Here is a 115343-nt window from a genome sequence, read left to right as displayed (position 1 = left end):
CATTATTTCTTTTAATTTGGTTTTCACGCGATTCATCTTTACCCGAGCATTAACTTCTGTAATACCCAAAGTCTCGGAAATTTCTCTATAAGATAAATCTTCTAAATATAGCAACACTAAAGCTCGTTCTATTTCAGAAAGTTTTTTAATAGCCTCATAAAGCCTGTTGATTTGTTCTTGCTTTTCACTAAAATCATCATTTTCAGATATTTTATATAAAGTGTTATCTATTTCTTGGGTATTGATGGTTTTAGTTGATTTTCTAAAAAGAGTGATAGCCGTGTTTAGTGCAACTCTGTACATCCAAGTAGTGAATTTAGAATTTCCTTGGAAACTTTTATAGGATTTCCAAAGTTGTAATAGAATTTCTTGAAATAAATCTTGAGAATCTTCTTCATTGTTTGTATAAATTCGGCAAACTTTATGAATGATTCCCTGATTTTTTTCAATTAATTTCGAAAATTCTAATTCGATTTTTTTCACAGGTTTAGTTATTAAATTATAAGTAATTACATTAAAAATTTTGTTACATAAATAGAATTTGGATTATTTTAATCGGGGATTAATTTTCCAGGATTCATAATATTTTTAGGGTCAAGGGCTTTTTTTATGTTTTTTTGGATTTGCAAATTAGTCTTTGAAAAAACTATAGGCAAGAATGTTTTTTGAAGCAATCCAATGCCATGTTCTCCTGAAATTGTTCCACCAAGGGAATGAATATACTCAAATAATTCAAAAAGCATAGCGTGGATAACCGGATTATTATACGAATTTTTATATTTCGGATGATTGAATCGAATGTGTAGATTTCCATCTCCTGCGTGACCGTAACAAACTACTTTACATTCATTTTTTTCAGCTAATTGATGAGCAAATTTTATCAAATTAGGTAATTCAGCTCTTGGTACAACCGTATCTTCTTCAATAGTATACCCGTTTGATTTTACAATTTCAGCAACTTTTCTTCTTAATTCCCATAAACGGTTTTTATCTGTTTCATTGTCAGCAAAGTAAATTTCTTCTGTCGGAAACGATTCAACAACCGATATGGTTTGTTCAAGTAATGGTAATAGCTCTTCTTGAGAATTTCCGTCAAAATTTATTAATAGATGAGCTTGTACATTTTCCTGTAAAATAATAGAGTTTTCATCTAAATGCAATAAGGTTTGTTCCAAAGCATTTCTTTCCATAAGTTCAAGTGAACAGGGTAGTAAACCGCTTTTAAAAATTTCCGTTACAGCCTTTGCCGAATCCTCTAAATTGTGGAAAGGAATAAGCAAAGTTATATCAGTTTTTGGTTTTGTAAGAACTTTTAAAACGGCTTTGGTAACTATACCTAATGTACCTTCACTACCAATAAACAATTGGGTTAAATTATACCCTGTTGAATTTTTAAGCGTATTAGCACCTGTCCATATAATTTCTCCATTGGGGAGAACTACTTCTAAATTCAATACGGAAGCAGAAGTGACTCCGTATTTCACCGCTCGTAATCCTCCTGCATTGGTAGCAATATTTCCTCCTATATAGGAACTGCCCCAACTCGAAGGATCGGGACCATAAAATAAACCGTGCGGTTCTAAGGCTTGTTGAAGTTGATAATTGATAACTCCTGCTTCAACAACAGCCTGATAGTTCTGAATATCAATTTTAATAATTTTATTAAGTCTTTCCATGGATAAAACAATTCCTCCATGTATAGGTAAAGCTCCTCCCATTAGTCCGGTACCCCCGGATCTAGTTGTAATAGGTATCGTCTTTTCATTGCAGAATTTAACTATTTGAGAAATTTCTTCCGAATTTTCAGGTTTAACAACCAACAAAGGTTTAAAACTTAAATTTTCGGTATGATCATAAGAATAAAATTCAAGACTTTGTTCATCGTAGAAACAATGTTCAGGTCCTAATAATTCAACAAAAAAATCAATATATTCAGGCATAAAGTTAAAATTCAATGCAAAAATACTAATTTGATAACAGAATTTACCAGATTATTCACTACAAATGGTCGAGTAGTTTTTATATTTGTATTTATGTTTTCAAAAAGATTTATACTTCTTATAGTTTTACTTTTTTTAAGTTGTATATTCTTATTTCTTATTAATTTATTGACCGGATTTGAAAATATTTCTTTATACGATCTTTTTTTTACTCAAGAAGAAACTAAAAAGTTAATTATATCGTATCGATTTTACAGGACGGTAGCTGTAGTATTAGCAGGGATATCATTACCCGTTAGTGGATTTTTACTTCAAGAACTTTTTAAAAATCCTTTAGCAGAACCTTCTGTCTTAGGAATTACATCTGCTTCAGCTTTAGCCGTAGCATTGCTTATTTTTTTAGGTGGAGGACTTTTCTTTCTTCAATATCAATGGCTAGAAGGTTGGTTACTTATCATAAGTGCTTTTACAGGTGCCTTGCTTACTTCACTCCTGTTATTGTTTATATCTAAAGAAATTAAGAATATTTCCACATTTATTATTATTGGTTTCCTTTTATCCTCTTTTTGTGGTTCATTAATTAGTACTTTACAATTTTATTCACAATCTGAAACTCTGAAACAATACGTATATTGGTCTTTTGGTTCATTTGAAGGATTATCCGGAAATCAAATTTCAGTTTATACAATTTGCACGATCCTGGGACTACTTCCGGCTTTTATGTCAGTAAAAAAATTAATAGGTTATCTCATGGGAGAAGAGTATGCAAAGGTTTTAGGAGTGAATATGGCGAAGCTTAAAATTAATATTCTGATAGCCGTCTGCTTACTCACGGGAAGTACAACCGCTATGCTTGGGCCGATTGTATTTGTAGGTATTATTATTCCGCATTTTTGCAGACAAATTTGGAATCCTTCCGCACTTTGGGCTCAAATTAACTTAAATATTTTAATAGGCAGCGGATTTATGTTATTGGTAAGCCTTATTATGAGCTATACGCAATTACCTGTAAATATACTTTCCTCTTTAATTGGTGTACCAACAATATTATTTATAATTTTAAAAGACAGATTTAAAAATTAATCCTTTGGAAACAAACAGTAATTCTATACTTGAATTTCATAATCTATCCATAGGTTATCAATCGCCAGTTCTCTCGGGGATAAATGCTACCATGAAAAAAGGAGAAATTATACTTTTGACTGGAAAAAACGGAAGTGGAAAGACAACATTATTAAAATCCATTTATGGTGAACTTCCTCTGCTTGAGGGCTCAATAAAAATTGAGGGTAAAAATATTTCTGAAATCTCACTCCTAGAAACAGGAAAATATCTTGCGGTAGTTCTTTCTAAAATCGCTGTCAGCCCCTCTCTACGGGTTTTTGATTTAGTGGCTTTAGGTAGATATCCTTATAAAAAATGGTATCAAAGTCTTACAAAAAAAGAAATTGAAGCGATTGACGATATACTGCACCTGTTGAATCTTAGCCGATATAGAGAATATAATATAACTAAACTTTCGGATGGTAATCTTCAAAAGGTAATGATTGCCAGAGCTTTAGTTCAAAATTGTCCAATATTAATTTTAGATGAACCTACCTCACATTTAGATATAGCTAATAAATTAGAAATCATGAAAATAATTAAAATGTACGCCCACGATCAGGGTAAATCTATTTTATTTACTTCTCATGATTTATCCTTAGGCCTTGCTGTAGCAGACCGATTATGGTTTATAAAAGATGATTTGTTACATACAGGTTTTACAGAAGATATTGCTAACAGATATAACTTATATGATTATTTTGTAAACGATACGATACGTTTTGATTATCAAGCCAATGAATATAATTTTTTCAAATCTGATACTTCTAAAACGGTACGAGTAGATTCCAATTCACAATCTGCATACTGGTTAAAAAAAGCTTTGGTAAAAAATAATTTTGTTATTTCTGAGCAAGCATCCATCCAGATTTTAGAAAAAGATTCCGTATTTTATCTTCTTGATAAGAATCAAAATGAATATAGTTTTACATCCATAGAAAATCTTATCAATTTCCTGAAATTAAAAAAAAGTTAAGCAATTAATTTAATTAACCACATAATAGGATAAAAATAAAGCAATAGCTGTAGCTGAAATTACACCGATTAAACCCGGTATCATAAAACTATGGTTAAGAATATATTTTCCGATATGGGTTGTTCCTGTTCTATCAAAATTTATGGTCGCTAAATCTGATGGATAAAAAGCAAAAAAGAAGTAAGCATAAGATGCAGGAATACATCCGATTAAAATAGATACAGGTATATGTAGCATAAATCCAATGGGCATCATAACTAATATTGTGGCTGCTTGACTTTTTAAAAACATAGACACACAGAACATGGCTATGGCAAATGTCCAGGGACGTTCTTTCACCATATCACTTATTAAAGATAATAAATAAGATTCATTATTTTTTATTACGGTTTCACTCATCCAAGCTATACCAAAAATCATAATTACAGCAATCATTCCCGCATTAAAAACCTTAGTATCCGATATAGATTTAGCTTTAACTCCGGTTATTAAGACTATAATAGCACCAACTCCTAACATGATAAATTGCAATACGCTGGTCATTGGAATAGTTTTACCGTTATTTTTTGGTAAAATTGAATCCGGGAATAAAGCAATTAAGATGATAAATAGGATACCAATAAAGAATAAGCTTAATGATATTTTAGCATCTTTTGAAGGTTTAGTACTTTCAGATCTTTCTAAATCACCTACTATATAAGCTTTCATATCAGGATCTTCCATTTTCTTTAAAAATGCAGGATCTTTATCGAGATCTTTTCCTCTATTTAAACTCCAAGTTGCAGCTAACATCACACCTAAAAAACAAGAAGGAGCGGTAACTAATAAAATGTCAATTAAGTTTATGGTAACTCCGGCTTTATAGGCTACACCGATCATAGCTGCTGTTGCTGCTGCTATAGGACTGGCTGTAATTCCCATTTGACTGGCTATGGAAGCTACCGCCATAGGTCGTTCGGGTCTAATTTTTTGTTTAAAAGATACATCGTAAATAACCGGTAATAATGGATATACAGCATGACCGGTTCCTACAAGCATGGTTAAAAAGAAAGTGGATAATGGAGCTAAATAGACAATATATTTTGGATTTTTACGTAAAATTCTTTCCGCAAAACTCACCAACATACCGAGTGCACCGGTGGCCTCTAAGGTTGAAGAAGCAGTAACTACGGCAAGTATTATAAGCATTACATCAATGGGAGGTAATCCGGGAGAATCCCTGAATAATAAAACTAATATGGCCACTCCAAATCCCCCTAATAAACCTAAGGAAACTCCTCCTTTTTTTATACCAAAATAAATAACGATTAATAATAACCCTAATTGTGTAATAAATTTTAAAGGGGCGTTATTTTGATTCGTTGCATTCGAATTAGAAATGGTTTCTTTTTTAGTTTCCTCTGATTTTATTTCATTAGAATTTGCAGAGACTTTTTGATATACCTGAATTGTTGAGGCAGTTGCAAGTAAACTTACATTCTGAGATTTAATAAATATTGGCGTGAATAAGATGAAAGTTAACAATATAATATAAATGTTTTTCATATAACTCCTTTTTCAAGGATAAAACTAGATAATTTATCATTTTTTATTTATATGATTTTTGACATGTATATGTATAATAGGATCTAACATGCTGATAATGTGATCGAAAAGTAAAAAGTTAACTACTAATTTATTTTAATTATAAATAAGTTAATGTTTAGTTAAAATAATAAACCTAATTATAATTGACTTACAGCATCCGATAATTGTTTTAAAGCAACTTCAAGTACAGATCGAGAACATCCGACGTTCATCCTCATAAATCCAATACCTTCCTTACCAAACATGGCCCCATCATTTAATGCTAAACGAGCTTTGTCTATAAAAAACGAATTCAATTCTTTTTGAGATAATTTTAATTCTCTGCAATCCAGCCATATCAAAAAAGATGCTTCCGGTATGATTACTTTGATTTTTGAACAGTTTGATTTTAGGAATTGGTCAACATATTTAGTATTTTCTTCGATATACTTTTTTAATTGATTCATCCATTCTTCCCCTTTTTCATACGCAATTTGTATGGCCAGATAGGCAAATATACTTCCTTGATTCAATTCATTGCTAACCAAATATTTATGATAGCGCTCTCTTAAATTTTTGTTTTTAATAATGGAATAGGAGGTAACCAAACCGGCTATATTGAACGTTTTAGAAGGGGCACTAAGGGTAATACTGTTTAGTTCTGCTTCTTCTGAAACTGTTGCAAAAGGAACATGCTTATTTCCAAATAGAACCAAGTCAGAGTGTATTTCATCCGAGATAACCAAAACCTTATTTTTATAGCAAATTTCAGCAAGTTTTTTCAACTCATCTCGATTCCAAACTCTGCCTCCGGGATTGTGGGGATTTGAGAGTAATAAAATTTTACATTTGGTATTCATTAATTTTTCCAAACCCTCAAAATCCATTCTGTATTGATCTCCTTCTAAAAGTAAGGGGTTGGTAACCACTTCTCTGTCATGTAATTGGGTTATAATGCGAAAAGGATGATAAACGGGCGGTTGAATTATAATTTGGTCTCCTTTTTCTGAAAAGACATCTATAGCAAAAGCAATTCCTTTGACTACTCCGGGTAAATAACTAATCTCTTCTTTGTTTACTTTCCATTGATGTTGTTTCCATTGCCAATTACAGATTGATTGATAGTATTCATTGGAAACATAAGGATATCCAAAAATTCCGTTTTTTGACCTTTCAACCATAGCATCAACAAGTTCCTTTGGAGATTGAAAATCCATATCTGCAACCCAAAGAGGGATAAGATCATCTCTTCCAAATCTTTCTTTAAGTACTCCAAATTTAAGTGAATCTGTATTTTTTCTATCTATGATTTGATCAAAATTATAATTGCCCATTTCCGAATAATATTTACACAAAAATATGAGTTTTATTTAAATGAAGAAGTTGATTTTTTGTATAAAATTTTATATTACTTATTTGTTATTCAGAACAATAAAATAGTTTTATATAATTTTTAGCTTACCTTTACAATTGCTAATTTGAAGAATTATGAAATTAAGGTATTTATTTATTTTTGTTATTATACTACTGAATGGTAGTCTTTTTATTACTAATCCGGACAAAGAAATGCACCAAGCATTTATAAAAGATAAATTAACGTCCATTATGGATCAGAAAATGGAGGATGAACTAAATGAAAACAAAGATCCTCATCTTAAATTTTTAGCTGAATTTAGTAAGAATATTATTCCCGTCATCAGTGATAAGATCGTTACTTACATGATGGATACTCATATACGAAGAGAAAATTATTATCTGTTTTCTACCATTCAAATCTTATATCATGATCAATGGAAAACTATCGGATTAGGTATATTCGATAAAATATTCTTATTTCCTAAAGTAGAGGAAGAAATTCAAAAAGTTGATTTTAAGAAAGAATTTAATAAACTATTGCAAAATAATCCTTAATATCAATATGATTTTAAATTGTTTTGAAGAGAAAAGCTTAAATATTGAATTTATTTTTTATTATTCAATATAGCAAAAAGAATTATCCCCAAAATTGCAAAAATACATATACCAATAACAACCAACATTTGAAATATTTCTTATTTAAAGTTTATTTAAAATTATATTATTTTATTTCAAAATTCCATTGTTTAATTTTTTCCATAAAATGATAAGCAGTTAAATCAAATTGAACGGGAACTATACTTATAAAATTATTCTCTAACGCCCATTCGTCCGTGTCATCTCCCTTATCTGAGTTACACCAGTTACCCGTCATCCAATAATAAGTTTTGCCTTTAGGATCAATTCGACGGTCAAACTCTTCATCCCAATGAGCATTTGCCTGTCTGCAAATTTTAATTCCTTGAATATCTTTTTCTTCGGCTTTAGGAATATTTACGTTGAGAACAACCCCTTCCGGTAATCCATACTTTAAAATATTTTCACATATAGATTTTATATGTTTTCTGGCTGCTTTGAAATTTGCAGTATACGAAAAATCGCAAAGAGAAAAACCAACGGAAGGAATTCCTTCAATACCTCCTTCAATGGCAGCAGACATCGTTCCGGAATAAATTACATTAATTGAGGAATTGGAACCGTGATTAATTCCTGAGACACAAATATCCGGTTTTCGGGGTAATAATTGATCAATGGCTAATTTCACACAATCCACAGGAGTACCGCTACAAGCCCATTCTCTGCGGGTATCATTTTCAATATACATTTTTTCTGCACGAATAGTGGAATGAATGGTTACTGCATGTCCCATTCCACTTTGAGGCTTATCCGGAGCAACAACATATACTTCACCGATTTCATTCATAATATCAATCAACTCACGTATTCCCGGAGCATTGATTCCGTCGTCATTGGTAACTAATATTAAAGGCTTTTCCATAGGATTTCAATGAAATTTAAAATTTATAACAAAACTAAGATTTTTCCTTGTAAAAATATAGTATCTTTGAATTTATTTTTTAAAATTACAAATAATATACGTAAACCAATGCTTAATTTAAAAAAGACCTGGATATTTTTATCGCTATGTTCCATGAGCCTGTTAGTGTTTTGTTTTAATGCTTCTTCTCATGCCGACAATGAAAGAGAGATAATTAAAAGAGTTAGAGAAACACTACTTTTTACAAGCTATGCGCCTAAAAATTTAGATGTGTCTTATTCAAGGGATGTTTTTAAAAAATATATGGAAGACTTAGATCCGTTTAAAAGATATTTCCTGGATTCCGATATGGATGAGTTTTCTGAATACAGAGATAAAATGAGTGATATGTTTATTAATAATGATGTTTCATTTTATCATTTAACTATCGATAGGTTGTATAAAAGAATTGATGAAACGGAACAATATGTTAATGATATTTTCAGTCAGCCGATTACCTTCTCTAATGATGATTATTTTTATTCTGATGATAAAAAAAGAAAATTCCCAAAAAATAAAGATCAGGCAAAACAGTATTGGAAATCTTACATTAAATATAGAATACTACAGGAAATATTTAATACTCAAAACGTAAAAGATAGCATAAATACTAGTGATTCCATAAAAACGGATTCGATCAGTAAAAAAGTTACTAAAAAAATTGAAAAGCCTAAAACAAAAGAAGAAATAGAAGCAGATGCCGTAAAAAAAGTTAAAGAAAACTTGTCAGAATACTTTAGACAAATAAAATTAAGAAAAAAATCTGATCTATTTTCCATATTTGTCAATGCATATACGGAAGTTTTTGACATTCACACTACCTACTTTTCACCTAAAGATAAAGAAAATTTTAACAGCTCTATAAGTGGTAAAATTATAGGAATTGGTGCAACATTACAAGATGTTAAAGGGTATCCTACGATCAGGGAACTAGTAATTGGTGGTCCGGCTTGGAAATCTAAAGAAATTGAGGCAGGAGATAAAATAATTAAAGTACAACAAGGTAAAAATGGTAATCCGGTAAGTGTAGTAGGAATGTTATTAGATGATGCCATCCGATTAATAAGAGGTGAAGAAAAAACTACGGTAGTATTAACTTTAGAGAAAAAGGACGGAAGTACTAAAACGGTAACTTTGGTAAGAGAAGAAATTGAAATTCAGGAAACCTTTGTTAGAAGTGCGATTATAACGGATGAAAAAGGTAATAAATTCGGTATATTGTATTTGCCAGAATTTTATGTGAATCTAGAGAGTAACAGTAAAGGCAGAGATTGTTCCGATGATATCAAAAGAGAAATTAATGAATTAAAAAAGCAAGGAATTACCGGTTTGATTATGGACGTAAGAAACAACGGGGGAGGATCATTGTCTGAAGTGGTTGATATAACCGGATTATTTGTAGGAAAGGGACCCGTAGTTCAAGTGAAAGATTCCAGCGGAAAAATAAAAGTATTAGACAGCAAAGAAAAAGATATTGTTTGGGATGGGCCTTTAATTCTTATGACCAATGAACTTTCAGCGTCTGCGTCAGAAATACTGGCCGGAGCTATGCAAGATTATCATAGGGCTGTGGTTGTCGGACCTTCTCAAACATATGGTAAAGGAACGGTACAAACCATCTTTCCTTTGGATCGATTTGGTATGAAAGACGATAAGTTCGGGGCCTTAAAGGTAACTATTCAAAAATTTTATAGGATAAACGGAAGTTCAACTCAGTTGAAAGGGGTAAATTCCGATATAGTTATTCCCGGTATTTTTTCCTATTCTGATATCTTTGAAAAGTCTCAAGAATATGCTTTACCGTGGGATCAGATATATCCAACAAATTATTCTACCTGGAATGGTACTCCTAAAATAGATTATGAATATCTTAAAGCAAGAAGTGCAGAAAGATTAAAAGGAAGTACCTATGTTTCGTCAATTGAGAAAGCAGGTAAATGGACACAAGAATTGGAAAAGATTACTAAAATTCCGCTAAAGTATGATAAGTTCATGCAGGAAATGAATAAAAGAAGGGATCAAAGTAAAGTATATGAAAAGGAAACTAATTTTGATGCAAAAATAAAAGTAGAGGCTCCGGCTTACGAGTTAGTCAAGTTTAAAGAAGATACTGTTCTTAAAGCAAAACGTGAAGATTGGTACAAAGGAATGAAAAAAGATTTTAACCTTAGAGAATCTGTCAATGTTTTAAATGATATTATTAATAAAAAATAATTGAACAATAGTAAAAACAATCCATAAATTTTATGGATTGTTTTTTTTTAACCCATTTGAAAATAGAATAAATTTTTTTAGATTTAATTATAATAAATTTTAGTCATGGATAGATCTAATTTTCGATATATCAATAGGGAAATAAGTTGGCTTAAATTCAACTCTCGAGTACTTCAAGAGGCAATGGATAAAAAAAATCCTTTATTGGAAAGACTTCGTTTTTTAGGAATATATTCTAACAATTTAGATGAATTTTATAAAGTAAGGTATGCTTATATAGCTCGAATGGTTCAATTCAACAGAAAATATAATAATATTGTTGAGAGTCAAGAAGATGTAAATTTATTGGAAGAGATTAATATGACGGTTGCTCATCAGCAAGAAAAATATGATAAATTGTATGAACAAATTATTAAGGAGCTGGCTAAAGAAAAAACCTTATTAGTTGATGATAAGACCTTACCCGAGAGCTTGAAACCTTTCGTTCAAGATTTTTTTGAAAATAAATTAAGTCATAATTTAACTATATTATATTGGAAAGAGGGAGATAAAACAATCAACCTTAGAGATAATGTTTTTTATTTAATAGTAACCATGACTAAAAAAAATGGAAATCAACAATATGCACTTATTGAAGTTCCTTCGGACAGATTTTCGCGTTTTTTAGTCTTACCTGATATTAATGATAAACATTATGTAATATTTCTTGAAGATATTATTAGATATCATTTAAAAGATATCTTTCAATTTTTTAAATTCGAGACCATCGAGGGTAAATCCATAAAATTAACGAAAGATGCGGATCTGTCCATTGATAACGATGTGCAAGTCAGTTATGTAGATAGCATAGCCGTTGCCTTAAAAGAAAGATTAAAAGGATTACCGGTCCGCTTAGTATACGATAAAACTATTGATCCTAAAACGCTCAGGTTCTTAAAGAAAATGTTTGATCTTGATGAATACGATAGTTTAGCGCCCGGAGGAAAATATCATAATAAAAAAGATTTTATGAAATTTCCTACCTTAGGACGGCAAGATCTGGAATATAAAAAAATAGAACCGGTTATTCCTAAAATTTTAAAAGGAGAAAAAAACTATTTTAAGGCTTTTGCCAAAGAAGACACTTTACTTTATGCCCCGTATTATGATTATTCTGTTTTTTTGAAATTTTTAAGAGGAGCGGCCATCGATCCAAAAGTAAAAAAAATAAAAATAACCATATACAGGGTTGCCAGTGACTCCCAAGTTCTAAGTGCCATACTCAATGCTGCAAGGAATGGAAAAGAAGTAACGGCAGTTTTAGAATTAAGGGCAAGATTTGATGAAGCTCATAATATTAAATGGTCTAAACAATTACAAGATGAAGGAGTCAAGGTAATTTTTGGAGTTCCCGGATTAAAAGTCCATTCAAAAATTGGTATTGTCGAAAGAGAACCACAACGAGGTGCAGCTACTAAATATGCATTTATTTCAACAGGAAATTTTCATGAAGGTACCGCACGATTGTACACGGATTTTACTCTTTTTACAGCTAATGAAGCTATAGTAAAACAAGTGGACCAAGTTTTTGATTTTTTTAATGCCAATTATTTAGTTAAACATTATAAAGATATAGCAGTAAGCCCTTGGGGAATACGTCGAAAAATTATACAAGGTATTGAACGGGAAATAAACAATAAAAAAAACGGATTACCCGCGCAAATTAATATTAAAGTTAATAGTATATGTGATAAAGAAATCATTGATTATTTATATGAAGCCAGTAAAATTGGAGTGGAAGTTCGAATGGTCGTACGGGGCATTTGTTCTATAATCCCTCAAGTTCCCGGTTTAAGTGATCATATTAAAATAATTAGTGTTGTAGATAAATTTTTAGAGCATCCGCGAGTGTATTGGTTTAAAAATGGAGGTGATGACCTCATTTATATTTCATCGGCGGATATTATGGCAAGAAATCTTGATCATAGAGTAGAAGTAGCATGTCCTATTATCAGCGCAAAAAATAAACAGGAGATTATGAAAATTTTCGAACTAGGTTTTAACGATAATGTCAAAGGACGTTTGATACAAGAAGGATTTGAGGAACCCTACCAGAAAAACAGAAAAAAGAAAAACCGTTCTCAAGAAACTATATACCAATATATTAAAGAGTTAAATAAATGATGAATATATTAACCTATGCTGCTATAGATATTGGTTCTAATGCAGTACGACTACTAATAAATACCATTTATGAAACTAAAGAAACTGTAACATTTAATAAGACCAGCTTAGTTCGTGTACCTATAAGATTGGGACAAGATGTTTTTACAGATAAGAAAATATCTAAAAAAACTATGGTGCGGTTAAATGATGCAATGACAGCTTATAGCTTATTGATGAAAGTTTATAATGTGGATGAGTATAGAGCATTTGCAACCTCTGCTATGCGAGAAGCTTCAAATTCCAAAGATGTTATCAATTATATAAAAGACAAAAGCGGAATTAAAATAGATATTATCTCCGGAGAAGAAGAAGCAAAGATCATTTTTAGTTCAGAACTTAAAAATTTTTTGTATTCCGATAATTATTATTTATTCGTAGATGTTGGAGGGGGCAGTACGGAAATATCCCTTTTAAATAAAGGTAAAGTTCATCATAGTCAATCTTTTCCTATAGGAACCGTTAGATTATTAGATAAAAAGGTAGATGAAAATTATCTAACAAATGTCATTAAACCCTGGGTGACTAAAATAACAAAAGGTAAATCCGTGGATTTAATAGGATCAGGAGGAAATATAAATTTTGTATTTAAAAATTCAGGAAAAAAAGAAGGTAAATTTCTTTCGGCTTCTTATATACATCATCAGTACGAACTATATAAAGGCATTTCTTATGAGGAAAGAATTGAAAAATTTAATATGAAACCGGATAGGGCAGATGTAATTGTTCCGGCATTATTAATATATAATTCGGTCATGAAATTTGCACATTCCACACGAATTCATGTTCCAAAAATTGGTGCTGCTGATGGCATGATTAATTTAATGTATAAGAAAATAAATAATAAATTAAGGTAGATTAATAGTTGTTCTTATTTTTATTGATATAAATTATTTATTAATTATATTTATAATTATAAATTTTACCATTAAAAAGTATATAATTTTTGGATAATTTATTATATAAACATTTTACAATCTGTTTTTTTGTTAATTAATGATAAAATTTAGCTCTTAAATATTAACAATTCCTCAAAGTTATTTATTGATTAATTATATAGTTTTTAGCTAATTTAAAGATAAAAGTAAACCTAAATTTTAAATTAAATTTATATTTTGAAATTAAAAATAAAATAGTTTATTTTTGTGAATTAAAATAAAAATTAAGAGAAAAATTTTATACAACCTAAAAGACGATCTTTTTATATTTCTAAATTAGGATTTATTATTAATATATAAAGGTTGTTTTTAGTTAAATTATAAGATTATATAGTATAGTATTATTATAATTTAAAAGATTTTAAATAAATTTTTAAGTATAAAACTAATGAATAAACTAATGAAAAAAACTAGTTCTTATATTGTTTCAATAATAGTAGTATTATTCCTTATTTGCCTTTCATCTTGCGCTTCAAAAAAAAAACTATATTATTTTCAAGGTAATGAAACTATATTAAAAGAAGTGTATAAATATGTGCCAACACTAAAACCGGATGATTTATTAATTATAACTATTTCTGCTTTAGATTTGGAATCAACACTTCCATTTAATCAACAGAGTCCTTATAATGCTAATGCAGCAGGCTCTGAAAGCATCACGTCTACCAACCCAAGATTGAAAACCTATTTGATAGATGAAAATGGAGAAATAGATTTTCCTGTTTTAGGGAAATTAAAATTAGGTGGATTAACTCGATCTCAGGCGATGGATTTTATGAGAGAAAAACTTAGAGTTTATATCAAAGACCCTTCTGTCAATATTCATATATCTAATTTTAGAATTACAGTATTAGGAGAAGTATCTAAACCGGGAACTTATACACTATCCAATGAAAAAATTACGATTTTAGAAGCCTTAGGTTTAGCAGGTGATTTAACAATTTATGGAAAAAGGAAAGATATAATAGTGATTCGTGATAAGGATGGAAATAAAACTTTTACACATGTTGATTTAACATCAAATGAAATTTTTAGATCACCGGTATATTATTTATCTCAAAATGATGTGATTTATGTTCATCCGAATGGAGCAAAAACCAACTCATCGGCCTATAGTGCTACAAATTCTGTCTTTATATCTTTGGCAGGTATTATATTATCTGTGATTTCAATTATTACCCGTTAAATAATTATATATAATGAAAAATTATAATAAAAATTTTTATTCCAAAGAAGAAGATGATCTAGATATAAAAGATTTGGCTTATCGTTATTTATTATATTGGAAATGGATTATCTTTTCTATAATAATCACAATTTCTTTAGGGTTTTTATATTTGTATGTTACTCCTAAAAAATATTTATCAGAATCAAAAATTCTTATCAATACGGGTAATCATGATAATTTGGCTTTATCCGGAATGATGGAAATAACTGAATTTACGGATTTAACTAGGAATAATATAGATGATTGGATAGAAATGTTAAAATCACGTCGATTATTATCTAAAGTAATTGATAAATTAGATTTAAACGTTCAATATAGTGAGAAAAACGGGTTTATAACCAAACAAATTTATAAAAAAGATGCCGGTGTTTCGATAAAATTTATTGATGAAAAATCTAAATATTTAATTGATAAACCCATTAATTTAGAAGTCATTATTGATGATAATGAAAAATTTACATGTAAAGATTTAAAAAAAGACAGTGTATTTAATGGGAAATTTAATGAACCAGTGAAATTTCCTTTTGGAGATATACTTTTCGTTCGTAATCCAAAATCAGAATCTGGAGATCAATTATTTATATCCCTTAATCCCATAATCGATGTAACATTAGAATATATTAATTCTCTTGAAATTGAAAATGTTTCTAAAAATGGAAATATTATTAACTTAGGTTTACAAAGCATTTTACCAGAAAATGCAAATAAAGTTATAGATCTTTTAGTTTTACAACTTCAAGAGGATATTATTGATGATAAATACAAAATAGGCCAAAATACAATATCATTTATAAATGATAGATTATCATTGATATCTAAAGATTTAAGCAATGCAGATGATCATATGGAGAAGTTTAAATCGAGTAAAAAAATCATTGATGTTGAAACGGAAGGAAGAAAGCAAGTACAAGAATCTTCAAGAATAGAAGAACAGCTTAAACAATATTCTATACAGTTGAGCTTAATCGATTATATGGAAAACTTTATTGGTTCTAATAATAATTCTTTATTACCTTCAAATATTGGACTTAATGATGCGTCTATAGTATCTACTACACAAGAATTTAATAAATTAATACTTGAAAGAGATAATTTACTAAAAAGTTCAACCCCGGAAAATCCTATTGTTAAAAATTTAGATATTCAAATTCGTGATTATAATAATAATTTAAGAAAAAGTTTAAAAAATTATAAAAATTCAACTAGCATTGCTATTGGTAATTTGCAAAAGCAAATGGGGCAAGTTTCAAATAAAATATCAGATCTTCCGGCAAAAGAAAGAGGATTTAAAGATATTTTTAGAAAACAGCAGACTATAGAATCTTTATTTTTATTATTACTTCAAAAAAGAGAAGAAACAGAAATTGCTACCTCTTCAACCCCTAACGTAGTTAAAGTGGTGGATACAGCATATTATTCCAATCAACCGGTTTATCCTAAGCCCTATATTATTTTATTTATATCAGCCATAATGGGATTAATAATTCCAATGGGGATTTTATATGTAAATTTCTTTTTTGATGATAAAGTAAAATCTAAAAAAGAGATAGAAAATGTTATATCAAATTTTCCATTTTTAGGTTACATTCCAAAAGCAGAAAATGATATGGTTGATATCCAAAGTGCTAATTCCTCTTCAGCTGAGGCATTTAGAATTTTACGAACCAATGTAAATTTTTTATTGTCTGAATCGGTATATAAAAATAAATGTATTTATGTTACCTCAACAATAAGTGGAGAAGGAAAAACTTATACATCCCTAAATTTAGCTTATACTTTAGCATTGGCTAATAAAAGAGTATTGTTGGTTGAGGCAGATATTCGCAAACCTAAAGTTAGAGAAAATTTAGGTATAAATAATAATTTAGAGGGTATTACAGAATATTTATCCGGGAATGTTTCAGATTTATCTAAAATAATATTTTCAAATTCTTATTCTAATAATAAAAAATCCGAACATTCTTTAAATATAGATATACTTCCTTCGGGTAGAATAGCTCCCAATCCTTCAGAATTATTAATGAATGGAAAATTTAAGGAAATAATTAAATATGGTAAGGATTTTTATGATTATGTTATCATAGATACAGCTCCAGTAGGCGTAGTTACAGATACACTTTTGATAAATGAGTATGCTGATTTGGTTATATATCTAATAAGAGTCAACTATTTACAGAAGAATATGTTAGATATTTTGGTTCAGTTGCAAGAAGAAGGAAAATTTGATAAACATAAAACAGCCATATTGATTAACAATGTGGATTTAAAAGGTGGTTACGGATATGAACGTTATAATCCATATGGATATAATCAAGAAAAAAAAGCATGGTATAAATATTTCACAATAAATCGAAGTAAAATTTTTCACCGTTGAAAATAAAATACTAATTAAAGGTAACTAACTACAAATTGAAAATTTATTGCTAATCATGGAAGAAAAAAAACGCTTATTGGTAAATTTAGCAGCACAATTAAGTTCATTTATAGTTGGTTTTGTAATTAGTTTTTTTTTAACACCTTTTGTAATTAAAAAATTGGGTGCAGATGTATACGGTTATATAGGATTAGCAAATAATTTTGTATCGTATACATCGCTAATTTCGGTAGCTTTAAATTCAATGGCAACTCGTTTTATTACCGTAAGTTATCATAAAGGAAATTTAATTTTAGCAAAAAAATATTATTCTTCAGTTTATTATTCAAATATTTTTTTAGCTATAATAATACTATGTGTAGCGTTTTTAGTTGTTTTTTACTTAGATAACTTAATTAAAATAGATATACAGCAGCAATGGGAAGTGAAATTATTATTTGGACTTACCTTTTTAAATTCTGCCATTTCATTAATGTTTAATATTTATTTTGTTCCTCTTTTTATAAAAAATAGAACAGATATATCATCTGTACTTAATATTATTTCAAATATATTAAGGATTATATTTGTAGTAGTTCCTTTTTCATTATTTAAGCCACATTTATGGTATTATTCAATATCTGCCTTAATTAGTACTTTATTTATAGGTTTGTGTAATAAAAAAATAGCTGTAAAAATATTTCCGGATTTTAAAAATAACAAAAATTTATATGAATTTAAGTTAGTAAAAAAGATACTATTATCCGGTTGGTGGAATTTATTGAATAAATTGAGTGATATACTTTCAACAGGAATGGATTTATTATTAGCCAATGTTTTTATTAGCACTTTAGCTATGGGAACATTATCTATAAGTAAAACTATTCCTACAATTATTTTATCATTGTGTGCTTCAGTAGCTATTATTTTTGCTCCAAAATTAACCGAATATTATGCTAAAGATAAAATTCTTGATTTACAAAACGAGATTCACAAAAATATTAGAATAATGGGTATTATTTCAATTTTACCTATATTAGTATTTATTATTCTTGGTGAAGATTTTTTTCAATTATGGTTACCCAATCAAGATCATCAAAAATTATATCAGCTTTCTTGTATTTCCCTTTTTTCATTAATGATTGCAATGCCACAAGAAAGCCTTTGGAATATATTTACTATAACGGATAAGATAAAAATTTCATCTTTAAGTCTTTTGTTTTTTAGTATTCTCATTTTTATTACAATTTTTATAAGTGTTAATTTTTTAAAAGATGATTATGATAAACTATTAGCAATTGTAATTTCAAGACTGGTATGGGGAGGTCTACGTTCATTGACTTTTTTACCAATTTATGGAGCAAAATGTTTAAAATTAAAATGGAATACATTTTATCCGATAATATGTAAAAATTTAGCAATTTCTCTATGCTTATTAATACTATTTTTAATCATTAAATATTATTTTATTAAGATTGATGGATGGGGTACTTTAACTTTTTATTCAATCATTATATCCATTATAGTTTTATTAATTATGAGTTTAGTTATGTTAACTAATAATCAAAAAAAGCAATTTAAAAGTATTATAAGGAATTTGATCATTAAATTTAAATAAAATTATTAATTTTTTAATTTTCAAGTATTAAAAGGCGGTATCAGGATTTTAATAAAATAAAATATAAATAATATAAAACATTTAAATATAAAATAAATTAATTTATAAGATTTAAAATGAATATAATTATTAATGAATTAATGGTAAAATATTATAATTTATATATTTTAAATATATTTAAATTTATATCATTATGATAATTTAATTAGTTGTTTATAATTATTTTGATTTTAATAATAGCTTTATAATTAAAATTAAATAATAATTTGAAATAACTTTAGTTAAATATAGTAATTAAAATTATTTCTACTATGATACCAAAAATTATACATTACTGTTGGTTAGGTAAAAAACCATTGCCGGAGAATTTAGAAATATATATTAATTCCTGGAAAAAATATTTGCCGGAATATGAAATTATCTTATGGGATTTAGAAAAATTTGATATTGAAAAATCATTATGGGTAAAACAAGCATGTGATTCAAAAATGTATGCTTTTGCGACAGATTACATGCGATTATATGCATTATATAATTATGGAGGAATATATCTAGATACAGATGTTGAGGTTTTAAAAACATTTAATGATTTACTTCATTTGCCTTATTTTATTGGAAAAGAAAACACAAAATATGGAATTGAATCAGCAATATTAGGTGTAGAAAAAGGATGTGTGTGGATAAAAAAATGTTTGGATTATTATGATCATAGAAATTTTATTAAAGAGTCAGGAGTTTATGATATTGAACCATTACCTTCCATAATGAATAAGGTAATACGAGCTAATTTTAATTTAATTTCAATTCCAAGTATTGACAAAATAGATAATAATCAGGAAAACGTTTATATTTTACCGTTAGAATATTTTAGTCCCAAGAAATGGGATGATCCATCTGTTTTGAATTTAACGTGTAATACTTATACAATTCATCATTTTTACGGATCTTGGAAAAAAGATAAATCTAAACTTAACATTTCAAATAAAAATTTATTACGGAACAAGATAAAAAAGTTAATCAAAAAAATTTTTTATGTCAAGAATTAATCAGAATCTTATATCTGTAATAATTCCTGTTTATAATGTTGAGAATTATCTTGATAGGTGTATTACCAGTGTGATAAATCAAACATATAAAAATTTAGAAATACTATTGGTAAATGATGGATCAACAGATGCGAGTGGTGAAATCTGTGATAATTATGCTCAGCAGGATGAAAGAATCAAAGTAATTCATAAAAAAAATGGTGGGTTATCCAGCGCAAGAAATGCAGGTTTAGATATTTCGAAAGGTGATTTTATAGGTTTTTTGGATAGTGATGATTTTATAGCATTAGAATATTATGAAATATTGTTCAAAATATTAGCAGAATCAAATAGTGATTTATCATTTTGTAGCTTTCAACGCTTTTATAATTATGATGAATTAAAAAAAATTGATTTAAATAATTATACTATAGATATTTTTTTAAATACTAAAATTTTTGATGATTTTTATAATAAATCAAATTTCGTTGAAAATGTAATAGTATGGAATAAACTTTACAAAAAAGAAATATGGAATTCTTTAAGATTTCCGATAGGAAAATTTCATGAAGATGAATTTATATGTCATGAAATATTTTTTTTATCACAAAAAATAGCTAAAGTTGATTTAAAAATGTACTATTACCTTCAAAGGGAAGGGAGTATAATGAGCAATAATAATTATTTAGAAAAATTTATTGATATTCTAGACTCAAATAATTTAAGATTACAATTTAGCAAAAAAAATAATCTGCAAAAGCTATATAATGATACGTTAAAACTTCGATATAGAAGATTAAACAATATTTATCAACTAATACCCTATGAAAAACTTACTCCATCCATACAATCGGAGATAAAAAAATCATGGATTCATTTTAGTTTAAAAGATAAATTAAAGGTTGCTATTTTCTACTGTACTAATTTATTAAAATTAAAAAAATGAATTCATTAGTATCAATAATTATTCCGGTTTATAATGTAGAAGAGTATTTGGATGAATGTTTGAATTCAGTAATTAAACAAACGTATTCTAACGTTGAAATTATAATTATTAATGATGGATCTACCGATCGCAGTGTAGACGTAATAGACAAATATAAAAAGAAAGATAATAGGATAAAGGTTTTTTCAATTAGTAACAGTGGACAAGGTAAAGCAAGAAATATCGGTATCAATAATTCTTTAGGAGAATATATCTATTTTTTAGATTCAGATGACTTTATTGAAGCTCAAACTATAGAAATTTTAGTAAATTCAATTTCAAAGAATCACATTTGTATATTTAATGCTGTTTCTTTTATACACGAATCAGGTAAAATTGTATCCTCTAAATATTTCGAAATAAATGAAGAAGATCTAAAGAAGGAAATAAAGATAGGGAATCAAATTAAATATTTAGCTCCTTGGATTTCTCCCTGGTCAAAATTATATTCTAAAAAATTTATTCAAAACAATAATATTTATTTTCCTGAAGGTATCTATGGTGAGGATGTTGAATTCTGGTTAAGATGTATCATATCTACTAACAAAATAACTTATGTAGACTACTATGGATATCACAGAAGATATAGAAGTAATTCAACTATGACCGGAGGCAGCATCAAAAATTTAAAAGATAGAATATATTCAATGGATCGATTGATAAATTTAGATCCTTTCTCAAAACAGCTTAGGTTATTTGTTTTACAATATCTATTAGATATTTGGCGTCAATCATACCAAAAGAATGATCAAGAATTAATTGAATATGCTAAGTTGAAATTTTCGGAATATAATGCCAAAAGCTTATGTGAAAATGTAAATATTTTATATAAGGTAAGATATATTTTATTTTATAAACCAATAGTAAATAATCGTATGTTACTGGTAAACATAGATAAATTGTTATTTAAATTAATAAAATTCTGCAACTTATTTAGTTTTAACGATAAATGATTAACTATACTATAATAATTCCACATAAAAACTCCATTAAATATCTACAAAGATGTTTAGATTCTATTCCGGATAAAAATGATATACAAATTATTATTGTTGACGATAATAGCGATGCTGTTGAAATAAGTAATTTTCCGGGATTAAATAAAAAAAATACAGAAGTATATTTTACTAAAGAAGGAAAAGGAGCCGGATATGCAAGAAATATCGGATTATCTCATGCAAAAGGTAAATGGCTGTTATTTGCTGATGCAGATGATTATTTTAATGATGGATTTTACGATGTCATTGAAAAATATGTAAACTCAGATTACGAAATAATTTACTTTTCAGCAACAAGTATAGATAATAATTCAGGTGCAAAGGCAAATAGAAACAAAAACATAGTTAAAGTAATAAATAATTTTAATAAAGAAAAGTATAAAACTTTTGAAGATTTAATTTTTAAGAATTGGACACCTTGGAGTAAGATGTTTAAACATAAATATATAAAACAAAAGAATTTATTATTTGAAGAAGTAAAAGTCGGTAATGATGCTTTATTTGTTTTAGAATCGGGAATAAATGCCAAAAAAATTGCTGTAGATAAATATCCTATTTATTGTGTTACCTATAGCCCAAATAGTCTGACCTATACAATTACCAGTGAAACAAGATTTGATGAAAGATTCAATGCAAAAATTAGAATTAATAATTATTTACATAATATACAACAAAACAAATATAAAATACCATTAGGAGAAGACATAGTTATTTCAATGAATTACGGATTTAATAAATTTTTCAATGCAATAACTCAAGCAAAAAAAAATAATAATAAAATTATTTTTAGTATTGGCAAATCATTATTAAAAAGATTTTTAAAAAAATTTAATTTTAAAAACTAACTATGAAACAAGCAATATTAATATTAGGTTATCAAGATATTAATAATATAATTAGAATAATACATTATTTTGATGATTGCTTTGAATTTTATATACATATAGATAAAAAAAGTAAAGCCGATTTATCACGACTTTATACCATCAAAAATAAATCAATAAATATTTACAGAAAATATGTAGTGAATTGGGGAGGAATTTTCTTTATGAAAGTTGCCTTATTTTTAGTTAAAAAAGCATTAGAGAATGATAGTAATAAATATTTTCATTTGATCAGTGAACAAGATTTTCCAATTAAACCATTGCATTATTTTTATGATTTAGCTAAAGAAAATAAAAACTATTTAGTGTTCGAAAAATTGCCTAAAAAAGTTTGGGATGGAAATGGGGGACTTGATCGTATACATTATTATCATTTTAATGATTTCTTCAATGCACGGAAATTTGGACACGGAAAAATATTAAACCTATTAGTTCGTCTTCAAAAAAAATTGAAAATAAAGAGATCTTATGAAGAACACTTACCTCAATTATATGGAGGTAGTATGTGGTGGAGTTTAACGAGAGAAGTTTTACAATATGTTATTAAAGAGAGTGAAAATAATTCTTTTCTAAAAAATAGATTAAACTATACCCTTCTTCCGGATGAAATATATTTTCAAACAATTTTAGTCAATTCACCCTATTTAAAAAATATTATTAATGATAATTTAAGATATATAGATTGGACCTATAGGGGAGGTAGCAGACCTGCTTTTTTAGATATGAGCGATTATAATAATTTGATTACTTCGAATAAAATATTTGCTAGAAAGTTTAATGAGAATTCGCAAGTTTTAATTGATAAACTAAATGAAATAATAAAATATGAAAAAAATTTTATTAATTAATACTTTATATTACCCATATATTGGTGGTGGTGCAGAAATAATTTTTCAACAACAGGTTGAAGGTTTAAAAAAAAGAGGATATAATGTAGCTGTATTGACAACCGGAAAAAATGAAAATTTAATTAAAGAATATATAAATGGAATTAAAATATATAGAGCCGGTATAAAAAATTTTTATTGGCATTATGGAAAAAACAAATCCAATAATAAATTGATTAAACTTCTTTGGCATTTGAGAGATTCGTATAATATAGAAATGAAAAAATATATTAATGTCATTATAGATATGGAAAATCCGGATCTTATTATATGCCATAATCTAGCCGGGTTTTCAATATCGATTTGGGACGAAATAAAAAAAAGAAATGTAAAAGTAATTCAAGTATTACATGATTTGTATTTATTATGTGCAAATAGTACTATGTTTAGAAAAGAGCATACTTGTAAAAAGCAATGCACTATTTGTAGGACATTAAGAAGAATTCATAAGTATAAATCAGAAAAGGTTGATGTTTTAGTTGGGGTTAGTAAATTCGTAATACAAAAAATGTCTAATTATAATTATTTTACTACGGTTAGAAAACACATAATTTATAATGCCCAAAATATTAACTATGTAGATAAAGTAAAAATATGGGAGGGAAAGGATATTTTTAAAATAGGATATATAGGATCTTTAACTCAATCAAAAGGTATAGAATGGTTAATTACTCAATTTAACAAATTAAATATTAATGCAAAATTATTAATTGCAGGAAAAGGAGAATTGAATTACGAAAAATATCTTAAGCAACTTTCCAATGATAAAATTGAATTCTTAGGATATACTGACTCATCGGAATTTTACAAAAATGTACATATAATTTGTCTACCTTCAATATGTGAAGACAACCTACCGGGAGTAGCTTATGAAGCCTCTGCAAATAACATACCCGTAATAGCTTCATTGCGTGGAGGTATACCGGAAATAATAATAGATATGGTAAATGGTTTATTAATAGATCCAGAACAGGAAGACTCTTTGGGGAAAGCAATTTTAAAATTATATAATGATAAAAAATTATTTAAAAAATTATCACAACAAGGTAGAAATAGTGTTGAAACTTTTTTAAATGTAGATAAAATGTTAGATAAATATGAATCTATTATTGAAAATTTATGAAGTTGTATAAATATATAGTATCGATACTTATAGTTGCAGCAATGCAATTAACAGATTATAAAATTTTAGATATAAAATTTGGTGATGTATTGTCTTTATATTGTGTTTTTGTGTTTATTATTTTAATTACCCACACTAAATTACCAAAATTTTATTTTCAATTAATATTAGTTTTTTTTCTTTTATTTCTTTTTTCTTTAATATCTGCGTTATACATTAAATTTTATTTGCCTCCAAATATAAATTTTTTAAAAAAGCCGGTAATTTTGAGTATATCCAGATATCTGCAATATACGGGTTGTGTATGCTTTTCATTTTATGTTTTTAAATTTTTTAGTTCGAGCATAAAAAATTCAGATATAAAAATATTTACATATATTGATAAATTAATGATAGTAATATCATTCTTTTTTGCATTAATATTTTTATTAAGTTGGGTAGGAATAGAATCACCATTTATATATTCCGGACATAGATTGAGAGGAGGTTATGTTGAAGGGGGGCCTTTTGGATTATTTATTGGTTATTATCTAATTTTACGATACTTAGTTTTTGAAAAGTTCGATAGATATACAATTTTATTTCTTATTTTAATTATTTTCTCAGAGTCAAAAGCTGCCATAATATTTATGTTATTTTTTTATGTTATTTATTTACTAATTGAAGGTAAATTAAAAATATATAACATATTTATTTTATTAATGATGGGAAGCCTATTTTACTTATTTATAAACTATTATTATAATTTTAATCAAAGAATTTTATCATATTGGACAGAATACAATAATATAAAATATTATATTTCTTTACGTGGAGATGATGATCCCTCGTTAGTAATGGGAAGGATTGCAGCTATGCACATTGCACCCAATATTATTAAAGATAATCCAATATTAGGAGTAGGTATGGGAAATTATTCTTTAGTAAGAAATAATCTTGACTATTTACAAGGCCTGCCGCGGGTTGTAGGATGGGATTTATCGGGGCTTGGTGGGGTCTTTAATACGGTTATTGAGTCTGGTTTTGTAGGATTATTAATTTTATTAATACCCTTTTTCTATTTATGGAGGAAATACAATAGTAAAATTATTAAACACGGGATTGTACTTTTTTTTCTTGCTCAAATTTTTGGAGTTCAGTTGTACTTTCAATATATATGGTTTGGTTTAGGTTTGTGTTTTTATTTAGGTATTAAAAATCAATCAGAATTAAAGAATGAAAAAAATAGTCATTGATTGCAGAATGATTTCAATGTCAGGAATAGGTAGATATATTTCTACGTTAATACCCTATATAATTGATGAACTAAGAGATAATGTTGTGCTATTAGGTAGAAAAAAAGAGCTTAAACAATATGATGCTGAAATCATCCCATTTGATGCTCCAATTTATTCCATACAAGAACAATTGAGTTATAGAAGAATTATTCCTCGATCAAAGATATTTTGGTCTCCACATTTTAATATCCCCATATTGCCCATAAATTCCGAAAAAAGAATTACAACCGTTCATGATGCCTATCATTTAGCTTATTATGATAAGCTGACACTAGTACAAAAAATATATGCTAAAGTAGTAATTAATAAAGCATTAAAAATATCAGATAAAATTATCACAGTATCTAATTTTTCTAAGAAAGAGCTCTTACAGTATACTCATTCAATATATAAAGATAAAATTGAAGTAATATATAATGGTATTTCAGATAAGAAATCAGATGAATATAATAATGTGAGTATAAATCCTATTCCTTATATTTTATATGTAGGAAATATAAAACCTCATAAAAATTTGGAAAATGCTCTTGAGGCATATGCTCTTTTTTTAAAAAAACATTCTGAAATTACGAATAAGCCATTATTTAAAATAGTCGGAAAACGAGACGGATTTATAAACGGAAGTCAAGATCGATTAAAAAAAATACTAGATAATAATCCTGTTTTAAATAAATTTGTTGTTTTTACAGGCTTTGTTTCGGATATAGAATTAAATAAATTATATTCTGAAGCTTTAGCTTTCATTTTTCCATCTAAATATGAAGGATTTGGTTTACCTCTCTTAGAAGCAATGAGAGCGAATTGTCCGGTGTTAGCATCCAATATTCCACCTGTCAAAGAAATTTGCGGAGATAGTGTTTTATATTTTGATCCGGAATCTATAAACGATATTTCAGAAAAAATCAGTTTAATATATTCTTCTAAAGATTTAAGAAAAGAACTTATTACCAAAGGAAATCAAAGAGTTAAAAATTATTCATGGGAAATATCGGCTAAAAAACATTTAAATATTTTTATGCAATTATTATAATTTTTTTATAAATTGCGAACACTAACAACTAGATACTCATTGTTTTTATATGAACAAAGCATTGATCCACGATTGGTATTGTACTATAGGTGGAGGCGAAATAGTAGTAAAGGCTCTCAATGAAATATGGAGCGATTTTGATCTTTTTTCTTTAATAGATACTTTCGATGAAACCAAAAGGAAAGAAATATTAAATGGCAAAAAGGTTACCACTAGTTTTATACAAAAGTTACCTACAGCCAAAAGAAATCATAGAAAATTCTTGCAACTTTATCCAAAAGCCATTGAACAGCTAGATGTAAGTAAATATGATCTGATTATTAGTTCTTCATCTTCCTCAGCAAAAGGTGTGCTTACATCCAGCAACCAATTGCATATATGTTATTGCCATTCGCCGGCAAGATATGCTTGGGATTTATATCAACAATATTTATTTGAATCAGGACTTGCTCATGGTTTGAAAGGATTATATGCAAAATATATACTACATAAATTCAGAATATGGGATGTAATTTCATCAAACAGAGTAGACCATTTTATAGCCAATTCAAATTATATAGCGAAAAGGATTAAAAAAATCTATAACAGAGATTCTGAGGTTATCTATCCGCCAATTGATACGGAATACTTTAGCTATTACGATAAAAAAGAAGATTTTTATTTAGCTGCTTCAAGAATGGTTCCTTACAAAAAGATGGATTTAATTGTGGAAACATTCAACAATATGCCGGATAAAAAATTAGTTGTTATAGGAGACGGTCCGGATTTTAAGAAAATAGAAAAACTTGCTAAATCTAATATTGAACTAAAAGGATTTGTTTCGAACGAAAAATTAAGATTTTATCTACAAAGAGCTAAAGGATTTGTATTTGCGGCCGATGAAGACTTTGGTATGCTGCCTGTTGAGGCACAATCGTGTGGAACTCCTGTCATAGCCCTGGCAAGAGGTGGAACGCTTGAAACAGTCATACCCGGAGTAACGGGAGTATTTTTTAATAATCATAGTACAGAAAGTTTAAAGGCTGCTTTAGATAAATTTTCTACAATAGAATTTAATTATAAAATTATAAGAGATCATTCATTAAATTTTTCAAAAGAGAAATTTAAAAATAAAATAAAAGAATTTGTATTAGAAAAATATAAAGAATTTCAAAATTCTTAATTATCTGAATTTAATATTAATAGGATAACAACAAAAAAAATCTTAAAATGAATCCCTATAAATCATTTATACCAGTGATTCAATTTCTAATTGATATTCTAATAATTATTTTTTTGTTCTTTCGTTTTCTAATAATACAATATGAAACACTAGGCGATAAATGGGATATTGTATTATTATTTGAAAACCATTATAAAGCCTTGTTGCTATTTATTATAAGTTGGTATTTTATTTCAGAAAAAACCGGATTATATAAATTAAAAAAGAGCAATTTTTTAGAATCAATAAGAAAAGTCTTAATACAAGCAATTATATTTACACTTATAGTATTTACAGTCTCAGAATTAAAAAGTAAATATTTATTTAATAACGATATATCATTACTGTATAACATTTCAATATTTATATGCATAGCCATACATCATATAATCGCAGATCAATTTCAAAATAAGAAATTTTCAAGAGTTGTATTTATAGATTCTAATAATAATACAAACAATGTTATAAAGCAATTCTTCCATGGTGAAAAGATGTATAATTATGGAAAATTTGTTAAAGTTCCCCAAGAAAAAAATCAATATAAATACGATTTCGATAAATTGGAGACATTTATAAGAGATCATAACATACACATTTTATTTTTTTCATTGAATGGAGAATTAAGTAAAGAAGTTGAGGATGCCATTATTAAATTTTCAGAAAGTAAATATTTAATTTATATTATTCCGGATATATCCTATGAGTTCTATAATAATTCAATCATAAGCTATTACGGAACTTTTCCTATATATATTTATAGAAGAAAATCAAATATATTTAATAAAATTTTTAAAAGATTATTTGACGTAGCGTTTTCACTATTTTTTATCACATTTGTATTAAGTTGGTTATTGCCCATATTAGCCTTAATTATTAAATTTACATCTAAAGGGCCCATTATTTACAAACAAGAAAGAATAGGATTAAATGGTAGACCATTTAAAATAATGAAGTTTAGATCAATGTATGTTGATGCGGAGTATAGTGGACCAAAATTGGCTACAGATTCAGACCCGAGAATAACATCTGTTGGTAAAATCATGAGAAAATACCGCATTGATGAATTCCCGCAATTTATTAATGTATTAAAGGGAGAAATGTCCATAGTAGGTCCTCGTCCGGAAAGAAAATTTTTTATAGATAAAATTATAAAATTAAATCCCAATTATAAAAAATTACATAAAGTAAAGCCCGGTATAACGTCCATAGGGCAAGTATATTTCGGCTATGCCGAAACAGTTGAAGAAATGTCACAACGTTTAAAATATGATTTATTGTACCTACAAAATGAAAATTTCTTTTTTGATTTAAAAATCATATATTTAACTATAGTTGTTATGATTCAAGGTAAAGGCAAATAATTGATAGAAATAAGAAAAGCTAATCATTAATTACTAATGATTAGCTAAAATAAATTAAAATTAAAATCTAATTAGAATCAACTAGCGTTATTATAACTACACGGTTCCATTGATTTTTAGGATATGGTTGAACGGTATCACCTTTGCCTAAAGTAATGATGCGATTAGGTGATATACCATAATCTTTAATCAGCTTATTTTCAACCGCTTTTGCTCTCTTAATAGATAAAATTTCATTGAATTTAGGTGAACCGGTATTTTTGTCGGCTAATCCCACAATTTCAACTTTTAAGTCTTTATTCTTTTTTAATAAATCAGCGATATCATATATAACAGCTTCTTGTCTAGATTTTATTAAACTACTATTAATATCGAAAGGTATTGAATAAGGATTGTTTTTAATTATAAATTCTTTAGAATAAATAGTATCAGGTTTCTTATTTCTGGCAATTTCCAATTCTTTAATCAAATTTTTATTCTCCTTGGCTAATGAATCTATTTGTTTAGATAACTTGCTTAATAATATTTCATCAATATTGTTTTCAGGTTTATTAATAATTACTGTATCGCAATTTATTTTATCAAATTTTTGTTTACGACTTAAACCTATGATTAATCCGACATTTATTGAACCAATACAATCCCAGTCCTGTTTTTTATATGATTTTACCCATTTTCTTTGATATTGAGCATCATTAAATTTTGATTGGACCACTTGACCGGATATGTCGAAACTTATAGCTAATTTTTCATTAATCTTAAAAGTATTAAGCAAACCAAGAACAATGACCGGTGAATTATTGTCTATGGCGTTTCTATCCGTACCAATACCTGCTCCGGCATACGTAATTAAATTATATAATCTATCGTATTTATACCCGTAAAATAAATTTGAAAAATTAAACAAAGCATCAGCATGTACAGTGATATAGTATCCGCGTGTCATGTGATGAAATTTACCGGGCTCAAGAGTATTTAAATCAATAGGTTCACCGTTAATATCGAACACGGGTTTACCATTAACATTAAAAGTATGTTTTTTCCCTCCCTGAAATGTCAATCTTGCTCCTATTACAGGTGAAAACCATTTTCCGGTATTTAATGTAGCTGCCCAGTTAAGCCTATCAATAAAGTTAGCTTCTTTATGTTGTTTACCTCCAAAATATACACCAGTTCCGCCACCAAAATTTAAAAACCAGTTATCCCAAAAATCGTTAAAAACAATTTTTTGATTAGTCAGAGATTCCTGTGATAATAAATAAACTGAATGTAAAGATAAAAAAAGAATTAAAAATATCTTTTTCATGTAAAAAAACATAAATATTTTGTAAATATAATATTAAAGTATTTTTATAAGACGAATTAATAAAAAAATAAATTAATTTCATAATAAAGATTAATAAAAAATAAAATTTTTTATTTTTTAAATTAATAGGTATAAAATAAAATTTTTGTTTGATTTATATGATATCTTTGTTTTTTTTAATTACTTACTTGGATTTATAAGCTACGATTTAATAAATAGAAATATGAGTAAAAAAAAATCGAAATATAATTTTATCCATTTTTATGGTATCATATAATGTCCAACAAATAAAATCGAATTAAAAATATTTATTGAGCATAAATTTTTATAATTCTTAATTGAATTGAGAAGATAAGATTAATTTTTAATTAAAGTAGGATATTCACAACTATAGAGTATGACTAAATATAAATAATTCTGAAAATTATTAATAAAAAAAGGTTGCATTGAAAAGTATGCAACCTTTATATAAGTAAAGTTTAATTAAATTTATTTTACGAATTGGATTTGTTTTAATAATGAGAACATGAAATATTATTCTTGGCAGTAAATTAAAACAATTATTTGTTTATAACACTTTGTATAATATTCCATATATCGTTTCCAAATACCAAAATCATTAATCCAAGAAGGATAAATATACCCACCATCTGAACCTTTTCCATTGTCTTATCACTTAATTTACGACCGGTAATCATTTCAGCAATGGTAAATAAAGCATGACCTCCGTCTAAACCTGGAATCGGTAATAGATTTAAAAACGCAAGCCATATAGAAAACATAGCGGTAAAACTCCAAAATTGTCCCCAATCCCATTCAGGCGAAAATGCTTTATATAATCGTAAAGGACCGCTTACTTGTTTATAAGCTTCTGTTTTTGGATTAATAATAAGTTTAAATTGTTTTATTTGAACCAATAACATTTCCCAAGACAATACCGGCGCCCTTTTAAAGGCATCTATAAAATTATATTTTTTATATGCAGTTGCATTTTTTAAATTCGAAGCACTAGGAACAAAACCTAAAATGGCGCTATCAGGAACAAAAAGTTTTTCATTTATATTTTGTCCGTTTCGATATATACCTAAAGTTACACTGTCATTTTTATGTTTAGAAAGTTCTAATCTAAATTCATCAATATATTTAATAGGTTGCTTGTTGAAACTAGTTATAACATCCCCTTTTTTAAGATATTTTGAAGCAAGTGAATTAGGTAAAATCGAATCAACATCGGCAATTATTCTCGGAGAAATAAAGCCTCTGCCTTCCTGTTTTAAAACATCCCTTTTTTCTTCAGGGAGAAGGTTAAATTTAATAATTTTTCCATCGCGCTTAACCGTTACATGATCACCGAATAAAAGAGAAACAGGTAAATAATTAAAAGTTGGAATCTCTTTATTATCAACTTCTAATATAATATCACCATCTTTAAATCCCAATTTTTTTCCTACATCAGAAAATGCATATCCGTCTTTTAATTGATCCGTATTAATAGTTTGTTCACCCGTAGTCATTAAAATTCCGGCATATATAATGATAGCCAATAGGATATTCACAAAAATTCCGGCAAGCATAATAATTAAACGTTGCCAAGCCGGTTTAGAACGAAATTCCCAAGGCTGAGGTGGACTTTTCATTTGCTCAGTATCCATGCTTTCATCAATCATGCCTGCTATTTTAACATATCCCCCTAACGGCAACCAACCAATACCATATTCAGTATCACCTATTTTCTTTTTGAATAAAGAAAACCATGGATCAAAGAATAAATAAAATTTTTCAACCTTTGTCTTAAAATATTTTGCCGCTAAAAAGTGTCCTGCTTCATGAAAGACAACTAAAATAGATAAACACAATAATAACTGGGCAATTTGGATAAATATATGCATATTCAAAATAAAACTTAGTTTGCAAAAGTAAGAAAATTTATTCTATTGAAATTTTATGATAAAAATAAAAATATTCATTAACTTTAAGCTGTATAATAAAATATTAGGTTATGAAAACAATGATAGTCCCTGTAGATTTTTCAGCAACTACAAAATATATTTTGAAAGAAGCTGTGATCTATGCCAAAGCTACCGGAAGTAAAATGTGCCTTTTACATGTTGCCAGTTTAGATTTAGGTTTTATTATAGGGGATATCGGTTTTCAATATCTTCCGGAATTGGAAGAAGCAGGTATGAAGGAAGAAACCAGACAATTGGTAGAATATGAAAAATCAATTAAAGAACAAGGCGTTGAAGTTGAAATTGTTATAAAACAAGGAACACCGGCAGATATTATATTGAAAGAAGCAGAATCCAGAAAAGCTAATCTCATCATCATGGGTTCTCATGGAAGAGGTTTACTTATGGAAGCAATTCTCGGCAGTGTTTCAAAAAACGTAATTAATAAATCTAAAGTACCCATTCTTATAGTTCCTCCCAATCAACATCAACATCATCATGAAAAATAATCTTTTATGATGGTTCATTTATCTAACATTAAAAATTATATACTTCAAACTTTGATATTTAGTCAATATCATTATATTTGCGGCATAGTAAAGATAGTTATATATGGAAGAAATTAAGATTCTGGATAAAACTTTTACCCCTTTTATATCTTCGGAAGAAATAGACCATTCCATACAAAGGATGACCAATACTTTGTATGAAGAGTACAAAGACACCGTCCCCGTTTTTATAGGGGTACTCAACGGAGTTATTATGTTTTTCAGTGATTTTTTAAAAAATTATAAAGGCAACTGTGAAATAGGTTTCCTTCAGTTGTCTTCATACAAAAGTGGAATGCAAAGTTCAGGAACCGTTGATTTAATTACAGATATGACTGTAGACATCACAAACCGAGATATAGTAATACTTGAAGATATTATTGATACCGGTAACACCTTGGAATACCTTTATAAATTACTTGAAGTAAAACCGGTGAGAAGCATTAAAATTGCAACTTTGTTTTTTAAACCGGATGTTTATAAAAAGGATCTAAATATAGATTTAATAGGAATGAATATACCTAATAAATTTGTTATAGGGTATGGGTTGGATTATAATGGTTTAGGAAGGAATTTTAAAGACTTATACCAATTAAAAGGAGAATAAACAGAATTTCAAATATGAATATAATTGTTTTATTTGGCCCTCCCGGGAGTGGAAAAGGGACTCAAGCAAAAATTTTAGCAGAAAAGTTTCACTTAGAACACATTTCCACCGGAGACTTATTCAGATATAATATAAAGAATAATACCAAATTAGGTCAAGAGGCTCAAACCTATATAAATCATGGAAAATTAGTGCCGGATGAACTTACAACAGAAATGTTGATAGATGAACTTAAAAGAAATTCAAACAAAAAAGGGTTTATCTTAGATGGATATCCAAGAACTAAAAGCCAAGCAGAAGCCCTTGATGAATTATTGGATTCTATATTTCAAACCCAAGTTGATGTAACGTTAGCCCTTTATGTAGAAGATGAAATTCTAGTCAAAAGAATTTTAAAAAGAAGTGAAGAAAGCGGTCGTTCAGATGATGCAGATGAAAGCATAATTCGTAACAGAATTAAAGAATATTATGAAAAAACAGCCGTTGTTTCCAACTATTATAAAGAACAACATAAACTGGTTGAATTAGATGGAGAGGGAAGTATTGAAGATATAACCGCAGAACTGTCTAAAGAAATTGAAAAGTTTGTATAGAAAATACATGTAACACTTACATATAAAAGGATTGTTATGAAAAATAATAATCCTTTTTTTATAAAAAAAATAAAAGATATATGCAGTCGAATTTTGTTGATTATGTTAAAATTTTTTGTAAGAGCGGACATGGAGGCGCCGGTTCTGCACACCTACACAGAGCAAAATATATTCCTAAAGGTGGCCCTGATGGTGGAGATGGAGGAAGAGGGGGACATATAATTTTACGCGGTAATGCTCAACTATGGACCCTTTTGGCTTTAAAATATTCCAAACACAATAAAGCAGATAATGGTAAACCCGGAGGAAAACAAGAATTAACCGGAGCTAATGGAGCGGATTTGTATATCGAAGTTCCCGTAGGAACTATTGCTAAAGATGAAAGCGGAACTATTGTTGGAGAAATAACTAAAGATAAAGAAGAGATAATTTTACTTGAAGGAGGAAAAGGAGGGTTAGGAAATTCACACTTTAAATCATCAACCAATCAAACTCCGCGATATGCTCAACCCGGATTGCCCGGTAAGGAAGGTAATTTTATTTTGGAATTAAAGTTATTAGGTGATGTGGGATTGGTAGGTTTTCCCAATGCAGGAAAATCAACATTATTGTCTGCATTAACCTCTGCAAAACCGAAAATAGCCGATTATGCTTTTACCACCTTAGTACCTAATTTAGGAATCGTTAAATACAGGGATTTTCAATCATTTGTTATTGCCGATATTCCGGGTATTATTGAAGGAGCATCCGAAGGAAAAGGATTAGGATATAAATTTCTAAGACATATAGAAAGAAATTCGATTTTATTGTTTTTGATTCCGGCAGATGCAAAAGATTATTACCAAGAATATAAAATTCTGTTAAATGAGCTGAATAAATATAATCCGGAATTAAATGATAAAGATCGAGTAATTGCTATTTCGAAATCAGACTTACTGGATAAAGAATTGGAAGATGAAATAAGGAAAACTTTTCCTGATAATTTCAAATTATTATTTATTTCTGCCGTAACCGGAGAAAATTTAACTCAATTAAAAGACGAACTTTGGAAATTATTACATCAGTAATAATTTATGTATCATAAAAACATTATATAAAAAGAATTGCAACTTTTTAATAAATTTAAAAAGTTGCAATTCAAACTACTAATTAATTATATATCAATAACTACATTTCTTATTCCATTTTAAATCCTCTACGATAAATTCTACCATAAGGATCTACATATCTTACAGAAACCGTTCCTTTATAATTTTTCAATATTTTTTCAATGTCTTTTTCACTATTAACAGGCTTATCGTTTACTTCCATTAAGATATATCCTTCACCAATGCCTGCTAATTTCAATTTTCCGTTAGAATCGATTCTGGTTACAACAATACCGGATTCTAAACCGTAATTAACCTTTTGGTCATCAGTCAATTCTTGAAATTCAGCACCCAACTTTTCGGCGACACTTAAATCGTTCTTCGTTTTAACTGAAGTCCCCCCTTTAGCATCTTTAATTCTAACATTGAAAGATTTATACGAATCATCTCGTATAACGGTAACCTTCACTTGGTCACCCGGTCTTTTCTCACCAATAACTCCCGAAAGAGTAGGGAAGTTCTTAATATTCGTTCCGTCAATTTGCTTGATAATATCTCCTTTTTTCAAGCCGGCATCTTTTGCTCCTCCGTCATTTTGAATATCAGTGATAAGTACACCTTCTTGAGATTTATAATTGGTTTTATTTTGAGAATTATATTGTTTAACTGCAGAATCATCACTCAAGTCAAGAGCACCAATACCCAAATAACCCCGTTGAACCAAACCGTATTTGCGAATATCTTCCACAACTTTTTTAGCTATGTTGGAAGGAACAGCAAAACTGTACCCTTCAAATGTTCCGGTTCCGGAATGAGAAGCAATTGCTGTATTAATACCGATTAAATCACCATTGGCGTTTACTAAAGCACCTCCGCTATTCCCGGGATTTACTGCCGCATCGGTTTGAATAAAAGATTCAATAGGACTTCTGGAATTAGAACGCAAAAGATCTAAACTACGACCTTTGGCTGAAATGATACCCGCTGTAACTGTTGAAGTTAATCCAAATGGATTTCCTACAGCTAATACCCATTCTCCAATTCTCACATTATCGGAATTATAGAAATTTAAAAAGCTTAGCCCTTTTTCATCAATTTTTAACAGAGCAATATCGGAGTTGATATCCGTTCCTACTAAAGTGGCTGTATATGTTTTTTGATTATTAAGTGTAATTTCTATTTTATCAGCTCCATCAATCACATGATTATTGGTAACAATATAACCATCACTAGAAATAATTACTCCCGAACCTAAACCGTTTGGAGAATCTTTTGGAGTTTGTTGTTGTCTTTGTTGCCCTTGAGAATTAAAAGGATCTCCAAAAAAGAAATCAAAAGGATCTAAGGATCTGCGTTGTTGCTGCTGCATGTAGGAAGAATAACATTTTACACTCACTACTGCATTCACGGTTTTTTCTGCTGCGATGGTTAAATCGGGAGGATTTAATCCAACTACGCTATTAGTAGAAGCTGAAGTAAAATAAGCTTTTTCGTTATGAGTAGGATTTTTAAATATTTCAAAATCATTTAAATTCGTATTTTTTGATATGGAGGTAACTGCACCTGCAGAAATTAATCCCCCTATCGCACCTACTAAAATATAAGAACCTATTTTTTTAATTTCAAACTTATTTTTTTTCATAGTACAATTTAATTTAAATAAATACTGGATTTTTTTATTTCAAAAGTAATACCAAATTTCAATTATTTTGTTGCTTTAACGGTTTTTAACAAGAAATTAATCTTCTTTTATATGGTTTATTAATTATTTCACTTTTCATATTGAGAAATGAACATACTGAACAATTCTTTATAAATTACTACTAATTGCCAATAAAGTTTATAAATTTGTAACTAATAATTGTAAAACTAATGAAAAATATTTTATCCATCCAATCTCATGTAGTGTATGGCCACGCAGGAAACAGTGCAGCTGAATTTCCCATGCAGCGTTGCGGCGTTAGAGTATGGTCATTAAATACGGTACAATTTTCCAATCATACACAATATGGACAATGGACGGGTGAAGTAATGACAGCCAAACATTTATTGGATATTGTTCAAGGAATCGATAATATCCATCAGTTGAAAAAGTGTGATGCAGTTTTAAACGGATACATTGGTTCTCCCGAACAAGGAAAATCAATTTTGGAAATAGTTAAAAAGGTTAAAAATGAAAATCCAAATGCCGTTTATTTTTGTGACCCCGTTATGGGACATCCGGAAAAAGGCTGTATTGTAGCTCCTGGAGTGTCGGAATTTTTTAAAAATGAAGCGATGGGAGTAAGTGACATTATGACACCTAACTTATTAGAGTTGGAAATTTTAACCGATAGAACTATTACTTCGGTTGCGGAAGTAGTTTCTGCAGTTGATGTAATTCACAGTAAAGGTGTGAAAACTGTATTAGTTAAACACTTAAGCAGGGCAGGCTATCGTTCAGATAAATTTGAGATGTTATTGTCTACTTCAGAAGGAAAATGGCATATATCAAGACCTTTAGTAGATTTTGGAGTTCGTCAACCGGTTGGAGTAGGGGATCTTACTTCCGGTTTATTATTGACCCATATGTTACTGGGGAAAAATTATAAAGAAGTATTAGAACATACGACTGCTGCTGTTTATGCCGTTATGCTGGAAACTCATAGACAAGGAGAGTATGAATTGCAATTGGTAGCAGCACAAGATGAAATTGTAAATCCGACTCAAATGTTTGAGGCAGTAAAATTATAATTGATAGTTTAAGTAAGCTATTACTTAAAAACGCATATCTTTTTTACCGCAAATTTTAAATTTCAAAAAGCATAGTGGTGAAGAATAAACTTTTTATATAAAAAGTTTATAAAGCATTTCTATAAATTAGATTCATTTATATTTTTCTGGATAATCTTAAGAATAGAAAATAAATCATTAAGTTGTTTTTCAGTTAGTCCTTTTGCAACTTCTTTCGCATATTGCTTTGCTATGTCTTTGGCATTATATAAAAGTGTAATTCCTTGCTCAGTAATTAATATAATTTTTTTCCGACGATCTTTTTCTGCATTGACTCTTCTTACCAAATTTTTTTTTTCTAAAATATCAATGGATCGGGTGATGGCAGAATTATCTCTGTGTATTTTTTCTGATATTTTCTGCATGGATATTCCTGTAGAATGTTCCGTTAATAAATCTAAAATAATAAATTGTTCGGGAGTAATGTCTAACTTATTGATAGAAAATTTTTTATTTAATAGATTCCTGTGCAGATTTTCTGTATAACTTAATTGGTAACCGATCGAATTTTCTTTTTCAGAGTTAGTCATTGCTATCCGAATTATATTTTATTTATATATAAATTTTTAAAATGCAAAGGTAATTAATATTATTATAGGATTAAAGAACAAAAAGAAGATAACAATAAAAAGAACCCTTAAAAAAATAAAGGTTCCTTTAGCAATTTTATTGAAAAATTAAATTTTCTCAATGGTAAATCCGGCTTTTTTTACTGCATTGACAACCTCTTCTTCCGTAGCACCCGCTAAGTCTACAGTCAAGATTTTATCCGGATTAGCTGTATCAACTTCCCATTTTGAAATACCTTCTACTTTAGACAAAAATGGGGTTACTGCTTTTACACAACCTCCACAATCTATATTAGTTTTAAATTTTAATTCATTTTTCATATTTATTGTTCAAATTTATTTGATATCTCAAATGTACTCTATAATTAATGAAAGTAAATTATATAATTATGGAAACTTTTTATATAAAGTATATTTGATACTAATCAATAATACAAATTTTACTGTCAATAAATTATATAATTCCATTATAAAAAAGGTAATCAATAGGTTTTCAAACTAGTTTTTAAGTTCAGTATCAGAAATTTAAAAAATATATTTCTATTATATCACTCACAATATATTTTATCTTTGTTAAATGTTAAAAGAATATTCAATAGCAAATATCTTAGGGGTACCGAATCATTTCATTTCGTATTTTGTGGGAACATTTGAAGGAACAGAAGATCCGGATATTGAATGGCCTCATCGACATTCCTTCTATTCTCTGGTTTGGTTTACTCATGGAAGCGGATTTTATGTTGTCGATTTTCAAGAGTATCCCATAAAGCCCAACCGTATTTTTCTTGTGAATACTAAACAGATACATAATTGGGAGTATTCTTCTGACAGCAAAGGGTATATTTTGATGGTGGATGCTTGCCTGGGCTTGGAATTGGGTATTAATAATCATAGGGCATTTGTAGATGTTCCAACTTCATATATACAAATTATGGAAAGCTGTTTTATGAACCTTATTCATGAATTTGGAATGAAAGATGAAGTAGCCGATACAACTATAAAATTAGGAATTCCCTATCTCTATTCCATACTTAACAGATTATCATTTAAAAAAGAAACAAACTTTCATCATACTCTTTTAGACGATTTAAAAATGGTAATTTTTGAAGAAAATTTTAAAACATCATCCATTGAATATTACGCTGAAAAATTGAAAGTTACAACCCAAGAATTAAATGAAATTTGTAAACAATACAAAGGCATTTCTTCCAAACAATATATTATAGATCTTAAAATTACGGAGGCCAAACGATTATTACTATTTAGCGAGTATAATGTTAACGAGATAGCTTATAAATTAGGTTTTGAAGATCCCTCTTATTTTTCACGTATTTTCAAAAAGAAAACAGATTTCTCTCCTTCAACCTTTTTGGAAAAGTACCGAAAACAGAAATAAAAGTCCTATCTGTAGAGTGCTGATCTCCGGTACCTTTGCTTAAAAACAAAATGAAAAAATTACTTACCGTTTTAGTGGTATTTATATTAACATTAAATAGTTATGCGCAAATGGAAAAATCAGAACGTTACCAAAAAGGTTGGGAAAAATTAAAAGAAATTGATGGAGAAGCCGGAATCAGAACCGTTGAAAGTTTAAAAGATATTTCACCGGAATTAAGTAGATTTATTATTGAATATTCATTTGGAGAAGTCTATAGTTTAAAAGCACTGGATAATAAATCAAAAGAAATAGCAGCCATCTCGTCTCTTATGGCACAGGGAGCCATACCTCAATTAAAAGTCCATTTACATGGAGCCTTACAAGTAGGTTGTTCCATAAATGAAATTAAAGAGGTTATTTTGCAAATGTCGGTATATTGTGGATTTCCAAAATGTATTAATGGAATGAATGCATTTAGAGAGGTCCTTAAAGAAAGAAAAGAAAAAGGAATCAAGGATGAAGAAGGTAAAAAGGCTTCTAAAAATGAGACAGACCGTTATAAGTTAGGAGCTCATTATTTAGCCATGTTGAAGAAAGAACAAGAAGATATTCTGAAAAAGACGTATCGAGACATTTCACCGGAGTTGGTTAATTTTGTTATTGAATATGGATATGGAGATATTTTTTCAAGAGATAATTTAGATAAAAAATATAGACAAATTGCCACCATAGCAGCTTTAGCAACATTGGGAAATGCACAATCTCAATTAAATTTTCATATAAAAGGAGCATTGAATATAGGTTTAACTCCTGATCAAATCAAAGAGGTAATGCTACTTATGACAGTCTATGCAGGATTTCCTGCTTCTATAAACGGAATAAATATTCTTAAAGAAGTTGTTTATAATAAATAAGAATACACTTTAACTGCTATATTTTATTAATTACACACACCAAGTCTTAAAAATTTAAATGATAATAGTTTAAATTTTAATCTTAACAACCGCTAAGCCTTCTGATTGTTTAATTCATTCAGAATGGCTTACTTTTAAATTACCAATTCAAAAATTTTTATAATGCCCTCGACTCTAAACTTGGTTTTCCTTACTCTTTTCAAAAAATTTTATAAGTATTTACGAAGTTAAAACATAAAAAAATACAGACATACAATCGCTGCTCAAAAAATTGAATACGTATATGCCTGTATGTGTTTTAAAGATAAAAATTTATATGAGAACTATTTATTCATTAATCAACGTGATTATTATGGTTTCTTACAACGATCCATCCGGTAAATTGTCTTCCGTCAGCAATATCAATAACATACCAATAGGAAGTAGTAGGTAATGGTCTGCCCAAATAATATCCATTCCATACAAAGCATGAATTAGAACTTTGTGAAAATACAACTTTACCATATCTGTCAAAAATTTTGATATGAGAAGGAAGTAAGTCGAAATTTTCCAAGCCGCATAATCTCCACGCATCATTAAGATTGTCTCCATTGGGAGTTATCACATTATTTATCTTAAATAAAACTCCTTTCTTTTCAGGTGAATAACAACCGTTTGCCAATGATCTTACATAGAAAGTATATATCCCCGGTTTTAGATTATAAAATGTATTATGGGATTGCCAATTTTTATTATCCATAGAATATTCCAAAGGAGCATCCCCTTCGGCAATTACCGTTATATAATCATTACCTTCCTTTAAATCTGTAATTCTCGTTTTAGCATATTCGGTTACATGAGTAGTATAAGTATACTTACAACCGTTTTTACCGGTAATGGTAACCGTATAAATACCTGCTTTATATATGGTTATTGTATGTTTATCATATCCTTTTACTCCGGTATTCCATTCGTAAAAATCCTCAGGATTTTTTGTATCCGCTACTAGTTCAAGAGTTCCATTCGGACATATTTTTAGGTTCTTTTGTAATGAACTTACAGGAACCGGTAAAACCTTAAGGTTTATTACACTTAGAGCCGGACAGTAATCGGGAGATGAAACTCGGACGTATACTTGGTCCTTAAAAGGTACAATATTTTTATAATTATATGGATCTACAATAGGATTGGTTTGGTTTTTAGCATCGTTTAAAGTGCTGAAATATTCAAAAGTAGCCTTAGGATCTTTGGTTATGGATGAGTTCAAGGTAGTGATATTGAAAAATGTTAATCCATCAAAGTCATCATCACAACTTTCAATTTCCATGGATTGAGTTGATACCTTAATTTTATCTTTTGTGTACAAGGTCACAGTTCTGATTGAACTGCATCCATATTTATTGGTTGCCTTCAGTACTATTTTTTCATTAAAGCTTTTTACTGTGTATTGATGTATATTTTTGATCTTATTGATGTCTTTAACAGCATCTTCCTGAGAATGATAATAGGAAAATGTATACCCGTCGGGATTAAAAATTACGGTATAGCGAAGATCATCTAAATCTACTTTATATATATCGTCAAAATCTGAATCACAAACTAAATATTTAGCATTTATAAGTTTAGGAAGAGGTTCTAAATTGACTTCTAAATATCTAACCGTATAACAACCGGTAGAAGGATTATCCATCCGTACCCATACATAATCTTTTGCTAAGGTAACAGAATAACGTTCAGGATTTTTTATGAGCGTATGGCTGTCTCTATTATTAGCTCCTTCCTCGGTTTTGTAATAATTAATAGTTAAATTTTGGCCCGAGGTAATTAAAACATCAGATATATAGTTGGTTAAATTAACATATTCTTGCATATCTGATCCCACATCGCAAATATGTATTTTTTTATTTTGAGCTAACACTTTTTCTGCACTTTTAAAAGTGAGCTTTGCAATGGAAAAACATCCTGAAGAATTCGTAATTCTTACATAAATGGTAGTAGGAAATGGTTGAATGACGTATTCTTTTGTATTGGAAATACTAAATTTATCAGCATACGCATTTTCATATGAAGTGTAATATGAGTATTGATAATTTGATCGGGAAGCAGTTACTAAATCTTCTTCATATAAGGTTAAATCGACAATTTCCGTATCATCGGCATTGTTGTCACATATTTCAACAATTTTATCTTTAACTAAAGGTGAAGATTGTAACGAAAAACCTAATTTTTGAATGATCTGGCATTCCTTACCTGAAGAGATTTTAACATATAGTTGCGTTGAATTTTTTATAATATGTTTTATAATAGTATTAATGTTGTTTAATGCATCTTGTTCATTTAAATAATAGGAGAAAGTAAAACTTTGCGGATTGGTAACTATATGAGAGTTTAATTCACTTAATATTACTTCTTCCTCATTATCATTACTAAAGTCACAGATATCCAAGTTATATTTTAAAACAATAGGAAAAGGATTTAACTTTATTTTTAAAGGCTTTATTTCACAACATTTTGATTTTTTGTTGGTAAAACGAACATATAGTGTAGTAGTGTTGTATAAGGCGAATGCAGCAGGATCTAAAATTTTTTCATTATTGTTTTGATTTTGAGCTCCTTCTGCTGTTAAATAAAACTCTACGGAAATTTTTTTCGTATCAACTCCGCTTTCTGCAATCACCGGAATTAAATTTACGATTTTGTTATGGCTATTGTCTGTATCACAAACCTCAATAGTTTTCAAATCAGGAACTGTTACCGATTCCAATAAACGTATTTCTACAGGTATAATACTTGGACAACTGTTTTCATAATTAGTTCTAACATATACTTTATTATTACTTATACTTATAGGATAGGGTTCTATAGCAGAAATTGGATGTATTTCTTTGAAAGCATCGTGTTCAGATTTGTAGAATTGAACAGAACTATAATCAGTTAAGCCTAAAAAATTGATTAAATCGTTCAAATAATAAATTTCATTTCCATCATTTCCCCTATCGCATAGATATACGTTTTGCCATTCGGATAATTCTAAAGGTTTTAAAATCAAATCAATTTTATGAAAATATCTACACACATCGTTTACTTTTACTTTTACGTAAATAGTTTTTTTACCTCTTACAATCGTTTCTTTTATGGGATTAACTTCATTAGTATAGTCATCCAATGTTTCATAAAATGAAATTGAGGATGGTGGATATCCGGCAAGAAAAATAGGTCTTAACGTATTTAGGTTAAATTTACTTTCTCCTGAATTATTTACATCGCATATGTTATAACTCGGCCTTTTTTCAATTTGATCGATAACTTCTAATTTTATTTCACGTATATGTACACATTGAGTTTTATTGTCAAAAAATCGTACATAAACTATGGAAAAAGGATAATTAACCGGGTAATTTTCCATGTCTGAAATAAGTTGAGAACTATCTTTAGAAACAGCCCCATCCCAGGAATTGTAAATTCCTTCCAGCACAATGTCATGCCCTTTCTTCATGTCATTATAATATTCCCAAAGATTTTCATGTAATCCCGAAGTTTTTTTATCGCATACATATTTATGCATATTATTTACCAAGGTATTTTTGAAAGTAAAAGAGAGGGTAGTTATAGAAGGGCAATACCCGGGACCGGATATACTTACATAAATAATTTCTTCATTGGTAACCGAATACGATTCGGGATTTTGTATAGGATTTATATTTTGTAAAGCATCAGATTCGGAAGTAAAATAACTAAAAGAAAGATTATCATAACCCGTAATCGAGGCTTCAAAGGATCTCAAATTATAAATTTCTCGTCCTTTTAAATCTTCGTTACAAAGTATAATTTCTTGAGGTTTGGAAACTATCGTTTTTTGAAATTTGAAAGTTACAGGAATGATAGAAAAACAATCTTCAAAGTCTTTATTACTGGCTTTTGCATAAACGGTTACCGCAGAAGAAAGCGAAAGGGTACTAATGGGATGATTTCCGTTTATAGCATTAGTATAGGAATCATAAAAATCAAGGTTCATCCATTCTTCATATCCATTTATTTGATTCGTATAATTGTTTAAATATATTATTTCAGAATCTTGATCACCATTACCGCAAATAATAATAGGTTCCATTTCTTTTAGGCCGGGTTTTCTTTTCATGTGAATAGTAATCACCGAGGTCGAATAACAATCTTTACCCTTTGAAGCTCGTAAATAAAAGGAATTTGAATTAGAGGTAATCGGATAGGAATTTAAACCCGTCAAAGGATGTTGACCTGAATGGGCATCTTCTATATTCTGATGTAAAGTGGTAATGACATCGGGAGCAGATTCAGAAGCTTCTTTCATCAATTCTTCTAAATTGATAACTTCATTTGGAGTTATACCTTCAAAACATTTATTTACCTCTAAGTCTTTCACTTTTGGAAAGTCAGAGGCGAAAATAATTCGGAATTCATCATTGAGGGTAACCGGAGTACAACCGGCATAGGTTACGTTCACATAATAAGTTGTTGAATTTTTCGGATTAACTTCCGGTGAAGGAAGAAGGGTTTGATCGGCATCTTTCCATTCAACTTTAGGAACAGTAGGAGTACCTTGCGGAGCAAATCTCCATGCTTCATGATAGGCTTCCCAGATTCCTGTATTTCTTTGATCGGGTGAAACTCCTTCAGATCCATCAGAATTAGTGATTCCGATGAGTGCTCTTTTTTCATTTCCTATTTCACAAGTTAACGGTTTTTCTTTTACATAGACTTCGATAACATTAGTAGTTTCATAAAGTATTATTTGCACGGTCGATTTTGAGTTTTCGCAACCGAAATGATTCATATTATAATAATTTATGATTGTTTTTCGGAAAGGAATCATCCCTGTCGTATACATGGTGATTTTACCGCAATCACGAGTACAACCAAACACATCACTATCATTGGTCATATCATGGTAAGCCCCGAATATGGTATTATGCATTAAATTAGGGTCGGGGATAGATCCTGCAATGGCATAAGGACATTCTGTTCCCGCATATTGGGTATCAAAACAGATGACTCCGTTATCACCTAAAATTATAGAGTTAAAAGTATTACCGTAAAAACAAAAATTAAAAGGGAGTTCTTGTGCGTTGCTCCATTTATCATCACTGTCAATGATAACTTCTTGACCTTCAGAGAATGTTCCCACCGGATTAAAAGGAATAGAGGTTACAGCATAGGAAGACGTGTTTTTTAGTTCCGGATATTCAGCCTTCAGTAAAATTTTATGGTTTTCGTTGAATTTATAATTACAATCAATGGTAACAGGACTTTTCAGGCCATTATGATCTTTTATCGTCACCGAAGGGGTTGTCATAATTTGGGCAGGAATTAAATTAAAAATTCCTAAGAATAATAAAATGAAAAAACGGTATGGAGCCTGTGTGCTCATGTACTTTTTTAATGTTAATGTTAGTTTAACAAAGTTAACAATTATTAACATTTAATTTTATATAATTTTAAATATTTTTTCAAATAAAATAAATTATTATGAATAAAAATCAATAATGTTTAAATATTTAATAAATTTTATGCAATAAAATTAGGTATATTATAATTTTACAAAATGAGTTAATATAATAGTAGGTATTTTTTATTTCTAATAGGGAAAATATAAAATCTTGATTACTGTTTTTTACCTTTATAAACGGGAGTTCAGCTCCAAAATTTGTAAATAATCTATAGTGAAATAGTTCAGGTATTAACTTTTTTTTATTTGTTTTTATAAAGATTCTTTTCAGTCAATTTGTTACCTTTGTTTAACATTTTTAACAAAAAAAATAATATAAAAATAGTTTTATTATGCCAGGATATGAGCTTTGGGGTGAAGAAGAAAAAAAACACCTGAATGATGTTATTGAAAGTGGTATTCTTATGCGTTATAACTTTGAATCCGCAAGGAATAATCATTGGAAGGCAAAAGAGTTTGAACAGGCCATTCAAAAAAGAATGCATGTAAGTCATGCACAACTTACCAGTAGTGGTACAAGTGCTTTATTAACGGCTTTGAATGCTGCAGGAGTTGGAGCAGGAGATGAAGTGATACTACCTACCTTTACCTTTGTGGCCAGTTTCGAGGCGGTATTAAGCGTGGGAGCAATTCCTGTTTTGGTTGACATTGACGACACGTTAACCTTAGATCCCAAAGCTGTAGAAAAAGCCATATCTTCCCGAACCAAAGTGATTATGCCCGTACACATGTGTGGAGCTATGGCAGATATTTCCGCATTGAAAGAATTGGCAAAAAAATATAAATTATTATTAATTGAAGATGCATGTCAAGCATTTGGAGGTACTTATAGAGGTAAATATTTGGGAACTATAGGAGATTTAGGATGCTTTTCATTTGACTTTGTTAAAACCGTAACTTGTGGAGAAGGAGGAGCCGTAGTAACCAATAAGGATGAGTACTATGTACATGCCGATCAATATACGGATCACGGACATGATCATATCGGAAATAATAGAGGCGCCGAAAATCATCCGTATTTAGGATTAAATTACAGAATTTCTGAGTTACACGCCGCTGTAGGTCTTGCTCAATTTGAAAAATTAGATCAAATACTTTCCATACAACGTAAAAATAAAAAAGTATTAAAAGATGCATTGAAGGAAGTTGAGGGTGTTAATTTCAGACGAGTACCGGATGAAGCGGGAGATAATGCTTCTTTTTTAAGTATATTTTTACCTAGCCAAGAATTAGCAAAAAAAGTATCGCTTGAATTAAGCAGCAAAGGTATTGGTAATGCTTATTGGTATGATAACAATTGGCATTATATCAGAAAATGGGATCATTTGAAATTACTGAAATCGTTAGCCCCTCTTTATAAAGAGCACAAAGAATTGTTACCAAATTATGCGAATGCAGATTATTCACAATCAGATGATATTATCAGCAAAACGGTAACCATTCCTATTTCCTTATTGTGGAATGATGAAGAATTAGCTAAAAAAGCAGAAATTATAAAATCTGCCGTTTCAAGCATTTTAACTAAAAAATAAAATTAGAATATATTTTTATAAATAGAAAAGCTGCTTTCTAATCAGGAAGCAGCTTTTTATTATAGTGTAATTTTAATTGTTAGATCTATTTAGAAAATTCATTCGTTAAAGCTTTGCTTCTATAAAAGCCCAAAATAATAAATATAACGCCAAAGAAAACTATTTTAAATAAGGAGAAAGAATAATTTTTCCACATTAAGTTGATCCAATTTGAAAAAGGTATTTCCCCTGAGAATAAGAATTTAGAAGTATAATGATTATCTACAAAACAATGAAGTATAAAATCTACTAACACCATTACGAGAGAAAATACTAAAGTAAAGATAATGATATATCCAATTTTTCCTAAAGACTTAAAAATAGTTTCTTCAATACGTAAATAATTTTTTTTCTTACTCATATTTTATTTATCTAATTTATGGCGTTTGTCAATCTCAATAATTTCTTTTGTCCACAAAACTTCTTTATCAAAAAGATATTTACGATACTGGCAATTGGTTTTTGTACAAATTTTGCAGGAAATAGATTCACAGCAATCATCAACGTGAACAAACATTTCAAAACTGTTGCCAAAGTTATCAATAATTATCTTTTTAAGCGCATCTAATTCTTTATGAGCTTCCCTCACATTAAAATACCATGGCAAGGTTAAATGACAGTCCAGATGTAAGCTGCTTCCGTATTTTATAAACCGTACATTATGAATATCAATCCAATTTGGATTTCTGTTCTTATTTAAAGTTTCAACTAATTGAACGATCAATTCTTCATCGGCTTCATCCATAATTCCCGCATAGGATTTACGAATAATTTTAACCCCGGTAAAAATAATAATCAAAGCAAAAATCAGGGCTATCACGCTATCCATCCAATATATTTTAAAAAAATACATGACAAAAAGACCCAGTACAAGTCCTAAGGTGGAATACGTATCTGATTTTAAATGCTCTCCTCCCGAAATTAAAGCCAAAGATTTATTTTTCTTACCTTTTTTAATGGCGGCAACTCCCATAATATAGTTCACCAGTCCGGTCACGGCAATTAAAAGAATTCCAAAGTCCAGCTTGCGTATTTCATGAACGTTGAAAATATTAAGTACCGATTCATAAATAATCAGCACACCGGCTACGGTAATAAGACTTCCTTCAATCCCGGCCGAAATAAATTCAATTTTGCCATGTCCGTAAGGATGGTCTCTGTCTTTGGGTTTGGAAGATAGGTAAAGGCTGTATAAAGAAAATAATCCGGCAGCAACATTAATAATACTTTCCAACGTATCGGTTAAAATCGCTATGGAATGGGTAAGCTGCCAGGCAATAACTTTAATAATAAATAAAGCTGTTCCGACAATAACCACAATTTTCTGAAAAAAATAATTTTCTTTTGCAGGGGTATTCATGTATTAGTGTATTACATTTATAATGGCGAATGCCTGGCAGTGCAAAGGTACATCTTTTGTTTCATTAATACTGATATTATTCTTGAAATTTTAAAAGTTGGCTTCTATATAATACAAAATGCCATTGATACAATAGATTTTATTCTATAAAATTAAATTATTTTGGATTTTTAGTATAAAGATTCAGAAAGCTTAGCAATTGAATTTCTGTTAATTCACTATCTTTGCAGGCTCTAATAAAATCAAATGGATTTAAAAGGACATTTTAAAGCAAATATTAAATTAGCATTACCTGTTGTAATTACTCAATTGGGACAAGTTTCCGTGAATTTTATTGATATTATTATTATAGCAAACTTAGGAGAAAGAGCCGTGGCCTCATCTTCATTGGCAACCAGTTTGTTTTTCATTTTCTTGGTTTTTTTGTTAGGGTTTTCCTATTCCATGTCGCCTCTTATATCTTCTTCCGTAGCCAATGGAAACACTGACCGAGTGAAAAAAATATTTACTCACGGAATGGTTTTGAATGTATCTTTGGCCTTAGGGGTCATTCTTTTACTAGAGTTGTGCTCTCCTTTGATGTACAAAGCCGGACAAGATGTATCCGTAATTCCTGACGCAATTACTTTCCTTAATATAAGCGCATGGAGTTTATTGCCTTTAATGATTTTTCAATCTTACAGACAATTTTCTGAAGGTATTTCCATGACTATTTTAGTTACCATCGCAACCATTATATCAAATATTGTAAATGTAATTTTGAATTTCGGATTGATTTACGGATATTGGGGATTGCCGGAAATGGGATTGCAAGGTTCTGCAACGGCAACTTTAATAGCGCGTATTTTAATGATGTGTATTATTATAGTGGTTTTATATTCTAACAAAAAATCATTATTTTATTTAAAAGGGGTAAAATGGAAAAATTTTCAAGCGGCCTATTTTCGTAAGCTTATTTCCATAGGGTTGCCTTCTTCATTACAGTCTTTATTTGAAATAAGTTCGTTTGCCCTTGCTGCATTTATTGCAGGAATGCACAGTTATTTAGATACTTCTGCTCATTCGGTAACATCCAATTTGGCCTCTATAACCTTTCAAGTATGTACCGGTTTCGGTGTGGCAGCAACCGTTAGAGTAGCAGGATATTATGGTGTTAAGAATATGGCGGATCTAAAAAAAGCAGGGATGGCAAATATATATTTGGTTGTCGGTTTTATGACGATATGCGGTATACTTTTTATCATTTTTAAAGATCAACTTCCGTTAATATTTTTTGATAAAAGTAAAACCGAAGTTATTGCTATTGCTTCACGATTGGTGATTTTAACGGCCTTATTCCAAATTTTTGACGGAATACAAGTGGTGAGCTTAGGCTGTTTACGAGCCATGAGAGATGTGAAAATTCCGACCCTTATTTGTTTTATAGCATATATTATCTTAGCTATTCCCATAGGATACTATTTATGCATCCAACAAAAATTGGGAGCTGTGGGAACCTGGATCGGTTTGTGTATCGGACTAGGATTTGCTGCCGTTATGTTGTTATGGCGTTTTCATATTCTTACGAAAGATAAAAAGAAATTTAACCATTGATTTTACTTTATTTAGAAAATAGTTCTAAATTACTTTCTATTAAAAGGGAAGAGGCTTTACCTGCATTAAAATCGCAAGTACTCGAAATTTTTTCTAAAATAAACTCGATTGAAAATGCCGTTTTGGGTTTGTTTGTAGATGCTTCAATGGAGATTAGAATTCAATCGTACAATAAATATATTTGGAAAGTTGAGGTCATGGATTTGCTTAATTATAAAATGTTTTTGTATTATTATTCAACCCAAAGGGTGCAACAACTAATCCAAGATATTTTTAAAGTATAATTTCGTATTCCAATTTCGTTAGTCTTCGACTAATACCTTATCTAAAAATTCAAATTCGAGATGTGGAAGAAGTTTTTTTATTAATTCCAAAAGGTTATAAATATCAATCCGTATTTCTTCTTCTTCCTTTGAACCTTGATTTTCCAAAGAAAACAAATGCGTTTGACAACTATTTAGCATTGAAAGAATAGTAAACCCTAAATGTTTATAACTTCCGATACCTGCATATTCACTGTGCTTAGCGTGATCTTTCTTTAAATCATCAATCAAATCTTGTATGTGTTTATAAGGCTTGTGTTTCATATTTTAATTATATTTATACAAGCAAAGTAACGACACCTAGATAAGATAAATAATTATAAAAAGTTAATTCGCACAACCAGCGAAGAATATCTTATTTAATTCGTATAATTTTATATTTTTGTAAACAGATAAAACGAAATAAACCATGAATGCTGATATTAGCTCTAAAAAAGTACATCACGGAAGAAATATAAAGAGATTGCGCGAAATGTTAGGCGTTAAACAAGATGCTTTAGCCGTTTAATTACATATAACACAAGCAGGAGTATCTAAATTGGAAGCCAAAGAAGAAATTGAAAAAGAAACTCTTGAAAAAATCGCTCAAATTCTTAAAATTCCCGTAGAGGCGATTGAAAATTTCAATGATGAAGGCGCTTTGAATTTTATTGCAAATACTTTCAATACTCATGATACTTCTATAGGTTTTACTATCAATTTTAATCCGATTGATAAAATCGTAGAACTTTATACCGAAAAAGAAGATCTTTATAAAGAAAAACAAGAGCTCTATGAACGCATGATTCAAGAAAAAAATGAGTTGATTGAGAGATTATTGAGTAAATAGTTTGTAATTCTATGGATTAAAACTAATTTTTAGAGGTTTACTGCATTAAAATGGTTGAGAATTTCTTTTTTTCATTATACTTCAATGGGGTAACCGCCGTTAACCATTTATAATCCCATTTTTCCTGAATAAGAATGATATTTATATTTTCTTCAATATAAATATCCGTTCTATCCGTATATTTTACATAATTCATAAGTTTTTTATTCATAATTATACAAATTAAAATAAATTAAACTTTCAGTTATTATTTTATATTTTATTAACTCGTTAGAATTGATTAAATATGAAAATATAAAGCTATTCTTTAAATTTATTATACATAAAAAATAGAGTAATAAATTTAGTTTCAAGTAGAATGTGATCTTAGATGATTTAAAGCAAGTAAAATCATATTATTATTTAATTACAAGGAAATAATAAAAGTTGTTAATCAGAAATTTAATTACAACAAACAAATTAACAAACAAATAAATTATTAAGAGTAATAATAATAAATATATGAGAACATATTGTATCTTATTCTTAATTAAATATTTTTAAGCAAATTTTTATAAAAAACTATATAAAATAAATTCAAAAATAATTATATTTGTTAAAAATAATTACATAATGTTAGACTTGAATTTTATTATACCAAGAGAAGGGGAGGGGTCAACTAAATTAACAGTTCATAAATCTGGTAAATTAGGTTTTTCAAAATCAGCAATTGAATTAATGAATGTGGATGAATATAGGTATTGTAAATTTGCGTTTAATGAAGGTATAGAAAACGATGAAAATATATACATGGTATTAAATAAAGAATCAGATGAGTTTTCATTTAGTATAAGTAAAGCGGGTGAATATTATTACATAAAAGCTAAAAACTTTTTATCAGATTTGAAGATTGATTATACAGACGATTCAAAAACGTATATATTTGATATATATAAAATGGATCATGAAGAATTAATTATTTATAAATTAAAGAAAAGAATTATTAAAAAGAAAAAATAAAAGCCAAGTAGTCACAGGAAAGGACTACAAGGCTCTTAAATTGTTAAGATGTTATTAACATCTTGTTTAAAGTACAACACAAAGTTAATAAATATTTTAATATTTAAGTTATTTTAAAGTCTTTCCATATTGTTTAATGTAAATTTTTGATTATGTATAAAACAGGTCAAAAATGTCCAGAAAGTGGAGTATATAAATGTTCTGAGCATCCGGATAATACAATTCCACTTTCAAAGGGTGAAACTTTTCCACCTTGTAGTAAAGGTAGAGGACATTCAGCAAATTGGATATTAGTTCGCAAAGCGTAACTAATAAAAAAAAGTATTGGTGAATAATAGTAGCCAATACTCTATTAATTAGATTTTTAACTACAACTTAAAAAACTTAAATAATATGGCGTATTATATTAACAGAAATGGTAATTCAGGAGTTAGAGCCTATGAAATAGGTGATAATTTTATTATTGTACATTTTTCAAATTTAGCTGTTTATGAATATAATTATCAAGTTACAGGCATTGAAAATGTGGAACAGATGAAACAATTAGCTATTAATGGTGAAGGATTAAACAGTTTTATTAATAGAAATGTTAAATTCAAATATTCAAGAAAATTAAGATGATAATTAATGAGGCTATTAAAGAAAATAGCCTCATTACTAAATTTATAATTTTCAATTTATGCGTAATAGAATATGGTCTGAATTGACACAATCTAAACACAATATAGAATTTATATGTTTATATATTGAATATCAAAACAATAAGATCAAGTTTTTCAATATCTTTACTTTAATTTTTTCATCAGCAGGAGTGATGGGGTGGAAATTTTGGGATTATATGCCTTTTATTTCTTGTATTATTATTTCGTTAGTTTCATTGTTAAAGTTAATAAAACCTCATTTTATACCTACTGAAAAGGAAATAATCAATATGGATAAAATTCATGAATTTTATGAGGATTATTATAATAAATTAGAAAAATTATGGTATAATTTAGAAAACAATATTATAAATGAACAAGAAGCTACAGATAAATTTTATAAAATAAAACGTACTGAGTTAGTTATTAATCCTATTATAAATAATGTTTTAAAAAATAAACCAAAAAAAATAATCGATAAAGCAAAAGAAAATTCTGATTCATATTTTAATCAAACTTTCATTAACAATTAATTATTATGGCAAAAAAAAGTAGATCAGCACGAACAGATTTATCTAAAGACGAAAACAGAAAACAACCTAATAATAATTCAATGCCTCGTTATAAAAATCCCCCACCAATACCTCCTAGTAAAAATAAAAAATAAACAATATTAATCTATTTGTGGGATATATTAACTAATCAATAATAATATTGATAAATTTAAGCTATATTTTGCAATTATATACTTTTTTTTAAAATGAGCATTGTGATCTAATGAATCAAATTAATAAATATAGTATTGATTTTTTAAGATTTTTTTAGGACAATAAAGCTATTTATAAATAATAATTTTTTAGTTTTTATTGATAAATGATTTTAAAACTAATAAAGTATAATTTTTTTTTAATTGAATTTGCTAATAATTAACTAAATAAAAAAAAGAGAATCAATATTCTTGATTCTCTTTTAAACTTGGTAGCGGGAACAGGACTCGAACCTGTGGCCTTCGGGTTATGAGCCCGACGAGCTACCTACTGCTCCATCCCGCGATGTTTGTGAGTGCAAATATACAACAAATTTGTTACAATGCAAGTTTTATTTAAAAATTTTCAGGTAAAAAGTGAATTTTTTACAATTAAAATAGAATTTATCTTGATAAAAAAGATAGTCCGCATCAAAAATAGCTGAGTTATAAGTAACTCTATCAACCCTTTATACACATAAGAGTTGAAAACGTTACATAACTTATTTAAAAAAGATTTAGTAGAAATTATTGATTGATTTATAATTACGTTTAGGTATTTACCAATAATGAACGATGGAGGCATTTAATTTTTAAGACTTTGCAATTAAAATCAAAATGTCAATAAATCAAATAAGAATATAATTTTAAAATTTCTCGATTTTATATTTTATAAATAAAAAAAAGAAACAGAATTTGTTCTACAAGGACTTTTGCAAAGCCTCAAACTCATCCCATCGATCTGTTGCAGCCAGTTCAGCCAGTTGCGGCCAATGACTTGGATTGTGTATACGATAAGAAGCACCTTCATAAAGCTCAAGAATATTTTTTAATGAATCTACAGATTGTTGAGAAAGTTGTTCCCAAGTATAAATGCCGCTTTCATTTAAAAAGAATTCAATACGTTCACCAATACCTTCAATAATTTTTAAATCATCTTTTTTAATGGGCGTATTTTCTTTATTTTCTTCATCAACAATACCGTTTTCAGAAGCAGAGAGGGTAGAGGTGTTTTCAAGCTTCTCTATGGGGCTTCTTCTGATTTTTCCACCGGTATATAAAACCTTCATGGTTTCAATTTTATCAATATGCGTGGCAATTTCGTTTTTTAATTGCTCATTTTCTTTTTCAATATCCGTAAAATATTTTTCCTCTTTTTTACCAAACAATAAACCTATAAAATAAAAAAGAAAAGCTGTGATCAATAAAGGTACGAATACCACAGAAACAGCTTTAAAAAAAGCCTTGGTATTCGGGTCATTATTGCTTAAATTTAATTTGCTTAAATCCAGATTTTCAATCCATATATACCAATAACTTGCCCCTAAAATCCATATTATTCCCGTAATAAGAAAAACCCAAAATAATATCTTTTTATTCATGTAAAGGTAATTTAATGTTAAAATTTTGTGATAAAGATAAGGAAAACCATTCAAATATAGATAAATATCTATTTCAAAGATGAGTACCTCTCATTATCCTGCGAATTTCGTTAGTAATTTTTTAAACTCTTCCGGTCTGTCTAATTTAATATTAATAGGAAGATAAAAAAGAATATCTTGCAGTTGTTGAAAATGTTTTAACCGCATAAAGTCTTTTTCAGTAGTTAAAATGACTGCTTTACCATCTAATTTTTGATAAGCTTTTTCAATTTCCACAATATCCGCTTCCGAAAAATTATGATGATCTTTAAATTGTAAATGAGTAACCGATGAAAATTTACTTTCCGCAAATTCCAATATATCCTGATATTTAGCTATTCCAGTTACTAATAGGATCTGATAAGAAAGCAGATCATCAATAGGTAAAGTTAAAGTAGAAGAGATTACCTGTTTTTCATATATGATAGTTGAAAAAAACAATGATTGATACGGTTGTAATTTTAATTTTCTTTCAATGGTCTTTTTATTTTCATCATCTAAATTTTCGGGACATTTGGTAACAACAACTATTTGTGCCCTTCTAGCACCGTATCTGCCTTCACGTAAACGTCCAACAGGTAAAATATGATCGTCATAATAGGGATGACTGTAATCTGTTAAAAGAATATTCAATCCCGCCTTTACATACCGATGTTGAAAAGCATCATCTAAAATAAAAAGATCAGGATTAAAATCCTTGATAAGATTGTCGATTCCATGGGCTCTTTTTTCGTCTACTCCTACAATTATTTTGTTTTTAAAACGTAAAAAAAATTGCATGGGTTCATCACCAATATCTTCATAACTGGTGGTATAATTTGCAAAGTGGAAACCTTTGGATTTCCTGCCATAGCCGCGGCTCAAAACGCCTATAAGATGAGTATCTTTCAACAATCCGATTAAATATATAACGAAAGGTGATTTACCCGTTCCTCCAACGCTTAAATTTCCTACCGTAATAATCGGTTTTTTATAACTTTTTGAATGTAAAAGTCCCCAATCAAAAAATTTATTTCTAATATAAGTAACCAGCCAATACAGACCGGCAAAGGGATAAAGGAATATCTTCATATTTTAATAAGGAAGCAAAAATATAAATTTATAAGATGATATTTACTTCTCGTTCTAATTGAATGTTAAAAATTTTATTAACATCTTCAATTATAGAGTTTGATAGTGATAAAATTTCTTCTCCGTCGGCATTATGCAGATTAACTAACACCAACGGTTGTTTTTCGTGTACACCCACGTTTCCGATTTTTTGGCCTTTCCAACCGGCTTTTTCAATTAACCAAGCAGCAGGAATCTTAACCCAAGTATCGGAAATGGTATAAAAAGGTATATTCGGGTAATTTTCTTGAATTTTAGTTAATTGATCGATCGTTATAATCGGATTTTTAAAAAAGCTTCCTGCATTTCCCAAAAGTGCGGGATCAGGAAGTTTACGTTTACGGGTAGCTATAATTTGATTTCTTACGTCCAGCAAAGAGGGTTCAGAAATATTATTTTTTATAAGTTCTTCTTTTATATCTCCATATGAGAGTTTAAGTTTATGTTTTTTAGTGGTTAATCGAAAAGTAACTTCAATAATGGCATATTTATTTTTTCCTTCATTCTTAAAAAAAGATTCTCTATATCCGAATTTACAATCTTCAGAAGAAAAAATCTCTATTTCACGGGATTTAAGATTAAGAGCTTTCAGTTGATAAAAAGAATCTTTCATTTCAACTCCATATGCTCCGATATTCTGTATAGGAGAGGTTCCAACATTTCCGGGAATAAAAGATAAATTTTCCAATCCTCCGTAATTTTTAGCTACACAATAGCTCACAAAAGAATCCCAGTTTTCTCCGGCCATAGCAGATACGAATACATAATTCTCATCGTTACCCGGCCTTTCTTGAATTCCCTTTAAATTAACTTTTATAACTAAACCGTTAAAAGCTCTTGTAAATAAAATATTGCTTCCTCCTCCTATAAATAATACAGGTAAATTTTGATTCTCAGAAAAATTTAAAGCCTCGTTGAGCTCTTCGAGTGTAGATATTTCCGTAAAAAAATTACAAAGCGCAGGTACTTGAAAAGTCGTAAATTTTTTTATATCCTTATTCTCCTGAACTATCATTGAAGTGAATTATATTTTTCTAAACCTTTTTTGATAATTTTTATGGATTGGGCAATGTCATCTTTATTGATTACATAAGCAAGTCTAACCTGTTTTTTGCCATGTTCATGGTTGGAGTAAAAACCTTGTGCAGGGGTAAGCATAACCGTACCGTTTTCATATTCAAAGTCTTTTAACATCCATAAACAAAAATCCTCAGCATTATCAACCGGCAATTCTACAGTGCAATAAAAAGATCCTTTGGGATTGGGACAAATTACCCCCGGGATTTCATTAAGTAATTTTACCAATAAGTCCCGTCTTTCCGAATATTCTTTTCTTACGTTTTCAATGTACGAAAGAGGTTGTTTATGTGCGGCATTGGCAATAATCTGTCCAATTAAAGAAGGGCTCAAACGAGCTTGGGCGAATTTTAAAGCTATTTCCAAAAATTTTGTATTTCTGGTAACTAAAAAACCGCAACGGATTCCACAAAGGCTGTAACGTTTGGATTCGGAATCTACAACTATCACATTGTCTTTAAGTTCAGGAAAATCTAATACAGAATGGAACGGTAAACCATCGTAAACATATTCTCTGTATACCTCATCGGATATAAGAAATATATCGTGTTTAATTGCTATATCTGCCAATTTTTGCAATTCCTCTCTTGAATAAAGGTAACCGGTGGGATTACTTGGATTGGTAATGAGAATTGCACGGGTTTTGGGTGTAATTACTTCTTCGAATTTTTCAATATCGGGTAATGAAAATCCGTTGTCAATAGTTGAAACAATGGGAACTATAGTAACTCCAATAGATTCTGCAAAACTATAATAATTTGCATAAAACGGCTCAGGAACGATAATTTCATCTCCATGATCGCATAAGCAACTTAAAGAAAATGAAAGAGCTTCAGACCCCCCGTTGGTAATAATAAAATTGTCTCTGGTTAAGTCATTGAATCCTAACGAGTGATAATAATCTTTTAGTGTTTCTCTATAATCAAATTTTCCTTCAGAAGGAGTATACGCATAAATATCAATATCAATATTTTTTAAAACATCAATGGAAGTTTGCGGGGATTTGATATCCGGCTGTCCGATATTCAAATGGTATACATGTAACCCTTTTTCCTTTGCTTTAACTGCATAAGGAGCTAGTTTCCTAATAGGAGACTCAGGCATATTTAAACCTCGTGAAGAGAACTTTGGCATAATTTTTTATGTTGTTTTGGAAATTACAAATTTATTGAGTAAATTTGTTTAAGGCAACAAAATTAAAAATAAGTTTTAAATTTTTAATTATTATAGTTTAAGCATATTGTATAAATAGTAAATTTATTTAAATGTTTAGCTAAATAATTGATAATCTTAGTTGTTTTTTCTTGTCTTAAGTAAAGTGCGAAAATTCTAAAAATAACATTATAATAATATTTAATAGTAATTAGTATGGGAAATAAAAATGCTCAAAATGTTTTAACCGGTATGGTATTAGGAGCTGTTGCCGGATTTCTTGCCGGTGTGTTAATTGCTCCTGATAAAGGTAAAAACACCCGTAAAAAAATAAAAAGAAAAGCAGAAGATTTAGGGGAAAGTCTTAAGGATTCTTATCATAAATATAAAGATGAATTGAAGGAGGGATATGATAAGTACAAAAAAGAGTTTAACAGAAAAAAAGATGAGACAATTGATCATCTCGCGGAGGAATACGATGAGTTGACCAAAAAATAATTACTGAAAATTTAAAAGAGTCTGTTTTAATGACTCTTTTTTAATTTTATCACTATATTTTAATAACTTATGTTAGGTTTTGTAAAAAAATATATCAATAATAGAATCGAACTTCTTAAATTGGAATTGACTGAGACTATTTCCGGTTTGTTGAGCATAGTAATTTTCATCATTATTGTTTTCAGCTTAGGAATGATGTTCTTATTTTTAGCCAGTATTGCTTTGGGAGTAATGCTTGGAACTCATTTTAATAATATGGGATTAGGCATTTTAATTATTTCTTGTATCTATCTCATCATTTTTATGATTCTTCTTTCCAATTATTCGAAAATCAAAAAATTTATTGAGAGGAAAATTATTGAATTACATTTAAATGTAAAAGAAAATGAACTTAATGACAAAAACTAACGGAAGATATACGTACGAAGATTTTTTATTACGTAAACGTGTATTAAAGGATGAGATTTCTGATATGGAGAATAAACTCTCCTTAAGTCATTTACCTGAAACCTTAGGTTTAGTTAATGATAATGTAGGAAACAAAGCATTAAACTTTGCTTCTAATTCAAATCTCTTAAAGATGCTAATTAATTTTGGAATAGGTTTCGGAACGGAAAAAGTAATTTCAAGGTTTGTAAATAAGAAATCTTTATCAGGGAAATTGATCATGTTGGCTTCTTCTTATGTTGTTCCTATGGTCATTTCTAGAGGTAGGAATATTTTATCATCTATACGTAACAGAAATGAAGTTAAAGCTCTGAGAAATTTTAATGAAGATGACGAAGTTTAGAAAGTAGTATTTTAAATACATATTAAATCCATTACAAAATAAATAAAAAGGCTGTTATAATAACAGCCTTTAATTTTTTTAAACTTAATTAATTTAGTTTATCTAGTTAACTGCAGAGGATAATTCTGCACCTGCTTTAAATTTAGCAACTTTCTTAGCAGGAATTTTAATTTTAGCTTTTGTCTGAGGATTAATTCCTTCTCTTGCACTTCTTTTAGAAACAGAAAAAGTTCCAAAACCTACAAGAGTAACTTTGTCTCCTTTTTTTAATGCTTTGGTTACATTATTCAAAAATGAATCTAAAGCTTTTTTTGCTGCTGCTTTAGTAATATCAGCATCAGCTGCAATTGCATCAATTAATTCTGATTTGTTCATGATGATTTAATTTTAATAAGGTTATTTATCTTAATTTAACAAAGGTAATATTTTGTTTGATATAAACAAGCAAATTCCCTCTTTTTTTCGTTCTAACAAAGAAGACTTTACATTTTTTTGTTAAGAATTAAATTGTTTTTTTATACCTTATGTTTAAAATAAAACCCTATCTAATATTAAATTTCCATTTTCAGTATATTTAATAAGATCATTTTTTATAAAACTGGTAATCAGACCTTTTTCTCTTTCAGGATAAAGCAAATGTATATTAGCTCCGGCATCCAAAGTAAAATATAATTGAGCGTTAGAATCGTGTCTGAATTTCCAAATTTTATCAATGATCGCCAAAGTGTTAGGCTTAATCAAAATATAGGGCGGGGTAGAAGTCATCATCATGGCATGAAGTGTCAATGCTTCATGTTCAACTATTTTACCAAATTGTTCCCAATCTCCGGATTGAATCAAATCGCAAACTTCAGATAAATTTTTATTTGCTTCTTGGAAACGTGTGGATGCATAGGGATGTCCTTTCATTAAATTATGACCAACGGAGCTGCTCACTTGTTTAGATCCTTCATGGACCAATAAAATGGTATCTTGAATTTCTTTAAATATAGGAGCTATTTCATAGGGAAAAGGAATAGCATATAAATCGGAAGTGGAAGGTATATTTGAGCTTTTACCCCATATAGCCAATCCCTTGTAAATTGATCTGCATGCACTTCCTGAACCTAATCTAGCCAAAAAAGAAGCTTTTCTTAACCTAAATTGTTCGGAATTTTTCTCTCCCAATAATTCGCTCATATTCATAAGGCATAAGGCCAAAGCACCAAATCCGGATGCAGATGAAGCAATTCCACTACTGTGAGGAAAAGAGTTTTTTGTATGTATAGAATATGAGTATTGGTCAATAAATGGTAAATACTTTTTTATAGATAAAAAATAGGTATGAATTTTAGCTGCGAAATTTTCTTGAATTTGGTCTTCAAGATATACTTTTACCGAAAAGGTATCGGATTTTTGAAATTGGATTGAAGTTTCCGTAAAACTTTCGGTAAGTGTGTAACTTATGGATGGATTAGCAGGTAATTGTAAATCATATTTACCCCAATATTTAACTAATGCTATGTTTGAACTGCATTTAGCGTTCACTTCTCCATTTTCTATATTTTTATACGTTTCAGATGGAATAAAATTTTCCTCAGTCATTATTTAATTTTTTATATTGTAGATAATTTTTAGCGTGAAATTTTAATGAATCTTGAATAGGTATGAATGCATACGACAAAAATTTTTTTATCTTGTCGTTGGAATAGGTGTTTTGAGAAGTCAATGCTAAGTAAACAGGCTTACTTATAGTTTTCTTACCGGGTAAAAATCGAGACAATACGGATAACCTTTTTAACAATGAATTAGATATTTTAATAGGAGGTTTCCTGTTCAATTCTTTTCTTAACAGGCACATGAGGTTTTTATACGATATGTTGTCTGCAGTTAAAATAAATTTTTCATTACTTATTGAAGGATCATCCATAAGTCGTATACAAATATCGGCGACATCCGAAGCATCAATACATCCGGTGATCCCCGAAGTATAAAAGGCTCGATTTGCATATGCCTGATCATAGAGTAATCCATTGCCTCGTTTCCAATTTCCGGAACCTAATACGATACCCGGATATACAACTAACACATTTAATCCTTCTTGAGAACCTCTCCACACTTCCATTTCAGCTCCGTATTTTGAGCAAGCATAGGAAGAATGATTGAATTTAAAATTCCACTCAGCATTTTCATTAATTGAAGAATCTTCAAAGTTGGAGTCTAAGGTGGCGATTGAACTTATATAACAAAATTTATCTATTTTATGATTAATAGATAAATTAACCATATTTTGAGTTCCTTCAATATTTATCTTGCGTAATTCTTTTTTATCTTTTTCATCAAAACTAACCTTTCCGGCAACATGATATACTTTTGTTACATCTATAAAAGCTTCTTCCAGGGAAATAATATCAAGAATATCCCCTTTAATCCATTGTAAAGAATCATATAATTTGTTAAATCTTTCCGGTTCGTATAATTTAAACAAGTTGAAAACTTCTTGTTTAGAATCTTCCGATCTATATAAAGCTTTAACTTGGTTACCTTTTTCGGCTAACTTTAATAAAAGATAGCTTCCTACTAAGCCCGTACCTCCTGTAACTAATATCATAATGGATTGCTAAATTACAGCTTTTTAATTTTATTTATTAGTGAAATTAGCTTAAGTTTTGAAAATATACAGTAGGTAGTTTGAATAAAAAAATAAGCTTATTATTTATCAAATTAAATAATATACAAGTAAATTGCTTATTAAAAAATTATCTCTAAAAAATTTATATAAAATATGAGTATTTTAAAAAAAGGTGTATAACAAAAAAATGCCTGTATTAAACAGGCAATTTTTTTATTTTTTTTGAAAAAACATAATTGGACTCATCCAATATTGGACCGGTTTTATTTCCGATAAGTATAAACTTATAAAGCTTATAACCATTGCTAGTGGAAAATCAAAAAGAATCGGGTAGGTAATATCTAAAGGAGGAAGTAAATACATCCTGATACCGGATATTATAAAAATAACACAAGGATGCACCAAAAATATTCCCAACGAATATTTACCTAATTTATAAAATCGATCAGTTGCTAAATTTATTACGCAAGTAATGCTTATCATACTAATTAAATAGAAAGATGCTCTATATAAAAATCCCTGTAAAAGAGTCGGATAAGTACTTTTATAAGATCCTTCCCCAAAAGTAGCCATCACGAAATAAAAAAGGTTTTTAGCAAAGTATAAGCCGGTAAATATGGCTAATAAAATAACAACGGGTATAATAGGATTAACTTTTCTGATCTTATTGAACATTTGTTCATTGCAATAATAACCTAATACAAAGTACGGAAAGAAGGTAATTACTCTGAAGGCATTTAATTGGATATCTATAAAGCCAAACAGTAAAGGTATAATTAGTGAAAGACTAAACACTAATGGGAATTTTAAATTTAACTTAGCAATATAGTAAACAAGTAATCTCCAAACTAATAAACCAACCACATACCAAAGCCCTCCATAAGGAAGAATGAAAATCGAAATAATTTTTTGAACAATATTAAATTGATCCGCAGGAAGGGTTACTGCTTGTACAGTTATGAAAGGGATGGAATAAGTTAGCTGTGCTGCTAAGTAGGTGAGTCCTAAAGATTTAAATGATTTGATATATTTATCCCACGTAATGTTTTTTGAAAAATAGCCGGATATAAATATAAAAAGAGGCATGGTAAAAGTAGAGAGAAAGCTAACTAAAACTGCTGTTCCTCTATCTTTGTAAAGGTTTTCGGTAGTATGAGCATATACTACAAAACAAACTAATATAAATTTCAAAGAGTCAAAGGTCTTATTCCTGTTCATTGTTAAAAAGCAATTAAATTAACGACGACAAAACTATAAATATAATAGTAAAAGTCCAAATTAATAAGTATATTATAAAAAATTTTATTTCAAGCCTAAAATTTTATATGAAATTGAATAAAAATAGATAAATATCATAAATTTAATATCTTATAAACATAAACTTTAGTAAATCATTTTATATTTATATGCTAAAATAATATAATATTTAAATAAATAAATTAATATATAATAATAAATGGGAAATATTATATTATTTTATCTATACTTTTTCTTGTTTTTATTTTTTGAGCTTTAAATTGAGAGGGTGTTAGTCCGGTTACTTTTTTAAATTGCGCAGAAAGGTGAGCTAGACTGCTGTATCCCAGTTTATAAGAGATTTCCGATAAATTCAATTCATCATAAGACAATAATTCTTTTACGGTTTCAATTTTTTGAAGAATGATATAATGTTCAATGGTAATGCCTTCAGAAGAAGAAAAAAGTTTGCTTAAATAAGAATAGTCTTTGTTTAATTTGTGGGATAAAAATTCAGAATAAGTTATCGATGGTGCTGTATGTTCTCGAATCTGTGAAATTAACAGAGATTTAATCTTTTCAATTATTTTTTGATTAGAATCACTTATAAGCTCGAAGCCCAGCTTTTCTAATTTATCACTAAAAATATGCTCCTTTTCTTTGCTCAATTCCTCATTTAAAATAACCATCCCAAGCCTAACAGTAACCGGCTTAATATGAATTTCTTTTAAAATTTCCTCAACCGCAAAAATACAGCGATCACAAACCATATTTTTAATATATAAATTCATAAATGAAATTTTATACAAATGTAATGCCTAAATTCTTCCTGTAAAGTGATGGATAGTAAGTCACACTCATTTTCGGCTAAATTTCAATATCGATTAGTAAATAGTTTTTTATAAATTTGTATAAAAAAAATGGCACTACTAGCACCTTCCATCCTTTCGGCAAACTTTGGAAATTTAGATAAGGATGTAGAAATGATCAATTCGAGCGAAGCCGATTGGTTTCATATAGATATCATGGATGGAGTATTTGTCCCTAATATTTCTTTTGGATTTCCGGTTTTAGAAGCTGTTAATAAAAAAGCTAAAAAAAACAAAGATGCTCATTTAATGATTGTAAATCCGAGTCCATATTTTCAAACTTTTAAAAATTTAGGTATAGATTATATTACGGTTCATTATGAAGCCTGTATCCATTTACACCGGACTATTCAGGAAATTAAAAATTTAGGTATGAAAGCCGGAGTGGCTTTAAATCCGCATACTAATATAAGTTTATTGGATGATACTATCCAAGATTTGGATTTAGTGTTAGTGATGACTGTAAATCCCGGGTTTGGAGGACAAAAATTTATTGAAAACTCATATAAAAAAATAGCCTCTTGTAAGGATCTAATTATTCAAAAAAATTCACAAGCATTAATACAAGTTGACGGAGGAGTCAGTCTCGAAAATGCTAAAAAGCTAACAGATGTTGGAGCTGATGTATTGGTTGCCGGAAGTAGCATTTTCAATGCGAAAGATCCCATACAAATGATCAAAGATTTAAAAAATAGTATCAACTAAGTTCATAACCCATTAAAATGAAAGACAAAAAAATTCATTTTATAGTTAATCCTATTTCAGGTAAAGGATTAGGTAAGAAAGTAAAAAATAGGATAGAAGAACTTTTTGCAGACTATGATAAAGAAATCAAAGTAACAAGAAAAAAAGATGATGGATATAAATTTGCATTGCAATCCATTAAAGAAGGAGCCGACATTATTGTAAGTTGTGGTGGTGACGGAACACTTAATGAAGTAGCTACTGCCTTACTTAATAAAGAAATCCCCTTAGCAATCGTTCCGATAGGTTCCGGAAATGGATTGGCCAGACATTTACATATTCCACTTACTTATGAAGAAGCATTACAATCGTTGAAAACTTCCCAACATACTAGTAAAAAAATTGATTGTGGAAAGATTAATAATATATATTTCTTCAGTAATGCAGGTATAGGCTTTGATGCTCATACTGTGAAAGAATATGCTCATCAAAAGAAAAGACAATTAGCAGGATATGTTAAAAGTGCTATCGTAAGTGTTTTTAAATATAAGCCCATTCAGATTGATATGCATTCAGAAACGAAAAACTTCAAGGGAAAAGCCATGATGCTGAATATCTCTAACAGTAATTGCTTAGGATACGGGTTTTCCATTTCGCCAAAAGCTTCTTTGCAGGACGGTAAATTTGATGTTAATTTGATAACTGAATGTTCCTGGGGAGCATTTGGTTTAATCGGTATGGGATATTTATTAAATACTAATATCGGAAGTAAGAAGAAAATATTTTTTAAATCCAATCAATTAGAAATTGAATTTGATGGAAAATATTTACAAATTGATGGAGAATTTATACCCACCAATGCTAAAAAACTAACAGTTTCCTTATTACCTCAATCACTTAAAGTTTTAGTAGCTTAAATATATAACCTATAAATTAATATACTTAAAATAGTTTAAAGTTATTTCTAAAATATAGATAAATTCTAGAAATGTTAAAATTATCGAATAACTAAAATTTGGATGAATAGGGTAGTTAATGAGGAATTTATATAGAATATTAATGTATCAACACACATACAAACTAAAAATAAGAATCTTATTTTCAAAAAATAATTGATCACTTGCCACCAATAAATTTATAATATAAAAAATATTTACTTTGAAGATATTATCAAAATCAGTAGATTTGAACCTATACAGTAAATAAAATATACCCGTTAAAGCAAAAAATAAAATGGACCAATTTTCATTTTTAAATGCAATCAATTCAGAATACATAGATGAGTTGTATCAAAAATATTTGAAATTTCCCGATAGCATAGAACCCAGCTGGAGAAGTTTTTTTCAAGGATTTGATTTTGCCAGAAAATCCTACAATGAAACTTCTAAATATAATCAATATAGTGAAAAGGAATATTCAAATGAAAAAGGAATTTCTGAAGATATCATAAGAGAATTTAAGATAATAAATTTAATAAACGGGTATCGAACAAGAGGGCATTTATTTACTAAAACCAATCCGGTCAGGCAAAGAAGAACCTATACCCCCGATTTAAGCATAGAAAATTTCGGACTTAGCGAGTCAGATTTATCTGTACCCGTCAACGGTAAAATTATAGGAATAGAAGGAGAATATACTTTAAAAGAAATAATAGATATACTTAATAAAGAATATTGCAGTTCCATAGGAATTGAATACATATATATTAGAAAACCCGAAGAAATCCGTTGGATTCAAAATTGGATAAAGCAAAATTTTAATCAGCCCCTTTTAGATGTAGAAGAAAAGAAAAGAATATTAAAAAAGCTTTCACATGCCGTTGCCTTTGAAAATTTTTTACATACAAAATTTGTCGGACAAAAAAGATTTTCATTAGAAGGAGGAGAAACTTTAATTCCCGCATTAGATGAAATAATTAACCATTCCTCAGAACTGGGAGTGGAAGAAATCGTTATCGGAATGGCCCATAGAGGAAGATTGAATGTTTTAGCCAACATATTTAATAAATCGTACTCGCAAATATTTAATGAGTTTGAGGGTAAAGATTATTCAGAAACTATTTTTTCAGGAGATGTAAAATATCATTTAGGATCATGTAATAATTATAAAACTAAAAAAGGTAAAACCGTTAAAATAAGTTTAGCTCCCAATCCGTCGCATTTGGAAACCGTTGATGCCATAGTGGAAGGAATTGCGAGAGCAAAAACAGATCACGAATATCAAGAAGATTACGGTAAAGTCATGCCTATACTAATCCATGGAGATGCAGCCATTGCCGCTCAAGGAATCGTATATGAAGTAATTCAAATGATGAACTTAGATGGCTATAAAACCGGAGGAACCATTCATATTGTAATTAATAATCAGGTAGGATTTACTACCAACTATTTAGACGCACGTTCCAGCACCTACTGTACAGACATAGCTAAAACGGTTTTATGTCCGGTATTGCATGTAAATGCAGATGATGCAGAAGCAGTTATCCATGCAGTACGATTTGCTTCGGATTACAGGAATACCTTTAATAAAGATGTTTTTATTGACCTTTTAGGTTATAGAAAATATGGACATAATGAGGGCGATGAACCTCGTTTTACACAGCCTCAATTATATAAAATAATTGAAAATCATCCGAATCCCAGAGAAATATATCGAGCAAAACTTGAGAAAGATGATATCATTACGCAAAAAATGGTGGCTGACGATGATGAAGAATACAGGAAGTTACTGGATAAAAATTTGGAAGATTCCAAAGAAATGGAACAAGCGACCGTTGAATTATTCATGCAGCAAGAATGGAAAGATTTTGAAAGAGTAGGAGCTGCCGAGCTTTTAACACCCATAGATACAACTTTTCCATTGGAAAACTTGCGTACCATAGCCCATCAAATTACGGAAATACCGGAAGGAAAAAACCTCTTTAATAAAACCAAACGTTTATTGAAACAAAGGCGGGATATGATTGATGTTACCCAAACCATAGATTGGGGGATGGCAGAATTGTTGGCTTACGGTTCGCTGTTAACGGAAGGACATCATGTCCGATTATCCGGAGAGGATGTTGAACGAGGAACTTTTTCACACCGTCATGCAGTGATTAAAACGGAAGACACCGAAGAAGAAATCATCTTATTAAACAGCTTGAATACCAAAGCTAAATTCTATGTTTATAATTCTTTGCTGTCAGAATATGGAGTTTTAGGATTTGAATATGGATATGCCATGACTTCTCCTTTCTCACTTACAATTTGGGAAGCCCAATTTGGAGATTTTGCCAACGGAGCACAAATTGTAATTGATCAATATATTTCTGCTGCTGAAGATAAATGGAAAATGCAAAACGGATTGGTTATGTTACTTCCGCATGGTTTTGAAGGACAAGGAGCAGAACATTCTTCGGCGAGGATCGAACGATTCCTATCTCTTTGTGCCAATGGAAATATGTATGTAATAAATGCAACTACTCCGTCGAATTTATTCCATTCTTTAAGACGACAATTGAAAACTGATTATAGGAAACCGTTGATTGTTTTTTCTCCTAAAAGTTTACTAAGACATCCTCAAGTAGTGTCTACCCTGGAAGAATTAGCAGAAGGAGCCTTTGAAGAGGTTATCGATGATTCAAAAGCAACTAAGATAGAAAAAATAACTCGTGTCGTTTTATGTTCAGGAAAATTATTCTATGAATTGGATAAGAAAAGAGAAGAACTAAAAGAGGATCGAGTGGCATTGGTACGTATTGAACAACTCTATCCTTTACATTGGGATAAAATCCAACAAATATTACAAAAATATTCCTTTCAAAAAGAGTTAATTTGGGCACAAGAAGAACCCGAAAATATGGGAGCTTGGTGGTACATACTCAAAGAATTTAGAAAATTCAATATTGAAGGAATTTATACAGCCGAAAGCGGTTCTCCTTCACCGGGTTCACACAAACGATACGATAAAATACAAAAAAAATTAATCAATTCTGTGTTTGAAAATATAAAATAAACCATTAAAAAATAAAATATTTGAACTTATGATACTTGAAATGAAAGTTCCCTCTCCCGGGGAATCAATAACAGAAGTAGAAATTTCAACCTGGTTGGTTAAAGAGGGAGATTATGTTGTAAAAGATCAGGCTATAGCGGAAATAGACAGCGATAAAGCCACTTTAGACCTTCCGGCAGAAGCTTCCGGCAAAATATCTTTGAAAGCTCAAGAGGGAGATACAGTTCAGGTAGGACATATTATATGTTTAATTGACACGGATGCTGTAAATCCAATTCATGATAAAAAAGAAATAGTAACCAACGAAACAGAAACAACTGTTCCTATTCAAACTACGGAAAATTCTAAAGAAAGACCCGCCAATTCATATGTAAAAGGAACTTGTTCACCGGCAGCCAGAAAAATAGTTAAAGAAAAAAATATTTCTCCCGAAGATATTCAAGGAACCGGTAAAAATGGAAGAATAACAAAAAATGATGCCTTACAAGCAGTTCCATCTCTTGGTAATTCTACAGGAAATGGAGTCAGAACGTACCAATCAGTTAAATTATCGGCACTTAGAAGAAAAGTAGCCGAAAGATTGGTAACCGTTAAAAATCAAACCGCCATGTTAACTACTTTTAATGAAGTGGACATGAGTGAAATTTATCGTATAAGGAATGAATATAAAGAGGTATTTAAAAATAAACACAATGTGAATTTAGGATTTATGTCTTTTTTTACCCTTGCTGTTGTAAGAGCATTGCAACTGTTTCCTGATGTTAACTCTATGATTGACGGAGAGAATAAAATAACCTATGATTTTCAAGACATAAGCATAGCTGTGTCCGGACCTAAAGGATTAATGGTTCCTGTCCTTAGAAATGCGGAAACCATGACATTTAGAGGAGTAGAGCAAAATATAAAGACCCTTGCGGAAAAAGTGAGAGACGGAAGAATTACCGTGGATGAAATGACCGGAGGAACATTTACCATTACCAATGGAGGAGTTTTTGGTTCTATGTTATCTACCCCGATCATCAATCCACCACAAAGTGCAATTCTTGGAATGCACAACATAATTGAGCGGCCCATCGCAAAAAATAAACAAATTGTTATTGCTCCCATGATGTATGTTGCCCTTTCTTATGATCATAGAATTATCGATGGTAAAGAATCGGTTAGCTTTTTAGTGGCTGTGAAAGAAGCACTTGAAAATCCATTGGAACTATTGATGAATAATAACATAAATAAAGCATTTGAATTATAAAAATCTATACAACCGCTTATAGCGGTTTTTTTATGAACCAAAAACGTTTTTATACTAAGAATAAATCCATAAAATAAAGCATATAATATTTTAATATGAAAAGAATACTCTTTGTCTTTACTCTATTATTTTCGTTTCATATTTTATCAGCTCAAGAGTCAGACAGAAAAAAACTGGAAGAATTTCTTTCGAAGCAACAAGATATAACCTATGAAAGGATTGAAACTTATAAAGGAGGACCTTTACAATATAAGTTACAAATTAAACAACCTTTAGATTGGTCGAATAGCCATACCGGTTATTTTAATCAACAAGTCATTTTGACTCATACAGGCTTTGATCGGCCTATGCTCATGGAAACGCAAGGGTATGGGATGTATGATGTTAAAAATGAATTGCAGCAAATCTTAAATTCTAACGATTTAAATATTGAACATCGATATTTTGGAACTTCAATACCCGATTTGTCAATATTTAACTGGAAATATTTGACTCTTTATAATGCAGCTCATGATATACACCATATAAATACTATTTTTAAAAAAATATACGGTAAAAAATGGATCAGTACAGGTATAAGCAAAGGAGGACAGACAACTATATATTATCGATATTTTTTTCCTGAAGATGTAGATGTCTCCGTTCCATATGTGGCTCCGATAAATTATTCTTTGGAAGATTCGCGAATATATAGTTTTTTAAACTCGGTGGGATCGGAAACTTGCAGAAAGAAAATTAAAGATTTTCAACTGTTTATGCTAAAAAATGAAAAGGAAGCCTTAAAATATGTACAAGCCTATTCTGATATAAAAGGTCTTACCTTTAATTATTTGGGATCCCTAGGCAAAGCTTTTGAATATACAGTATTGGAATATCCTTTTTCATTTTGGCAATGGGGATATTCTTGTGATTCCATTCCTCAATCAAACGAGGTTGCGAAGGGAGTGGATTATCTTATAAAAGCCGTTGATATAAGTTTTTTTAGTGATCAGGAAATTAAGCAATATGCGCCACATTATTATCAAGCAGCCTTAGAAATGGGATATTACGGATATGATATTTCACCATTTAAAAATTATTTAAACTATTTTACTGAAAATCCTTTAGCAACATTTCCTCCTAAAGAAGCAGGAAAAATCACGTATAGTCCGAAACTCACCAAAAAATTAGAAAAATGGTTAGATACTCAGGGTACTAATTTCATATATATTTATGGGGAATTAGACACATGGAGCGCTACCAAAGTTATCCCTTCTTTAAAAACTAATTCCATTAAATTAGAACTTCCCGGAGCAAACCATGCTTCAGCAAGAATCGCAAACATGGATCAAGTGATGAGAAATCAGTTGAGCGATTCCTTATATCAGTGGATAGGGATTAGACCTAATTATAGTTTATTAAATTAATTATTTTATATTTTTAAAAAGAAGTAACTAATAAATTTATTAAAATATAAATAGGAAACTAAATTTAAATTTTTATTTTATCTTGGAATAGAATTTGTATTTAAATGATTTAATTGTAGGATATTTCTTTTTTTAATAAAAATAGAGATAAATACAGGGTTAATTAAAAATACTTTCGTTTTAATTAATATTTAATTAACAAGAATTCTATATATAAATTATAATTTTGTGTAATCATTAATGTACTAATAATACGGATTGAATTAATTATAAATTTAAAAGTAATAAATTTACAATTTTAAAACCTTGGTGTAAAAATGGAAAAAGGAAAGAAGAAGAATAGAATATTTAGAGATGCGTTTGGCCATTGGTTTATCTTAAAAAGATTTCTTATATTCACCTTTGGGGTTATATCGTATAATAGATTCAACGGATTTAATAAATTAAAGCTTAAAGGAACTGAAAACCTGTTAAAGCTTCCCGATACCAATGTATTGTTCGTATCCAATCATCAAACCTATTTTGCGGATGTATTTGCCATGTATCATGTATTTTGTGCCGTAAAGCACGGATATATTGACACCATTAAAAATCCTGTTTATCTTTTAGATCCGAAAGTAGATTTATATTATGTGGCGGCAAAAGAAACCATGAATAAGGGATTATTAGCCAAATTATTTTCTTTAGCAGGAGCAATTACTGTTAAAAGAACTTGGAGAGATGCAGGAAAAGATGTCAATCGAAAAGTAGATATGAATGAAATAGATAATATTTTGCAAGCCTTGGATAGCGGATGGGTAGTTACCTTTCCTCAAGGTACGGTAACTCCTTGGTCACCCGGTCGAAGAGGAGCGGCAAAAATTATCAAAAAAAATAAACCCATTGTAATACCTGTTGTAATCGATGGATTCAGAAGAGCTTTTGATCGTAAAGGCTTACTTGTTAAAAAAAGGGGGGTTGAACCCAAAATGACATTTAAAGCTCCTTTAGACATCGATTATGAGAACGAAGATTCAAATGAAATTTTAGCTAAAATCATGATAGCTATAGAACAAGATCCAAGTTTTTTAAAAGTCAAATCGGTAGAGGAACTGGAAGCAGAAAGGGAAGAAGAAAAGACCCGATCATTTTTTGAACTATAATTTATTACAGAGATAAAAAAAGGCAGTAGTATTTAGCTGTCTTTTTTAGTTTAAAAAAGTATCTTTGTTCTGAAAAATATCGGTAAATGAAAATACATTTTATAGCGATAGGTGGAAGTGCCATGCATAATTTGGCTTTGGCCTTGGCTCAAAAAGGCTACACTATTACAGGTTCTGATGATGCAATTTTTGAACCCTCCCTCTCAAGATTAAAAAAACAAGGTATAGCACCCAATTCATTGGGGTGGTTTCCCGACAAGATTACTCCGGATATAGATGCAGTAATTTTGGGAATGCATGCACATTCAGATAATCCCGAACTTCAAAAAGCAAAAGAATTAAATTTAAAAATTTATTCATATCCTGAATTTCTATACGAACAATCTAAAAATAAAACCCGAGTAGTTATCGCAGGTTCTCACGGTAAAACCACGATAACCTCCATGGTTCTTCATGTACTTAATTATCATCAGGTAGATGTTGATTATATGGTTGGTGCTCAGTTGGAAGGATTTGATACCATGGTGAAGCTCACAGATACTAATGAATTTATGATTTTAGAAGGGGATGAATATTTATCTTCACCGATCGATTTACGTTCAAAATTTCTTTTGTATCAACCTAATATAGCTTTACTCAGTGGGATCGCCTGGGATCATATCAATGTATTTCCAACTTTTGAGTCTTATAAGCAACCCTTCCTAAATTTTGTAAATACGATAAGTCAAGGAGGTGCTTTAATTTATAATGAAGAAGATAAAGAAGTTGTAGAGGTAGCAGAACAATCTAGTAACTATCTGAAAAAGTTTCCTTATCATACACCCAATTATGTAATTAAAGATGAAAAAGTATATCTTCAAACTTCTGATGGAGAATTACAATTGTCGTTATTTGGTAGACATAATCTTTTGAATTTAGAAGGTGCACGATTGGTTTGTAATCAAATAGGTATACAAAATGAAGCGTTTTATGAAGCAATACTATCATTTAAAGGTGCTTCACGAAGATTGGAAAAAATATACGATACAAATGAATACATAGTATATAAAGATTTTGCACATGCACCTTCTAAAGTAATGGCAACGGTCAAAGCGGTTAAAGAAAATTTTTCCAATAAACGATTGGTAGCTTGTTTAGAACTCCATACATACAGTTCACTAAACCCTGAATTTTTAAAACAATACAAAAACACATTAGACAAAGCTGATGAAGCACTTGTTTTTTATAGTGAAGATGCTTTAAAAATCAAAAGAATGGAACCAATTTCAAAAGAACTGATTATAAATTCTTTCGAAAAAAATAATTTACAAGTCTTTACAGATCCTGTTATATTAGAAAACTATTTAAAAGAAATCGATAAAAATAACAGTATTTTTTTAATGATGAGCTCCGGAAATTACGGCGGAATAAATTTGGACTCAATTTTTAAATAAAAACAAAATACATTATATCATAAAAATCTTTCTTTTCGGAAAGATTTTTTTATGCGATGAATTTTATAAGCCTTTTATAAAGGATATATATTCGTCTATGCTTTTATCCAAAGTACCATTATCAGCTGCATAATAAGAATTATATAACATATAATATCCCCTAAAATTCGAACTAACATAGGCTGCCGTGAGTTTAATAGGCAAAATTAAATCTTCCAAATTCAGATTTTTATTATCTTTAAGATCGTCTTCACTTATACCGGCAGACAATGCTAATGCTATTTTTTTATCTTTTAATTTATCCCCTTTAGATCCATAGGCCCAGCCATAAGTAAATACCTCATCGATCCAACGTTTTATTAAACCGGGTACATTAAACCAATATATTGGATATTGTAAAATTAAGTTTTCATGGTTTTCAATTAACTTTTGTTCTTTTTGAACATCGATTTTATAATCCGGATATTCATAGCAAAGATTATGAACTGTAAAATCTTTCGGATATTTTTTTAATTCTTCTGACCATCTTTTATGAATTATCGATTGATTTAAATTGGGGTGACCATTAATAATTAATGTTTTCATCTTTTTTAATTTGATTATAGTTTTTATAAATTATATATTGTAATCATTGTAAATATATTAATTTAAAATCAAATTTAATATAATTATGAATCAATATTTGCTAAAAAATAAATAGATGAATAATTTAGATTTCAATAATTATTAGTACTTAACCAATATAAAGAAATGAAATTTGAAAAATAAAGAAGTATAAATGATTATACTTAAAATAGTGTATATTTTAAACTTTTGAATAAAAAGGGAATCAGACTATATTTTTAGTAAGTAAGGATTAATTCAAAATGTGACTAAAAAAACTTGAAATTATTTCAATAATTCAATAGCTTGTTTTCTTGCGTTTTCCGTAATATCAGAACCGCTTATTAACTGAGCAATTTCCTCAATCCTTTCCTCATGATTCAGTAAACGTATTTGAGTTTGTGTTTCCCCCGATTTTTCCGTTTTTTCGACCTTAAATTGACTGTTTCCTTTTGCTGCGACTTGAGGCAAATGAGTAATGGCAATTAATTGCATGGTTGAAGCCATTTGCTGCATTAATTTTCCCATTTCATTAGCAATACGTCCTGAAACCCCTGTATCAATTTCATCAAGAATTAAAGTAGGTAATGCTTCTTTCTCAGACATAATTTTTTTTATTGCTAACATTACGCGTGATCGTTCACCTCCCGATATGGCTTTAGCTATAGGCTGTAAGGACATGCCGGCATTAGCGGAAAATAAAATATTGACGATATCTGTACCGTTTGCAGTAAATTGATCTGTTTTTTGTATGGAAATTTCAATTTTAGATTTTTCCATTCCTAAATGTGAAAGAATAGTGAGTATTTTGTTTTCTAATTCAGGAACATGTGTCTTTCTTTTAGTATGAAGATCCTGAGACCATTTAGTAAGTTCTAAAGAAAGTGTTTTTATAGTATCTTGACAGGCTTGGATTTGATTTTCCAAATTCATCAAATCAGAGGTATCTTTAGATAAAGAATCTCTAATTTGTTTTAATTCCTCTATAGTGGTTACTTTATGCTTCGCATATAAAGAATAAATTAAATCAACTTTTTGAGTAAGATCTTCATAACGCAGCGGATTGAAGTCTAATCTTTCAAGGAAAAACTCGGATTCTGCCGATATATCTTGTAATTCCAACTTAATGCTGCTGATTCTTTCAGATAATTTCATTAAATCCGTTGAATACTGCGAGCCTTTATCCATGCGCGAAGATACTTCACGTAATTGATTTAAAATCCCTATCTCATCATTATCTAAGATTTGTTTAACTTCAGTTAAGATTTGAGCTAAATATTCTGAATTTTTCAGTAAATTCAGTTCATTTTCCATTTCAACAAAATTGATGGAATCTAATTGAGCCGTATTTAACTCTTCTAATAAATAGTTTTTATAATCAACTTCTTCATTACCTAAAAGTAATTTATCCTTTAACGAGGTAAGCCTCGAATTTTCAAATACGTATTTTTGATAAACATTTTGATACTCTTTCAAATCTAAAGTTGCACCGGAATAAGTATCCAATATATGTAATTGATATTTTTCATTCATCAGATCCGAAGTATCAAATTGAGAATGAATATCAATAAGTTTTTCAGTTAGCGAATGTAATACAGATAGGGTAACCGGAGTATCATTAATGAAAGCTCTAGATTTACCTGAAGGTAAAATTTCTCTTCTAATAATAGTAATAGGATCGAAATCCAATTCATTTTGAATAAAAAAGTCAGAAAATAGTTCGCGATCAAGAGTGAATTCCGCTTCAACAAAGCATTTTTCATCAGCATTTTTCAAAGATTTGTAATCTGCCCGCTCGCCTAAAACTAATTTTAATGCTCCCAGAATTATGGATTTACCGGCACCGGTTTCGCCTGTAACAGTTATCATACCGGAAGGAAAGTCAATATCCAGGATATCTATCAACGCATAATTACGAATTGATAAATGAGATAGCATAAATTTTTAATTTTTAATTTTATTCCAGTATTCGTTACTGTTGATTGGATTGATTTTTTGTAACAGAGTTTTCAATTCTGAGATGTTCATTGAAGTAACCGGAGTCCCGCCAGAAAATATATTGGCTATTTCTTCACGTTTTGCAGTTAAGAAAAGATCTAAAGGATAAAACTGATAATTGGAAGAATATTCATTTAATTTCATTAAATAAGTAGCAATGTGAGTTTTAGCTTGTAATTCATTCGAAGACATTACATCTAATCCTAAACGATGATAATTATAAGAAATATTTCTTAACATTTTTGCTTTATCATTTATTAGATAGGAAATAAGAGATCCTCGGGTTCTAGGACCGTCAAAAGTATTCCACCCGTTGTATCCTTGATTAATGGAATTATCTGCAATTTTTTGAGCTTTATCAAAGTATTCATTTCCTCCGTATCGTGAAAATGTGTCTGCGTCATATCCTAAGATCATATAAATATAATAGGCAATAACATCAGTTAAATTTTTTCCGCTGAATCGGGATTCATTAAATACTAAATTTTCGGATTCTAGATAATTAAAGGTAAAATCGGTATCTTGATAATTTAATACGGGTGTTATATATGAAGAATTATAAACCGGTCTGCTGGATTGAATTAATAAGGTTGCTTTAAATTTATCTGTTGAAATTCGTTCCTCAATAATAATTCCGAACGAACATTTAATTCGTTCCTGCACAGATAATTTTTTACCCTGAACCCAGTCCGTATTGTTGATAAATTCTTTTAAATCTTTTTTCAAGGTAGTAAAAACTTGATTGTTTGATCCTTGAACTTTACTGAAATCGATATTAACATCAGCCAATAATTGTTGGCAAGTAGCAAACAAAGGTAAAAACAGCAATAGAGTAATTAAAGATATATGTTTCATAAATCAGGTTTTAATTCTTTCATGAATAGATTTTAAAATATTTTCAGCAACTTTTTCTTTGGTTTGAAGATCAAAATACTCTATACCTCCCTTGTTATCTAAAATAGTTATTTTATTGGTATCGTAAGAAAACCCTGCGCCTTTATCCTGTAAAGAATTTAAAACAATCATATTCAAATTCTTTTTGTTCAATTTAGTAAGAGCATTTTCTTCTTCATTATTCGTTTCAAGAGCAAATCCCACTAAAAATTGGTTACTTTTAGTTTTACCTAACTCTAAAAGTATATCTTTATTTTTTAATAAGGGTAAAGAAAATGATTCTTCATTTTTCTTAATTTTAGTTTTAGATACAGTTTCTGGTCTATAATCAGCTACAGCTGCGGCCATAATAACAATATCTGTACTCTGATAATGTTCTGTTACTTTTTGATACATTTCTTCAGAAGACATAACATCTATTCTTTTAATAGAAGAATAATGAGAGAGTTTTTGACAAGTAGGACCGGATACTAAGGTAACTTCAGCCCCTAATTTTTCGGCTGCTTTAGCTATTTCAAAACCCATTTTACCTGAAGAATGATTGCCTATAAAACGTACCGGATCAATAGGTTCATAAGTAGGACCGGCAGTGATCAATAGTTTCTTTTTATAAAAAATTAAATCTTTTCGTATATAATTTTCAATAAAGTCTAAAATTTCTTCCGGCTCTGCCATTCTTCCTTCACCTTCCAATCCACTGGCAAGTTCGCCCTTATTTGGAGGTATTAAAATATCTCCTTTTTGTTGAAGTTTCTTAATGTTTTCCTGATTGTATGGATTTTTATACATATCCAAATCCATTGCAGGAGCAAAAAAAACTGTGTTTTTTGCTGACAAATATGTTGCTAAAGCTAGATTATCAGCTTCGGCACTGGCCATTTTAGACAATGTATTGGAGGTAGCAGGTGCTACCACCAAATAATCGGCATGTAAAGCTAAATCTACATGGTTGTTCCATTCTCCGGTGTTGCCTTCAAAAAATTGAGTATATACCGATTTTTTGGAAAGAGTAGATAAAGTTAAGGGAGTAATAAAATTATGAGCCTTAGGGGTCATAATTACCTGCACTTCACAACCTCTTTTCATGAAAAGCCTTACAAGGGAAGCAGTTTTATAAGCAGCTATGCCACCTGTAATAATTAAAACGATCTTTTTCCCTTCTAAAACCGACATTTGAAAAAATGGATATTAGGCGTCTGTTTTTCTAAAATAAACTTCGTTATCTAACCATTCTTGAATGGCAATTAACGTTGGTTTAGGCAATCTTTCGTAATATTTAGAAACTTCGATTTGTTCTCTGTTTTCGAATACTTCATCTAGAGAATCGCTATTAGAAGCAAATTCATCTAATTTTTGGTTTAAATCATTTTTAATAAAGGTATTGATTTGTTCAGCTCTTTTACCTATGATTACTATGGCTTCATAAATGTTACCTACTTTACTTTCAATTTGTTGTCTGTTGAAAGTAATGGTTGTGTTGGGTGCATTTAATTCTTTTAAATTCATATTTTGATGGTGTATAATTAGTTAACTTATTTTATTTTTTCGCTCTTTTTCTGCTGATTTTAGTTTATCTTCCGATTGATCTTTTGCTTCATTAATGCTTTTTTCTTTGTTCTGATATACAATTCTGGCATTTTCCAATCGATTATTCAATCTTTTAGCTTCGTCTAAATATTCAGATTTTGGAAATAATTTGCAAAAGTTGTTATATGAATTAACCGCATCATTAATCCGTTCATTTTGCAATCTATGAATGGAATTAACTGCTAATTCAGTTTTTGCTCTTAAAGAATAAATTAAGATATCTTCACGCAATTTAGTATCCGGAAAATCGCTTAATACATTATCAAAAGAAATAATTGCGGCTTTATATTCTGTTACTTTATATAAAGTTTTAGCATTTTCAAAGGCTTTCTTTTCCAACTTTCTTGTCAAATCGTCCATCATTCGGTTGCATTCTGCAATCTTATCCGAGTTTGGATATGTGTCGATATAAAGTTGTAATTCTTTTAACGCATCACGAGTATTCGTTTGATCCAAATTATAATCAGGAGAGTCTGCATAATAACAATAAGCAGCCATAAATGCAGCTTCATCCGCTCTTGAATCTTTAGGATACGACATTACAAAATTTTTAAACTGATGAGCCGCAAGTCTGTAGTTTTTATCCAGGTAGTTTAAATAAGCTGTTCGATAAGAAACTTCAGGAGCTTCATCTGTTCCTACTATAAATTTGTTTGCATACTCGTATAAGCTAATGGCTTGAGAATATTTTTTTCTTTGTTCATATTCTTCAGCAACCTTTAATATCAAGTCTTTATCAGTACTTTTCAAAGCTTGATTTAATCTTCTCTCACAACTAATTAAAAGGAGAAATGACAAACCTAGTAGAGGTATTTTTTTCATCTAACTACAAAATTACATCTTTTTATAATTTAAAACAAATAAATAACATTTATTGATATAAATGATACCTAAAAGTAAACAGCTAATAAATAGGTCGATAAACCCTTATTGCAATAAAATTTAAGCTAAGATGGATAGGTTTTCTAATTCTTTTTCTATTTTTTCAATGAGATTAGAAGACGCAGGAGTCAATGGTAAACGTGTATAGGGTTTACAAATTCCTTTAAGAGATAATAATGCTTTTATACCGGAAGGGTTACCTTCAGCAAAGATAAGTTCAAAAAGTTTTTTAATTTTATAATGAATTTTATAAGCATCATCGACTTTCCTTTCCAATGCCAGTTGCATCATTTGAGAAACTTCATGGGGAAGAGCTTGACCTAAAACAGATATAACTCCCAAACCACCTGCTAATACCATAGGTAAAGCCAATTCATCATCTCCGGAAATCACCATAAAATCAGATGGTTTATCTTTAATAATCTGTGTGGACTGTAAAAAGTTTGGGCTAGCTTCTTTAATTCCCAAAATATTTGAGCAGTCTTGAGCTAATCGTAGGGTTGTTGCAGCTTCAATATTAGAGCCGGTTCTCCCGGGAACATTATATAGTAATATAGGTTTGTTGCTGTTTTCTGCTATGCTTTTATAGTGAAGGTAAATTCCTTCTTGGGAAGGTTTATTGTAATAAGGAGAAACGGAAAGTATTGCCGTAAAATCTTCCAGTTCGGTTGTACGAACTTGATGTAATATATCTGCCGTATTATTTCCCCCTATACCCAAAACCAAAGGTAATCTCTTGTTGTTACTCTTTTTTACGCAATCAATTACCTGTTTTTTTTCTTCTGAGTTTAAAGTAGCATTTTCGGCAGTAGTACCCAAAATTACTAGGTAATTGGTACCGCCTTCAATATTGTAATTTACTAATTTTTCTAAGGATGGAAAATCAACCGTCCCATCTTCGCAAAAAGGTGTAATCAAAGCCACACCTAATCCTTGTAATGATTTCATAAGAGTAACAATTTTGTCTTTATACTATAAAAAGTAAAAATACTATTAATTATTGAAATATGTAAAAAAATGAATGATTGATATAACTATTTTATGGCCTTTAAAATAAGCATCTTACAAATTTGATAAGAAGTCTAAAGTATCAACGCCATCTGCATAATCATCTATTTTAGGATTTTGAGCCTGTCCGGGAGCTACTGTTTTAAATTGTTGATAAGGTTGGGCACTCACTACGCATTGTAGAGAATCTGCATGCTGAGAGATAAATTTTTCAAGTTCTGAGTCATCCGAATATGTACTGTAATATAGAGTGCCTATAGGACTAAATAAATTTCGTGATTCTTTCAATAGTATAAAGTTATTATCCCAAAACAGTTCTTGATTCATTAGATAAATCGCTTTATTATAATCGTAATTATTCGAATATTTGGTATGATTAATACAATCTTGATAGGAAATAAAAACTTCGAAGAGTTTATTAATATCATAATTCTCAGGAATGAAAAGTTGAGTAACACTTCTGCATCCTAAACCAAAATAAGAAAATACATCATCAGCCAGGCCGTGCAAATCTTCTTTCGATTCATTCCCATTAAGTACAGCGATTGAAGTTCTATTTTTACGTATTATATGCGGAATATCTTTAAAATAATATTCAAAATATCTGGCAGTATTGGTAGTACCAGTAGTAATAACCGCATCACAAGGAGGAAGTTTATCTACCCATTCAAATTCCAATTCTTCACAAAATTCTTTCCATAAGTTAAGTATAAAAGGAATAAGAACAGCGTCTTTAGATGATAATTTTATTTTTGCCTGATGCCCTGCCAGCAAAGTACTGATACAGTCGTGAAATCCAACCATAGGTATATTACCCGCTAATACCAATCCAATTTTTTTAGATTCTTCGGATTTTATTGTATAGTTAGATAACCATTGGGTTAGTATTTCTTCAGTAAGAACATTATTCCAATAATTTAAAACCGAAAGAATGCTGTTTTCAGTAAACCAAGGGTTTTTTATCTCAGCAAGAGAGATACTATTTTTAAATTCGGAATATGTTGGGGATTCCGCCCGGTTTTTAGTAAGAAATTGATCTAAAATATTTCTTACGGCAGCTAACGACTTTATTCTTTGATTTAAACTCATTTTTACTTATGATAAATGTGAAAAAAATTGTATAATTTTGCACAAAAGTAAATTAAAATTAAATAATGGCTATAAAAATTACGGATGAATGTATAAATTGTGGAGCTTGTGAGCCGGAATGTCCTAATAATGCAATATATGAAGGAGCTGTTGACTGGAAACTGTCTGAAGGAACAGGTTTAACCGGTATGGTAGTTACGAAAAGTGGTCTTTCAATTGATGCGGATGCTCCTCAAAAACCTATATCTGACGATATTTATTATATAGTTGCTGACAAATGTACAGAATGCGTAGGGTTTCATGAAGAACCCCAGTGTGCTGCTGTATGTCCTGTCGATTGTTGTGTTCCGGATGATGCTCATGTTGAAAGTAATGAAGAACTACACGCTAAAAAAGATTTTTTACATCCTTCTTAAAAGAAGTTGTACGCATTTACTTTATTTCTCAATAAGATAAAAACATTATATTTATTAAATAATGAAAAAATATAACTTTAGTGCAGGACCTTCTACTTTACCGGAAGAAGTTATTCAACAAGCCTCTCAGGCTGTATTGGATTTTAATAATAACGGGATCTCTTTAATTGAAATATCTCATAGAAGTAAAGATTTTATAGCTATCATGGAAGAAGCTAGATCGCTAGCTAAGAAATTAATGAAGTTGGATGATAATCATGAAGTTTTATATTTACAAGGAGGAGCCAGTTTGCAATTTTCTATGGTTCCCTATAATCTGCTTAAGTCGAAAGCGGCTTATGTTGACAGCGGAAATTTTGCATCTATGGCAATTAAAGAAGCAGAAAAAATCGGTAATATAGAAGTTGTTGCTTCATCTAAACAAGATAAATATACCTATATTCCTAAAGATTATGTGGTACCCTCTGATGCTGATTATTTACATATAACCACTAATAATACGGTTTACGGAACAGAAATAAAAACATTTCCTGATACTGATATACCTTTAGTATGTGATATGTCATCGGATATTTTAAGCAGGAATATCGATTACAATAAATTTGCTGTATTGTATGCAGGTGCTCAAAAAAATCTTGGTCCGGCAGGAGTTACCCTGGTTGTTGTAGATAAAAGATTATTGGGAAAAACAGGAAGAAATTTACCTTCTTATTTAGATTATGAAGTTCATATTGCCAAAGAAAGCATGGCTAATACTCCACCCGTTTTTGCAGTGTACACCACCTTATTAAATTTACGCTGGTTGGAGAAACAAGGAGGAACAGGAGGCATTGAGAAAAAAAATAAAGAAAAGGCGGAATTGTTATATAATGAAATCGATCGAAATCCGTTATTTAGAGGTGTTTGTGTGAAAGAAGACAGATCGCCTATGAATGTATGTTTCTTTTTGAACGATGAAGAAAAACATAAAGCCCGATTTGATCAAATGTGGAAAGATGCAAATATTGTAGGTGTGGGAGGATACAGAACAGTAGGAGGATACAGAGCCAGCATTTACAATGCCATGCCTTTAGAGGGGGTGCAAGTGTTAGTTAATGTTATGAAAGAACTTGAAAAAACCGCTTAAAAATTAATTTAAAAGTATTACAATGAAAATATTACCTAACGATGGCATTTCTTTATCTGCGATCGAATTTTTAGAAAAAGAAGGACATGAAGTTTTAAACCATAAAGTTGCTCAAGAACAATTAGCTAACTTTATAAATGAGAACAACATTGATGTATTATTAGTTAGAAGTGCTACTCAGGTTCGAAAAGAACTGATAGATCAGTGTCCGTCAATAAAAATTATTGGTAGAGGAGGAGTAGGCATGGACAATATAGATGTACAATATGCCAAAGAAAAAGGAATTCATGTAATTAATACTCCGGCTGCATCTTCCAGATCTGTCGCAGAATTGGTGTTTGCACATATGTTTAGCCTATACAGATATTTGCAAGATTCTAATCGTAACATGCCTTTAGAAGGAGACACGAATTTTGCAGCATTAAAAAAGTCTTATTCAGGAGCTATGGAGCTTGGAGGTAAAACTTTAGGAGTTATCGGTTTCGGACGAATCGGGGTGGAAGTTATCAAAATAGGATTGAGTTTAGGAATGAAAATATTGGTTTCTGATGTAAATGACATAACTAAAACAATTACATTGGATTTCTTTGACGGTCAACAAGTTCATTTTGAAATATCCACAGTTCCTATGGAAGAAGTCATTAAAAATTCTGATGTTATTTCTGTACATATACCTAAACAAAATAAATATGTAATAGGAGAAGCTGAACTAAATAAAATGAAGCCTAATGCAATTATTGTGAATGCTTCAAGAGGGGGTATTATCGATGAAGTTGCCTTAATTAATGCCTTAAATGAAGATAAAATATTCGGAGCAGCATTAGATGTTTTTGAAAAAGAACCTAAACCGGAAATTACTTTATTAATGAACCCTAAACTATCTTTATCTCCACATATAGGAGGAAATACCAAAGAAGCTCAAGAAAGGGTAGGTATGGAATTAGCTGATCAAATTATTGAATTAGCAAAAAAATAGTATTGTAAACAATATACATTAAAAATTTTATTTAGTTCTTACATTGTTCTTAAATGGTCTTATATGTTAAGTTTTAAACCTTTTAAAGGAATACATGCTAAAGAGGAAGATATCAAAGATTTTCCCATGTATTCGCCGGATATATATTCTGATGAGCAAATAAGAATGAAACTAAGAGGCAAAACTCCTTCTTATATCGATCTTATTAAACCGATTTTTTTCAAAGGAGAAAGTCCTTTGGAAAATCGTTTAAAAAAGATAAGAAAAAGGTATGAGGATTATGTGAAAGACAATTTGCTTGATCATGATCCTGCCTCATTTTATATTTATGAACAGAAAAAAAAATCCGGAGAAACCTTTAGAGGAGTTATAGGATTAATCTCTGTGGATGATTTTAAAGGAAAAAATATAAAAGTACCTTCACCTACTAATGAAACGAAAGTCAATGGATTTACCCAATTTTTAGATACCACCTATTTGCAAACTAATCCGATATTACTTTGTTATGAATCCAATTCCAAAATAGAGATATTAATGGATTTAGAAATGAAAAGTAAACCATTTATCCATTTTGAGGATGAAATGGAGGTTTCACATAGGTTATGGAGAATAGATAACCGATTAAAATTATCACAATTTAAAGACGTTGTTTCCAATTTGCCTTCTTTATATTTAGCCGATGGATATTACCGGTTGATGGGAGCTATAAATCACTCAGACAAGATTAAAGATAAAAGTAAAACTAAAAATTTCTTATTTGACCAAAACCATCAAGTATTATCTTTATTAGTTTCAGGTCAAAACTTAAAAATCATAGAATATAATAGATTAATAAAATCACTAAACGGGTTAACAAAAAAAGATATTTTCTCAAAACTGGAAGAACATTTTACTATTAATTATAAAGGCAAAGAACCCTATTTTCCCTCACATAAACATCATATAAGCATGTACATGGACGGAGAGTTTTTTGGTTTATACATTAAACACGAATTTAGGGGAATGAAGGAAGGATTAGGTACTATTGATACGTATTTATTTAATACCTTTATCTTAGAAAGGATTTTTAATATAAAGGATTCCACACAAGAAATGAATTTAGTATCTTATATAAAAGGTTCCAACGATATTGAAGGGATAAAAAAAATAAAAGAAGAAGTAGATAAGGGTGATTTTACTATAGGATTTGGTTTTTATCCTCCTTCATTTTCCGACTTACAAAAAGTATTGGAATTAGGAGAAAAATTACCCGATAAAATTACCTATATTGAACCTAAATTTCCTACGGGTTTGATCATGGTAAACATGAAATAAATAATAATAAATTATTATAATCAAAATTCATATCCATTAGTCGATGGATAAAATTTTGTAATTATCAACCCAATTAATCTTTCATTGATTGTATTTGACCGGCATAAGGGGTGTCATCAATAATTTTCCAATTATTAAGTTTTACCATGTTATACAATTCTTTCAGATTGGAAATCAACTGTTTTTTAGCTAAAGATTGTATATTAGATTTTTGAACTTCTTTAGTTATATCTTTTTTCCCTTCTTCCATTACTTCATTAAGTTCAGATTTTGAAAAATCATTTAAAAAACCGGTTTCCATATTATAAATTTCAACATCGGGATATACATGTAATTCGGGATCGGGTATTGACAAAATATGTACTGTTTTATGAGCTGAGTCTACCTCAATTTTCATCTTTTTCATATCATACGTTACTTGAGCCATGGCAGTAATGTACAAAACAATATTTTTATTTAGAAAATCAAAATATTTAGGATTAAAATTATTATACTTTTTAGTCTTAAATGAAGAATAATTTTGTTCAATAACAATCATTTTATTCAAACGCTGAATTTCATGATTTATAATTCTGGTTTCAGATTTTACATTTTCTTTACCCGATTGTCTTAAAATAAATATAAATAGTAATAAACCTAAGATTAAAAATACTATGGATATAAAATATTTTTTTAAAAATTTAAGGATTATCATTATATATTTTTTAGTGTTAATAATAGTGCATAAATCATGCAAAAAGATAATAAAATAAAAAGAGTTTAAGGCGTGAATGGAATAATTTTTATGTAGGATTTTTATTTGATTTAAACAATAGTATATTAATATACTATTGTTTAAATTCTTTTCCGGTAAGAATTTTGTATAAATCTAATTCCAGGGATTCTTTTGGAGATTCAACTATTCTGCCAATTTCTATATCGCTGCGTTTCGGGTTATGATTGGCTTTATAGAGTATAAAAGTCGGTATACTAACTATATTCTTTTGATTTTGTTCGCCATACAAACTCTCTTTTTTACGATTTAAAGCATAAAGTTTTAATTTTCTTTGAGGATAATTGGTTACATCCAGGATTTTTAAAAATCGAGGAAGTTGCTCATGAGTGTCGCTGCACCAAGTTCCAAAATATATTTCAATTTTATATATTTTTATTTTATTTTTTATTTTATTTATAACATTACGATCAGGAACATAGGAATTATATTCGTCTGTATACCATGAATTAAAATCAGATTGTTTCAAGGCATCTCTAGTTATTTGACCAAATAAAATGGTTTCTCCTTCCGGATCGGTTAGCTTTTTATTAACAATCATTTTATCGGATGTTCTACAACTTATAAGTATAGTTAAAATAAATATAAAAATAAGGGATTGTTTTAACTTCATATAAATATAATTTTGGTAAATATACAAATCTCCGTCTATTATCTTAAAAAGAATAGTTCAAACATTTAATATAACATAATTTCACAAAATTTAATATACGAAAAACAATAATATAAAACACAATATTTAAATATTTAATTATGTAGAATCAAACATTAAAATGAAAAATAAAAGATAATGCTTACAAGTTTATCATAAATAATTAAATATATTGTTCGTATGTTAAATGTTGTTAGTTCAAGCAACAGCGTTTAGATTAGATTTTATAATTGTTTATTCCAAAACAGCTATAGGAATAATCATTTCCTCAAGTGAAATCCCACCATGCTGGTAAGTATCTTTATAGTAATTAACATAATGATTATAATTTTTTGGATAAGCGAAAAACTTGTTTTCTTTAGCAAAAATATATTTTGAGTTTAAGTTAACTTTTGGTAAAAAATAATCCTCCGGATCACTCACGGCAAAAACATCTTTTTCATCGTATTGTAGGTTTTTTCCTAATTTATACCTAAGATTGGTAGATGATTCTTTATCGCCGATTACTTTACTAGGTTTTTTTACATAAATGGTCCCATGATCGGTTGTAATGATCAATTTAAATCCTTCCTCAGCGGCGGATTGAATAATTTTTAATAAACTTGAATTTTCAAACCAGGTATAAGTTAAAGATCGGAACGTTTTGTCATCCCTGATTAATTCATTGACAATATTATTGTTGGTTTTCGCGTGAGAAAGAATATCTATAAAGTTATAAACGATAGTGATAAAATCTGCATTACTGCTGTGATGTTTAAATTCATCAGAAATTTTTTTCTCAAATTCAGCATTTAAAATTTTAAAATATTTATTTCTGATATTTTTTAGACCTAAACGCTGAAGCTGAGCAGTTAATAATTCACTCTCATATTGATTTTTATGTTCTTCATCATTCTCGCCTATCCAATATTGAGGAAATTTTTTTTCAATCTCTAAAGGTAATAAACCGGCAAAAAAAGAATTTCTTGCATATTGAGTAGCCGAAGGAAGAATGCTGAAATAGGATTTCTCTGTTACAGAATTAAAATATTTAGAAAATAAAGGTTCAATAATTTTCCATTGATCATAACGCAAATTATCGATCATTAAAAGCAAAACCTTTTTATGTTTGTTAATAACCGGTCTAACGACATCATTGAATGCAGTATGAGACATGATCGGTTTTTGTTCAGAATGCAACCAATCATGATAATTATTTTCTATAAACTTTGCAAACAAACTGTTTGCTTCATCCTTTTGATTACTTAAAATAGCACTCATTTCAACATCGGAAAGTTTATCAAAACTAATATCCCATTGAATAAGTTTTAAATAAAGTTGTATCCAATCTTCATACGATTGAGCATACATTAAGTCCATTGAAATCTTTCGAAATTCTTGTTGATAATTTTGAACCGTTTTTTTCTCGATTATCTCATCGCTTTTAAGTATTTTCTTTAAACTTATCAATACTTGATTGGGATTAACAGGCTTAAGGATATAATCTGTGATTTTTTCGCCAATGGCTTCTTCCATAATGTCTTCAGCTTCATTTTTCGTTACCATAATTACAGGTAAATTCGATTTTATTTCCTTAATCTTTTGTAGAGCTTCTAAACCGCCAATACCGGGCATATTTTCATCAAGCAGAACTGCGTCAAAATTGTTTATGGGAATCAGTTCTAAGGCTTCAGCTGCATTGTTGACATAAATAACCTCATATCCTTTGTTTTTTAAAAAAATTATATGAGGTTCCAATAGTTCTATTTCGTCATCAATCCATAATATTTTTTTACCCATGCCTATATAGTTATTTATTTACATTAATTTTGCATTAATGTACAAAAAATATGCCTATTGGAAAAAATAAATAAGAGGAAAATTTTTAATGATCCGGTATTAGGATTTGTTTCCATATCCAATGATTTACTATTTGATATCATTGAACATCCCTATTTTCAGAGGTTACGACGGATATCTCAAACAGGCTTAAGCTATTATGTTTATCCCGGTTCTACACATTCGAGATTCCTACATGCCTTAGGGTGTATCAATTTAATGCAAATTACCCATAAAGTCCTTAAAGATAAAGGCGTTAAAATTTCAAAAGAAGAAGAAAGAGCCTCTTTAATAGCTATATTATTACATGATATAGGACATGGACCCTTTTCTCATGCACTAGAAGCAACATTGTTGGAAGGAATACATCACGAAAAACTTTCAATCACTTTTATGAAATTATTAAATGAGGAGTTTAATAATGAATTATCATTAGCAATTGATATTTTTTTAAATAAATATCCTCGTAAATTTTTCCATCAATTAATTTCAAGTCAAATAGATTTAGATCGATTGGATTATCTAAAAAGAGATAGTTTCTTCACCGGAGTTTCTGAAGGGAATGTAAATTCAGAAAGGATAATAACTATGATGAATGTAGTTAATGATGAGTTGGTAATTGATGGTAAAGGAATCTATTCTATAGAGAAATACTTGACATCAAGAATGTTTATGTATTGGCAGGTATATTTCCATAAAACATCGGTAACTGCCGAAATATATTTAATTGAAGCTTTAAAAAGAGCCAAACAATTGGTAAAAAAAGGTAAAAATGTTCCTTCTTCCGATGTTTTGCAATATTTTTTGGAAAAATCCGACTTTGTTGAAATTAATAAAATGGACTTGGAGAAATTTGCTCAGCTTGATGATTCTGATGTAATTTCAGCCTTGAAATTATGGCAGTCTCATGAAGACAAAACATTGAGTTTATTAAGTCAATTCATTATTCAAAGAAAATTACCCTCATCACTTATAATTTCAGAACCTATTTCAAATGAAAAAGTAGAACAAATAAAAAATGAAGTTAAAAAATTATATTCCGTACAAGATGTAGGGTATTTTGTACACCAAAAAGAGTTAAGTGTATTAGCATACAACGATACCAAAGACCCGATCAAATTACTTTTAAAAAATGGGAAAATTTTGGAATTACAAAAAGCAGATAATCAAGTCTTAGTTAAAGATTTAAGAAAGAAAATAACTCGTTATCATTTATGTATACCCAGAGAAATTAGTGGTGTTAAATAAAGATTTTTATAATCATAATAAAATGTTTACATTTGCCAATCATGGAATTTAGCGCTGAACAAGTAGCAAATTTAGTAAATGGGGTTATAAAAGGTAACCCCCAGGAAAAAGTATCTTATATATCTAAAATAGAAGATGGTAAGCCTGGCACCATAACCTTTTTAGGAGGAGAAAAATATCAGGAATATTTAAAAGATACCAAAGCTTCTATTGTTATTATATCAAAAGAACTATTACCGAAGGACATTTCCAATTTACCAACTATTATTGTTGTGGAAAATGCATATTCAGCTTTCAATAAATTATTGACTATTTATAATGAGATGAAAATAAAAAAACAGGGTATTGAAAGTCCTGTATTTATATCTCAATCTGCAACTTTATCGGAAGATGTTTATGTAGGGGCATTTGCTTATATATCAAATCATGTGAAAATAGGTAACAATACTAAAATTTACCCTCATGTATTTATAGGTGAAAATGTTAGTATTGGAGATAATTGTTACTTAGGTCCCGGAGTTAAAATTTATGATGATTGTGTAATTGGTAATAATTGTTCAATTCATGCAGGAACTATAATAGGAGGAGACGGTTTTGGATTTCAGCCAACAAGCGAAGGATACGAAAAAGTACCTCAATTAGGTAATGTTATTATTGAAGATAATGTAGAAGTAGGATCGAATTGTTCTATTGACCGAGCCACCATAGGATCAACAATTATCAAAAAAGGAGTTAAATTAGATAATTTAATACAAGTAGCACATAATGTAGTAATTGGAGAACATACAGTTATAGCAGCTCAAGCAGGTATAGCAGGTTCTTCAAAATTAGGAAAATGGAGTATGATCGGTGGACAGGTGGGAATTTCCGGACATCTAAATGTAGGAAATAGAGTTATAGTTCAAGCACAAAGCGGGATAACTAATGATGTAGAAGATGACCAAAGACTATTCGGTTCTCCTGCAATACAATATTTAAAATATCAAAAAAGTTTTATATACTTTAAAAAACTTCCTGAAATAGTCAATAGATTAGAGAAGTTAGAAAAAGGTAAAAAGTAAATCTTTAACTAGTAATTTATATAAAATGTCAGATAAGCAAAAGACACTTAAACAGGAGTTTACATTAAAAGGAAAAGGTTTGCATACAGGTAAAGAAGTTGTCATGACAATTAAGCCTGCACCTGTAAACACAGGATTTATTTTTGTTAGGGTGGATTTGGAAGGGCAACCTACTATTGAAGCTGATGCAACCTATGTGACTTCTACTGAAAGAGGTACCGTTTTAGAAAAAAAAGGAGTAAAAATACATACTTGTGAACATGTATTAGCTGCATTAACCGGAATGGATTTGGACAATGCATACATTGAGATGGATAGTTCAGAACCTCCTATTATGGATGGTTCATCTAAATTTTTTGTAGAAGCTATTGAAGAAGCCGGTGTAGTTGAACAAGAAGCAAACAGAGAATACTTCACAATAAAAGAAATAATTTCTTACACAGATCCGGAAACAGGTTCAGAGATTACTGCAATACCTTCCGATCACTTTGAAGTAGCAACTATGGTCGATTTTGGTACGAAAGTATTGGGAACACAAAATGCTACCATGAAAAGTATTCAAGATTTTAAATCTGATTTTGCCAATGCCAGGACCTTCAGTTTTCTTCATGAACTGGAAACTTTATTAGACTCCGGATTAATAAAAGGCGGAGATATTAATAATGCCATTGTTTATGTAGATAAAGAACTTTCACCGGATACCCTGGATAAACTAAAAGTTGTATTTAATCAGCCGGAAGTAAGTGTAAGACCTAACGGAATATTAGATAACGTGACCTTATACTATCCTAACGAAGCAGCCAGACATAAATTATTAGATGTTATTGGTGATCTAACCTTAGTAGGGGTTCGATTAAAAGCTAAAATCATAGCTACCAAGCCCGGACACCATTGCAATACACAGTTCGCAAAAAAATTAAATAAATTATATAAATTATTTAAAAGAAAAAATATACCGGAAATTGATTTGCAAAAAGAACCGGTATACGATATAAAAGATATCATGAGAATGCTTCCCCATCGTCCTCCATTTTTATTGGTGGATAAAATAATGGAAGTTGATGATAAACATATAATCGGAGTTAAAAACGTAACTATCAATGAACCTTTTTTTGTAGGTCACTTTCCTAATGAACCTGTTATGCCGGGAGTATTACAAATTGAAGCTATGGCTCAAACAGGAGGTATTTTTGTGCTCGAAAATGTAGATGATCCTCAAAATTACTCTACCTACTTGATTAAATTAGATAATGTGAAGCACAAAAGAAAGGTGATACCCGGAGATACCTTAATTTTTAAAATTGACTTATTAGAACCTATACGAAGAGGAATTGTACATATGCAAGGATATGGATACTGTAATGGACATATGGTTGTTGAAGCAGAAATGATGGCTCAAGTAGCGAAAACCAAAGAAGAGAAGGAGTAGAAAAATGATTCAACCATTAGCTTTTGTACATTCCGATGCAAAAATTGCAAAGAATGTTGTTATTGAACCATTTTCATCTATTTATAAAGATGTTGAAATTGGAGAAGGAACATGGATAGGCTCTAATGTCATTATTATGGAGGGAGCTAGAATTGGAAAAAATTGTAAAATATTTCCCGGAGCAGTAATTTCAGCAGAACCTCAAGATTTAAAATATAAAGGTGAAAAATCTTTAACGATTATAGGAGATAATACTGTACTGAGAGAATGCGTTACTGTAAGTAGAGGTACTTCAGATAAAATGAAAACAGTTATAGGTGAAAATTGTCTGATAATGGCTTATTCCCATATCGCCCATGATTGCGAAGTTGGGAATAACTGTATATTCTCTAATAATACCACCTTGGCAGGACACATAACTGTAGGAGATTACGTTGTTATGGCAGGAATGACAGCCGTACATCAATTTTGTTCTATCGGTAATCATGCATTTGTAACCGGAGGATCACTTGTAAGGAAAGATATTCCCCCTTTTGTAAAAGTAGCAAGGGATCCATTGTCCTATGTTGGTATTAATTCTGTAGGACTAAGAAGGAGAGGTTTTAGTTCCGATAAAATTGCGGAAATACAAAACATTTATCGAGTTATTTTTCAAAACAAATTGAATATCACACAGGCCTTATCAGTAGTAGAAGCTGAATTTGAGGCCACCCCTGAAAGAGATGAAATCATCCAATTTATACAATCAAGTATGAGGGGGGTAATGAGAGGATTTAACGCTCAAGGATTATAAAAATAGTAGTAAAAAAATTTAAATTATATACATATGGCTGGAATGGGAGATATAAAAAAGGGACTTTGTATCAATTTTAATGATGACATCTATAAAGTAATTGAGTTTTTACATGTTAAACCGGGTAAAGGCCCTGCTTTTGTAAGAACTAAATTAAAATCTTTAACATCAGGAAAAGTTGTTGATAATACCTTTTCAGCAGGTAGTAAAATAGAAGATGTAAAAGTTATTACTCGCAAATATCAATATTTATATGATGACGATCATGGTTTTCATTTCATGAACAACGACGATTTTTCTCAAATTTATATAGATAAAAATTTGATTGAAAACGCTCAATTTATGAAAGCAGGAGAGGAGGTTATGATTATCCTGAAAGAAGAAGATGAAACACCATTGTCAGCAGAATTACCTGCAAGTGTTATCATGGAAGTAATAGAAGCAGAACCCGGCGTTAAAGGAAATACAGCTACCAATGCGCTTAAAAATGCAATCATTGAAACCGGAGCTAAGGTTTTAGTGCCCCTATTTATTGAGGCCGGTGAAAAAATAAAAATTAATACAGATGACGGCTCTTATATCGAAAGAGTAAAAGATTAGAAAAGATTAAATATATTCGTATATTTACCTATCATTTTTATTTAATATCATGAAATTTCCAAAATCATTTACACTAAAAAACATTGCATCAATTATAGGATGTGAATATATTGGAAAAGATGACTTTCCAATTTATGGAACTAACGAAATTCACCGCGTAAAAGAAGGAGAAATAGTTTTTGTAGACCATCCCAAATATTATGACAAAGCATTACGCAGCGAAGCAAGTGTAATTTTGATTAATAAAAAGGTTGAATGTCCGAAAAATAAAGCACTCCTTTTATCTGATGATCCTTTCAGAGATTTTAATAAAATCAATGATTATTTTGTAAAATTTACGCCTCAAAATAAGTTAATTTCCGATGACGTTCAAATTGGTACAAACACCGTTATACAACCGGGAGTTTACATTGGTAAACATGTAAAAATTGGCAATGATTGTGTAATTTTTCCAAATGTTACCATACATGATTATACTGAAATAGGTAATAATGTCGTTATACAATCAGGAACGGTACTTGGAGGTGATGGCTTTTATTATAAAAACCGCGGAAGTTATTATGATCGATTGAAATCTGTAGGTAATGTTATAATAGAAGATAATGTTGAAATTGGTTCAAATTGTACCATCGACCGAGGGGTTACAGCTTCTACCATTATCGGTGAAGGTTCAAAATTGGATAATCTTATACAAGTGGGACATGATACCGTTATTGGAAGAAAATGTTTAATAGCATCTCAAGTAGGTATTGCCGGTTGTTGTAATATTCAAGATGAAGTGAGCATATGGGGACAAGCAGGATTTGCCTCATCACTTACCGTGGGAGAAAAAGCTGTGATATTGGCACAATCGGGAGTTTCTAAAAATTTGGAAGCAGGAAAAACTTATTTTGGTTATCCTGCCGAAGAAGCTAAAAAGAAATTAAAAGAAATGGCTACACTCAAAAGATTAGCCAAATAAAAATTGAATTAATTATTCATCTTTAAATTATAGATATGTCTGTTTTGGTTGATAAAAATTCCAAAGTAATTGTTCAAGGATTTACAGGTAAAGAAGGTTCTTTTCATGCAGAACAAATGATTGAATACGGAACCCAAGTGGTTGGAGGAGTAACTCCGGGAAAAGGAGGAACTACCCATTTGGATAGACCTGTTTTCAATACAGTTAAGGAAGCCATCGACCAAACAGGGGCTAATACCTCCATCATATTTGTTCCCCCTGCGTTTGCTTCAGATTCGATAATGGAAGCAGCACAAGCCGGAATAAAAGTTATTATATGTATTACAGAAGGTATTCCCGTTGAAGACATGGTTCAAGTTAAAAATTATCTTAAATCGTACGATTGCACATTAATAGGCCCCAATTGTCCGGGAATTATTTCAGCGGAAGAGGCAAAAGTTGGAATCATGCCCGGTTTTATTTTTAAAAAAGGAAAAGTCGGTATAGTTTCTAAATCAGGTACGCTAACCTATGAAGCTGCTGACCAAGTGGTTAAAGCCGGGTATGGCATTTCAACCGCAATTGGAATTGGTGGAGATCCTATCGTAGGAACATCTATTAAAGATGCCTTGCAACTACTTATCGAAGATAAAGATACAGAATGTATAGTTATGATAGGGGAAATTGGAGGTCAACTGGAAGTGGATGCGGCATTATGGTATAAATCAAATAATATAACCAAGCCTATTGTCGGATTTATTGCAGGAATTACTGCACCTAAAGGAAGAACTATGGGTCATGCCGGGGCTATTGTTGGAGGAGAAAATGATACAGCACAATCAAAAATGAAAATTATGGCTGAATGCGGTATCCACGTTGTCAACTCTCCTGCTGATATAGGAAAAACGGTTTGCAAAATATTCGTTTAGGTATTTTTTGCACAGCAACAAACCAAAAAATTATATATTTATGAAAAAAAGCGTTCTTTTATTATTATTAATTCCGATTTTGTCTTATTCGCAAGTAAGATTTGGTGTAAGAGGAACACTTCAAAATACAAGTGTTTCCAATATACATAAAGAATCCAGCAGTAGAAATGCAGCATCTTTCGGTGTTTTAGCTCAAATTCAATTAGACTATTATAATCGGTTTATTATACAGCCTGAGATATCATATTCCATGCAAGGGGAAAAAGATAAGGTTAAGATGTCAGGAAATCAAACGAAAGCTAAATTTTTTCAAAATTATATAAACATACCGATTTATTTTAGGGCGTATTTATCAGAATCCGAAAGCGAATTTTTTGCAGAAGTTGGACCTCAATTAGGAATATTAATATCCCAAAAAGATAAAGACTTAGAAAAAAAGCGATACGGATCCAATCCTAAGAATCTTGATACATCCATATCAGTAGGGTTAGGATATAGTATTGTAAGAAAATCAGAAATTTTCGTTCGTTATAATTATGGTTTTATGGATATTTATGATAAATTTTACCAAAAACAAAATACATCAGTAATTGCTTTAGGTTTTGCCTATATTTTTGATTAACGAAATATAAATAAAATATATTCATGGGATTAATTTTGTTTAATCCCATTTTTTATGCTTATAACTCTCTGTGTTTTTAAAATATTTGATCTAAAATACCGACAGCTTTAAGCTTTATCTATGAAAAATTGTCAGTTATAATATATGACATTTGTGACAGAAAATTTTCGGCTATTATTTTTTTTAAATTGCAACATTTATTTTTAAAATATGTATTATTTAAACTAAAGGACACTTTTTATAAAAATAATATTAATATTTTTATTTATAACAGTTCAATAATTTATATTTTAAATACAATAATTATCACTTTTATATATTGTCTGACCTATATAATAGTCAACTTGATAAAAATTATTGACGATTATAATCCAATAAACTAAGTGAACAAATTATCTCAAATACTATAATAATTAGATTATAAATTGAAACTATTTGTATTAAATAGAAATAAAAAATGGGATTAAAAAATTTGGCTTGAAGTTTGATGTGTGGAAGGAAAAATTAATCATAATATAAATTTTACCTTATGTATTGGACCTTAGAATTAGCGTCTTATTTAAGTGATGCGCCGTGGCCCGCCACAAAAGATGAATTAATTGATTATGCCATCAGAACCGGCGCCCCTTTGGAAGTAGTTGAAAATCTACAGGCAATTGAAGATGAGGGCGAGATTTACGATAGCATTGAAGAAATATGGGCGGATTATCCGACTGATGATGATTTCCTCTGGAACGAAGATGAATACTAATTTATAAGCCCTAGCTCGTTTAGGGCTTTACTTTTCATAGTTCATACTAAAAAAGCTTTTTTTTAGTACATTTGTACGTACAAATTAATTACATATAATGAATATATTAAATTCAGTCCTCAAATTATTTATTGGGGATAAACATAAAAAAGATCTTGCACAATTAAATAAATATCTGGACAAAATTAAAAAGGAAGAAGAAAGTATTTCTTCTTTATCTTTTGATGATCTAAGATTTAAAACCATTGAGTTTAAAGAAAAAATATCTCAAGCAACTTTTGATCTTAAAAATAAAATTGCAGAATTAAAAGAACATACTCAAAATGTTGATAATATAGACGAAAAAGAGCGATTATACAGCGAGATTGAAAAATTTGAGAAGGAATCCTACGAAGTAGAAGAAAGAATATTGGAAGAAATACTTCCTCAAGCGTATGCTTTAATTAAAGAAACAGCCCGACGATTTGCTGAAAACAATACTATTACCGTTACAGCCACCGAGTTTGATAAAACATTGGCATTAACTAAAGAGTATGTTACCATTGAAGGAGATAAAGCCGTATGGAGAAATTATTGGAATGCGGCGGGTAAAGAAGTAAAATGGGACATGATTCATTATGATGTTCAATATATAGGGGGAACAGTATTACATCAAGGAAAAATTGCTGAAATGGCTACCGGAGAGGGCAAAACCTTAGTAGGAACGCTTCCTATGTATTTGAATGCTTTACCGGGACGTGGAGTTCATGTAGTAACAGTTAATGATTATTTAGCAAAACGGGACTCCGCATGGATGGCTCCTTTGTTTGAATTTCATGGATTAAAAGTAGATTGTATAGATAACCATCAACCCAATTCGGAATCTCGAAGACAAGCCTATCTTGCTGATATTACTTACGGAACCAATAATGAATTTGGATTCGATTATTTACGTGACAATATGGCAAATTCTCCAAATGATTTAGTTCAAAGAGAACTTAATTATGCCATTGTCGATGAGGTAGATTCCGTTCTAGTAGATGATGCACGTACGCCATTGATTATATCCGGACCGGTACCTCAAGGAGATAAACAAGAATATCAGGAATTAAAACCGGTTGTTGAAACCATTTTTACGGCTCAAAAAAATGAAATTTCAAAATTATTTCAGGAAGCAAAACAATTAATAGCTTCTGGAGATAAAAAAGAAGGAGGTTATAAATTATATCAAGTATATAGAGGATTACCTAAACATAAGCCTTTAATTAAATACCTTTCAGAAGAAGGGAACAAAGCTATTTTGTTAAAAGCTGAAGCTTATTTTATATCGGATAATAACCGAATGATGCCTGAGGCAGATAAAGATTTATATTTTTCAATTGATGAAAAAAATAATCAGGTGGAACTTACCGATAAAGGAATTGAATTTTTGTCAAAAGGAAATTCCGATCCTAACTTTTTTGTATTAGAAGATTTAGGAACTGTATTTGCCGATATTGAAAATAAAAACTTATCCAAAGAAGAAGAACATAAAGAAAAAGAAGAATTCTTACGATACTTTGCTATCAAATCCGAACGTATTCATTCTTTAAGTCAGTTGCTCAAGGCATATACTTTGTTTGAGAAAGATGTAGAATATGTTGTAATTGACGGACAAGTTAAGATTGTTGACGAGCAGACCGGACGTATTATGGAAGGGCGTCGTTATTCTGATGGATTGCATCAAGCTTTAGAAGCTAAAGAAAATGTAAAAGTCGAAGCAGCAACACAAACATTTGCTACAATTACTTTACAGAATTACTTCAGAATGTATAATAAATTGGCAGGTATGACCGGTACTGCCGAAACGGAAGCCGGAGAATTTTGGGAAATATATAAATTAGATGTAGTGGTTATTCCTACCAACAAACCTGTAATTAGAAACGACCAACAAGATTTAGTTTATAAAACCAACAGAGAAAAATTCAATGCCGTTTTAAATGAGGTGATACGTTTATCTCAAGAAGATAAAAGACCGGTATTGGTGGGAACTACTTCTGTAGAAATTTCCGAATTATTAAGCAAAGCTTTAAAATTAAGAAAAATACCGCATAATGTATTGAATGCAAAATTACATAAAAAAGAAGCAGACATTGTTGCAGAAGCGGGAAATCCGGGTGTAGTAACTATTGCTACCAATATGGCCGGAAGGGGTACCGATATTAAGTTAACGGATGAAGTTAAAGCCGCAGGAGGGTTGGCTATTATTGGTACGGAAAGACACGATTCTAGACGGGTAGACAGACAGTTAAGAGGTCGTGCCGGTCGTCAGGGAGATCCGGGATCTTCTCAATTCTATGTATCTCTAGAGGATAACTTAATGCGTTTATTCGGTTCTGATCGAATAGCTAAAATGATGGATCGATTAGGGCATAAGGAAGGAGATGTAATTCAACATTCTATGATCACTAACTCCATTGAAAGAGCTCAGAAAAAAGTTGAAGAAAATAACTTTGGAATTCGTAAAAGATTGTTGGAATATGACGATGTAATGAATAAACAAAGGGAAGTAATTTACAGCAGACGTAAAAATGCTCTTTTTGGTGAGAAATTAAGTATCGACATCGCTAACATGATTTATGATACGGCTGCTTTATTAGTAAGAGACAATAAACAAGATAAAAACTATAAAAATTTTGAGTTTGAGTTAGCAACAGTGTTTGCTATGGATACTCCTGTAGATGAAGCAGAATTTAACAGATTATCTGAAAAAGAACTTGTTGATAAAGTTTTTGAACAAGCAGAAGCTTATTATAAAGAAAAATTAGAAAATACGGCACAACAGTTGTATCCTATCATATCTAACGTCTTTTTAGCAAGAGGAAACACATTTAAAAATATTTCCGTTCCTTTTACTGACGGCACAAAAGTATTAAATGTAACCACCAATTTAGAAGATGCTTATAACTCTGAAGGAAAAGCTTTATTAAAAGACTTTGAAAAAGGAATTACTTTAGCATTAATAGACGAAAATTGGAAAGAACATTTAAGAGAGATGGATGAATTAAGAAAGTCTGTACAATCAGCCGTTTACGAACAAAAAGATCCGTTGGTTATTTATAAACAAGAATCCTTTGCTTTATTTAGGGATATGTTAGATAAAACCAATAAAGAAATTATCTCTTTCTTGTTCAAAGGAGGTTTACCATCTGAACCTGAAGAATCAAAAATAGAACAAGCTCGTGAAGTAAAACAAAAAGTGGTTGAGAGCAGAGAATTTGTTGAAAATGATGATAAACAGACTCAAGAAAAACCGGTTTCCGAACCATTACGTGTAAACAAGATCGGAAGAAATGAAATGGTACATGTGCGTAATTTGAGAACCGGAGAAGTTAAATCTTTGAAATTTAAACAAGCGCAAAGTCTCATAGAGGAGGGAAGTTGGATATTGGTAGATCAAGAAGATGAATAACTTCTAAAAAATATTAGAAATTTGAGCCGGAATAATAATATTTTATTATTCCGGTTTTTTATAAAAAAATTATAACCTTAATGCATTTAGCATGAAATCATTAGCAGAAATTAGGAACGAGTTTATTAAAAATCTTTCTTCGCTATATACTCTTAAAGAAATAGATATTATTTTTTATGCGTTGGCAGAAACATATTTGCATAAAGATAAAATTACTTTAAAATTAGGATTGGATGAAATGCAAGAAGATTCTCAAATAAAGCCTACACTTTTTCAAACAGCCTTATTTCATTTAATAAGCGGTATGCCTTATCAATATGTGGTAGGTTATACGGAATTTTACGGCTGTAAAATTTCTGTAAATCCCCATGTTTTGATTCCCAGACCGGAAACAGAAGAATTGGTATCTTGGATTTGTAATGACTTTGAAAATAAAAATGATGAGTTGAATATCATCGATTTATGTTCCGGAAGTGGATGTATTGCTATTGCATTAGCTAAAAACTTAAAAGCAAAAGTATCTGCTCTTGAAATTGACGAAAAGGCGATAAATTTGGCTAACAAAAATGCAGAAAGTAATCAAGTACAGGTAGATTTTATACAGGCTGATCTACTTAATACGGGTCACCTAATAAAGAATACTGAAAAGTATGATATTATTGTATCCAATCCTCCTTATATCAGAGAATATGAAAAAGAAGATATGGAAAGTAGGGTAGTCAATCATGAACCATCCAAGGCCTTATTTGTGCCGGACGATGATCCATTGGTTTTTTACAGGAGTATAATAGATTTTTCACTAAAAAACATGAAACCACAAGGAAGAATATATGTTGAAATTAATCAAGATTTAGGAGAAAAAACCAGACAACTGTTTTTGGAATACTTTAATTACGTGGAATTAAAACAAGATATATCCGGAAATTTTAGGATGATTAAGGCTAAAGAGATAGCTTCCTAAACAAGTAAATTTTTTATGTAATGTATTATTGCTTTAGAAATAAAAAAATTAAATTTTAAGATAAAAAATAAGCTTTATTTTATAAAATAATACTTCCTAAACGAGAAAATTTCAATTTTTTATCGGTAACATACGTTCCTTCTAATTTAATTCCGCTACAGTTACGGGCGCATATACTGGATTCATTTCCATTTAAAGACCTGCGATAGGTATATATAAAATCATGTGAATTAGGTATATTAATTGAAAATCTTTTATCTTTATAAACGTTTGGTATAAAGGTAATTTTTCCACTTTCAAATGCTTTAGCTAATTCAAATAAATTTAAAAGCGTATGGCTGGTTTCGGAATTATTGCTGTAATGATCATCAAAATAATTTTTATCCTTAGTTGCATCTTTAAATAAGTGATTACTTCTAAAATCAAAGTCAAAAGTACAAGTATATTCCTCTTTGCCAATTTTAATTTTTCTCTCCAATGTATAATCAGAATCTTCCATAATTTTTATATTTTTATAAATATAAGCATATTAATTGAAATATAAGTATATATATTTAAAAATTTATATTTATTATTTTTTATTACGCACTTCTATTATCATCTTGATAACTTGAGTTATCGGTAATACTTGTAATAAAGACTTAATACAAACAGTAATTAATTTTAATTTTTTATCAGGAATTCTCCAAAATAGTAATACAACTACTATAAAGAAAATCATAAACATTAATATATTTAAATTCATTTTTAAAATATTTTTATTATAAATAATTAGATACAATTTTTCTAAAACTGTCTTTTACCAAAGTTAAATTAAAAGGGAGTCGTCATGCTTAAATAGCTTTTCTCTTAAGCATTAAATTTAATTTAAGTGTTCTTTTAAAAAAAGGACATAAAATTAATATATTCTTAAATCGCGGATAAACATATAATTAATAAGGTTTGTATAGATTTTTTAAGTCTTTTGAATGTCGTTTAATACGTTATTAAGTAAATATAATATGATCGAAAATTATATATTCTTTAATCTCATTTAATGCGTAAATGAAAGAAATATTAAGCTTTTTGCTAAAAATAGCTAATAAAAAAATTTATATAATTCATGCTTAAAAAATATTCAATTAGTATAAATAAGATATATATTTAATGACAAAAAACGGAATAATTATTTATGTCTTTTTGATTGTGTGTTTATAATTAGTAATCAATGCCTTAAAATAAGGTTAATAGAAAATTTGTGTATTTATGCAATAATTTTATGATTTATTTTTATTTTGCGTATGGAATGTGTACAAACCATTAGGTATAATTCGCTTAACTTCTGCAGAATGTAAATTTTGCCGAAAACTGATTTTACCAAGCATATAAACGAAAAAGGATTTTCAAATTTGTAGGAAGACTACGTCAAAAATATTATTACTTTATTCTCATTTTCCCCCAAAAACCTTGTGGTATTGAGTTTTAAAATAAGTTGTCCTAATAAATGTCTATGTTTTAAAAACTGTATTGCATTCCTTTTATCGTTTTCAGAAATGATAAATTGCTGTTGCGGAGCTTTGCCGATAAACTTTAATTGTTGCAGTCGGTAATCTTCTAATTGCATTGTCAAAGCGTGTAAGGTTCGGCTTACTTCAATAATTTTCAGTTCCCATTTATCGCAAAGCGTTCTTTGTAGTTTGTCCGTTTGGTTGTCGTTGTATAAATCCAAAGTGGTGCGGAATGGCGGATAATTTTCAAAAGAAATCCGAAGCGTGCAAACCAATCTTTCTACCTGCGACAAATCCACTCCGCCCAAAATATCAACGGTCAAAAAATCATCTTTGTACGTGATAAAATTAGCGTTGGTAATGTGTAAATTTTTCATCTTGAAAAGCATTAAATAACAGACAAAAAACAGCAAAAAAATGTGAGAAATAAAATCGGGTTATCAACAAAGAGAAGAAAGGGAAAACGCCCAATCCGCTTTATTTTCAGCGATTTTGGAACGGTAAGAAACCCCGAAAAAACCAAAGAAAAAGAAGAAGAAAAAAAGCCCCCGAAAAACCGACAAAAACAACCGCTAAAAGTCCAAAAACCGACAACGAAAGACAAGCAAAACAGACTTCAAAAGCAAAAAAATATCGCTCTGAAAGAGCGAAAAAAAGCCCCGAAAAAGGAGTGCTTCGCACGACAAAAATTTTAAAATAGCGGACTGGAACAGTCCGAAAAAAGCCCCGAACCGCCAAAGGCGGAAAAAAGAAAAAAGCCCCGAGAAATTTGCTCCAATTTTGGAGCAAAAACAGTCTGAAAATTGCCGAAAATCGGCAAAAAACAGTCGCAATTCTGCGACTGAAAGCAACGAAAAACGACAACGGACAAAATGTCCGAAATGTTAATATTTTTAATCGTTTCCAGCGATTAAAAAGCGAAAAAAATCACTGCGAAGCAGTGAAAAAAGCCCCGAAAAAAAATTGTCCGCCAATGGCGGAACAGGAAACAGATTTTTGTAAAAAATCATCGGTTAAAAACCGATTTTAAAAGTCTGATAATGGCGAAAGCCATTAAAAATTACTGGCGGATTTTCCGCCAAAAAAAGCCCCGATTTTAGACTGCTCCGCAGGAAAATAAAAAAAAAGAAAAAAGCCCCGAAAAAAAGGAGTGGCAGAGCCACGAGAAAATTTAAAAATATCCGTCCGCAACAGCGGACAGAAAAAGCCCCGAAAAAAGAAAAAAAAACACCCCAAAAACGCAACAGGAAAACCACCAAAACCACCCGAAAAATACCGTTCCAAAATCGCTGAAAATAAAGCGGATTGGGCAAAAATGGAAAAAGGCGAAAAAGAACGGTAAAGGAAAGAAAATCAAAGTGTTATGAAAAAATGCAAATTGTGGATAACTTTTTTATTTTGGGCGATTTTAAGGGTAGAAAATAGACTAAAAGCCAAATTTTGCGGAGCAATTTTTATAAATGCGTGGCTTTGCCACACCTTTTTTGCCCCCTTTTTCTTCCGCTTTTGGAGCGGAAAGAGATAAAAAAACCGCTTTGAAGAAAGCGGTTAAAGTCTTAAACTTCTTTTAGTTTGATATTGAAATTATGTTCTATTATTACCTCTTTCATTTTATCTGTAATTGCATATAGATTTTTTTCTTCACTATCACGAGCTATATAAAAATCGGTATTGACGGAACTACTAAAAACAGGAATATCCATAATTTTTTCGCCCTCTGATAACTCATAATATTCTGATTTTTCTTTGTCTATTAGTTGTATGAAATTTAAAATCCTACCTACATAAAAATCATACGAAATATTATCACAGATAACTTTACAGGGAATAAACTCCATATCCTGCCTTAACTTGTCCTGCAATATTTCAACAAATTGTTGAGAAAAAATAGGAACAGGCGAAGAACATTTTAAATAATCAATCTTCTCTATATTATTACTGTTATATCCTTGTTGAGCTGTAAAAACAAGTTTTTTATGTTCAAGGAACTTTCTATCATTAAGCCCCTCAATGAAATAATTATAATATTCCTCATAATCTTTTTCTTTGATGCTCGACAAATCAACAATAGCTAACTCATTTAAAATACTTGTTCTTAATTCATATAACATAATCTAATGACATTTTAATTTACCTGAATCTAACTCGGCTCTTGTCCGGTGTTGTAAATTGTGAATCTCCGTTTGTATTCTCGTTGGACTCCATTTTTCTTTTGTTGCAACCCTTTCAAGAGCATCAAGTCTTTTGCCCATTATATCATTATAATCTGCGTGTACGGAATTGAATCCTTCGTGTAAAGATTTGTTTGGATTAGGGTCTATTCCTTCGGCTACTGGTAAATACTTCATATTTGTAGCATTATTAATATCCAATCCCGATTTTTGGAATAGAGTATGATTCCGTAAACTGTACGGTATTATGTGATGTCTTTGATACCCTTGCTTTGTCGGCATCCAAGACGGAAATCTATCAATAGGAATAGGACTTAAACCGAAAGGGTCTATCAAAGTGTTTGTATCGTGTACATAGGCATAAAAATTCGGGTTATTTCCTTGCAGACCGATGGGGTCTTGGCTTATATAAGTTCCCGTATTACTGTCGTAATACCTAAACCGATTGTAATAAAGCCCGTCTAGTTCCTTATCTTCGTACTGCCCCAGTTGCCTGAACGGAATAAACGACTTATTGTTAAATAAATTTTCCCGTATTCTGCCATAGATGTCAAATTCCACCTGCCAAACCAGCTTACCTTTATAATCATAGGCCTGAGCGGGTCTGCCCAAATAATCCGATACAATCGAGTAGGACTTGCCCTCGCATAACTTAGCTGTGGGTACTAAACTTCCTTCCTCATAAACCCAAGTGGTCAGGTTTTCGATCGGTTCGGATTGTTCCAACATAAGCATTCCCAGCTCATCAGAAACAACCTTAGGTCGTCGCTCACTCTCATAAAACCACTCATGTAATAATACATTACCATCCCAAAGATAACGATAAATCTTTGTATTTGCAATTTTCGCTGTTCTTCTTCCTAACGCGTCGTATTCAAAACGGATCCATTTCCCCTGAGGATTGCGTACCGCTTGTAACATTCCGTTACCCTGCCATTGGTATTCCCAGTCACCTTGTTGCCATTGTGGAGGGTCAGAATTTTCAAGCGTTCTTTTTTTTCTTATTTTATCGTATTGTTTGAGTTCGGATTTTGAATATCTCCGTATTTCGGCCTTACGGTCAAATTCATTTTCTTCAATCCAAAAATTGTTCTTAGAATTTGTATTTTCACTTAAGAAAGATGAATTTTTTGGTAAGTTATTGGCAGAATTATTAAAATTTCTCGGAGTTTTTAAAATAAGATTTCCCTGTTTATCATAAAGATAATTCCAATTTTTATCCTTTAGAATCTTACCCGATGCCCCATATATTTGATCGGATTTTTGTGTATCGGAATACAAATTACCCACCTCATCGGGAAGTTTGTAATCGTAGCTTCCGTCTTGATAACCGGCACTAGCTAAGTTTCCGAAGGAATCATAAGAAAATTCGGTTTTGCCTTGAGTTAAACCGTTTATGACATGATTTAGCTGATGCCCCGGACTCCAGCTATATTGACGGTTATAGGTTTCAGTTCTTCCACTGTGTACCCGGCTGGAAAATATCCTTCCCTGCTCATCATAGGAAGTGGTAAGTTTAATACGTCCGTTAAGCTCTTTTTCTATTTCTTGTCCCAGCAAATTACGAGTAATTCGGGCTTTCCATTGAGAACTATTTTGATCTGATACTATATTGGCTGTAAGAGTAAGAAGGTTACCGTTTTCATCGAAAGTATTTTGAATATCTGTGCCCAGTGAACTTTTAAGTTGCTTGCGGTTACCGTTATTATCAAAAGTACTGATAATATGATGGCCTTCATCTTGGGGTAATCCACTGTTATGTATTTCTTTAATAACGCGTCCTGCCTTGTCTCTTAAAAGTTTTACACAATTATCTTGATTTCGGGCTTCTACCAGTTGTCCGTTTTTATTATAGTCAAACGTTTCCCATGTTCCATCCGAATATTCTTGTCGTATAACTTGTCCTGCAAGGTTGTATTCATATATTGTCCAAGCTCCGCCGCTTTTACTAATTTTAATTACTTTTCCCGCTCGATCTCGTATATAGTCGGCCGCCATACGATCAAAGCCCACTTCACGATTAATATCGCCCCGAGAATTTCTAAAAAATTGGTACTTTTCATTTTTTTGATTTCGTATTTCTTTAATGCGTTCCATTTTGTCATAATTGAACTGTACTTTTATTCCGTTTTGCTCTCTCATTAGCAAACTTCCCAGAGGAGTATATTTAAAATTTATTTTTTTATTGCCTTCTAGGGCTTCAATAATTTCTTCATAGGCATTATATCGGAAAAAAGTTTCTTGATTATGGGAGCGTATCGAAGTAACTCTTGCAAGTTTATCGTATTTGAAGTGTTGGTTTATACCTTGAGCATTTTTTACACGAGTTACATTTCCTCGAAAATCATAACTCCATTCTGTGGATAGCTTATTTGTATTGGATAAGGAAATAAGATTATTATGATTATCATAGGATAAAAAGACAGAATTTCCATTTTTCCGAACTTCGGATAAAAGATTTTTCTCGTTATATTCAAATACCGTTATACTGTCATCCGGCTCTATGATAGCATGTAATAAAGGGCTTTTTTCTTTATATACATAAGATTTTTTTTGTCCTTCGGGCGAAATGGTAAGTGTAAGTCTGTTTTTTTGATCATACATAAAAATTTGTTCACTGCCATCCGGATAGGTAATGGCAGTTTGATTGCCATTATCGTCGTAACTATAGCCGGTACAATTACCCTCTTCATCTATTTCTCGATATAGTTCCATAAATTCCGTATAATGGAAAAATTTAGAATTTCCCAACGGGTCTTTTATTTGAGTAACCAGTTGGTCAGAAGTATAATAATAATAAGTTTCAGCCCCATGTGAATCGATAATGCAGTTAAAGCCTTTTTGGGGATAATATTCCATTCGACCTTCTTGTAAACCTCCATCACCCCAAGTATGAATGCATCTGGCGTTATAATCTGTTCCATCATATTCCCAATAAAAGGATTGACCGTTACGGTCTGTTTTCTTAACCATCAATGTTCCTTTATAGTGAATGTTAGTAGTTTGATTTCGTCCGTCGGTAATTCCGATCATATTGCCGATTTGGTCATACTGATATTGCACAAGATCTTCTTCCTTATTTACATCATCCCTAACCAATACTATTCTAATGATTTTTTCACCATTCCGATAGAGTTTTATCTTTCTGTTAGCAGTATCAATAATTTCTGAAAGAACCCCTCCTGAATAATAAAATTGTAAAGAAAAAGCGGCTGTATTTTGTATTCTACTAATTTTATATTGATATTGATGTATTCTATGTTCGAAAAAATAGGTAAGTTGATTGGGGTGAAGGAATAACTCATAGCCGTTTTTATTTCTTGTTAGGGTCATTTTTTCCTCTCTCAAATAATAATTTTCGTTTATCTCAAGAAGAGGAAATTCAATAATTCTACCGTCTTCGGCTCGAACGAGAATTATTTCATCATCGGGAAATATTTCTACATCCAAATCATAGTTCGAATGGACACCATGCCCTAAAGGACCTGCATAATCAGAATCTGAATACCAAGCTCTTTTCCATTCCAATGGCATAATCCCCGGAATAGTAAAATCAGTTCCTTCATAAACAACTGCTCCGGTAACTAAATTGACCGGTTCGAAACCCAAATGACATAAAAATTTACTTAATTTGTTAGGGCCTTTTTTTGCTTTTAACTTATAATTAAATTTAGTAATTCCAGCTTTGGCTTTATTTAGTCCCTTTCTAATACCCTTTATACCTTTACCTACACCTTTACCAACAACTTTCATAACAGCACCAAAACCAAAACTCATAACTAAACCGCTTATAATTCCACCCCAATCCGGAGGAAAGGGGCCACCCACATTTACTTTAGGTCCAAATGAGATGGGCAGGGAATAGGATGTTGGTGCAAACAATGTTGGTATTAATTTCCAAAATTTTTTCTTTCCCGGTTGTAGTGATAAAGGTATTCCTATATCATTACAAGTCATAAGCATATGTCCTTTAGGACTTAAACGTGTGCTATCTGCAAATACTTTTTTAGATGCGAAAAAATTCATGGATTGATGTCCTATAATTGGAGCCATAATCCAAGGCGGAGTAAAAAGAGGTATATGCTTTATAGTGAGTATAATTCCGTTAGTATCGGAAACCCCTCTTTTTTTTCCTTTTATTTGTACGTTAGTTCCTACAAAAGGCATATAATCCATAGGATCCAATACAATGCCTATGTACGGGTGAAAAGGATTGAAAGGAGGAAAAGCTGTAAAATGTATATCTATTCCTAATACGGGGGTAAAATGATTGTCTGTTAGTAACATTTTTTTAATTTTAATTATTTTACGGTGACATTTGTAAATTTGAATAAGCTTTATGTCTCCATTTTTGCCCAAAAAGATTTTCCATGCGATCACTAATGTTACGATGATCATCTTCGGTGAGTATGGGTGAATTGGAAAGGTAATAGTTTGCAATAAAATTGAATTCGGTTATCTTAATAAATTCATCTTCTTGCTTATATAGTTCCCAAAATATTCCACTTTCCATATATTGGTTCATTTCTGATTTCATAAAATTTTTCTCAGCTATAATTATTGCATTTTTACAGCTGCTGATAGCCTCCATAAAGTGTTGGGTTTTCATGGCTTGGTCTGTACTTTTAACAAAATACTCCCAGGCTTTTTTATGTTTTCCCTCAATACTACAATAAGATGCTTTAAAATTATATAATTGAAATAAAATACCTAAAGAGGAGATATCGTTATTTTTTAGTTGTGATTGACAAATAGTTATACCTTTATCTAACAAGGAGTGTATATTTTTATCTTTAAAACTGAATAAAAAACCCGCAAATATGAGATGTGCAGATGCCCATATTCCTTTATCACCTGTTGACTGACCTACATCGAGTAATTTTTTTCCCCAATGATAGATTCCTGATTTATTTTGTGCTGAAGCCTGTTTTCCCATTTCCATCATGCAAACATTAAATTTTACTTGAGGATCTGAAGGATTACCACTTTTAATTAATTCTTCATAAGCACCTTTCATATTTTGACTTTTCACAGGTATAGAAAAGGAGGAATAATTAGGATTATTGATTACATTAGAATAATAGGAATTTTCTTTATAATCGGTTACTACTACTCCTATGCCTTCCGGTAATTGTTCTGCAAATACTTTAAGCCATTTTGCAAATTCTGTATAATTATATACTTTTCTAGGAATTAAACCTATCCTTAATTTTTCTTCTTTATTAGGAAGAAATTTTTTGTAACTTATAAAAAGTTCTAACAAAAACTTACCATGAAGAATTTCAGGATCGATTTTTTTAAATTTATCCCTAAATTCTGAAAATTCATTCCAAGGTAAATTAGGGTATTTAATTAAATTTTTTTCATATTCATCAAGCCAATCTTTGGCTAATTGATAAGAAAAATTTTTTTTAGATTCAAAATCAGTTAAAAGTACAACCAGTATTTCATCTATTGATCTGTGTGGGGAAGATTCTAATTTATAAAAGCCATTTATAAGGGGTAAATCGTCCTCATCTTCTAATAAAAAACGTACAACTTTATAATTTTTACCTTGTATTTGATCTTTCCAATTTTGTTGAATTCGATTCAATCGTATGGCGATCGGATTATGTTCGTTATTCATAATTTAGCTTAAAATAAATTTCTTAATTAAGATTGACAGAATCAGATCCTTTAATATTTGATATAGTGGATTCTACATCTATAGTTTGCCCTGATTTAATTTCTACTTGTCCTTTAGCATTTATTGTTACTTTAGGGGCTTTTTTAGCAATAAGGGTTTTACTTATTGTTTTTACAATGTCCGTACCTGTTGTAGTATGGGATTTTGTTTTAGTTTCTATTGTTTTTTCTCCTTCAATTTTTATTTCTTTACCTTTAATAATTATTTTACCGTCTTTATGAAGCTCTATACTGGATTCTCCACTTTGGATTGTAATTTTATCTTTTGAGTCTAAATCCGTATTACCGGCACCATCCATGACTAAGAATGCTGTCCCTTTATCGGCTAAAGTCATATCTCCTTTTTGATCGTTAAAAGTAAGGTTTGATCCTGCTGCAGTTTGCAAACCTTTCATATAATTACCGGCTCCACCATGTCCGGATTTACCTTCTCCATTAAACATAGCCCCTAAGCTTACCGGCTTTTCTGCATTTCCGTTCTCAAAACTCACGATTACTTCCTCTCCAATTTCAGGAACTACATGCATTCCTTTGCCTTTTCCTGCATATGGGGTAATTGAACGAATCCAGGGTGTCATACCGTTAAAAGGCTTTTGCCAAGGAAACTGTACCCGAATTCGAGACATTCCTTCTGGATCGTTATTATCCATAACCGTAGCCGATTGCTCTTCACATAAAGGAATAGCATCCTCATCCATATATTCAGGAACCATATTGTCCATAGGCACGCCCACCAATTCATTATAATATCCTTCGGTAATGTCTTGAGAATGCGTGATTTCTATAATTTTATATCGTTCCAAAGGAACTTCCCCGTCTTTAAAAAGCCCGCTTTTAGGCATCCAGCCTTTAAGCTTTACAATATCTCCCAATCTTAAATTAGGATTATTGGTTTTAGCTTCTAAAAACAGCACATGTTGACGTCTGAGCTTTTGCCTTTCCACGGCTTGGGTTACCTCAATAGAACCTTTTTCCAATAAGGATTGATTGTATAAGGATAAAGGCACCTTAGCGTATATTTTTTCCGAAGCGGTGATAGCATGTTGTTGAAAAGGATTAACAATACTCCATTTAGGAGGAATACTGTCAGAGTCTACCGTATGGTTTTGAGCCCTTTTCGCATCATAACCAACATAGCTGAATTTTTGAGGAACTAATCTCATTTTCAGCTCATAACTGTAGACATCTTTTTCTTCTACCAATTCCACAGTTTTACCTCCCGCTCCTCCAAAGACAATTTGTTGCCCGTTATAATAGAGCCATTCCCCATACCTTGTGGCCAAACGTTTAATAAACTCCCAATCCGATTCACGATATTGTACCGTATAAAGTAGAGGGTCTTTTAACATAGGACGTAAGTCCCAGCTAAGCAAATCTGACTGATATTCCGAAGTAGCCTGTTGAATGATAGCATCCAAACTTTGATTTTCAAAACTTTGGCAATCCAGTCCGTTTTCCAATAAAATAGTAGGAGCATGGCCCTTGATAAAAAGCTTATTATAGCCATCCACCTTTTTATTGGAAAGCTCGGTAACAATACCCGAAAAAATATAAGCGGTTTGTCCGTATTGTTTGAGTTGAATAGAAATTTTCTTACCTAAAAGCTCACGAGAATTGGTCATCGGATAAGAATCCCTATCACCGAAAGCCTCCGCATAACAAGAAATTTCAAAATGGTCATGGTCCGCCATTTTTTGGTTTAGCGTAAGAGTAAAATGACTGTCTCGTAATACTTCGTTACCATCGATAGAAATAGCTGCATAAACAATATGAGAATTTTTAAGTTGAGAAGCTAAATCCCCTCCATATTTAGCAAAAAATTGAGAAGCCATATCTTTAATTTTCTTTTCCAGAGCATCCGGAGGAGTTACACTAAAACAATCAGGAGGTTTAATGGCATCTTCAAGTTTAATGGATCTATCACTACTTGCAACTATATTTTTTTTAAGCAAATCAAGCTTATCCGAATGATCGGAAACAGGAGCTGTAAACGAATTAATTTTTTGATTTACCTTATCGGTAATTCCGGAAGAATCAACTATATTTTTAGTCAAATCTTTAGTGTTAAGATTCACCGAATTCTTTTTATCCAAAGGATTCATGGGATTGTAATTTAATTGTGTTAAAAAATAAAAACTAATATTTATAAAAAATATGGAGTAAATATAGTTATTTTATTTATTTATTAATAATTAAATATTAAAAAATATCTTAAATAAATACATAAAATAGTAAATATATATCTATAAAAGCTAATAAAATTAAATAATAGAGAAGATTTATGAGTTTTGAATTTTTTATTAATATCTATACTATAATTATAACATAGATGAAATAATAACTTATAATGTAATATATTGGAGATGAAGTTTTTAATA

103 protein-coding genes and 1 tRNA gene (1 of these 104 only partly in view) are annotated in these 115343 nt (G+C 30.0%); 62 read left to right on the top strand and 42 right to left on the bottom strand.

The features are described from left to right. Nucleotides 1-483, bottom strand: the 5' portion of a protein-coding gene (locus G8C43_RS02960) for an RNA polymerase sigma factor (protein ID WP_160543184.1). It extends 18 nt beyond the left edge of the window; 483 of the gene's 501 nt are visible here — the first part of the coding sequence; it begins with the start codon at nucleotides 481-483; its stop codon lies beyond the left edge, outside the window. A 68-nt stretch (nucleotides 484-551) separates the two neighbouring features. Continuing rightward, on the bottom strand, nucleotides 552-1940 hold the full coding sequence (locus G8C43_RS02955; RefSeq protein WP_166004054.1) for an FAD-binding oxidoreductase: 1389 nt from the start codon (nucleotides 1938-1940) through the stop codon (nucleotides 552-554). Between the two features lie 93 nt (nucleotides 1941-2033). Between G8C43_RS02955 and G8C43_RS02950 the strand changes: the two genes are divergently transcribed. Further along, the gene (locus tag G8C43_RS02950) at nucleotides 2034-3023 is read left to right on the top strand and encodes a FecCD family ABC transporter permease (protein WP_166004052.1); all 990 of its coding nucleotides are present in this window, start codon (nucleotides 2034-2036) and stop codon (nucleotides 3021-3023) included. 4 nt (nucleotides 3024-3027) lie between these two features. Then, nucleotides 3028-4020, top strand: a complete 993-nt coding sequence (locus G8C43_RS02945) for an ABC transporter ATP-binding protein (RefSeq protein ID WP_166004050.1) — start codon at nucleotides 3028-3030, stop codon at nucleotides 4018-4020. A gap of 9 nt (nucleotides 4021-4029) precedes the next feature. On the opposite strand, the gene G8C43_RS02940 is transcribed toward G8C43_RS02945, so the two are convergent. Then, nucleotides 4030-5565, bottom strand: coding sequence for an anaerobic C4-dicarboxylate transporter (locus G8C43_RS02940; RefSeq protein WP_166004047.1), 1536 nt, complete (start codon nucleotides 5563-5565; stop codon nucleotides 4030-4032). Between the two features lie 179 nt (nucleotides 5566-5744). After that, a complete protein-coding gene (locus G8C43_RS02935; RefSeq protein WP_166004045.1) occupies nucleotides 5745-6920 on the bottom strand; it encodes a MalY/PatB family protein in 1176 nt (391 codons plus the stop codon). A 154-nt stretch (nucleotides 6921-7074) separates the two neighbouring features. Here G8C43_RS02935 and G8C43_RS02930 point away from each other — a divergent pair, with 154 nt between their 5' ends. Then, entirely contained in the window at nucleotides 7075-7497 is a 423-nt protein-coding gene (locus tag G8C43_RS02930; protein WP_166004043.1) for a DUF4359 domain-containing protein, read from the top strand. A 166-nt stretch (nucleotides 7498-7663) separates the two neighbouring features. Here the strand turns inward: G8C43_RS02930 and surE are convergent, their stop codons facing one another. Next, complete coding sequence (gene surE, locus G8C43_RS02925) at nucleotides 7664-8440, bottom strand: 5'/3'-nucleotidase SurE (RefSeq protein WP_166004041.1); 777 nt, start codon at nucleotides 8438-8440, stop codon at nucleotides 7664-7666. Between the two features lie 108 nt (nucleotides 8441-8548). On the opposite strand from surE, the gene G8C43_RS02920 reads away from it, so the two are divergent. The 16 genes from G8C43_RS02920 (at nucleotide 8549) to G8C43_RS02845 (ending at nucleotide 29803) form a co-directional block, all read left to right on the top strand. Continuing rightward, entirely contained in the window at nucleotides 8549-10693 is a 2145-nt protein-coding gene (locus G8C43_RS02920) for a carboxy terminal-processing peptidase (protein ID WP_166004038.1), read from the top strand. A gap of 105 nt (nucleotides 10694-10798) precedes the next feature. Then, entirely contained in the window at nucleotides 10799-12856 is a 2058-nt protein-coding gene (gene ppk1, locus G8C43_RS02915) for a polyphosphate kinase 1 (protein WP_166004035.1), read from the top strand. Then, the gene (locus G8C43_RS02910; RefSeq protein ID WP_160543174.1) at nucleotides 12853-13752 is read left to right on the top strand and encodes an exopolyphosphatase; all 900 of its coding nucleotides are present in this window, start codon (nucleotides 12853-12855) and stop codon (nucleotides 13750-13752) included. Before ppk1 ends, G8C43_RS02910 begins: the two co-directional genes overlap by 4 nt. A 481-nt stretch (nucleotides 13753-14233) precedes the next feature. Next, the gene (locus G8C43_RS02905; protein WP_160543173.1) at nucleotides 14234-15019 is read left to right on the top strand and encodes a polysaccharide biosynthesis/export family protein; all 786 of its coding nucleotides are present in this window, start codon (nucleotides 14234-14236) and stop codon (nucleotides 15017-15019) included. A gap of 13 nt (nucleotides 15020-15032) precedes the next feature. Continuing rightward, on the top strand, nucleotides 15033-17435 hold the full coding sequence (locus G8C43_RS02900; RefSeq protein WP_166004033.1) for a GumC family protein: 2403 nt from the start codon (nucleotides 15033-15035) through the stop codon (nucleotides 17433-17435). Between the two features lie 55 nt (nucleotides 17436-17490). Continuing rightward, nucleotides 17491-19032, top strand: a complete 1542-nt coding sequence (locus G8C43_RS02895; RefSeq protein ID WP_160543171.1) for a lipopolysaccharide biosynthesis protein — start codon at nucleotides 17491-17493, stop codon at nucleotides 19030-19032. 311 nt (nucleotides 19033-19343) lie between these two features. Beyond that, nucleotides 19344-20078, top strand: a complete 735-nt coding sequence (locus G8C43_RS02890; protein WP_160543170.1) for a glycosyltransferase family 32 protein — start codon at nucleotides 19344-19346, stop codon at nucleotides 20076-20078. After that, nucleotides 20065-21003, top strand: coding sequence for a glycosyltransferase family 2 protein (locus tag G8C43_RS02885; protein WP_166004030.1), 939 nt, complete (start codon nucleotides 20065-20067; stop codon nucleotides 21001-21003). Before G8C43_RS02890 ends, G8C43_RS02885 begins: the two co-directional genes overlap by 14 nt. Further along, entirely contained in the window at nucleotides 21000-21995 is a 996-nt protein-coding gene (locus tag G8C43_RS02880) for a glycosyltransferase family 2 protein (protein WP_166004028.1), read from the top strand. Before G8C43_RS02885 ends, G8C43_RS02880 begins: the two co-directional genes overlap by 4 nt. Further along, nucleotides 21992-22885 carry a glycosyltransferase family 2 protein gene (locus G8C43_RS02875; RefSeq protein WP_166004025.1) on the top strand — a complete coding sequence of 298 codons (894 nt, stop codon included), beginning with the start codon at nucleotides 21992-21994 and terminating at the stop codon, nucleotides 22883-22885. Before G8C43_RS02880 ends, G8C43_RS02875 begins: the two co-directional genes overlap by 4 nt. 2 nt (nucleotides 22886-22887) lie before the next feature. Next, complete coding sequence (locus G8C43_RS02870; RefSeq protein WP_166004022.1) at nucleotides 22888-23772, top strand: beta-1,6-N-acetylglucosaminyltransferase; 885 nt, start codon at nucleotides 22888-22890, stop codon at nucleotides 23770-23772. Further along, on the top strand, nucleotides 23750-24934 hold the full coding sequence (locus tag G8C43_RS02865; RefSeq protein WP_166004020.1) for a glycosyltransferase family 4 protein: 1185 nt from the start codon (nucleotides 23750-23752) through the stop codon (nucleotides 24932-24934). The genes G8C43_RS02870 and G8C43_RS02865 overlap by 23 nt, the downstream gene beginning before the upstream one ends. A gap of 389 nt (nucleotides 24935-25323) precedes the next feature. Further along, complete coding sequence (locus tag G8C43_RS02860) at nucleotides 25324-26169, top strand: O-antigen ligase family protein (RefSeq protein WP_166004018.1); 846 nt, start codon at nucleotides 25324-25326, stop codon at nucleotides 26167-26169. Next, nucleotides 26150-27241, top strand: coding sequence for a glycosyltransferase family 4 protein (locus G8C43_RS02855; protein WP_221411574.1), 1092 nt, complete (start codon nucleotides 26150-26152; stop codon nucleotides 27239-27241). The genes G8C43_RS02860 and G8C43_RS02855 overlap by 20 nt, the downstream gene beginning before the upstream one ends. A gap of 49 nt (nucleotides 27242-27290) precedes the next feature. Then, the gene (locus G8C43_RS02850) at nucleotides 27291-28403 is read left to right on the top strand and encodes a glycosyltransferase (protein WP_166004015.1); all 1113 of its coding nucleotides are present in this window, start codon (nucleotides 27291-27293) and stop codon (nucleotides 28401-28403) included. A 47-nt stretch (nucleotides 28404-28450) separates the two neighbouring features. After that, nucleotides 28451-29803 carry an exopolysaccharide biosynthesis polyprenyl glycosylphosphotransferase gene (locus tag G8C43_RS02845; RefSeq protein WP_166004012.1) on the top strand — a complete coding sequence of 451 codons (1353 nt, stop codon included), beginning with the start codon at nucleotides 28451-28453 and terminating at the stop codon, nucleotides 29801-29803. Nucleotides 29804-29870: 67 nt separating this feature from the next. Here G8C43_RS02845 and G8C43_RS02840 read toward each other — a convergent pair whose 3' ends face one another. Both G8C43_RS02840 and rseP read right to left on the bottom strand, forming a co-directional pair. Further along, nucleotides 29871-31109 carry an OmpA family protein gene (locus tag G8C43_RS02840; RefSeq protein WP_166004009.1) on the bottom strand — a complete coding sequence of 413 codons (1239 nt, stop codon included), beginning with the start codon at nucleotides 31107-31109 and terminating at the stop codon, nucleotides 29871-29873. 560 nt (nucleotides 31110-31669) lie between these two features. Continuing rightward, nucleotides 31670-32998 (bottom strand): RIP metalloprotease RseP, encoded by a 1329-nt coding sequence (gene rseP / locus G8C43_RS02835; protein ID WP_166004007.1) that lies wholly within the window; start codon nucleotides 32996-32998, stop codon nucleotides 31670-31672. A gap of 110 nt (nucleotides 32999-33108) precedes the next feature. Between rseP and G8C43_RS02830 the strand changes: the two genes are divergently transcribed. From G8C43_RS02830 to obgE, 4 genes are all read left to right on the top strand, one after another. Then, nucleotides 33109-33567 carry a universal stress protein gene (locus tag G8C43_RS02830; protein ID WP_160564893.1) on the top strand — a complete coding sequence of 153 codons (459 nt, stop codon included), beginning with the start codon at nucleotides 33109-33111 and terminating at the stop codon, nucleotides 33565-33567. A 103-nt stretch (nucleotides 33568-33670) separates the two neighbouring features. Beyond that, nucleotides 33671-34213, top strand: a complete 543-nt coding sequence (hpt, locus tag G8C43_RS02825) for a hypoxanthine phosphoribosyltransferase (protein WP_160543158.1) — start codon at nucleotides 33671-33673, stop codon at nucleotides 34211-34213. A 14-nt stretch (nucleotides 34214-34227) separates the two neighbouring features. Beyond that, nucleotides 34228-34806 carry an adenylate kinase gene (locus G8C43_RS02820; RefSeq protein ID WP_166004005.1) on the top strand — a complete coding sequence of 193 codons (579 nt, stop codon included), beginning with the start codon at nucleotides 34228-34230 and terminating at the stop codon, nucleotides 34804-34806. An 80-nt stretch (nucleotides 34807-34886) separates the two neighbouring features. Next, complete coding sequence (gene obgE / locus G8C43_RS02815; protein ID WP_166004003.1) at nucleotides 34887-35873, top strand: GTPase ObgE; 987 nt, start codon at nucleotides 34887-34889, stop codon at nucleotides 35871-35873. A 109-nt stretch (nucleotides 35874-35982) separates the two neighbouring features. Here obgE and G8C43_RS02810 read toward each other — a convergent pair whose 3' ends face one another. After that, nucleotides 35983-37536, bottom strand: coding sequence for a Do family serine endopeptidase (locus G8C43_RS02810; protein ID WP_166004001.1), 1554 nt, complete (start codon nucleotides 37534-37536; stop codon nucleotides 35983-35985). Between the two features lie 230 nt (nucleotides 37537-37766). Here G8C43_RS02810 and pdxY point away from each other — a divergent pair, with 230 nt between their 5' ends. Next, entirely contained in the window at nucleotides 37767-38627 is an 861-nt protein-coding gene (gene pdxY / locus G8C43_RS02805) for a pyridoxal kinase PdxY (protein ID WP_166003999.1), read from the top strand. A 119-nt stretch (nucleotides 38628-38746) separates the two neighbouring features. Here the strand turns inward: pdxY and G8C43_RS02800 are convergent, their stop codons facing one another. Together G8C43_RS02800 and G8C43_RS02795 are read right to left on the bottom strand one after the other, a co-directional pair. Then, on the bottom strand, nucleotides 38747-39196 hold the full coding sequence (locus G8C43_RS02800) for a MarR family winged helix-turn-helix transcriptional regulator (RefSeq protein WP_166003997.1): 450 nt from the start codon (nucleotides 39194-39196) through the stop codon (nucleotides 38747-38749). A 147-nt stretch (nucleotides 39197-39343) separates the two neighbouring features. Further along, nucleotides 39344-39556, bottom strand: coding sequence for a heavy-metal-associated domain-containing protein (locus G8C43_RS02795; protein WP_160543152.1), 213 nt, complete (start codon nucleotides 39554-39556; stop codon nucleotides 39344-39346). A 256-nt stretch (nucleotides 39557-39812) separates the two neighbouring features. Between G8C43_RS02795 and G8C43_RS02790 the strand changes: the two genes are divergently transcribed. Further along, nucleotides 39813-40631: an AraC family transcriptional regulator gene (locus G8C43_RS02790; RefSeq protein ID WP_166003995.1), complete on the top strand. Its 819-nt coding sequence runs from the start codon at nucleotides 39813-39815 to the stop codon at nucleotides 40629-40631. Nucleotides 40632-40681: 50 nt separating this feature from the next. Next, the gene (locus G8C43_RS02785) at nucleotides 40682-41527 is read left to right on the top strand and encodes a carboxymuconolactone decarboxylase family protein (RefSeq protein ID WP_255490402.1); all 846 of its coding nucleotides are present in this window, start codon (nucleotides 40682-40684) and stop codon (nucleotides 41525-41527) included. A gap of 334 nt (nucleotides 41528-41861) precedes the next feature. Here G8C43_RS02785 and G8C43_RS02780 read toward each other — a convergent pair whose 3' ends face one another. After that, nucleotides 41862-46910, bottom strand: a complete 5049-nt coding sequence (locus tag G8C43_RS02780; RefSeq protein ID WP_166003993.1) for a T9SS type B sorting domain-containing protein — start codon at nucleotides 46908-46910, stop codon at nucleotides 41862-41864. A gap of 410 nt (nucleotides 46911-47320) precedes the next feature. Between G8C43_RS02780 and G8C43_RS02775 the strand changes: the two genes are divergently transcribed. Beyond that, complete coding sequence (locus G8C43_RS02775) at nucleotides 47321-48520, top strand: DegT/DnrJ/EryC1/StrS family aminotransferase (protein ID WP_166003991.1); 1200 nt, start codon at nucleotides 47321-47323, stop codon at nucleotides 48518-48520. An 85-nt stretch (nucleotides 48521-48605) separates the two neighbouring features. On the opposite strand, the gene G8C43_RS02770 is transcribed toward G8C43_RS02775, so the two are convergent. Then, nucleotides 48606-48920: a hypothetical protein gene (locus G8C43_RS02770; protein WP_160543148.1), complete on the bottom strand. Its 315-nt coding sequence runs from the start codon at nucleotides 48918-48920 to the stop codon at nucleotides 48606-48608. A gap of 3 nt (nucleotides 48921-48923) precedes the next feature. Further along, complete coding sequence (locus tag G8C43_RS02765) at nucleotides 48924-49919, bottom strand: cation diffusion facilitator family transporter (protein WP_166003989.1); 996 nt, start codon at nucleotides 49917-49919, stop codon at nucleotides 48924-48926. Between the two features lie 246 nt (nucleotides 49920-50165). Here G8C43_RS02765 and G8C43_RS02760 point away from each other — a divergent pair, with 246 nt between their 5' ends. Both G8C43_RS02760 and G8C43_RS02755 read left to right on the top strand, forming a co-directional pair. Then, nucleotides 50166-51512 (top strand): MATE family efflux transporter, encoded by a 1347-nt coding sequence (locus tag G8C43_RS02760; protein WP_166003987.1) that lies wholly within the window; start codon nucleotides 50166-50168, stop codon nucleotides 51510-51512. Continuing rightward, nucleotides 51509-51796, top strand: coding sequence for a hypothetical protein (locus G8C43_RS02755; RefSeq protein ID WP_160543145.1), 288 nt, complete (start codon nucleotides 51509-51511; stop codon nucleotides 51794-51796). Before G8C43_RS02760 ends, G8C43_RS02755 begins: the two co-directional genes overlap by 4 nt. Before the next feature lie 18 nt (nucleotides 51797-51814). Here the strand turns inward: G8C43_RS02755 and G8C43_RS02750 are convergent, their stop codons facing one another. Continuing rightward, nucleotides 51815-52099, bottom strand: a complete 285-nt coding sequence (locus G8C43_RS02750) for a hypothetical protein (protein ID WP_166003985.1) — start codon at nucleotides 52097-52099, stop codon at nucleotides 51815-51817. A gap of 274 nt (nucleotides 52100-52373) precedes the next feature. Between G8C43_RS02750 and G8C43_RS02745 the strand changes: the two genes are divergently transcribed. Beyond that, nucleotides 52374-52664 (top strand): hypothetical protein, encoded by a 291-nt coding sequence (locus G8C43_RS02745; protein WP_317164169.1) that lies wholly within the window; start codon nucleotides 52374-52376, stop codon nucleotides 52662-52664. Nucleotides 52665-52701: 37 nt separating this feature from the next. Here G8C43_RS02745 and G8C43_RS02740 read toward each other — a convergent pair whose 3' ends face one another. Beyond that, nucleotides 52702-52875 (bottom strand): hypothetical protein, encoded by a 174-nt coding sequence (locus tag G8C43_RS02740; RefSeq protein ID WP_166003983.1) that lies wholly within the window; start codon nucleotides 52873-52875, stop codon nucleotides 52702-52704. Nucleotides 52876-53276: 401 nt separating this feature from the next. On the opposite strand from G8C43_RS02740, the gene G8C43_RS02735 reads away from it, so the two are divergent. The 5 genes from G8C43_RS02735 to G8C43_RS09965 all read left to right on the top strand — a co-directional run bounded on the left by G8C43_RS02735 (nucleotide 53277) and on the right by G8C43_RS09965 (nucleotide 54971). Next, nucleotides 53277-53663 (top strand): hypothetical protein, encoded by a 387-nt coding sequence (locus tag G8C43_RS02735; protein WP_166003981.1) that lies wholly within the window; start codon nucleotides 53277-53279, stop codon nucleotides 53661-53663. A gap of 152 nt (nucleotides 53664-53815) precedes the next feature. After that, on the top strand, nucleotides 53816-53971 hold the full coding sequence (locus tag G8C43_RS02730) for a YjzC family protein (protein WP_166003980.1): 156 nt from the start codon (nucleotides 53816-53818) through the stop codon (nucleotides 53969-53971). A gap of 85 nt (nucleotides 53972-54056) precedes the next feature. After that, nucleotides 54057-54284 carry a hypothetical protein gene (locus G8C43_RS02725; RefSeq protein ID WP_166003978.1) on the top strand — a complete coding sequence of 76 codons (228 nt, stop codon included), beginning with the start codon at nucleotides 54057-54059 and terminating at the stop codon, nucleotides 54282-54284. Between the two features lie 58 nt (nucleotides 54285-54342). Beyond that, a complete protein-coding gene (locus tag G8C43_RS02720; RefSeq protein WP_166003976.1) occupies nucleotides 54343-54837 on the top strand; it encodes a hypothetical protein in 495 nt (164 codons plus the stop codon). 5 nt (nucleotides 54838-54842) lie between these two features. Next, nucleotides 54843-54971: a hypothetical protein gene (locus tag G8C43_RS09965; RefSeq protein ID WP_255490400.1), complete on the top strand. Its 129-nt coding sequence runs from the start codon at nucleotides 54843-54845 to the stop codon at nucleotides 54969-54971. Nucleotides 54972-55280: 309 nt separating this feature from the next. On the opposite strand, the gene G8C43_RS02715 is transcribed toward G8C43_RS09965, so the two are convergent. From G8C43_RS02715 to G8C43_RS02695, 5 genes are all read right to left on the bottom strand, one after another. Next, a tRNA-Met gene (locus G8C43_RS02715) sits at nucleotides 55281-55356 on the bottom strand. 394 nt (nucleotides 55357-55750) lie between these two features. Next, nucleotides 55751-56431, bottom strand: a complete 681-nt coding sequence (locus G8C43_RS02710; protein ID WP_166003974.1) for a hypothetical protein — start codon at nucleotides 56429-56431, stop codon at nucleotides 55751-55753. Nucleotides 56432-56524: 93 nt separating this feature from the next. Next, nucleotides 56525-57541: a tetraacyldisaccharide 4'-kinase gene (lpxK, locus tag G8C43_RS02705; protein ID WP_166003972.1), complete on the bottom strand. Its 1017-nt coding sequence runs from the start codon at nucleotides 57539-57541 to the stop codon at nucleotides 56525-56527. Between the two features lie 28 nt (nucleotides 57542-57569). Continuing rightward, nucleotides 57570-58595 (bottom strand): UDP-N-acetylmuramate dehydrogenase, encoded by a 1026-nt coding sequence (gene murB / locus G8C43_RS02700; protein ID WP_166003970.1) that lies wholly within the window; start codon nucleotides 58593-58595, stop codon nucleotides 57570-57572. After that, nucleotides 58592-59791 (bottom strand): pyridoxal phosphate-dependent aminotransferase, encoded by a 1200-nt coding sequence (locus G8C43_RS02695; protein WP_160556762.1) that lies wholly within the window; start codon nucleotides 59789-59791, stop codon nucleotides 58592-58594. The genes murB and G8C43_RS02695 overlap by 4 nt, the downstream gene beginning before the upstream one ends. A 234-nt stretch (nucleotides 59792-60025) precedes the next feature. Between G8C43_RS02695 and G8C43_RS02690 the strand changes: the two genes are divergently transcribed. The 3 genes from G8C43_RS02690 to G8C43_RS02680 all read left to right on the top strand — a co-directional run bounded on the left by G8C43_RS02690 (nucleotide 60026) and on the right by G8C43_RS02680 (nucleotide 61097). Then, complete coding sequence (locus tag G8C43_RS02690; protein WP_160543134.1) at nucleotides 60026-60307, top strand: YtxH domain-containing protein; 282 nt, start codon at nucleotides 60026-60028, stop codon at nucleotides 60305-60307. Between the two features lie 69 nt (nucleotides 60308-60376). Next, nucleotides 60377-60715, top strand: coding sequence for a phage holin family protein (locus G8C43_RS02685; RefSeq protein ID WP_160543133.1), 339 nt, complete (start codon nucleotides 60377-60379; stop codon nucleotides 60713-60715). Then, nucleotides 60702-61097, top strand: coding sequence for a hypothetical protein (locus G8C43_RS02680; protein ID WP_166003969.1), 396 nt, complete (start codon nucleotides 60702-60704; stop codon nucleotides 61095-61097). The genes G8C43_RS02685 and G8C43_RS02680 overlap by 14 nt, the downstream gene beginning before the upstream one ends. A gap of 102 nt (nucleotides 61098-61199) precedes the next feature. Here G8C43_RS02680 and G8C43_RS02675 read toward each other — a convergent pair whose 3' ends face one another. The 5 genes from G8C43_RS02675 to G8C43_RS02655 all read right to left on the bottom strand — a co-directional run bounded on the left by G8C43_RS02675 (nucleotide 61200) and on the right by G8C43_RS02655 (nucleotide 65735). After that, a complete protein-coding gene (locus tag G8C43_RS02675) occupies nucleotides 61200-61472 on the bottom strand; it encodes an HU family DNA-binding protein (RefSeq protein ID WP_160543131.1) in 273 nt (90 codons plus the stop codon). 153 nt (nucleotides 61473-61625) lie between these two features. Beyond that, the gene (locus tag G8C43_RS02670) at nucleotides 61626-62681 is read right to left on the bottom strand and encodes a diphosphomevalonate/mevalonate 3,5-bisphosphate decarboxylase family protein (RefSeq protein ID WP_166003967.1); all 1056 of its coding nucleotides are present in this window, start codon (nucleotides 62679-62681) and stop codon (nucleotides 61626-61628) included. Then, complete coding sequence (locus tag G8C43_RS02665) at nucleotides 62674-63687, bottom strand: SDR family oxidoreductase (RefSeq protein WP_166003965.1); 1014 nt, start codon at nucleotides 63685-63687, stop codon at nucleotides 62674-62676. The genes G8C43_RS02670 and G8C43_RS02665 overlap by 8 nt, the downstream gene beginning before the upstream one ends. 234 nt (nucleotides 63688-63921) lie before the next feature. Beyond that, on the bottom strand, nucleotides 63922-64926 hold the full coding sequence (locus G8C43_RS02660; protein ID WP_166003963.1) for an acyltransferase family protein: 1005 nt from the start codon (nucleotides 64924-64926) through the stop codon (nucleotides 63922-63924). Between the two features lie 248 nt (nucleotides 64927-65174). Continuing rightward, entirely contained in the window at nucleotides 65175-65735 is a 561-nt protein-coding gene (locus G8C43_RS02655) for a helix-turn-helix domain-containing protein (RefSeq protein ID WP_166003961.1), read from the bottom strand. 129 nt (nucleotides 65736-65864) lie between these two features. On the opposite strand from G8C43_RS02655, the gene rpe reads away from it, so the two are divergent. The 7 genes from rpe (at nucleotide 65865) to G8C43_RS02620 (ending at nucleotide 75723) form a co-directional block, all read left to right on the top strand. Further along, nucleotides 65865-66518, top strand: a complete 654-nt coding sequence (gene rpe / locus G8C43_RS02650) for a ribulose-phosphate 3-epimerase (RefSeq protein WP_166003959.1) — start codon at nucleotides 65865-65867, stop codon at nucleotides 66516-66518. Between the two features lie 17 nt (nucleotides 66519-66535). Further along, nucleotides 66536-67414, top strand: coding sequence for a diacylglycerol/lipid kinase family protein (locus tag G8C43_RS02645; RefSeq protein WP_166003957.1), 879 nt, complete (start codon nucleotides 66536-66538; stop codon nucleotides 67412-67414). 316 nt (nucleotides 67415-67730) lie between these two features. Continuing rightward, on the top strand, nucleotides 67731-70493 hold the full coding sequence (locus tag G8C43_RS02640; protein WP_166003955.1) for a 2-oxoglutarate dehydrogenase E1 component: 2763 nt from the start codon (nucleotides 67731-67733) through the stop codon (nucleotides 70491-70493). Nucleotides 70494-70521: 28 nt separating this feature from the next. Next, a complete protein-coding gene (odhB, locus tag G8C43_RS02635; RefSeq protein WP_166003953.1) occupies nucleotides 70522-71742 on the top strand; it encodes a 2-oxoglutarate dehydrogenase complex dihydrolipoyllysine-residue succinyltransferase in 1221 nt (406 codons plus the stop codon). A gap of 95 nt (nucleotides 71743-71837) precedes the next feature. Then, a complete protein-coding gene (locus G8C43_RS02630) occupies nucleotides 71838-73148 on the top strand; it encodes a S28 family serine protease (protein WP_166003951.1) in 1311 nt (436 codons plus the stop codon). Nucleotides 73149-73465: 317 nt separating this feature from the next. After that, nucleotides 73466-74290 carry a lysophospholipid acyltransferase family protein gene (locus G8C43_RS02625; RefSeq protein WP_160543121.1) on the top strand — a complete coding sequence of 275 codons (825 nt, stop codon included), beginning with the start codon at nucleotides 73466-73468 and terminating at the stop codon, nucleotides 74288-74290. An 86-nt stretch (nucleotides 74291-74376) separates the two neighbouring features. After that, on the top strand, nucleotides 74377-75723 hold the full coding sequence (locus G8C43_RS02620; RefSeq protein ID WP_166003949.1) for a UDP-N-acetylmuramate--L-alanine ligase: 1347 nt from the start codon (nucleotides 74377-74379) through the stop codon (nucleotides 75721-75723). A gap of 63 nt (nucleotides 75724-75786) precedes the next feature. Here the strand turns inward: G8C43_RS02620 and G8C43_RS02615 are convergent, their stop codons facing one another. The 8 genes from G8C43_RS02615 to G8C43_RS02580 form a co-directional block, all read right to left on the bottom strand. Then, on the bottom strand, nucleotides 75787-76308 hold the full coding sequence (locus tag G8C43_RS02615; protein ID WP_160543119.1) for an NAD(P)H-dependent oxidoreductase: 522 nt from the start codon (nucleotides 76306-76308) through the stop codon (nucleotides 75787-75789). Nucleotides 76309-76611: 303 nt separating this feature from the next. After that, nucleotides 76612-78264 (bottom strand): DNA repair protein RecN, encoded by a 1653-nt coding sequence (gene recN / locus G8C43_RS02610; protein ID WP_166003945.1) that lies wholly within the window; start codon nucleotides 78262-78264, stop codon nucleotides 76612-76614. A gap of 6 nt (nucleotides 78265-78270) precedes the next feature. After that, entirely contained in the window at nucleotides 78271-79179 is a 909-nt protein-coding gene (locus tag G8C43_RS02605) for a DUF4835 family protein (RefSeq protein ID WP_166003943.1), read from the bottom strand. Between the two features lie 3 nt (nucleotides 79180-79182). Then, entirely contained in the window at nucleotides 79183-80391 is a 1209-nt protein-coding gene (gene coaBC / locus G8C43_RS02600; RefSeq protein WP_166003939.1) for a bifunctional phosphopantothenoylcysteine decarboxylase/phosphopantothenate--cysteine ligase CoaBC, read from the bottom strand. Between the two features lie 15 nt (nucleotides 80392-80406). Next, entirely contained in the window at nucleotides 80407-80724 is a 318-nt protein-coding gene (locus G8C43_RS02595; protein ID WP_160543115.1) for a DNA-directed RNA polymerase subunit omega, read from the bottom strand. A 21-nt stretch (nucleotides 80725-80745) separates the two neighbouring features. Continuing rightward, nucleotides 80746-81627, bottom strand: coding sequence for an outer membrane protein assembly factor BamD (locus G8C43_RS02590; RefSeq protein WP_105297779.1), 882 nt, complete (start codon nucleotides 81625-81627; stop codon nucleotides 80746-80748). A gap of 120 nt (nucleotides 81628-81747) precedes the next feature. After that, complete coding sequence (dapA, locus tag G8C43_RS02585; protein ID WP_166003936.1) at nucleotides 81748-82635, bottom strand: 4-hydroxy-tetrahydrodipicolinate synthase; 888 nt, start codon at nucleotides 82633-82635, stop codon at nucleotides 81748-81750. 114 nt (nucleotides 82636-82749) lie between these two features. Further along, entirely contained in the window at nucleotides 82750-83784 is a 1035-nt protein-coding gene (locus G8C43_RS02580; RefSeq protein ID WP_166003933.1) for an acyl-CoA reductase, read from the bottom strand. A 65-nt stretch (nucleotides 83785-83849) separates the two neighbouring features. Here G8C43_RS02580 and G8C43_RS02575 point away from each other — a divergent pair, with 65 nt between their 5' ends. The 4 genes from G8C43_RS02575 (at nucleotide 83850) to G8C43_RS02560 (ending at nucleotide 87616) form a co-directional block, all read left to right on the top strand. Beyond that, nucleotides 83850-84200 (top strand): 4Fe-4S dicluster domain-containing protein, encoded by a 351-nt coding sequence (locus G8C43_RS02575; protein ID WP_105297776.1) that lies wholly within the window; start codon nucleotides 83850-83852, stop codon nucleotides 84198-84200. 61 nt (nucleotides 84201-84261) lie between these two features. Further along, nucleotides 84262-85326, top strand: a complete 1065-nt coding sequence (gene serC / locus G8C43_RS02570; RefSeq protein ID WP_166003931.1) for a 3-phosphoserine/phosphohydroxythreonine transaminase — start codon at nucleotides 84262-84264, stop codon at nucleotides 85324-85326. Between the two features lie 22 nt (nucleotides 85327-85348). Next, a complete protein-coding gene (locus tag G8C43_RS02565) occupies nucleotides 85349-86302 on the top strand; it encodes a D-2-hydroxyacid dehydrogenase (protein ID WP_166003929.1) in 954 nt (317 codons plus the stop codon). A 63-nt stretch (nucleotides 86303-86365) separates the two neighbouring features. Further along, nucleotides 86366-87616 carry a DUF1015 domain-containing protein gene (locus G8C43_RS02560; protein ID WP_166003927.1) on the top strand — a complete coding sequence of 417 codons (1251 nt, stop codon included), beginning with the start codon at nucleotides 86366-86368 and terminating at the stop codon, nucleotides 87614-87616. 73 nt (nucleotides 87617-87689) lie between these two features. On the opposite strand, the gene G8C43_RS02555 is transcribed toward G8C43_RS02560, so the two are convergent. From G8C43_RS02555 to G8C43_RS02545, 3 genes are all read right to left on the bottom strand, one after another. Then, nucleotides 87690-88310 (bottom strand): DUF4230 domain-containing protein, encoded by a 621-nt coding sequence (locus tag G8C43_RS02555; protein ID WP_105297772.1) that lies wholly within the window; start codon nucleotides 88308-88310, stop codon nucleotides 87690-87692. 133 nt (nucleotides 88311-88443) lie between these two features. Next, nucleotides 88444-89001 (bottom strand): hypothetical protein, encoded by a 558-nt coding sequence (locus G8C43_RS02550; protein WP_166003925.1) that lies wholly within the window; start codon nucleotides 88999-89001, stop codon nucleotides 88444-88446. Between the two features lie 273 nt (nucleotides 89002-89274). Next, a complete protein-coding gene (locus tag G8C43_RS02545; RefSeq protein ID WP_160543106.1) occupies nucleotides 89275-90819 on the bottom strand; it encodes a bifunctional response regulator/alkaline phosphatase family protein in 1545 nt (514 codons plus the stop codon). A gap of 57 nt (nucleotides 90820-90876) precedes the next feature. Here G8C43_RS02545 and G8C43_RS02540 point away from each other — a divergent pair, with 57 nt between their 5' ends. The 11 genes from G8C43_RS02540 (at nucleotide 90877) to prmC (ending at nucleotide 103622) form a co-directional block, all read left to right on the top strand. Then, nucleotides 90877-92106, top strand: coding sequence for an HD domain-containing protein (locus G8C43_RS02540; RefSeq protein ID WP_166003923.1), 1230 nt, complete (start codon nucleotides 90877-90879; stop codon nucleotides 92104-92106). A 41-nt stretch (nucleotides 92107-92147) separates the two neighbouring features. Continuing rightward, nucleotides 92148-93167, top strand: coding sequence for a UDP-3-O-(3-hydroxymyristoyl)glucosamine N-acyltransferase (gene lpxD / locus G8C43_RS02535; RefSeq protein WP_160543104.1), 1020 nt, complete (start codon nucleotides 92148-92150; stop codon nucleotides 93165-93167). Between the two features lie 25 nt (nucleotides 93168-93192). Next, nucleotides 93193-94596 (top strand): bifunctional UDP-3-O-[3-hydroxymyristoyl] N-acetylglucosamine deacetylase/3-hydroxyacyl-ACP dehydratase, encoded by a 1404-nt coding sequence (locus G8C43_RS02530; RefSeq protein ID WP_166003921.1) that lies wholly within the window; start codon nucleotides 93193-93195, stop codon nucleotides 94594-94596. Between the two features lie 4 nt (nucleotides 94597-94600). Beyond that, nucleotides 94601-95389 (top strand): acyl-ACP--UDP-N-acetylglucosamine O-acyltransferase, encoded by a 789-nt coding sequence (gene lpxA / locus G8C43_RS02525; RefSeq protein WP_105297766.1) that lies wholly within the window; start codon nucleotides 94601-94603, stop codon nucleotides 95387-95389. Nucleotides 95390-95422: 33 nt separating this feature from the next. Then, nucleotides 95423-95989, top strand: a complete 567-nt coding sequence (efp, locus tag G8C43_RS02520) for an elongation factor P (protein WP_105297765.1) — start codon at nucleotides 95423-95425, stop codon at nucleotides 95987-95989. A 49-nt stretch (nucleotides 95990-96038) separates the two neighbouring features. Next, nucleotides 96039-96950 carry a UDP-3-O-(3-hydroxymyristoyl)glucosamine N-acyltransferase gene (locus tag G8C43_RS02515; RefSeq protein WP_105297764.1) on the top strand — a complete coding sequence of 304 codons (912 nt, stop codon included), beginning with the start codon at nucleotides 96039-96041 and terminating at the stop codon, nucleotides 96948-96950. Between the two features lie 35 nt (nucleotides 96951-96985). After that, a complete protein-coding gene (gene sucD / locus G8C43_RS02510; RefSeq protein WP_166003919.1) occupies nucleotides 96986-97858 on the top strand; it encodes a succinate--CoA ligase subunit alpha in 873 nt (290 codons plus the stop codon). 40 nt (nucleotides 97859-97898) lie between these two features. After that, nucleotides 97899-98480, top strand: coding sequence for a porin family protein (locus tag G8C43_RS02505; protein ID WP_166003918.1), 582 nt, complete (start codon nucleotides 97899-97901; stop codon nucleotides 98478-98480). 529 nt (nucleotides 98481-99009) lie between these two features. Beyond that, nucleotides 99010-99231: a DUF2795 domain-containing protein gene (locus G8C43_RS02500; RefSeq protein ID WP_055424695.1), complete on the top strand. Its 222-nt coding sequence runs from the start codon at nucleotides 99010-99012 to the stop codon at nucleotides 99229-99231. Nucleotides 99232-99328: 97 nt separating this feature from the next. Continuing rightward, complete coding sequence (gene secA / locus G8C43_RS02495; RefSeq protein ID WP_166003916.1) at nucleotides 99329-102661, top strand: preprotein translocase subunit SecA; 3333 nt, start codon at nucleotides 99329-99331, stop codon at nucleotides 102659-102661. A 91-nt stretch (nucleotides 102662-102752) separates the two neighbouring features. After that, nucleotides 102753-103622: a peptide chain release factor N(5)-glutamine methyltransferase gene (prmC, locus tag G8C43_RS02490; RefSeq protein ID WP_166003914.1), complete on the top strand. Its 870-nt coding sequence runs from the start codon at nucleotides 102753-102755 to the stop codon at nucleotides 103620-103622. 79 nt (nucleotides 103623-103701) lie between these two features. Here prmC and G8C43_RS02485 read toward each other — a convergent pair whose 3' ends face one another. Both G8C43_RS02485 and G8C43_RS02480 read right to left on the bottom strand, forming a co-directional pair. Further along, nucleotides 103702-104121 carry a hypothetical protein gene (locus tag G8C43_RS02485; protein WP_166003912.1) on the bottom strand — a complete coding sequence of 140 codons (420 nt, stop codon included), beginning with the start codon at nucleotides 104119-104121 and terminating at the stop codon, nucleotides 103702-103704. A 900-nt stretch (nucleotides 104122-105021) separates the two neighbouring features. Further along, a complete protein-coding gene (locus G8C43_RS02480; protein ID WP_166003910.1) occupies nucleotides 105022-105486 on the bottom strand; it encodes a hypothetical protein in 465 nt (154 codons plus the stop codon). A gap of 42 nt (nucleotides 105487-105528) precedes the next feature. Here G8C43_RS02480 and G8C43_RS02475 point away from each other — a divergent pair, with 42 nt between their 5' ends. Continuing rightward, nucleotides 105529-105804 carry a hypothetical protein gene (locus G8C43_RS02475; RefSeq protein ID WP_166003908.1) on the top strand — a complete coding sequence of 92 codons (276 nt, stop codon included), beginning with the start codon at nucleotides 105529-105531 and terminating at the stop codon, nucleotides 105802-105804. A gap of 455 nt (nucleotides 105805-106259) precedes the next feature. Continuing rightward, complete coding sequence (locus G8C43_RS02470; RefSeq protein WP_166003906.1) at nucleotides 106260-106451, top strand: hypothetical protein; 192 nt, start codon at nucleotides 106260-106262, stop codon at nucleotides 106449-106451. A gap of 214 nt (nucleotides 106452-106665) precedes the next feature. Here the strand turns inward: G8C43_RS02470 and G8C43_RS02465 are convergent, their stop codons facing one another. The 4 genes from G8C43_RS02465 to G8C43_RS02450 are packed head-to-tail and all read right to left on the bottom strand — an operon-like array spanning nucleotide 106666 to nucleotide 115067. After that, on the bottom strand, nucleotides 106666-107220 hold the full coding sequence (locus tag G8C43_RS02465) for a hypothetical protein (RefSeq protein ID WP_166003904.1): 555 nt from the start codon (nucleotides 107218-107220) through the stop codon (nucleotides 106666-106668). Between the two features lie 3 nt (nucleotides 107221-107223). Continuing rightward, nucleotides 107224-111567, bottom strand: a complete 4344-nt coding sequence (locus tag G8C43_RS02460; protein WP_166003902.1) for a DUF6531 domain-containing protein — start codon at nucleotides 111565-111567, stop codon at nucleotides 107224-107226. A gap of 19 nt (nucleotides 111568-111586) precedes the next feature. Continuing rightward, on the bottom strand, nucleotides 111587-112906 hold the full coding sequence (locus tag G8C43_RS02455; RefSeq protein WP_166003900.1) for a hypothetical protein: 1320 nt from the start codon (nucleotides 112904-112906) through the stop codon (nucleotides 111587-111589). Nucleotides 112907-112928: 22 nt separating this feature from the next. Further along, the gene (locus tag G8C43_RS02450; protein ID WP_166003898.1) at nucleotides 112929-115067 is read right to left on the bottom strand and encodes a type VI secretion system Vgr family protein; all 2139 of its coding nucleotides are present in this window, start codon (nucleotides 115065-115067) and stop codon (nucleotides 112929-112931) included. Nucleotides 115068-115343 lie beyond the last annotated feature (276 nt).

The sequence above is a fragment of the Apibacter sp. B2966 genome, assembly GCF_011082485.1.
In the GTDB taxonomy this organism is placed as follows: domain Bacteria; phylum Bacteroidota; class Bacteroidia; order Flavobacteriales; family Weeksellaceae; genus Apibacter.
Note: the sequence above shows the minus strand (reverse complement) of the source record. Positions and strands in the feature narration are given on the sequence as shown.

What these genes read in the sequence shown, in the direction of transcription:
- G8C43_RS09965 (WP_255490400.1), top strand. Translation starts at nt 54,843, where the DNA reads ATGGCAAAAAAAAGTAGATCAGCACGAACAGATTTATCTAAAGACGAA.
- G8C43_RS02775 (WP_166003991.1), top strand. Translation starts at nt 47,321, where the DNA reads ATGCCAGGATATGAGCTTTGGGGTGAAGAAGAAAAAAAACACCTGAAT.
- G8C43_RS02595 (WP_160543115.1), bottom strand. Translation starts at nt 80,724, where the DNA reads ATGAATTTAAAAGAATTAAATGCACCCAACACAACCATTACTTTCAAC.
- G8C43_RS02640 (WP_166003955.1), top strand. Translation starts at nt 67,731, where the DNA reads ATGGACCAATTTTCATTTTTAAATGCAATCAATTCAGAATACATAGAT.
- G8C43_RS02665 (WP_166003965.1), bottom strand. Translation starts at nt 63,687, where the DNA reads ATGATATTAGTTACAGGAGGTACGGGCTTAGTAGGAAGCTATCTTTTA.
- murB (WP_166003970.1), bottom strand. Translation starts at nt 58,595, where the DNA reads ATGATAGTTCAGGAGAATAAGGATATAAAAAAATTTACGACTTTTCAA.
- dapA (WP_166003936.1), bottom strand. Translation starts at nt 82,635, where the DNA reads ATGAAATCATTACAAGGATTAGGTGTGGCTTTGATTACACCTTTTTGC.
- G8C43_RS02485 (WP_166003912.1), bottom strand. Translation starts at nt 104,121, where the DNA reads ATGGAAGATTCTGATTATACATTGGAGAGAAAAATTAAAATTGGCAAA.
- odhB (WP_166003953.1), top strand. Translation starts at nt 70,522, where the DNA reads ATGATACTTGAAATGAAAGTTCCCTCTCCCGGGGAATCAATAACAGAA.
- G8C43_RS02800 (WP_166003997.1), bottom strand. Translation starts at nt 39,196, where the DNA reads ATGACTAACTCTGAAAAAGAAAATTCGATCGGTTACCAATTAAGTTAT.
- G8C43_RS02890 (WP_160543170.1), top strand. Translation starts at nt 19,344, where the DNA reads ATGATACCAAAAATTATACATTACTGTTGGTTAGGTAAAAAACCATTG.
- G8C43_RS02680 (WP_166003969.1), top strand. Translation starts at nt 60,702, where the DNA reads ATGACAAAAACTAACGGAAGATATACGTACGAAGATTTTTTATTACGT.
- G8C43_RS02720 (WP_166003976.1), top strand. Translation starts at nt 54,343, where the DNA reads ATGCGTAATAGAATATGGTCTGAATTGACACAATCTAAACACAATATA.
- G8C43_RS02460 (WP_166003902.1), bottom strand. Translation starts at nt 111,567, where the DNA reads ATGTTACTAACAGACAATCATTTTACCCCCGTATTAGGAATAGATATA.
- G8C43_RS02455 (WP_166003900.1), bottom strand. Translation starts at nt 112,906, where the DNA reads ATGAATAACGAACATAATCCGATCGCCATACGATTGAATCGAATTCAA.
- rseP (WP_166004007.1), bottom strand. Translation starts at nt 32,998, where the DNA reads ATGCATATATTTATCCAAATTGCCCAGTTATTATTGTGTTTATCTATT.
- G8C43_RS02505 (WP_166003918.1), top strand. Translation starts at nt 97,899, where the DNA reads ATGAAAAAAAGCGTTCTTTTATTATTATTAATTCCGATTTTGTCTTAT.
- G8C43_RS02840 (WP_166004009.1), bottom strand. Translation starts at nt 31,109, where the DNA reads ATGAAAAAGATATTTTTAATTCTTTTTTTATCTTTACATTCAGTTTAT.
- G8C43_RS02725 (WP_166003978.1), top strand. Translation starts at nt 54,057, where the DNA reads ATGGCGTATTATATTAACAGAAATGGTAATTCAGGAGTTAGAGCCTAT.
- G8C43_RS02580 (WP_166003933.1), bottom strand. Translation starts at nt 83,784, where the DNA reads ATGAGTTTAAATCAAAGAATAAAGTCGTTAGCTGCCGTAAGAAATATT.
- G8C43_RS02450 (WP_166003898.1), bottom strand. Translation starts at nt 115,067, where the DNA reads ATGAATCCTTTGGATAAAAAGAATTCGGTGAATCTTAACACTAAAGAT.
- secA (WP_166003916.1), top strand. Translation starts at nt 99,329, where the DNA reads ATGAATATATTAAATTCAGTCCTCAAATTATTTATTGGGGATAAACAT.
- rpe (WP_166003959.1), top strand. Translation starts at nt 65,865, where the DNA reads ATGGCACTACTAGCACCTTCCATCCTTTCGGCAAACTTTGGAAATTTA.
- G8C43_RS02820 (WP_166004005.1), top strand. Translation starts at nt 34,228, where the DNA reads ATGAATATAATTGTTTTATTTGGCCCTCCCGGGAGTGGAAAAGGGACT.
- G8C43_RS02735 (WP_166003981.1), top strand. Translation starts at nt 53,277, where the DNA reads ATGTTAGACTTGAATTTTATTATACCAAGAGAAGGGGAGGGGTCAACT.
- G8C43_RS02785 (WP_255490402.1), top strand. Translation starts at nt 40,682, where the DNA reads ATGAAAAAATTACTTACCGTTTTAGTGGTATTTATATTAACATTAAAT.
- G8C43_RS02555 (WP_105297772.1), bottom strand. Translation starts at nt 88,310, where the DNA reads ATGATAATCCTTAAATTTTTAAAAAAATATTTTATATCCATAGTATTT.
- G8C43_RS02560 (WP_166003927.1), top strand. Translation starts at nt 86,366, where the DNA reads ATGTTAAGTTTTAAACCTTTTAAAGGAATACATGCTAAAGAGGAAGAT.
- G8C43_RS02575 (WP_105297776.1), top strand. Translation starts at nt 83,850, where the DNA reads ATGGCTATAAAAATTACGGATGAATGTATAAATTGTGGAGCTTGTGAG.
- G8C43_RS02690 (WP_160543134.1), top strand. Translation starts at nt 60,026, where the DNA reads ATGGGAAATAAAAATGCTCAAAATGTTTTAACCGGTATGGTATTAGGA.
- obgE (WP_166004003.1), top strand. Translation starts at nt 34,887, where the DNA reads ATGCAGTCGAATTTTGTTGATTATGTTAAAATTTTTTGTAAGAGCGGA.
- G8C43_RS02770 (WP_160543148.1), bottom strand. Translation starts at nt 48,920, where the DNA reads ATGAGTAAGAAAAAAAATTATTTACGTATTGAAGAAACTATTTTTAAG.
- recN (WP_166003945.1), bottom strand. Translation starts at nt 78,264, where the DNA reads ATGCTATCTCATTTATCAATTCGTAATTATGCGTTGATAGATATCCTG.
- efp (WP_105297765.1), top strand. Translation starts at nt 95,423, where the DNA reads ATGGCTGGAATGGGAGATATAAAAAAGGGACTTTGTATCAATTTTAAT.
- G8C43_RS02750 (WP_166003985.1), bottom strand. Translation starts at nt 52,099, where the DNA reads ATGAAACACAAGCCTTATAAACACATACAAGATTTGATTGATGATTTA.
- G8C43_RS02790 (WP_166003995.1), top strand. Translation starts at nt 39,813, where the DNA reads ATGTTAAAAGAATATTCAATAGCAAATATCTTAGGGGTACCGAATCAT.
- G8C43_RS02875 (WP_166004025.1), top strand. Translation starts at nt 21,992, where the DNA reads ATGATTAACTATACTATAATAATTCCACATAAAAACTCCATTAAATAT.
- G8C43_RS02565 (WP_166003929.1), top strand. Translation starts at nt 85,349, where the DNA reads ATGAAAATATTACCTAACGATGGCATTTCTTTATCTGCGATCGAATTT.
- G8C43_RS02765 (WP_166003989.1), bottom strand. Translation starts at nt 49,919, where the DNA reads ATGAATACCCCTGCAAAAGAAAATTATTTTTTTCAGAAAATTGTGGTT.
- lpxA (WP_105297766.1), top strand. Translation starts at nt 94,601, where the DNA reads ATGATTCAACCATTAGCTTTTGTACATTCCGATGCAAAAATTGCAAAG.
- G8C43_RS02870 (WP_166004022.1), top strand. Translation starts at nt 22,888, where the DNA reads ATGAAACAAGCAATATTAATATTAGGTTATCAAGATATTAATAATATA.
- G8C43_RS02845 (WP_166004012.1), top strand. Translation starts at nt 28,451, where the DNA reads ATGAATCCCTATAAATCATTTATACCAGTGATTCAATTTCTAATTGAT.
- G8C43_RS02780 (WP_166003993.1), bottom strand. Translation starts at nt 46,910, where the DNA reads ATGAGCACACAGGCTCCATACCGTTTTTTCATTTTATTATTCTTAGGA.
- G8C43_RS02880 (WP_166004028.1), top strand. Translation starts at nt 21,000, where the DNA reads ATGAATTCATTAGTATCAATAATTATTCCGGTTTATAATGTAGAAGAG.
- G8C43_RS02905 (WP_160543173.1), top strand. Translation starts at nt 14,234, where the DNA reads ATGAAAAAAACTAGTTCTTATATTGTTTCAATAATAGTAGTATTATTC.
- sucD (WP_166003919.1), top strand. Translation starts at nt 96,986, where the DNA reads ATGTCTGTTTTGGTTGATAAAAATTCCAAAGTAATTGTTCAAGGATTT.
- G8C43_RS02685 (WP_160543133.1), top strand. Translation starts at nt 60,377, where the DNA reads ATGTTAGGTTTTGTAAAAAAATATATCAATAATAGAATCGAACTTCTT.
- G8C43_RS02730 (WP_166003980.1), top strand. Translation starts at nt 53,816, where the DNA reads ATGTATAAAACAGGTCAAAAATGTCCAGAAAGTGGAGTATATAAATGT.
- G8C43_RS02900 (WP_166004033.1), top strand. Translation starts at nt 15,033, where the DNA reads ATGAAAAATTATAATAAAAATTTTTATTCCAAAGAAGAAGATGATCTA.
- G8C43_RS02500 (WP_055424695.1), top strand. Translation starts at nt 99,010, where the DNA reads ATGTATTGGACCTTAGAATTAGCGTCTTATTTAAGTGATGCGCCGTGG.
- G8C43_RS02550 (WP_166003925.1), bottom strand. Translation starts at nt 89,001, where the DNA reads ATGAAGTTAAAACAATCCCTTATTTTTATATTTATTTTAACTATACTT.
- G8C43_RS02630 (WP_166003951.1), top strand. Translation starts at nt 71,838, where the DNA reads ATGAAAAGAATACTCTTTGTCTTTACTCTATTATTTTCGTTTCATATT.
- G8C43_RS02955 (WP_166004054.1), bottom strand. Translation starts at nt 1,940, where the DNA reads ATGCCTGAATATATTGATTTTTTTGTTGAATTATTAGGACCTGAACAT.
- G8C43_RS02695 (WP_160556762.1), bottom strand. Translation starts at nt 59,791, where the DNA reads ATGCCAAAGTTCTCTTCACGAGGTTTAAATATGCCTGAGTCTCCTATT.
- G8C43_RS02530 (WP_166003921.1), top strand. Translation starts at nt 93,193, where the DNA reads ATGTCAGATAAGCAAAAGACACTTAAACAGGAGTTTACATTAAAAGGA.
- G8C43_RS02645 (WP_166003957.1), top strand. Translation starts at nt 66,536, where the DNA reads ATGAAAGACAAAAAAATTCATTTTATAGTTAATCCTATTTCAGGTAAA.
- G8C43_RS02515 (WP_105297764.1), top strand. Translation starts at nt 96,039, where the DNA reads ATGAAATTTCCAAAATCATTTACACTAAAAAACATTGCATCAATTATA.
- surE (WP_166004041.1), bottom strand. Translation starts at nt 8,440, where the DNA reads ATGGAAAAGCCTTTAATATTAGTTACCAATGACGACGGAATCAATGCT.
- G8C43_RS02795 (WP_160543152.1), bottom strand. Translation starts at nt 39,556, where the DNA reads ATGAAAAATGAATTAAAATTTAAAACTAATATAGATTGTGGAGGTTGT.
- coaBC (WP_166003939.1), bottom strand. Translation starts at nt 80,391, where the DNA reads ATGTCGGTTTTAGAAGGGAAAAAGATCGTTTTAATTATTACAGGTGGC.
- G8C43_RS02670 (WP_166003967.1), bottom strand. Translation starts at nt 62,681, where the DNA reads ATGACTGAGGAAAATTTTATTCCATCTGAAACGTATAAAAATATAGAA.
- G8C43_RS02810 (WP_166004001.1), bottom strand. Translation starts at nt 37,536, where the DNA reads ATGAAAAAAAATAAGTTTGAAATTAAAAAAATAGGTTCTTATATTTTA.
- G8C43_RS02675 (WP_160543131.1), bottom strand. Translation starts at nt 61,472, where the DNA reads ATGAACAAATCAGAATTAATTGATGCAATTGCAGCTGATGCTGATATT.
- G8C43_RS02545 (WP_160543106.1), bottom strand. Translation starts at nt 90,819, where the DNA reads ATGGGTAAAAAAATATTATGGATTGATGACGAAATAGAACTATTGGAA.
- G8C43_RS02855 (WP_221411574.1), top strand. Translation starts at nt 26,150, where the DNA reads ATGAAAAAAATAGTCATTGATTGCAGAATGATTTCAATGTCAGGAATA.
- G8C43_RS02590 (WP_105297779.1), bottom strand. Translation starts at nt 81,627, where the DNA reads ATGAAAAAAATACCTCTACTAGGTTTGTCATTTCTCCTTTTAATTAGT.
- hpt (WP_160543158.1), top strand. Translation starts at nt 33,671, where the DNA reads ATGGAAGAAATTAAGATTCTGGATAAAACTTTTACCCCTTTTATATCT.
- G8C43_RS02660 (WP_166003963.1), bottom strand. Translation starts at nt 64,926, where the DNA reads ATGAACAGGAATAAGACCTTTGACTCTTTGAAATTTATATTAGTTTGT.
- G8C43_RS02760 (WP_166003987.1), top strand. Translation starts at nt 50,166, where the DNA reads ATGGATTTAAAAGGACATTTTAAAGCAAATATTAAATTAGCATTACCT.
- G8C43_RS02740 (WP_166003983.1), bottom strand. Translation starts at nt 52,875, where the DNA reads ATGAATAAAAAACTTATGAATTATGTAAAATATACGGATAGAACGGAT.
- G8C43_RS02655 (WP_166003961.1), bottom strand. Translation starts at nt 65,735, where the DNA reads ATGAATTTATATATTAAAAATATGGTTTGTGATCGCTGTATTTTTGCG.
- ppk1 (WP_166004035.1), top strand. Translation starts at nt 10,799, where the DNA reads ATGGATAGATCTAATTTTCGATATATCAATAGGGAAATAAGTTGGCTT.
- G8C43_RS02860 (WP_166004018.1), top strand. Translation starts at nt 25,324, where the DNA reads ATGATAGTAATATCATTCTTTTTTGCATTAATATTTTTATTAAGTTGG.
- G8C43_RS02910 (WP_160543174.1), top strand. Translation starts at nt 12,853, where the DNA reads ATGATGAATATATTAACCTATGCTGCTATAGATATTGGTTCTAATGCA.
- G8C43_RS02850 (WP_166004015.1), top strand. Translation starts at nt 27,291, where the DNA reads ATGAACAAAGCATTGATCCACGATTGGTATTGTACTATAGGTGGAGGC.
- G8C43_RS02950 (WP_166004052.1), top strand. Translation starts at nt 2,034, where the DNA reads ATGTTTTCAAAAAGATTTATACTTCTTATAGTTTTACTTTTTTTAAGT.
- G8C43_RS02930 (WP_166004043.1), top strand. Translation starts at nt 7,075, where the DNA reads ATGAAATTAAGGTATTTATTTATTTTTGTTATTATACTACTGAATGGT.
- G8C43_RS02625 (WP_160543121.1), top strand. Translation starts at nt 73,466, where the DNA reads ATGGAAAAAGGAAAGAAGAAGAATAGAATATTTAGAGATGCGTTTGGC.
- prmC (WP_166003914.1), top strand. Translation starts at nt 102,753, where the DNA reads ATGAAATCATTAGCAGAAATTAGGAACGAGTTTATTAAAAATCTTTCT.
- G8C43_RS02920 (WP_166004038.1), top strand. Translation starts at nt 8,549, where the DNA reads ATGCTTAATTTAAAAAAGACCTGGATATTTTTATCGCTATGTTCCATG.
- G8C43_RS02885 (WP_166004030.1), top strand. Translation starts at nt 20,065, where the DNA reads ATGTCAAGAATTAATCAGAATCTTATATCTGTAATAATTCCTGTTTAT.
- G8C43_RS02830 (WP_160564893.1), top strand. Translation starts at nt 33,109, where the DNA reads ATGAAAACAATGATAGTCCCTGTAGATTTTTCAGCAACTACAAAATAT.
- G8C43_RS02615 (WP_160543119.1), bottom strand. Translation starts at nt 76,308, where the DNA reads ATGAAAACATTAATTATTAATGGTCACCCCAATTTAAATCAATCGATA.
- G8C43_RS02865 (WP_166004020.1), top strand. Translation starts at nt 23,750, where the DNA reads ATGAAAAAAATTTTATTAATTAATACTTTATATTACCCATATATTGGT.
- pdxY (WP_166003999.1), top strand. Translation starts at nt 37,767, where the DNA reads ATGAAAAATATTTTATCCATCCAATCTCATGTAGTGTATGGCCACGCA.
- G8C43_RS02935 (WP_166004045.1), bottom strand. Translation starts at nt 6,920, where the DNA reads ATGGGCAATTATAATTTTGATCAAATCATAGATAGAAAAAATACAGAT.
- G8C43_RS02465 (WP_166003904.1), bottom strand. Translation starts at nt 107,220, where the DNA reads ATGTTATATGAATTAAGAACAAGTATTTTAAATGAGTTAGCTATTGTT.
- G8C43_RS02895 (WP_160543171.1), top strand. Translation starts at nt 17,491, where the DNA reads ATGGAAGAAAAAAAACGCTTATTGGTAAATTTAGCAGCACAATTAAGT.
- lpxD (WP_160543104.1), top strand. Translation starts at nt 92,148, where the DNA reads ATGGAATTTAGCGCTGAACAAGTAGCAAATTTAGTAAATGGGGTTATA.
- G8C43_RS02710 (WP_166003974.1), bottom strand. Translation starts at nt 56,431, where the DNA reads ATGAATAAAAAGATATTATTTTGGGTTTTTCTTATTACGGGAATAATA.
- G8C43_RS02940 (WP_166004047.1), bottom strand. Translation starts at nt 5,565, where the DNA reads ATGAAAAACATTTATATTATATTGTTAACTTTCATCTTATTCACGCCA.
- lpxK (WP_166003972.1), bottom strand. Translation starts at nt 57,541, where the DNA reads ATGAAGATATTCCTTTATCCCTTTGCCGGTCTGTATTGGCTGGTTACT.
- G8C43_RS02605 (WP_166003943.1), bottom strand. Translation starts at nt 79,179, where the DNA reads ATGAAACATATATCTTTAATTACTCTATTGCTGTTTTTACCTTTGTTT.
- G8C43_RS02620 (WP_166003949.1), top strand. Translation starts at nt 74,377, where the DNA reads ATGAAAATACATTTTATAGCGATAGGTGGAAGTGCCATGCATAATTTG.
- G8C43_RS02480 (WP_166003910.1), bottom strand. Translation starts at nt 105,486, where the DNA reads ATGAAAAATTTACACATTACCAACGCTAATTTTATCACGTACAAAGAT.
- serC (WP_166003931.1), top strand. Translation starts at nt 84,262, where the DNA reads ATGAAAAAATATAACTTTAGTGCAGGACCTTCTACTTTACCGGAAGAA.